The 88552-nt window shown below is 76.0% G+C and carries 79 protein-coding genes and 1 riboswitch (1 of these 80 only partly in view); of the genes, 35 read left to right on the forward strand and 44 right to left on the reverse strand.

The window, feature by feature from the left end:
* Together rsmH and mraZ are read right to left on the reverse strand one after the other, a co-directional pair.
* Nucleotides 1-113 carry the start of a 16S rRNA (cytosine(1402)-N(4))-methyltransferase RsmH gene (gene rsmH, locus EV189_RS16360; RefSeq protein ID WP_130494037.1) on the reverse strand. 865 nt of this gene lie to the left of the window's left edge, so 113 of the gene's 978 nt are visible here — the first part of the coding sequence; the start codon lies at nt 111-113; its stop codon lies off the left edge, out of view.
* 179 nt (nt 114-292) lie between these two features.
* On the reverse strand, nt 293-733 hold the full coding sequence (gene mraZ, locus EV189_RS16365) for a division/cell wall cluster transcriptional repressor MraZ (protein ID WP_130494038.1): 441 nt from the start codon (nt 731-733) through the stop codon (nt 293-295).
* Nucleotides 734-1029: 296 nt separating this feature from the next.
* Here mraZ and EV189_RS16370 point away from each other — a divergent pair, with 296 nt between their 5' ends.
* Genes EV189_RS16370 through EV189_RS16380 form a run of 3 tightly spaced genes read left to right on the forward strand, consistent with a single transcriptional unit; the run spans nt 1030 to nt 5741 of the window.
* Nucleotides 1030-1983 (forward strand): AAA family ATPase, encoded by a 954-nt coding sequence (locus tag EV189_RS16370; RefSeq protein ID WP_130494147.1) that lies wholly within the window; start codon nt 1030-1032, stop codon nt 1981-1983.
* A gap of 9 nt (nt 1984-1992) precedes the next feature.
* Nucleotides 1993-3366, forward strand: a complete 1374-nt coding sequence (locus EV189_RS16375; RefSeq protein ID WP_231116490.1) for a DUF58 domain-containing protein — start codon at nt 1993-1995, stop codon at nt 3364-3366.
* Complete coding sequence (locus EV189_RS16380) at nt 3363-5741, forward strand: transglutaminase TgpA family protein (protein ID WP_130494039.1); 2379 nt, start codon at nt 3363-3365, stop codon at nt 5739-5741. The genes EV189_RS16375 and EV189_RS16380 overlap by 4 nt, the downstream gene beginning before the upstream one ends.
* Nucleotides 5742-5874: 133 nt before the next feature.
* On the opposite strand, the gene EV189_RS16385 is transcribed toward EV189_RS16380, so the two are convergent.
* From EV189_RS16385 to EV189_RS16410, 6 genes are all read right to left on the reverse strand, one after another.
* Complete coding sequence (locus EV189_RS16385; RefSeq protein ID WP_130494040.1) at nt 5875-6264, reverse strand: DUF3040 domain-containing protein; 390 nt, start codon at nt 6262-6264, stop codon at nt 5875-5877.
* Nucleotides 6265-6516: 252 nt separating this feature from the next.
* Entirely contained in the window at nt 6517-7773 is a 1257-nt protein-coding gene (dinB, locus tag EV189_RS16390; RefSeq protein ID WP_130494041.1) for a DNA polymerase IV, read from the reverse strand.
* A gap of 30 nt (nt 7774-7803) precedes the next feature.
* Entirely contained in the window at nt 7804-8565 is a 762-nt protein-coding gene (locus EV189_RS16395; protein WP_130494042.1) for a methyltransferase domain-containing protein, read from the reverse strand.
* 79 nt (nt 8566-8644) lie between these two features.
* A complete protein-coding gene (locus EV189_RS16400) occupies nt 8645-12655 on the reverse strand; it encodes a DNA polymerase III subunit alpha (protein ID WP_130494043.1) in 4011 nt (1336 codons plus the stop codon).
* A 4-nt stretch (nt 12656-12659) separates the two neighbouring features.
* Nucleotides 12660-13118 (reverse strand): SAV_6107 family HEPN domain-containing protein, encoded by a 459-nt coding sequence (locus tag EV189_RS16405; protein WP_165400350.1) that lies wholly within the window; start codon nt 13116-13118, stop codon nt 12660-12662.
* Nucleotides 13119-13130: 12 nt separating this feature from the next.
* Entirely contained in the window at nt 13131-13511 is a 381-nt protein-coding gene (locus EV189_RS16410; RefSeq protein ID WP_130494044.1) for a DUF6504 family protein, read from the reverse strand.
* Between the two features lie 563 nt (nt 13512-14074).
* Between EV189_RS16410 and EV189_RS16415 the strand changes: the two genes are divergently transcribed.
* The 7 genes from EV189_RS16415 (at nt 14075) to EV189_RS16445 (ending at nt 23123) form a co-directional block, all read left to right on the forward strand.
* Nucleotides 14075-14833, forward strand: a complete 759-nt coding sequence (locus EV189_RS16415; protein ID WP_130494045.1) for a monooxygenase — start codon at nt 14075-14077, stop codon at nt 14831-14833.
* Nucleotides 14830-15609, forward strand: coding sequence for a carotenoid biosynthesis protein (locus tag EV189_RS16420; RefSeq protein ID WP_165400351.1), 780 nt, complete (start codon nt 14830-14832; stop codon nt 15607-15609). The genes EV189_RS16415 and EV189_RS16420 overlap by 4 nt, the downstream gene beginning before the upstream one ends.
* Complete coding sequence (locus EV189_RS16425; protein WP_130494047.1) at nt 15606-16730, forward strand: glycosyltransferase; 1125 nt, start codon at nt 15606-15608, stop codon at nt 16728-16730. Before EV189_RS16420 ends, EV189_RS16425 begins: the two co-directional genes overlap by 4 nt.
* 151 nt (nt 16731-16881) lie before the next feature.
* Entirely contained in the window at nt 16882-19161 is a 2280-nt protein-coding gene (locus EV189_RS16430) for a putative bifunctional diguanylate cyclase/phosphodiesterase (RefSeq protein WP_165400352.1), read from the forward strand.
* A gap of 43 nt (nt 19162-19204) precedes the next feature.
* Nucleotides 19205-20692, forward strand: coding sequence for a phytoene desaturase family protein (locus EV189_RS16435; RefSeq protein WP_130494049.1), 1488 nt, complete (start codon nt 19205-19207; stop codon nt 20690-20692).
* Nucleotides 20693-20742: 50 nt separating this feature from the next.
* A complete protein-coding gene (locus EV189_RS16440; protein WP_130494050.1) occupies nt 20743-22392 on the forward strand; it encodes a GH39 family glycosyl hydrolase in 1650 nt (549 codons plus the stop codon).
* Nucleotides 22389-23123 (forward strand): class I SAM-dependent methyltransferase, encoded by a 735-nt coding sequence (locus EV189_RS16445; protein ID WP_130494051.1) that lies wholly within the window; start codon nt 22389-22391, stop codon nt 23121-23123. The genes EV189_RS16440 and EV189_RS16445 overlap by 4 nt, the downstream gene beginning before the upstream one ends.
* On the opposite strand, the gene EV189_RS16450 is transcribed toward EV189_RS16445, so the two are convergent.
* Entirely contained in the window at nt 23124-23768 is a 645-nt protein-coding gene (locus tag EV189_RS16450; protein WP_130494052.1) for a CDP-alcohol phosphatidyltransferase family protein, read from the reverse strand.
* An 11-nt stretch (nt 23769-23779) separates the two neighbouring features.
* Nucleotides 23780-24649 carry a methylenetetrahydrofolate reductase [NAD(P)H] gene (metF, locus tag EV189_RS16455; RefSeq protein ID WP_407938155.1) on the reverse strand — a complete coding sequence of 290 codons (870 nt, stop codon included), beginning with the start codon at nt 24647-24649 and terminating at the stop codon, nt 23780-23782.
* A gap of 240 nt (nt 24650-24889) precedes the next feature.
* Between metF and EV189_RS16460 the strand changes: the two genes are divergently transcribed.
* From EV189_RS16460 to EV189_RS16470, 3 genes are read left to right on the forward strand one after another with little or no spacing between them, the layout of a single operon-like run.
* The gene (locus tag EV189_RS16460; RefSeq protein WP_407938156.1) at nt 24890-25957 is read left to right on the forward strand and encodes a polyprenyl synthetase family protein; all 1068 of its coding nucleotides are present in this window, start codon (nt 24890-24892) and stop codon (nt 25955-25957) included.
* Between the two features lies 1 nt (nt 25958).
* Nucleotides 25959-27458, forward strand: coding sequence for a phytoene desaturase family protein (crtI, locus tag EV189_RS16465; RefSeq protein ID WP_130494054.1), 1500 nt, complete (start codon nt 25959-25961; stop codon nt 27456-27458).
* The gene (locus tag EV189_RS16470) at nt 27449-28405 is read left to right on the forward strand and encodes a phytoene/squalene synthase family protein (RefSeq protein WP_231116493.1); all 957 of its coding nucleotides are present in this window, start codon (nt 27449-27451) and stop codon (nt 28403-28405) included. The genes crtI and EV189_RS16470 overlap by 10 nt, the downstream gene beginning before the upstream one ends.
* 6 nt (nt 28406-28411) lie before the next feature.
* Here the strand turns inward: EV189_RS16470 and EV189_RS16475 are convergent, their stop codons facing one another.
* On the reverse strand, nt 28412-28981 hold the full coding sequence (locus tag EV189_RS16475) for an NUDIX domain-containing protein (protein WP_130494055.1): 570 nt from the start codon (nt 28979-28981) through the stop codon (nt 28412-28414).
* Nucleotides 28982-29068: 87 nt separating this feature from the next.
* Entirely contained in the window at nt 29069-29434 is a 366-nt protein-coding gene (locus EV189_RS16480) for an Rv2175c family DNA-binding protein (RefSeq protein ID WP_130494056.1), read from the reverse strand.
* Between the two features lie 178 nt (nt 29435-29612).
* On the opposite strand from EV189_RS16480, the gene EV189_RS16485 reads away from it, so the two are divergent.
* From EV189_RS16485 to aroF, 4 genes are all read left to right on the forward strand, one after another.
* The gene (locus EV189_RS16485) at nt 29613-30710 is read left to right on the forward strand and encodes a LysM peptidoglycan-binding domain-containing protein (protein ID WP_130494057.1); all 1098 of its coding nucleotides are present in this window, start codon (nt 29613-29615) and stop codon (nt 30708-30710) included.
* Between the two features lie 9 nt (nt 30711-30719).
* A complete protein-coding gene (pknB, locus tag EV189_RS16490; RefSeq protein WP_130494058.1) occupies nt 30720-32534 on the forward strand; it encodes a Stk1 family PASTA domain-containing Ser/Thr kinase in 1815 nt (604 codons plus the stop codon).
* Entirely contained in the window at nt 32531-33385 is an 855-nt protein-coding gene (locus EV189_RS16495; protein WP_130494059.1) for a deoxyribonuclease IV, read from the forward strand. The genes pknB and EV189_RS16495 overlap by 4 nt, the downstream gene beginning before the upstream one ends.
* Nucleotides 33386-33710: 325 nt before the next feature.
* On the forward strand, nt 33711-34733 hold the full coding sequence (aroF, locus tag EV189_RS16500; protein WP_130494060.1) for a 3-deoxy-7-phosphoheptulonate synthase: 1023 nt from the start codon (nt 33711-33713) through the stop codon (nt 34731-34733).
* Nucleotides 34734-34755: 22 nt separating this feature from the next.
* On the opposite strand, the gene EV189_RS16505 is transcribed toward aroF, so the two are convergent.
* Nucleotides 34756-36198 carry a GGDEF domain-containing protein gene (locus tag EV189_RS16505; protein ID WP_130494061.1) on the reverse strand — a complete coding sequence of 481 codons (1443 nt, stop codon included), beginning with the start codon at nt 36196-36198 and terminating at the stop codon, nt 34756-34758.
* Between the two features lie 148 nt (nt 36199-36346).
* Here EV189_RS16505 and EV189_RS16510 point away from each other — a divergent pair, with 148 nt between their 5' ends.
* A complete protein-coding gene (locus EV189_RS16510) occupies nt 36347-37648 on the forward strand; it encodes a PP2C family protein-serine/threonine phosphatase (protein WP_130494062.1) in 1302 nt (433 codons plus the stop codon).
* Nucleotides 37645-38643, forward strand: coding sequence for a cobalamin B12-binding domain-containing protein (locus EV189_RS16515; protein ID WP_130494063.1), 999 nt, complete (start codon nt 37645-37647; stop codon nt 38641-38643). The genes EV189_RS16510 and EV189_RS16515 overlap by 4 nt, the downstream gene beginning before the upstream one ends.
* A 72-nt stretch (nt 38644-38715) precedes the next feature.
* On the opposite strand, the gene EV189_RS16520 is transcribed toward EV189_RS16515, so the two are convergent.
* Genes EV189_RS16520 through EV189_RS16530 form a run of 3 tightly spaced genes read right to left on the reverse strand, consistent with a single transcriptional unit; the run spans nt 38716 to nt 43418 of the window.
* Nucleotides 38716-40056 carry a class II 3-deoxy-7-phosphoheptulonate synthase gene (locus tag EV189_RS16520; protein ID WP_196788585.1) on the reverse strand — a complete coding sequence of 447 codons (1341 nt, stop codon included), beginning with the start codon at nt 40054-40056 and terminating at the stop codon, nt 38716-38718.
* Between the two features lie 36 nt (nt 40057-40092).
* Nucleotides 40093-41346 (reverse strand): class I SAM-dependent RNA methyltransferase, encoded by a 1254-nt coding sequence (locus EV189_RS16525; RefSeq protein ID WP_130494064.1) that lies wholly within the window; start codon nt 41344-41346, stop codon nt 40093-40095.
* A complete protein-coding gene (locus tag EV189_RS16530; RefSeq protein ID WP_130494065.1) occupies nt 41343-43418 on the reverse strand; it encodes an APC family permease in 2076 nt (691 codons plus the stop codon). The genes EV189_RS16525 and EV189_RS16530 overlap by 4 nt, the downstream gene beginning before the upstream one ends.
* A gap of 127 nt (nt 43419-43545) precedes the next feature.
* Here EV189_RS16530 and EV189_RS16535 point away from each other — a divergent pair, with 127 nt between their 5' ends.
* Together EV189_RS16535 and EV189_RS16540 are read left to right on the forward strand one after the other, a co-directional pair.
* Nucleotides 43546-44211 (forward strand): potassium channel family protein, encoded by a 666-nt coding sequence (locus tag EV189_RS16535; RefSeq protein WP_130494066.1) that lies wholly within the window; start codon nt 43546-43548, stop codon nt 44209-44211.
* A gap of 4 nt (nt 44212-44215) precedes the next feature.
* On the forward strand, nt 44216-44893 hold the full coding sequence (locus EV189_RS16540; RefSeq protein ID WP_130494067.1) for a potassium channel family protein: 678 nt from the start codon (nt 44216-44218) through the stop codon (nt 44891-44893).
* On the opposite strand, the gene EV189_RS16545 is transcribed toward EV189_RS16540, so the two are convergent.
* From EV189_RS16545 to dut, 4 genes are read right to left on the reverse strand one after another with little or no spacing between them, the layout of a single operon-like run.
* Nucleotides 44869-45612 carry a DUF3159 domain-containing protein gene (locus tag EV189_RS16545; RefSeq protein ID WP_165400353.1) on the reverse strand — a complete coding sequence of 248 codons (744 nt, stop codon included), beginning with the start codon at nt 45610-45612 and terminating at the stop codon, nt 44869-44871. The genes EV189_RS16540 and EV189_RS16545 overlap by 25 nt on opposite strands.
* The gene (locus EV189_RS16550) at nt 45609-45992 is read right to left on the reverse strand and encodes an OB-fold nucleic acid binding domain-containing protein (RefSeq protein ID WP_130494069.1); all 384 of its coding nucleotides are present in this window, start codon (nt 45990-45992) and stop codon (nt 45609-45611) included. Before EV189_RS16550 ends, EV189_RS16545 begins: the two co-directional genes overlap by 4 nt.
* A gap of 9 nt (nt 45993-46001) precedes the next feature.
* Nucleotides 46002-46766, reverse strand: coding sequence for a DUF3710 domain-containing protein (locus EV189_RS16555; RefSeq protein ID WP_130494070.1), 765 nt, complete (start codon nt 46764-46766; stop codon nt 46002-46004).
* 6 nt (nt 46767-46772) lie between these two features.
* Nucleotides 46773-47312, reverse strand: a complete 540-nt coding sequence (gene dut / locus EV189_RS16560) for a dUTP diphosphatase (RefSeq protein ID WP_407938157.1) — start codon at nt 47310-47312, stop codon at nt 46773-46775.
* 66 nt (nt 47313-47378) lie between these two features.
* Here dut and EV189_RS16565 point away from each other — a divergent pair, with 66 nt between their 5' ends.
* On the forward strand, nt 47379-47843 hold the full coding sequence (locus tag EV189_RS16565) for a DUF3093 domain-containing protein (protein WP_165400354.1): 465 nt from the start codon (nt 47379-47381) through the stop codon (nt 47841-47843).
* Nucleotides 47844-47859: 16 nt separating this feature from the next.
* On the opposite strand, the gene EV189_RS16570 is transcribed toward EV189_RS16565, so the two are convergent.
* Together EV189_RS16570 and EV189_RS16575 are read right to left on the reverse strand one after the other, a co-directional pair.
* A complete protein-coding gene (locus EV189_RS16570; protein ID WP_130494073.1) occupies nt 47860-48660 on the reverse strand; it encodes a hypothetical protein in 801 nt (266 codons plus the stop codon).
* Nucleotides 48661-48665: 5 nt separating this feature from the next.
* Entirely contained in the window at nt 48666-48962 is a 297-nt protein-coding gene (locus EV189_RS16575; protein ID WP_130494074.1) for a DUF4193 domain-containing protein, read from the reverse strand.
* Nucleotides 48963-49203: 241 nt separating this feature from the next.
* On the opposite strand from EV189_RS16575, the gene EV189_RS16580 reads away from it, so the two are divergent.
* The gene (locus EV189_RS16580; RefSeq protein ID WP_130494075.1) at nt 49204-49719 is read left to right on the forward strand and encodes a gamma carbonic anhydrase family protein; all 516 of its coding nucleotides are present in this window, start codon (nt 49204-49206) and stop codon (nt 49717-49719) included.
* Between the two features lie 169 nt (nt 49720-49888).
* The gene (locus EV189_RS16585; RefSeq protein WP_130494076.1) at nt 49889-50140 is read left to right on the forward strand and encodes a hypothetical protein; all 252 of its coding nucleotides are present in this window, start codon (nt 49889-49891) and stop codon (nt 50138-50140) included.
* A gap of 25 nt (nt 50141-50165) precedes the next feature.
* Here EV189_RS16585 and EV189_RS16590 read toward each other — a convergent pair whose 3' ends face one another.
* The 7 genes from EV189_RS16590 to EV189_RS16620 all read right to left on the reverse strand — a co-directional run bounded on the left by EV189_RS16590 (nt 50166) and on the right by EV189_RS16620 (nt 58836).
* Complete coding sequence (locus EV189_RS16590; protein ID WP_130494077.1) at nt 50166-50972, reverse strand: inositol monophosphatase family protein; 807 nt, start codon at nt 50970-50972, stop codon at nt 50166-50168.
* A complete protein-coding gene (locus EV189_RS16595; protein ID WP_130494078.1) occupies nt 50969-52027 on the reverse strand; it encodes a LacI family DNA-binding transcriptional regulator in 1059 nt (352 codons plus the stop codon). Before EV189_RS16595 ends, EV189_RS16590 begins: the two co-directional genes overlap by 4 nt.
* Nucleotides 52028-52058: 31 nt before the next feature.
* The gene (gene yicI / locus EV189_RS16600; protein ID WP_130494079.1) at nt 52059-54284 is read right to left on the reverse strand and encodes an alpha-xylosidase; all 2226 of its coding nucleotides are present in this window, start codon (nt 54282-54284) and stop codon (nt 52059-52061) included.
* A 25-nt stretch (nt 54285-54309) separates the two neighbouring features.
* Nucleotides 54310-55047: a carbohydrate ABC transporter permease gene (locus EV189_RS16605; RefSeq protein ID WP_130494153.1), complete on the reverse strand. Its 738-nt coding sequence runs from the start codon at nt 55045-55047 to the stop codon at nt 54310-54312.
* Between the two features lie 146 nt (nt 55048-55193).
* Complete coding sequence (locus tag EV189_RS16610) at nt 55194-56138, reverse strand: carbohydrate ABC transporter permease (protein ID WP_130494080.1); 945 nt, start codon at nt 56136-56138, stop codon at nt 55194-55196.
* Between the two features lie 14 nt (nt 56139-56152).
* Nucleotides 56153-57469: an extracellular solute-binding protein gene (locus EV189_RS16615; RefSeq protein ID WP_130494081.1), complete on the reverse strand. Its 1317-nt coding sequence runs from the start codon at nt 57467-57469 to the stop codon at nt 56153-56155.
* Nucleotides 57470-57765: 296 nt separating this feature from the next.
* Nucleotides 57766-58836, reverse strand: coding sequence for a ferrochelatase (locus tag EV189_RS16620; RefSeq protein WP_130494082.1), 1071 nt, complete (start codon nt 58834-58836; stop codon nt 57766-57768).
* A gap of 114 nt (nt 58837-58950) precedes the next feature.
* Here EV189_RS16620 and EV189_RS16625 point away from each other — a divergent pair, with 114 nt between their 5' ends.
* The 4 genes from EV189_RS16625 (at nt 58951) to EV189_RS16635 (ending at nt 62155) form a co-directional block, all read left to right on the forward strand.
* On the forward strand, nt 58951-60198 hold the full coding sequence (locus EV189_RS16625) for an MFS transporter (RefSeq protein ID WP_130494083.1): 1248 nt from the start codon (nt 58951-58953) through the stop codon (nt 60196-60198).
* Between the two features lie 32 nt (nt 60199-60230).
* Nucleotides 60231-61208 (forward strand): septation protein SepH, encoded by a 978-nt coding sequence (gene sepH, locus EV189_RS16630; protein WP_130494084.1) that lies wholly within the window; start codon nt 60231-60233, stop codon nt 61206-61208.
* A gap of 130 nt (nt 61209-61338) precedes the next feature.
* Entirely contained in the window at nt 61339-61482 is a 144-nt protein-coding gene (locus tag EV189_RS20330) for a hypothetical protein (RefSeq protein WP_165400355.1), read from the forward strand.
* Nucleotides 61483-61582: 100 nt separating this feature from the next.
* A complete protein-coding gene (locus tag EV189_RS16635) occupies nt 61583-62155 on the forward strand; it encodes an RNA polymerase sigma factor (protein WP_130494085.1) in 573 nt (190 codons plus the stop codon).
* 23 nt (nt 62156-62178) lie between these two features.
* Here the strand turns inward: EV189_RS16635 and EV189_RS16640 are convergent, their stop codons facing one another.
* The 5 genes from EV189_RS16640 to EV189_RS16660 all read right to left on the reverse strand — a co-directional run bounded on the left by EV189_RS16640 (nt 62179) and on the right by EV189_RS16660 (nt 65944).
* Nucleotides 62179-62889 carry an anti-sigma factor gene (locus EV189_RS16640; protein ID WP_130494086.1) on the reverse strand — a complete coding sequence of 237 codons (711 nt, stop codon included), beginning with the start codon at nt 62887-62889 and terminating at the stop codon, nt 62179-62181.
* Nucleotides 62886-63488: an ECF RNA polymerase sigma factor SigK gene (gene sigK, locus EV189_RS16645; RefSeq protein ID WP_231116498.1), complete on the reverse strand. Its 603-nt coding sequence runs from the start codon at nt 63486-63488 to the stop codon at nt 62886-62888. The genes EV189_RS16640 and sigK overlap by 4 nt, the downstream gene beginning before the upstream one ends.
* A gap of 74 nt (nt 63489-63562) precedes the next feature.
* Entirely contained in the window at nt 63563-64216 is a 654-nt protein-coding gene (locus EV189_RS16650; RefSeq protein WP_130494087.1) for a thymidine kinase, read from the reverse strand.
* Between the two features lie 19 nt (nt 64217-64235).
* The gene (locus tag EV189_RS16655; RefSeq protein ID WP_130494088.1) at nt 64236-65363 is read right to left on the reverse strand and encodes an alkaline phosphatase family protein; all 1128 of its coding nucleotides are present in this window, start codon (nt 65361-65363) and stop codon (nt 64236-64238) included.
* Nucleotides 65360-65944: a DUF5998 family protein gene (locus EV189_RS16660; RefSeq protein WP_130494089.1), complete on the reverse strand. Its 585-nt coding sequence runs from the start codon at nt 65942-65944 to the stop codon at nt 65360-65362. The genes EV189_RS16655 and EV189_RS16660 overlap by 4 nt, the downstream gene beginning before the upstream one ends.
* Before the next feature lie 111 nt (nt 65945-66055).
* Here EV189_RS16660 and EV189_RS21025 point away from each other — a divergent pair, with 111 nt between their 5' ends.
* The gene (locus EV189_RS21025) at nt 66056-66430 is read left to right on the forward strand and encodes an Lsr2 family DNA-binding protein (protein WP_130494090.1); all 375 of its coding nucleotides are present in this window, start codon (nt 66056-66058) and stop codon (nt 66428-66430) included.
* Nucleotides 66431-66456: 26 nt separating this feature from the next.
* Here EV189_RS21025 and EV189_RS16670 read toward each other — a convergent pair whose 3' ends face one another.
* A complete protein-coding gene (locus EV189_RS16670) occupies nt 66457-69135 on the reverse strand; it encodes a bifunctional acetate--CoA ligase family protein/GNAT family N-acetyltransferase (RefSeq protein ID WP_130494091.1) in 2679 nt (892 codons plus the stop codon).
* Nucleotides 69136-69224: 89 nt separating this feature from the next.
* On the opposite strand from EV189_RS16670, the gene EV189_RS16675 reads away from it, so the two are divergent.
* Both EV189_RS16675 and EV189_RS16680 read left to right on the forward strand, forming a co-directional pair.
* Nucleotides 69225-71672, forward strand: coding sequence for a DNA gyrase/topoisomerase IV subunit A (locus EV189_RS16675; RefSeq protein WP_130494092.1), 2448 nt, complete (start codon nt 69225-69227; stop codon nt 71670-71672).
* Nucleotides 71672-73291 (forward strand): ABC-F family ATP-binding cassette domain-containing protein, encoded by a 1620-nt coding sequence (locus EV189_RS16680; RefSeq protein ID WP_130494093.1) that lies wholly within the window; start codon nt 71672-71674, stop codon nt 73289-73291. Before EV189_RS16675 ends, EV189_RS16680 begins: the two co-directional genes overlap by 1 nt.
* On the opposite strand, the gene EV189_RS16685 is transcribed toward EV189_RS16680, so the two are convergent.
* On the reverse strand, nt 73288-76029 hold the full coding sequence (locus tag EV189_RS16685; RefSeq protein ID WP_130494094.1) for a heparinase II/III domain-containing protein: 2742 nt from the start codon (nt 76027-76029) through the stop codon (nt 73288-73290). The genes EV189_RS16680 and EV189_RS16685 overlap by 4 nt on opposite strands.
* Before the next feature lie 140 nt (nt 76030-76169).
* Between EV189_RS16685 and EV189_RS16690 the strand changes: the two genes are divergently transcribed.
* A complete protein-coding gene (locus EV189_RS16690) occupies nt 76170-76637 on the forward strand; it encodes a hypothetical protein (protein WP_130494095.1) in 468 nt (155 codons plus the stop codon).
* A gap of 6 nt (nt 76638-76643) precedes the next feature.
* On the opposite strand, the gene EV189_RS16695 is transcribed toward EV189_RS16690, so the two are convergent.
* Nucleotides 76644-78734: a DNA gyrase/topoisomerase IV subunit B gene (locus EV189_RS16695; RefSeq protein ID WP_130494096.1), complete on the reverse strand. Its 2091-nt coding sequence runs from the start codon at nt 78732-78734 to the stop codon at nt 76644-76646.
* A 176-nt stretch (nt 78735-78910) separates the two neighbouring features.
* Here EV189_RS16695 and EV189_RS16700 point away from each other — a divergent pair, with 176 nt between their 5' ends.
* Complete coding sequence (locus EV189_RS16700) at nt 78911-79138, forward strand: DUF7455 domain-containing protein (RefSeq protein WP_130494097.1); 228 nt, start codon at nt 78911-78913, stop codon at nt 79136-79138.
* 138 nt (nt 79139-79276) lie between these two features.
* Here EV189_RS16700 and EV189_RS16705 read toward each other — a convergent pair whose 3' ends face one another.
* The 4 genes from EV189_RS16705 to EV189_RS16720 all read right to left on the reverse strand — a co-directional run bounded on the left by EV189_RS16705 (nt 79277) and on the right by EV189_RS16720 (nt 83749).
* Complete coding sequence (locus tag EV189_RS16705; RefSeq protein ID WP_231116499.1) at nt 79277-80863, reverse strand: RNA polymerase sigma factor; 1587 nt, start codon at nt 80861-80863, stop codon at nt 79277-79279.
* Nucleotides 80864-81078: 215 nt separating this feature from the next.
* On the reverse strand, nt 81079-82776 hold the full coding sequence (locus EV189_RS16710) for a SpoIIE family protein phosphatase (RefSeq protein WP_130494098.1): 1698 nt from the start codon (nt 82774-82776) through the stop codon (nt 81079-81081).
* A 165-nt stretch (nt 82777-82941) separates the two neighbouring features.
* Complete coding sequence (locus EV189_RS16715) at nt 82942-83346, reverse strand: universal stress protein (protein ID WP_130494099.1); 405 nt, start codon at nt 83344-83346, stop codon at nt 82942-82944.
* Nucleotides 83347-83512: 166 nt separating this feature from the next.
* A complete protein-coding gene (locus EV189_RS16720) occupies nt 83513-83749 on the reverse strand; it encodes a DUF3072 domain-containing protein (protein WP_130494100.1) in 237 nt (78 codons plus the stop codon).
* Between the two features lie 226 nt (nt 83750-83975).
* A riboswitch (cyclic di-AMP (ydaO/yuaA leader) is annotated at nt 83976-84122 on the forward strand.
* A 16-nt stretch (nt 84123-84138) separates the two neighbouring features.
* Here EV189_RS16720 and EV189_RS21030 point away from each other — a divergent pair.
* Nucleotides 84139-84804 carry a transglycosylase family protein gene (locus tag EV189_RS21030; RefSeq protein ID WP_269204200.1) on the forward strand — a complete coding sequence of 222 codons (666 nt, stop codon included), beginning with the start codon at nt 84139-84141 and terminating at the stop codon, nt 84802-84804.
* Between the two features lie 31 nt (nt 84805-84835).
* Here EV189_RS21030 and EV189_RS20335 read toward each other — a convergent pair whose 3' ends face one another.
* Nucleotides 84836-86137 carry a CehA/McbA family metallohydrolase domain-containing protein gene (locus EV189_RS20335; protein ID WP_165400356.1) on the reverse strand — a complete coding sequence of 434 codons (1302 nt, stop codon included), beginning with the start codon at nt 86135-86137 and terminating at the stop codon, nt 84836-84838.
* A 70-nt stretch (nt 86138-86207) separates the two neighbouring features.
* Nucleotides 86208-86594 (reverse strand): DUF2267 domain-containing protein, encoded by a 387-nt coding sequence (locus EV189_RS16730; RefSeq protein WP_130494101.1) that lies wholly within the window; start codon nt 86592-86594, stop codon nt 86208-86210.
* A 202-nt stretch (nt 86595-86796) separates the two neighbouring features.
* On the opposite strand from EV189_RS16730, the gene EV189_RS16735 reads away from it, so the two are divergent.
* Nucleotides 86797-87771 (forward strand): sigma-70 family RNA polymerase sigma factor, encoded by a 975-nt coding sequence (locus EV189_RS16735; RefSeq protein ID WP_130494102.1) that lies wholly within the window; start codon nt 86797-86799, stop codon nt 87769-87771.
* A 99-nt stretch (nt 87772-87870) separates the two neighbouring features.
* Here the strand turns inward: EV189_RS16735 and EV189_RS16740 are convergent, their stop codons facing one another.
* Complete coding sequence (locus EV189_RS16740; RefSeq protein WP_130494103.1) at nt 87871-88359, reverse strand: DUF456 domain-containing protein; 489 nt, start codon at nt 88357-88359, stop codon at nt 87871-87873.
* Nucleotides 88360-88552 lie beyond the last annotated feature (193 nt).

The following is an 88552-nucleotide window of genomic DNA, read 5'->3' on the forward strand; positions in this document are numbered from 1 at the left end:
ACGACGACCGGGGCGTCCACGCCCTCCACCGCGGGGGCCAGGAGGTCGAGGCAGCGCTCGAGCAGCACGGGGACGTGCGCGTACGCCGCGCCCTCCGCTCCCTGCTGCTCCACGCCGCTCCCCCTCGTGCCCGCCGACCCCGCCCGCCCCGCTGGTGCCACCCCCTGCTGCCGCCGTGCCGTCCGGTCCCCATCCGCCCGTCCGGCGCGGCGAGCCCCTCCCTGGCGCCGGGGAAGTGGCGTCAGGACGGGGGTCGGCTCGTCGGGCGGGTGGAGACCGCACGGCACGGCCCTCACAGCAGTCGGGGCAGCACCTCCTCCGCCAGCCGCTCGTAGTCCTCCGCCTGGGAGGTCTGGTACGCGGCCCAGCGGCCCGCGTCCCAGATCTCCACGCGCTTGGCCATGCCGACGACGACGACGTCGCGGTCGAGCCCGGCGTAGTCGCGCAGCGCCTGCGGGACGGTCACGCGCCCCTGGCGGTCCGGGACCTCGGAGCTGGCGTTGGCGAGGAAGAGGCGCTGGACGACGCGGGAGTCGCGGTCGGTGAACACCTGGCGGGACATCGCGTCGGCGACCTCGGCGAAGCGGGCGACGGGCCACACGGTGATGCAGCCCTCCTGCCCGGTCGTCATCACGAGGCCCTCCGCGAAGCCGTCGCGGAACTTGGCCGGGAGGAACAGCCGGCCCTTCTCGTCGAGGCGCGGGGTGTGCGTGCCGAGGAAGAGCGGCTCCATGCGCTCCCCCTCTCGCTGGTCGACCGCTCCCCGCGGTCGACTGCTGCTCCCCTGCGCTCCATGATGCCCCACCGTACTCCCTCTCGCTCCATCCTTGCGGAAGCTGCTCCCCGCGACACCCGTCCGTGGCGCCGCCCGCCCGGGCGGGGCCTGGCCTGCGCGGAAGGGGGACGTCGGGCGCTGGGGGCGACGGGCAGGGGGGCGCCGACGTACCCTGGCCAGCGGACTCGACGAGGAGGTTTGGCGTGACCGCAGTGGCACCGCTCGGCTCCGGCCGGGACGAGCTCGAGGAGCTCGTGACGCCGGAGCAGGTGGCCGAGGTCGTCGGGCGCATCCGCTCCTGCGTCGAGGGCGTCATCGAGGGCAAGTCCGACGTGGTGAAGACCGCCCTCGCGGTCCTCCTCGCGGAGGGGCACCTGCTCATCGAGGACGTGCCCGGCGTCGGCAAGACGATGCTGGCCAAGGCCCTCGCGCGCGCCGTGGACTGCACGGTCAACCGCATCCAGTTCACGCCCGACCTGCTGCCGAGCGACATCACCGGCGTCTCGGTCTACGACCAGGAGCGGCGCGAGTTCGAGTTCAAGCCGGGCGCGGTGTTCGCCAACATCGTCGTGGGCGACGAGATCAACCGCGCGTCCCCCAAGACGCAGTCCGCGCTGCTGGAGTGCATGGAGGAGCAGCACGTCACGGTCGACGGCCGCACCTGGATGCTGGAGCGGCCGTTCATGGTGGTGGCGACGCAGAACCCCGTCGAGATGGACGGCACCTACGCGCTGCCCGAGGCGCAGCTGGACCGCTTCATGGCGCGCGTGTCCATGGGCTACCCCTCCGCGGACGCCGAGCTCGAGATGCTGGACGTCCACGGCCGGACCTCGCCGCTCGACGCCCTCACCCCGGTGGCGACCGTCGACGAGGTGCGCGCGCTGGTCGCCGCCGTCCGCACGGTCCACGTCTCGGCCGAGGTCAAGCGCTACGTCGTGGACCTCGTGACCGCGACCCGCACCTCGCCCGAACTGCGCCTCGGCGCCTCTCCGCGCGCGACGCTGCACCTCGTGCGCGCCTCCCGCGCCTGGGCGGCGCTCGACCACCGCGACTACGTCATCCCGGACGACGTGCAGGCGCTGGCCGCCACGGTGCTCACCCACCGCCTCGTCCCCACCGCGGAGGCGCTGATGGCCCGCCGCACCGCCGACCGGATCCTCGCCGACCTCGTCGGTCGCGTGGCCGTCAGCCCCGGCGCGCGGCGCTAGGGCCGGCTGGTGGGGAGCCTGCGCCGCCTGCTCCGGATCGTGCGCGGCAGCCTCTCGGGGCTGACCACGCGCGGACGCAGCTTCCTCGCCGCCGGCGTGGCCGCCGCGCTCACCGCCGTCGTCCTCGGGCAGTCGAGCATCCTGCGCGTCGGCGTCCTGCTCGCCGTCGTCCCCCTGCTCGGCGCCTCGGCCGTCACCCGCAGCCAGTACCGCCTCGCCTGCACCCGTCGCGTCGAGCCCGCGCGGGTGCCCGCGGGCGAGACCGCCGTCGTGACCCTGCGCCTGGACAACGTCTCCCGCATCCACACCGGCGTGCTGCTCGCCGAGGACCGGGTGCCCTACGTCCTCGGCTCCCGCCCGCGCTTCGTCCTCGACCGGGTCGAGCCGCAGGGCCAGCGCGCCGTCGGCTACCAGGTGCGCTCAGAGGTGCGCGGGCGCTTCGTCCTGGGGCCCCTCGGGGTCCGCCTCTCCGACCCGTTCGGCATGTGCGAGCTGCACCGGTCGTTCGCCGCCACCGACACCCTCGTCGTCACGCCCGTGGTCGTGCCGCTGCCGGTCCTGCCGCTCGAGGGCTCGCTGTCCGGGTCGGGCACCAGCTCCGCGCGCAGCGTGGCCGCGGCGGGCGAGGACGACGTGTCGACGCGGGAGTACCGCCACGGCGACGCCCTGCACCGGGTCCACTGGCGCAGCACCGCACGGCGCGGCGAGCTCATGGTGCGCCGCGAGGAGCAGCCCTGGCAGAGCCGGGCCACGCTGCTGCTCGACGGCCGCGCCGCCTGCCACGCGGGCGAGGGCCCGAGCTCGAGCTACGAGCGCGCGGTGAGCGCCATCGCCTCCGTCGGCGTCCACCTCGCCACCCGCGGCTACGCCCTCACCCTCGTGCTGCCCGACCTCGACGGCGCCGCTGCGGTCTCCCCCGTCGCCGCGCACGCGGGCGTGCGCGGCGAGGAGGCGGCCGCCGCCCTGCTCGACCGGCTCGCCGTCCTCGACCCCGCCCCCCAGCCCGAGCTCCGGCTCTCCGCGCTCGACGGGCGCGGCGCCGCCGACGCCCTGCTCGTCGCCGTGGTCGCGGACCTCACGAGCGCCGAGGCCGCCGAGCTCTCCCGGGCGACCGGCACGTCCGGGCGCCGCCGCAGCTGCCTCGCGCTCGTCCTCGACACCGCGACCTGGCGCCCCGGCGCCACCGTCCAGCCCGGCGCTCCGGGCTCGGGCGCCGCCGCGACCGCCGCGCTGCTGCGGGCCGCCGGCTGGCGCACCGCCGTCCTCGGCGCCACGACCCCGCTGCCCGAGGCGTGGGCCCTGCTCGTGGGCGGAGTGGGCAGCGCCGCAGCCGCGGGAGCGGCCGCCGCCGGCACGTACGCACGAGAGGGAGGTGCCGCGTGAGCGCAGCAGTCAGCGCCAGGATCCGCGTCCTGGTCGTCGAGGTCGTCGCCGTCCTGCTCACGGCCGGGGCCCTCGACCCGCTGCTCGACGGCACCGGCTGGGCCTGGACCGTCGCGCTGTCGACCGCCACTGCCGTGCTCGTCGCCGAGCTGCTGCGCCGGGCCGGGCTGCCCCGCCCGCTCGTCCCCGTCGGCACCCTCGCCGCGCTGCTCGTCGAGCTCGTCGTCACCCGGGTGCACGACGTCGCGCCGTACGGCATGGTGCCCTCGCTGCCGGCGCTGCGCGCCCTCGGCCACCTCACCAGCACCGGGTTCTCCGACTCCTCGGCCTACACCGCCCCGGTCACCCCGACGCCCGGGCTGATGCTGCTCGTCGCGGGCGGCACCGGGTTCGTCGCGGTCGCCGTCGACACGCTCGCTGTCACGTACCGGCGTCCGGCGGTGGCCGGGCTCCCCCTGCTCGCGCTGTACGCCGTCCCCGCCGCCATCGCGCCCCACGGCGTGCCGTGGTACTGGTTCGCGCTCGGGGCGACGGGCTACCTCGCCCTGCTCTACACCGAGTCCCGCGACCGGGTGACGCGCTGGGGCCGCGTCCTCGGGCTGCGCGGCGGAGGTCCGCGCACCTCCGCGCTCGGCGCCCTCGGCCGCCGCGTCGGCGGGACCGCGCTCGCCGCGGCCGTCGTCGTGCCCGCCGTCGCGCCCGGGGTCGGGGACGACCCGCTCCACCTCGGTGACGCCACCGCCGGCGACGGGCTCAGCTCCGGCCAGATCGGCAGCACGGACCCGCTCGTCAACCTCTCCCGGGACCTCGGCCAGCGCACGCCCGTACCGGTGCTCTCGTTCTCGGTGCCGACCGCGGGCGGGCAGGCCGCGCCGTACCTCCGCACAGCGGTGTTCGACCGCTTCAACGGCAACCGGTGGGTGCACGACACCCCCACGGCCAGCACCACGGCGGTCGGCGGCACGCTGACGACCGGGTTCCCGGCGACGACCGGTGAGGCCCGCACGGTGACGGTGGCGACGCAGGACGGGCTGACCACGCACTACCTCCCGCTGCCCTACGGCAGCACGAAGGTGACCGGGCTGAAGGGCGGCTGGAGCGCCGACAGCAGCTCCGAGGAGGTGTTCAGCACCGGCAAGAAGGTCTCGGGGCTGCACTACTCCGTCCGCCAGGCCGACCCGGCCCCCGTGCCGAGCGCGCTGCTCAAGCAGACGACGCCCGCGAAGCTCGGGGCGCGCTACCTCGACACCGGCGGCCTGGACACGTCCAGCGTGTTCCTGACCGCACGTGAGCAGGCGGTGGGCGAGGAGAGCCGCCCCTATGCCCAGGCCCTGCTGCTGCAGAGCTGGTTCCGCGACCGCGGCGGCTTCGCCTACGACGAGTCCGCGCCCGTCCCCGTGTCAGGCACGAGGACGTTGATCGACACGTTCCTCACCGAGCGGCGCGGCTTCTGCGTGCACTACGCGAGCGCCATGGTGCTCATGGCCCGCAGCCTGGGGATCCCCGCCCGGCTGGCGATCGGCTACCTGCCGGGCGCGCAGCAGAGCACCCGGGACGGGCAGTCCCGCTACGTCGTCACCAGCGTCGAGTCCCACGCCTGGCCCGAGCTCTACTTCAAGGACTACGGCTGGCTGCGCTTCGAGCCCACCCCGCGCAGCGACGGCCTGACCCAGTCCCCGGCGTACGCGACGGCGGGCACCGAGGACCAGATCGCCGCGCTCACCGCGACCGCCTCGGCCTCCGCGAGCAGCGCTCCGAGCTCGTCGTCCTCGTCCTCGGCGAGCGCGTCGCGCGGCTCGCGTCCAGACGACACGATCTCCGCCACCTCGGGCGGGGGGTCCGGCGGTAGCGGGGGCAGCCGCACCCCGCTGCTCGTGCTCGCCGGCGCGCTCGCCGTCGTCCTGCTCGCCCTGCTGCCGGCGCTCGCCCGGCGGCGGCTGCGCGGGCGCCGGCAGCGTGCGGCCGGTGTGCCCGCGCTGTGGGACGAGCTCAGCGACACCGCCGCCGACCTCGGCCTGCCGGGCTTCTCGCGCTCGCACACGCCGCGCCAGTACGCCGCCCTGCTCGGCCGCTACATCGGGATGCGCCCGGGGACCGGCAGCCCGCTCGAGGCGCTCGCCGCGGCGTACGAGCGGAGCAGGTACGCCCCCGACGCCCCCGCCTCGCTCCTGCCCGGCGCGCGGGCGCAGCTGGCCGAGGTGCGCACGGCGCTCGGCGAGGCAGTCGGCCGCCGCGACCGCTGGCGCGCCGCGCTGCTGCCCCGGTCCACCTGGGGCGGCCTGCTGGCGAGGACCGCCCGCGCCTCCGAGTGGCGGCCCTGGTCGGGGCGCGGCACCGGGCGCTCCCAGCGGGGGGTGGCCGCGGCGCGGCGCTAGCCGTCCCCGGACGCGGCGCGGCGCTCGCCTGGACGCAGCGCGGCCCCGACGACGCGTGGTCGTCGGGGCCGGAGGGTCTCGCTGCTGGTCGGCGGGCCGGTGGAGCAGCGGGCCGGTGGAGCAGCGGCTGCTGCTAGCGGCCGTCCGCCTCGCGCCGGCGGTTCCAGCGGTCCTCGAAGCGCTGCATGACCGGGCGCGGGGCGCGGGCGGGACGAGGACCCGCCGGCTGACCGGCTGCCCGGGCGGCGGCGCCGGGGAGCTGGCGCCAGCTGTGCACGGCGAGGAGCGCCGACAGGATCATGACGACGGCACCGAGGACGCCCAGGGCGATGATCTTGACGATGACGCCCACCAGGAGCAGGGCGATACCGACGAGGACTCCCGCGGCTGCGCGGATCGCGCGGCGCCGGTGCATGCGCCGGAGGTCGTGGCCCCGCAGCGACGATGCGAACTTCGGATCCTCGGCATACAGCGCCCGCTCCATCTGCTCGAGCAGCCGTTGCTCGTGGTCAGAGAGCGGCACGATGACCTCCTCCACGCCCACCCGCGACGACCGCGGGTGCCCCCAGGATATGTGCGGTTCCCGCCTCGGGAAACCCGACGGGGGAAGCAGGTGCTGCTGTCGGTGCGGCTACCCACTCCCGGTGATCGGTGAACACCGCGGCGGGCTTGAGACAGCATGCTCCCGCGGTCTGCCGAGGGTCGGGCCGGGGGTCCTCCGGGAGGCCCGGCGCAGTGCCGCGGACCCTGCTCACCAGCTCCCTCACCCGCTCCCTCACCCGCGTCCGGGCCCCCGGTCGTGCCGCACCAGCGCGGCGGGCCGCACCGCCCCTGACCCGAACCGCGCCGCCGCCCGGTCCGCCGCGCGCTCCGCGTCCCGCCAGCTCGTCGGGCGCCCGCCTCCCCTCACCTCGAGCACGAGCTGGCGCGGGGCGACCGCGACGTCGACCAGCCCCTCGACGCGCACCCCGACGAGCCGGATCCGCGCGCGCTGGAGCCCGAGCGCCTCGTACAGCCCGCGGGCCGTCGAGTAGACCTCCTGCGCGACGTCGGTGCTCTCCTTCAGCGTCCGGGAGCGGGTGATGGTGGTGAAGTCGGCGAACCGCACCTTGAGCACGACCGTGCGCCCGGCGGTCCCCGTCGCCCGCAGGCGCTCCGCGGTGCGGGTGGAGAGCCGGAGCAGCTCGCGGACGATGACGTCGGGGTCGTCGACGTCGTGCCCGAACGTCTCCTCCGCCCCCGTGCTGCGCTCGGGCTCGCTGGCGACGACCGGCCGCTGGTCCCGGCCCCACGCCAGCGCGTGCAGGTGCGGACCGGCGGTCGGGCCGAGCGCCCGGCGCAGCGTCTCGACCGGGACGTGGGCGAGCTCCCCGACGGTCTGCAGCCCCAGCCGCTGGAGCACCTCCGCGGTCCGCTCCCCCACGCCCCACAGCGCCCCGACGGGGAGGGGGTGCAGGAACGCGAGGACGCCGTCGCGCGGCACGACGAGCAGGCCGTCGGGCTTCGCCGCCGTCGAGGCGAGCTTCGCCACCATCTTCGTCGGCGCCACCCCCACCGAGCACGGCACGCCCTGCTCGTCGGCCACCCGGTCGCGGAGGAGCTGGGCGATCCGCACCGGGCTGCCGAGCCGGCGCCGGGCGCCGGACACGTCGAGGAACGCCTCGTCCAGCGAGAGCGGCTCGACGATCGGGGTGATCGTGCGGAAGAGCTCCATCACCCCCGCCGAGACGCGGGCGTAGTCGTCGTGGTCCGGCGGCAGGAACGTCGCCCCCGGGCACAGCCGCCGGGCGCGCGACACCGGCATCGCCGAGCGCACCCCGTGGGCCCGCGCCTCGTAGGTCGCCGAGAGCACGACGCCCCGCGTGCCCGTGCCGCCGATGACCACGGGCGTCCCCTGCAGCTCCGGGTGGCGCAGCAGCGTCACCGAGGCGAAGAAGGCGTCCATGTCGACGTGGAGCACCGAGCAGCCCGTGTCGTCGGGGAGCCCGTCCCGCCCGCTCGGGCGCGGGAGGGCCCCGCTGCGCGCGCTCACCGCGGGCGTCCGCGGGAGGTCGCGCAGGCGTCAGGCGCGGGCGAGCAGGTGGATCTGGGTCGCCACGGCGAGGAAGGCGGGGTGCTCGGCCGCGGCGGCCTCGAGCTGCAGGAGGGCCTCGACCGCGCCCGGCTCGCCGTCGACCAGCGCGCCGGGCACGAGGTCGGCGAACACGCGGACGCCCACGACGTGCACCGGCTCGAGGCCCGCGGAGCGGACGAGCTCCTCGAGCTCCTGCGGGGAGAAGCGGCGCGGCACCGGGTCGCGGTCGCCCCAGCGCCCCGCGGGGTCGAGCAGGGCCTGCTGCGCCTCGGCGAAGCGCCCGGCGACGGCGCGGGCGAGCACGACCGCCGAGCGGTTGGCGGCGAGCAGGCTGAGCCTGCCCCCGGGCCGCAGGCAGCGCGCCACGGCCGCCAGGGCCTCGACGGGGTCGTCGACGTGCTCGAGGACCCCGTGGCAGAGCACGAGGTCGGCGCTGGCCGGCTCGACGACGTCGAGCAGCCCGGCGACGTCGCCCTGGCGCGCGCGCACCCGCCCGGCCAGCCCGTCCAGCGCCGCGGTCTCGGCGACGCGCCGCTCGAGCGCGGCGAGGGCGTCGGGGCTGGGGTCGACGACGGTGACCGTGTGGCCGAGCGTCGCGAGCGGGACCGCGAAGCCGCCGGTGCCGCCGCCCACGTCGACGACGTCGAGCGCGCGCCCGTCGGCCTCGTCGAGGACCCCGCGCAGCACGCCCCACACCGCGGCGGAGCGGGTGCGGCTGCGGTCGGGACGCGCGCGGGGGCTGTCGGGCACGGCTCCGACCCTAGCCGCTGGCCCCGGGTCGGGCCGGTCGCCCGCGGACCGGTGCCGCGCTGCGCCGCGCGCCCGCGGCTCACCACCCCGAGCTCCCCTGGCTGGCGTGCCAGAGCTTGCGCGGCGCGCCCTTGGCGGGCTCGCCGGCGGGGGCGATGTCGGCGTACGGCGACTGGCGGAACCCGCTCGGGTGGACCAGGACGCGCTCGGTGAGCCGGCCCTCCTCGTGCAGGTCGGCGGGGGTGGCGGGGGCGCCCTCGCGCCCGCGCATGCCGCCCGCGCCCGACCCGGCGTCCCCGTCGCGCGGCTCGTAGGTGGTCGCGCTCGACCCGACCGGGGGCGCGGCGAGCACCGGACGGCTCGACCGGCTCGCCGCCGCCCCCTCCACCGCCTGCGGCGTCACGACGGCCGGCGCCCGCAGCAGCGCGTCGACCGCGGCCGTGCCGCCCCGCTCCCAGGCGGCGAACAGCCGGGGCAGCTCCCAGCAGCCGGTGGCCTGCAGGGAGATCCCGCGCGGCCCGGTGCGCCGGGTGGTGCCGCGGACGACGAGCAGCCACGAGTGGAACAGCGTGGTGGCGTAGCCGATCTGCGCGTCCTCGAAGAAGGTCGCGTCGATCGGGCCGGTCGCGTCGTCGAGGGTCACGAAGACGACGCGGCGCCCCGAGCGGACGGGCGGGGTCTGGGTGGCGACCTTGACCCCCGCGACCAGCACGTCGGAGCGCGTCCGCAGGCCGAGCAGGCCCGTGGAGCGGGTGACGCCGAGCGCGTCGAGCAGCGGGGTGTAGAAGTCGACGACGTGCCGGCTGGCGTCGAGGCCGAGCACCTCGAGCTCGGCGCGCACCCGCTCGGCCGCGGTCATCTCGGGCAGCCCGCTCGCGGGGGCGCTCCCCGCGGCGTCCCCGAGGTCGAGCGCGAGCTGCACGTCCTGGTCGGCCGCGCGGGACCCGCGCGACAGCGGTGCCCGCGACTGCCGCCCGGCCAGCTCGCGCACCCCCGGCGCCGCAGCGGTCGGCGCGGGACCGGGCGGTGCCGTACCGGTCGGTGCGGTGCCGGTCGGTGCGGGGTCGGCGGCCGGTGCGCCGGCGGCGGAGCGGCGGCCCCGGCGCACCGGCGGCGCGGTGGCGCGCGACCACCGGTCCAGGTCGCCGACCTGGAGCAGCAGGTCGCGCCGCGTGACGCTCCCCCGGCGCCGCACGGGGGCGGGCGCGCCGATGCCGTAGAGCGAGTCGAAGGCCCCGGCGAGCACCAGCCTCTCGGCGACCGGGCGCGAGACGCGGGCGCGGTGCCAGAAGTCCGACAGCGTGGCGTACGGGCGGCCGGCGACGATGCGCGCGACCTCGGCGTCGGAGATCCCCTTGACGTCGGCGAGCCCGAGCCGGATGCCGTGGGCGCGCCCGTCGGGCAGCCCCTCCTCCGGGGCGGGCCGGGGCGGAGCGCCGAGGATGCCCGGCGGCGGCTCGTCGAGGACGCCGACCCGCTCGACGCGGTACTCCGGGTCGGAGGCGTTGACGTCGAGGGGCAGCACGGCGATGCCGAACTGGCGGGCGTCGTCGAGGATGAGCCGCTTGGGGTACATCCCCGGGTCGTGCGTCAGCACGCCGGCGAGGAACGCGGCCGGGTGGTGGGCCTTGAGCCACGCGGACTGGTAGGTCGGCAGCGCGAAGGCGGCGGCGTGCGCCTTGCAGAAGCCGAACGAGGCGAAGGCCACGAGCACGTCCCACACCCGCCGCACGGTCGCCGGGTCGTAGCCGCGGGAGAGCGCGGTCGGTCCGAACCAGCCCTCGACCTGCTGCTTGCCCCCGGGGTCGCCCAGGGCCCGGCGCACCTCGTCGGCCTCGGCCAGGGTGCAGCCGGTCATCGTGGCGACGATCTCGAGCACCTGCTCGTGGAAGACCACGACGCCGTGGGTCGGCTCGAGCACCGGGCGGAGGTCCTCGTGGAGGTAGGTCGCCTCCCGCCAGCCCTGCCGCGCCTGGAGGAACGGCGTGACCATGTCGCTCTTGACCGGCCCCGGGCGGAACAGCGAGATGTCGATGACGAGGTCGTCGAACGTCTCCGGCGCGAACTTCCCGACGAGCTCGCGCTGGCCCGGGGACTCGATCTGGAAGCAGCCCAGCGTCCGTGAGGACTGCACCAGCCGGAAGGTCGCGGGGTCGTCGAGCGGGACCTGCTGCTGGTCGTCGATGTCGAGGCGGACGCCCTCGACGCGCTCGACCTCGGCCACGGCGTGGGCCATCGCCGACTGCATGCGCACGCCGAGCACGTCGAGCTTGAGCAGCCCCATCTCCTCGACGTCGTCCTTGTCGAACTGGCTCATGGGGAACCCGAGCCAGCTCGCCTCGACCGGCGTGCGGTCGAGCAGGGTGGCGTCCGAGAGCAGCACCCCGCACGGGTGCAGCGCGACGTGCCGGGGCAGCCCGTCGAGGCGCTCGACCAGCCGGAGCAGCAGGTCGGTGCGGGCCGGGTCGATGCCGCTCGCCCGCAGCTCGGGCAGCTCGGCGAGGGCGAGCCGCGCGTCCCGGGCGCGGATGTGCGGGAAGGCCTTGGCCAGGGAGTCGATCTCCGCCGGCGGCAGGCCGAGCGCGGCGCCGACGTCGCGGACGGCGTGCCGCACGCGGTAGGTGTCGACCATGGAGACGCAGGCGACCCGCTCGGCGCCGAAGCGGTCGAGGATCCGCTCGTAGACCTCGGTGCGGCGCGCGGACTCGACGTCGAGGTCGATGTCGGGCAGCTGCGCGCGCAGCGGCGACAGGAAGCGCTCCATGAGCAGGTCGTGGCGCAGCGGGTCGACCCCCGAGACGCCCAGCAGGTGGTTGACGAGGCTCCCCGCACCCGACCCGCGGGCGGCGCAGCGCACCCCCATCCCGCGGACGAGGTCCACGACGTCGGCGACGGTGAGGAAGTACGCCGCGAAGCCGAGCCGGGCGATGACCCCCAGCTCGTCGTCGAGGCGCCCGAGCACCGTGCGCGAGGGGGCGGGGTCGCGCCGCGCCAGCGCCTGCTCGCACCGCGCCCGGAGCACGCCGTCGGGGTGGAGGGCGCCGGCGCCCAGCGCCGAGGAGGCGTCGAGGACGTCGAGCTCCGGCAGGTGCGCCACCCCCAGGCCGAGGTCGGCCTTCGGGTCGAGCACGCAGCGCTCGGCGACCCGGCGGGTGGCGGCGAGCAGCCCGCGCCCGTCGTCCCCCGTCCCGGCGAGGCGCGCGACCTCGGCGGCGACGCGCGCCATCTCCGGGCCGCTCTTGAGCCGGCCCTCGGCGTTGACCCGGTCGACGCTGCGCGCCGCGAGCGGGACGAGGCGGCGCGCCGAGTCGAGGACGTCGGCCACGGGGGCGTCGTCGGCGTCGAGGTAGCGCACCGCGTTGGCCAGCACCGCGGGGACGCCCTCCTCCGCGGCGAGCGCGAGCAGGCGCGCGGCGCGCGCGCTGTCGCCGGGACCGCGGTGCGAGCAGACCTCGACCGACAGGCTCCCCGGGGGGAGCGCGGCGCGCCAGCGCCGGAGCAGCTCGCGCGCGAGGTCCGCGCGCTGCCGCTCGACCGCGCGGGCGACGTCGGAGGCCGGGCCGAGCAGCACGTCGAGGCCGCCCTCGCGGGCGTGCTCGGCCACGAGCTCCAGCGTGGTGACCGGGCGGCCGCGCTCCCCGCGCAGGTGCGTGGCGGAGACGAGCCGGCACAGCGCGCGCCATCCCTGCCCGCCGCCGCCGCGGGCGAGCACGACCACCCGCGGGTGGCGGGGGTCCACCTCGGCCCCGCCGCGGGCTGGCGACCGGCGGGCGGTGCGCGCACCGGCGGCACCGGCGGCACCGGCCGGACCGCGGGCACCTGTCCCACCGCGGGCACCGGCGGCACCGGCGCGCTCGGGCAGCGGGAGCGCCTCCACGGCGAGGTCGACGCCGAGGACCGGCCGCACGCCGGCCGAGCGGCAGGCGCGCACGAAGCGGACGGCGCCGTAGGTGCCGTCGCGGTCGGTGAGCGCGAGCACGTCCATCCCCAGCCCGGCCGCCCGCTCGACGAGGGCGGCGGGGGTCGCCGTGCCGTGGCGCAGCGACCAGCCGGAGGCGACGTGGAGGTGGACGAAGGGGTCCGTGGGCACCGCGTCACGCACCCGGGAGCGGGCGGGGCACGCCCAGCGCGTCCTCGACGACGGCGAGGAAGGCCGCGCCGTCGCGGAGCAGGTCGTCAGCGTCGCGCTCGGAGACGCTGCGGCGCAGGCCGGCCTCCGCGGCGGCGCGCTTCGCGGCGCCCGCGGCGAAGAAGGCGGCCCACTCCTGCATCTCCGGGGCCACCCCGGCCAGCAGGTCCCACGCGCTGCGCACGCGGCGCCGGCCGTCGGGCCGCGCGCGGACGGCGAGGACCGCCGCCGCGGCGTGCAGCGCGCCGCGGTGGGCGGCGGCGTAGCGCTCCGCGGGCACGGCCGCGCCGCGCGCGGCGGCGAGGTCGCGGTGGGCGGCCGCGACGAGATCGAGCGCGCCGCCCGGCACGGGGGCCCCGGAGGGCCGGGGGGCGCGGGTGCCGCTGGACGGGCGGGAGGGGGAGGTCGTGGCGGTGGGGGCCATGGGTCCGCTCCCCTAGTCCAGCGCCTGGACGAGCTGCCAGGAGCCGGGGCCGCACTCGCGCAGGTCGTAGACCCCGCTCCCGGCCCAGCGCCCCGGGCTCGCCTCGACGCGCCAGGTCACGGTCTCCGCCTCCACGGCCAGCGGCTCCGCCCGCCGCTCGGCGGGGGTCGCGGGGGCGGCGGGAGCAGAGGGGTCCGCAGCGGGAGCAGCGGGAGCAGCGGGAGCAGGGGCCGCAGCGGGCAGCGCGTCGACCCGCTCGCCGCGCGCCAGCTCGGCCGCCGGGCTGCGCCACCAGGGGCTGGTCTCCACCCAGCACGAGAGCACGTCGCGCACGAGGTAGAGCCGCCCCCTCCAGAGGAACTGCTCCGGCACCGCCGCTCCCGCGGCCGGCACCGCCGGGCGTCCTGCGGACGGTGCTGCCGGGTGTCCTGCGGACGGTGCTGCCGGGTGTCCTGCGGACGGTGCTGCCGGGTGTCCTGCGGACGGTGCTGCCGGGTGTCCTGCGGACGGTGCCGCCGGGTGTCCGGCTAGGCGCACCTGCACGGGCTCGTCGTAGCGTCGCACCGGGCCTCCCCCTTCGTCGTGCACGGGCCGCAGCGCGACCGGCGCACCGGCGTGCTGCAGCGGGACCGCTCGTCGTCCGCGGCGGGGGAAGGCGCCACGGGCGGCGTGCCCCGTCCGCCGGCTCCCGCTTCCCCACGGGAGCCGACGGACGGGACGCCAGGACCGGAGGGTGCAGGTCGAGGTGCACCCTCCGGAGCCCGTCGTCCGAACGCGTGTTCGAACAGGACCAGCGTAAGCGGGTGGCCGCCCGTCGCGCAACGCCGGTCGTGGACCCGCCAGGAGGGGCCCCGGGGGGCCGCCCGTGAGCGCCCCGCCGAGCGCCCCGGGTCGTGCGGGGAGGAGCGCGGCGCCGCCTGGCGGGGGCAGCGGGGCGGGGCTAGGGTCCGAGCACGATGGAGCCCTCCGCCGCCGTGCCCAGCGGCGCCCCGGCCGCGCCGGGCGCCCCCCACACCACCGTGCACGTCTGGGGCGTGCGCCCGCGCGACGTCCCGGCGGCGCTGGTCCGGGTGGGCACCGACCGGCGGGTCCTCGGGCGGGCCGTGCGCACCGGGACGACCACCAGCGGCGCGCCCGCCCCGCTCTTCGCGACCCTGCTCGGCACCTCCTCCGCGGGCTTCCGCCTCGTCGACAGCGACCCGGCGCACTGGGCGCTGCTCGCGACGTGGCCCGACCGGGAGGCCGCGGAGGCGGGGACGGCCACCGGCCCGTACGCCGCCTGGCGCCGGCTCGCCGTCGAGGAGCTCCGCCTCGACCTGCGCCCGCTCGCGAGCCGCGGGCGCTGGGGCGGCGCCGCGCCCTTCGGGGACCCCGAGCCCGTGCGGCACGACGGCCCCGTCGCCGCCGTCACCCGCGCCCGGCTGCGGGCGCGCACCGCGCTGAGCTTCCGCCGCGCGGTGCCCCCGGTGGCGCGCGAGCTCGCCGGCGCCCCGGGCCTGCGGCTGGCGCTCGGCGTCGGCGAGTGGCCGGTGGGGCTGCAGGGGACGCTCTCGCTGTGGGACGCCAGCCCCTCGCTCGTCGCCTTCGCGGGCCGCACGGCCGCGCACGTGGAGGCGGTGCGGCGGACGGCCGCCGAGGGCTGGTACGCCGAGGAGCTGTTCGCGCGCTTCGCCGTCCTCGGCGTGGCGGGCACGCTCCACGGGCGCACGCCGTGAGGGACGCGCTCCTCCGCCCCGCGCTCCTGCTCGCCGCGGCCACGGTGCTGTGCCAGGTCGCGTACCCGCTGACCAGCGGTGCCGCCCGCGACCGGCTCACGGTCGCGACGGTCCTGGTCGCCGCGCTGGCCGTGCTGCTCGACCTGGCGTCCTCCCGCGGCCCGCTCGCCGCCGCCCGGGCCGCGGCCGCCACCTGGGTGCTGACGTTCGCGGTGGAGGCGGTCGGCACGGGGACGGGCCAGCCGTTCGGGCCGTACTCCTACGCCGGCTCCCTCGGCCCGCGCGTGCTCGGCGTCCCCCTGCTCGTCCCGCTGGCGTGGGGCATGGTCGCCCTCCCGCTGCTGATGGCGGTGCGCCGGCTGGCCGCCTCCCCGGCCGCCCGCGCCGCGCTGGGCGGCGTGGCGCTGACCGGCTGGGACCTCTTCCTCGACCCGCAGATGGTCGCCGCCGGGCACTGGCGGTGGGCCGACCCCTCCCCGCACCTGCCGGGGGTGCCGCACGTGCCGGTGCACAACTTCGCGGGCTGGCTCGTCACCGGGACCGTGCTCGTGCTCGTGCTCGACCGGGTCGTGCCGGAGGGGCCGGCCGACCCCCTCGTCCCCGCGGTCCTGCTCGGCTGGACGTGGCTCGGCGGGGTCGTGGGCGCGGCGGCGTTCTTCGGCCGCCCGGCCGTGGCGGTCTGGGGCGGGGTCGTGCTGGGCGCGGTCGTGGTGCCGTGGCTGGTGCTGGTCGCCCGCGACGCCGCCGTCCCGCAGCGCGAGCCGGTGCCCGCGTGAGCCGGGCCGGTCGGGCCCTCGTCCGGGCCGGCACCGCGCTCGCCGTCGCGGGGACGGCCCACACCGCGCTCAACCTGCGCCTGCTGCGCACCCCGCGGGTGGACCCTCCCCCGCTCGGCGAGCGCACGAGCCTGCTGCTCCCGCTGCGCGACGAGGCGCACCGGGCGGGCCCGTGCCTCGACGCGCTGCCGGCCGTGCTCGCCGCCGACCCCCTGCTCGAGCTGGTCGTGCTCGACGACGCGTCCACCGACGGCACCGCCGCGCTCGTGCGCGAGCGGCTCGCGACCGAGCTCGCGACCGGCCGCGCGCGCCTGCTCGCCGGCGAGCCGCCGCCCCCCGGCTGGCTCGGCAAGCCGTGGGCGTGCGCGCAGCTCGTCGCTGCGGCCGCACCGGGGACGGGGGTGCACGTCCTGCTCGACGCCGACGTGGTGCTCGCGCCGCACGCCGTGCGCGCGACCGTCGACCTGCTCCGCCGCCACGGCCTCGACCTGGTGAGCCCGTACCCGCGCCAGCTCGTCGGCTCCCCGGGGGAGCGGCTCGTCCAGCCGCTGCTCCAGTGGTCCTGGGCGACGACGCTGCCGCTGCGGCTCGCGGAGCGCTCCCCCCGCCCCTCGCTCGCCGCCGCCAACGGGCAGCTGCTCGCGGTCGACGCCGCCGCGTACGCCCGCTGCGGGGGGCACGCCGCCGTCCGCGGCGAGGTGCTCGAGGACATCGCGCTCGTCCGGGCCGTCAAGGCGGCCGGCGGGCGCGGCACGGTGGCCGACGGCACGGCGCTCGCGACCTGCCGGATGTACGCCGGCTGGACCGAGCTGCGCGACGGGTGGGCGAAGTCGCTGTGGGCGGCGTTCGGCTCGCCGGCGGGGGCGGCGGGGGCGACGGCGCTCCTGCTCACCGCGTACGTCGTGCCGCCGGCCGCCGCCCTGCGCGGCTCGCGCACGGGAGCGGTCGGCACCGTCGCCGCCGTCCTCGGCCGCGTGCTCGTCGCGCGCCGCACCGGCGGACGTCCCGCGGACGCCGTGGCCCACCCCGCCTCCGTGCTGGCCCTGGCCTGGCTGACCGCCCGCTCGGTGCGCCGCCACCGGCGGGGCACCCTGTCGTGGAAGGGTCGAGGAGTCGGGTGACCGCCCGCCTGGACGGGCCACCCGCTCAGGTCCGCACCCCGTTCAGCCGAACGGGTCGCGAGCATCGACGTGGGGCATGATCAGTCGTACGTTCGGTGAACACACCAGCACGATGGGTGCACATGCGCCCGAGTGGCGGAAGGTGGGGGACATGGCGGGAGTCGGACGCGGCGCGGAGGCTGCGCAGGGGCGCGCAGCGGCCGACGGCGGCGACACCGCCCAGCCGGAGCTGCTCATGCTCATGCTGCAGCAGGTCGTCGACGTGGCCCTGCTGCCGCTGCCCGCCGAGCAGGCGCTGGTGGAGCTCGCGGCCCGGCTCCGCGACGCCCTCGGCGGCGACGTCGCCTCGATCTACCTCTCCGCCGGCCAGGACCTCGTCGTCCAGGCCAGCATCGGCATGCACGACGAGCCCGTGCAGGAGCGCGTCACCCGCGGGGACGGCCTCGTCGGCCGGGTGGGCGCCGAGCGCGCCCCGCGGCTGGTGAGCGACACCGGGGGCGACGGCTCCGGCCTGCGCAGCCTGGTCCTCGCCCCGCTGGTGCTCGCGGGGACGCTCACCGGCGTCGTCCAGGTCGGCTCGTACGTCCCCGGCCGGTTCGCCGAGAGCGACCTCACGCTGCTGCGCATCGTCGCCGACCGCGTCGCGCTCGCCGTGGAGCAGCTGCAGAGCCGCGAGCGCGAGCGGCGCGCCGTCGAAGCGCTCCGCGAGTCGGAGGCGCGCGTCCGCGCGGTCTTCGACTCCGCCGCCGACGGCATCCTCATCGTCCAGGAGGACGGCAGCGTCGAGAGCGCGAACCCCACCGCCGAGCGCATGTTCGGCTTCCCCTCCGGCGGGCTCGTCGGCGTCTCGCTCGACGTGCTGGTCCCGGGGGACGAGGGGGCCTCGCCGCCGCCGGTGCTGGCGGTCTTCACCCGCGGGTCGCGCGACCCCGCCCTGCTCGGGCGCGGGCACGACGTCGTGGCCCGGCGCGCCGACGGGTCGGAGTTCCCCGCCGAGGTCAGCGTCACGAGCATGGACGTCCGCGGGCGCCAGCTCGCCTGCGCGGTCGTCCGCGACACGACCGAGCGCACCGAGCTCGACCGCAAGCTGACCTACCTCTCGCGGCACGACACCCTGACGGGGCTCGGCAACCGCGCCCTGCTCGACGACCGGCTGGGCCACGCGCTCGCCCGCGTGCGCCGCCACGACACCCGGGTCGGGGTCATGCTCTGCGACCTCGACCACTTCAAGTCGGTCAACGACAGCCTCGGCCACGGCGCGGGCGACGCGCTGCTCGTGACGATCGCCGGCCGGCTGCGCGACGCCGTCCGCCCCGAGGACACCATCGTCCGGCTGGGCGGCGACGAGTTCGTCATCGTCTGCGAGGACATGCCCGACGTGGAGTCGCTCGCCGGGCTCGGCCGCCGCATCGTCGAGTCCGTCCGCCAGCCGCTCCTGCTCGACGGCACCGAGGTCTTCCCGACGGTGAGCATCGGCGTCGCGCTCAGCCGCAGCGCGTCGACCACCTCGGAGCAGCTGCTGGGCGACGCCGACCTCGCGCTCTACACCGCGAAGGACGCCGGGCGCGGGCGCTGCCACGTCTTCGACGACTCGATGCGCGCCCGGTCCCAGGGCAAGATGCGGCTCCGCTCGGAGCTGCACCGGGCGCTGGAGCGCGACGAGATCGTCGTGCACTACCAGCCGCTCTACGACCTGCGCACCGGTGTCGTGCGCGGCGTCGAGGCGCTCATGCGCTGGCAGCACCCGACGCAGGGGCTGCTGACGCCGGAGGCGTTCCTGCCGCTGGCGCTCGAGTCCGACCTCATCCTCGACCTCGACGGCTACGTCGTGCGCCGGGCGTGCGCCGAGGTCGCGCAGATGTCGCGGGTCACCGGGCGGCGGATCGACGCGTGGGTCAACTACTCGGCGCGCACGCTCGCGAGCCCCGACCTCTGCGACGAGACGAGCCGCGCCGCCCGCGAGGCCGGCCTGCCCGCCGAGAACCTCACCATCGAGGTCACGGAGAGCGCCCTGCTGGAGGACCTCGCCACGACGGGCCGGGCGCTGCAGGAGCTGCGCCGGCAGCGGGTGCGCCTCGCCATCGACGACTTCGGCGCCGGCCACACCGCGCTCACCTACCTCACCCGGCTGCCGGTCTCCGCGGTGAAGCTGGACCGCACCTTCACCCAGTCCATCGACACCTCCCCGGTCGACCGCGCGGTCGTGCGCAGCGTGGCCGACCTGGCCCGCGCGCTCGGGCTGGTCACCGTCGCCGAGGGCGTCGAGACGAGCTCGCAGCTCGACCTCGCCGCCGCCAGCGGCTGCAACCTCGGCCAGGGCTACCTGCTCGCGCGGCCGGTCGCGTACGACGTCGTGCTCGACCTGGCCGGGCGCCCGGCGATCGACCTGCGCCACGGCTCTGCGGGGGCGCGGGGCGTGCGCAGCGCCTAGGCTCCTGGCCCGTGTCCAGGGTCGTCGATGCGTAGGGTCGCTGGTGCCTAGGGTCGTGGTGGTGGGGGCCGGCATGGGCGGCCTCGCCGCGGCCGCCCGGCTCCGCGCGCTCGGCCACGACGTGGTCCTGTGCGAGCGGGCGGGGAGGACCGGCGGCAAGCTCGCCGGCTGGTCGCGCGACGGCTTCGCCTTCGACACCGGGCCCTCGCTGCTGACGCTGCCGGCGACCTACCGCGACCTGTTCCTCAAGACCGGCGCGCCGCTCGAGGACGTCGTCGACCTGCAGCCGGTCGACCCGGCCTTCACGTACGCGTTCGCCGACGGCACGCGGCTCGTCCTGCCCAACACCTCGCGGGCGCGCACCCGCGAGGCGGTCGGCGACGCGCTCGGCGGCGCGGCTGCCGACGACTGGGACGCGCTCATCGCGCACGCCGCGCGGGTCTGGGAGCGCACCCGGCGCCCGTTCCTCGAGCAGGGCCTCGCGCCCCGCGAGCTGCTCGCCCTCGGCCGCGACCCGCGCGCGGTGCGCGACGTCGCGCCGTGGCTGACGCTGCGCGGGCTGGGGCGCCGGCTGCTGCGCGACCCGCGCCTGCGCCTCGTGCTCGACCGCTACGCGACCTACGCCGGGTCCGACCCGCGCCGCGCGCCCGCCGCGCTGTGCACGATCCCGTTCGTCGAGCAGGCCTTCGGCGCCTGGCACGTGGCCGGCGGCCTGCAGCGCCTCGGCAACGCGCTGGAGCAGCGCGTGCTCGAGCTCGGGGTGCAGCTCCGGCTGGGCGCGGAGGTCACCCGGGTGCTCGTCGAGGGCGGGCGCGCGGCCGGGGTGGAGCTGGCCGGCGGCGAGCGGCTGCCGGCCGACGTCGTCGTCGCCGACGCGGACGCCGGGCTGGTCTACGGCTCGCTGCTGCCGCCGCTGCCGCAGACACGCCGCGCGCTGCGCCGGGTGCGGCGCGCCGACCGGTCCTTCGGCGGCTTCGTCCTGCTCCTGGCGCTGCGCGGCCGGACCCCCGGGCTGACCCACCACACCGTGCTGTTCCCCGCGGACTACGACGCGGAGTTCGACGCGGTCTTCGCCGGGCGCACCGCCGCCGACCCGGCGGTCTACGTCTGCTCGCCCGACGACCCGGCGATGCGCCCCGAGGGCGGCGAGGCGTGGTTCGTCCTCGTCAACGCACCGCTCCACTCCCCCGGCAGTGGCTCCGCGGGGACGGACTGGCGCGCGCCGGGCGTCGCCACCGCGTACGCGGACCAGGTGCTGGACCTGCTCGCGGCCCGCGGGCTGGACATGCGCCAGCGGCTGCTGTGGTCGGAGGTGCGCACGCCGGCGGACCTCGAGGCTGCCGCCGGCGCGCCCGGGGGCTCGATCTACGGCAGCGCGGCGCACGGGCGGGCGGCCCCCCTGCTGCGCCCCGCCAACCGGAGCCCGCTGCCGGGGCTGTTCCTCGTCGGGGGCTCGGCGCACCCCGGCGGCGGGCTGCCGCTGGTGGCCCTGTCGGCGGCGATCGTCGCGGAGCAGGTCGGCGCCGCCTAGCGGTTAGGGTGGTCGGGAGACGGCCCGCTGCTGGAAGGACCCGCCGCCGCATGCGCCTCCCCCGCCCGAGCTACCGCCTCCCGTTCCGCCGCCGCGCGGCCGCCGCCCCCACCGAGGGGGTCGTCGCCGCGACCCCGGTGCCCCCCTCGACCACGCGCCGCGCCGCCCGCGCGGTCCTGGCCGCCGGGCTCGCGGTCCTCGTGGCGGCGCTCGTCGCGGTGGGGGCGGGACTGGCGGGGGGCGAGCCTCGCGGGGCGTCGGCCTCGGTGGAGTCCTACAGCGCGAGCCCCGGCTGGCTGACCGCGTCGGGCGGACCGCTGGCGGGGCTCAGCCCGCTGCCGGACTACGCCCTCCCCTCGACGCCGCCGCTGCCCCCGCCGCCCGCACCGAGCACGCCCGTCGTGCCCGTGGCCGTGCCTCCGGCGACGACGACCACCCCGCCCGCCGCCGCTCCCGGGACCACCGCGCCGGCGCCGGGCGGGACCACGTCACCGGGCAGCAGCAGCCCGACGCCCTCCGCGCCCTCGTCAGGTGACGTCCAGCCGCCGAGGCAGACGGCGACGACCGTGCCGGGGACGCTGTTCGGCATCCACGACGCCGAGCTCGCCGCAGGCAAGGTGCCGGGCGTGCCCGTCGGCGAGGTCCGCCTCTGGGACACGGAGGGCACGACCTGGCGCGACCTGCAGCCGACCTCGCGCACCTGGGACTGGACGAGGCTCGACACCGCGGTCGCCACCGCGCAGAAGGCCGGTGAGCGGGTCCTGCTCGTGCTGGGCCAGACCCCGCAGTGGGCGGCGTCGGACCCGAGCGACCCGGCGTACGCCAGCAGCACCGGCTACGGGCCGTCGGTCCCGCGGTCGGTCGGCAGCTGGACGACCTACGTCAAGGCCGTCGCGACCCGCTACAAGGGCCGCATCGCCGACTACGAGGTGTGGAACGAGCCCAACGCCAAGCAGTTCTGGACGGGCAGCATGAAGCAGCTCGTGCCGTTCGCGAAGGCGGCCTACACCACGATCAAGGCGGTGGACCCGGAGGCCACGGTGACCACCCCGGGGTTCGTGGTCCGCCGCAACGCCCAGCGCGGCGACTTCACCCGCTACCTGGACGCCGGCGGGGCGCAGTGGGCCGACGTCGTCAACGTCCACCTCTACCCGGAGCCCAAGGGCACTCCCGAGGACATGGGGACGATCCTCGACGACGTGCAGACCCGCCTCGCCAAGGTGGGCGCGAGCAGCAAGCCGATCTGGAACACCGAGGTCAACTTCGGCCTGCCCACCGGTGGCGCCACCGACGGGGCGACCTTCTCGGCGGCGACGCAGGCGGCCTACGTCGCCCGCAACTTCCTCGTCACCCAGGACCTCGGCGTGCGCCGGTCCTACTGGTACTCCTGGACTACCACGTCGCTCCCGGTCAGCCTGGTCGGCAAGGACCAGAAGCCGACGGCTGCGGCCGCGGCCTGGACGACGATCCGGTCGTGGATGGTCGGGCCCGGCTGGCGCGGCTGCACCACCAGCGACGACGGCACCTGGACCTGCTGGGTCGGCAGCGGCCGGATCGTCTGGAACCCCTCGCGGACGGTCGACTACCCCGTGCCCAGCGGGACCCGGACTGCGGTGAGCCTCACGGGCGCGAGCACGCCGGCCAAGGGCGGCGACTCGGTGAAGGTCGGCGGCAGCCCGCTGCTCCTGCGCACCTCGTGACCGGCGCGCGCGGGACGTCGTTCGGCGTCGTCGCGGACCTCTACGACCGGGTCCGTCCGGGCTACCCTGACCAGGCCCTCGACCGGCTGCTGCCGGCGCACCCCGTGCGCGTGCTCGACCTGGGCGCCGGCACGGGGAAGCTGACCCGGCAGCTCGCCGCCCGCGGCCACGACGTGGTCGCGGTCGAGCCGGACGCCGGCATGCGCGCGGTCCTCTCCCGCTCCGCAGGGCGCCCGGTCGAGGTCCTCGCCGGCACCGCGGAGCAGCTCCCCGTGCCGGACGCGAGCGTCGACGTCGTCATCGCGGCCCAGGCCTGGCACTGGGTCGACCCGGAGCGCGCGGTGCCGGAGGCGGCCCGCGTGCTGCGGCCCGGGGGCGCGCTCGCCCTGCTGTGGAACGTCCGCGACGAGTCCGTCGGGTGGGTCGCCGAGCTCGGCAGGCTCATGGAGCCCGACGTGCGGCAGGACGAGGCCTACGCCCGGCCCGGCGTCGGCGCGCCCTTCGGCCCGGTGGAGCGGTTCGAGGTGCCCTGGCAGCACGAGCTCGCCCCCGGCGACCTCGTCGAGCTCGCCGCCTCGCGCAGCTACGTCATCGCCGCCGCGCCCTCCGACCGCGAGCGCGTCCTGGCCGCGGTGGCCGAGCTGGCCCGGACCGCCCCCGAGCTGGCCGGCCGGGAGCGCGTCGCCCTGCCCTACGTCACCCGCTGCAGCCTCGCCCGGCTGCCGGTCTAGCTAGCCGCGCAGCTCGCGGCGCGCCCTCAGCAGCAGCTGGGCGCAGCCCGTCGCCCCTCCCGCGACGAGCGCCGCGGCGCCGGCCGTCCCCCAGGCCGGCGCCGGGCCGGGACCCACGGCCGCGCCGACCGCGAACAGCGCCACGACGACCACGCGGGTCGCCCGCTCCCCCACCGGGTACGCGGGCAGCTCGGTCCCCCCGGCCGCGGCGCGGGCCCGCGCGTACTCCTGGAGGGAGGCGAGCACGAGCGCCGCACCGGCGAGCAGCGGCGGCGCGCCCAGGACGGCGAGCGCGAGCACGAAGCACGCGTCGGTGACCCGGTCCACCACGGAGTCGAGCAGCCACCCCCACCGCGTCGTCCGCCCGGTGAGCACCGCCACCGCCCCGTCGAGCCCGTCGACGAGGCCGGTGAGACCGGTCAGCGCGGCGCCCGCCAGCGGCCAGGCGGCCCCGGGCAGGCAGGCGACGGGGACGAGCGCGCCGAGCACGAGCCCGGCGAGCGTGACGGCGTCGGGCGGGACGCGGCGCACGGCGAGCGGCCGGGCCAGCGCGTACGCGACGCGCAGCCAGCCGCGCACCATCCCCGTCGGGACGATGCCGGCGTGGAGCCGCGACCAGGCGGCGAGGTACTCCTCGAGGGTCACCGGCGGCAGCGTCAGCGGGAAGCGAGCCCCAGCGCGGCGTACGCCTCGCGCGTCGCCGTCGAGCGGTTGAGCGTGTAGAAGTGCAGGCCCGGCGCGCCCCCGTCGAGCAGCCGCTGGCCGAGCTCGACCGCGATCTCCACGCCCACCCGGCGGACCCCCTCCGGGTCGCCGTCGACCGCGTGCAGGCGGGCGGCGAGCTCGTCGGGGAACGCCGCGCCGGACAGCTGCACCATCCGCTGGATCTGCGCGACGTTGGTCACCGGCATCAGCCCGGGGATGACCGGCAGGCGGCAGCCGAGGGCGTCGAGGCGGTCCACCAGGCGGAAGTAGTCCTCGGCGCGGAAGAAGAACTGGGTGACGGCGTACTCGGCGCCGGCGTCGGCCTTGCGGACCAGCACCTCGGCGTCCGCCGCGAGGTCGACGGCCTCGGGGTGCTTCTCGGGGAACGCCGCGACCCCGACGGAGAAGTCGCCGAGCGAGCGGACGAGCTCGACCAGCTCGACGGCGTAGCGCAGGCCCTCCGGGTGCGGCTGCCACTCGGTGCCGGCACCGGCGGGCGGGTCCCCGCGCAGCGCGAGCACGTTGCGGATGCCGGCGTCGGCGTACTGCCCGATGACGCTGCGCACCTCGGCGCGCGAGGCGCCGACGCAGGTGAGGTGGGCGACCGGCAGCAGCGTGGTGTCCTCGGCGATGCGCCGGGTGATGCGGACGGTGCGGTCGCGGGTCGACCCGCCGGCGCCGTAGGTGACGGAGACGAACGTCGGCTGCAGCGGCTCGAGCTCGCGCACGGCGCGGAACAGCTGGCGCTCCCCCTCGTCGGTCTTCGGCGGGAAGAACTCGAAGGAGTACGACGGCCGGCCGGACGCGAGCAGGGCACCCACGCGCGTGGGCGCGCTGGCGGGGGCGGTGGGAGCAGCAGTCCCGGCGGGCGCGGCAGGCGCGGCATCGAGCGAGGAGGGCACGCACCCAGGGTAGCCAGCGGGGCGGGGAGCGCTCCCTGGGCGACGAGCACCTCGGGGAGCCCGGATGATCTCGGACTGCCGAGCGCTCCCGCTGCCCCTACGCTCGAAGCGCATCCCCGACGCGCTGGAGGTCCCGTGGCCCGCTCCCTGCCGACCGCCCTGGACGGTACGGACCTGCTGGCCCGCGTCGAGAAGGCGCTGGCCGAGTTCCTCGACGCGCAGGCGCCGGCACTGGACGCCGTGGCTCCGGACCTCGCGCCCGTGATGGGCACGGTGCAGGACTTCCTGCTCGACGGCGGGAAGCGGCTGCGGCCCGCCTTCGCGTACTGGGGGTGGCGGGGCGCCGGCGGGGCCGACGGCGAGGAGGTCGTCCGCGCGGCCTCCGCCCTCGAACTGCTCCACGCCTGCGCGCTCATCCATGACGACGTCATGGACGGCAGCGACACCCGTCGCGGCAAGCCCGCCGTGCACCGGCGCTTCGCGGCGCTGCACCGCGGCGAGCGCTGGCAGGGCGTGCCGGAGCAGTTCGGCACGGCCGCCGCCGTGCTGCTCGGCGACCTGTGCCTCGTCTGGTCCGACACGATGCTCGCCCGCTGCGGCCTGCCGCCCGAAGCGCTGCGGCGCGCGCAGCCGGTCTACGACACGATGCGCCTCGAGCTCATGGCGGGCCAGTACCTCGACGTGCTCGAGCAGGCCGTCGCCAGCACGGAGGTCGACCGGGCGCTGCGGGTGGCCCGCTACAAGACCGCGAAGTACACCATCGAGCGCCCGCTGCACCTCGGCGCCAGCCTCGCCGGCGGGGACCAGGCCGTGCTCGACGCGCTGTCGGCGTACGGCCTGCCGCTGGGCGAGGCCTTCCAGCTGCGCGACGACGTGCTCGGCGTCTTCGGCGACCCGTCGGAGACCGGCAAGCCGGCCGGCGACGACCTGCGCGAGGGCAAGCGCACGGTGCTCGTGGCCGAGGCGCTCGCGGCCGCGACGCCGCGCCAGGAGGCGGTGGTGGCGAGGCTGCTCGGCGACCCGAGGCTCGACGCGGACGGCGTGGCCGCGCTGCGCGAGGTCCTCGTCGACACCGGTGCGCTGGAGGCGACCGAGCAGCGCATCACGCGCAGCCTCGACGAGGCGCTCGGCGCGCTCGACGCGGCGGCGGGGTCGGGCACGCTCGACGCCACGGCCTGCACCGCGCTGCGCGAGCTGGCCGTCGCCGCCACCGCGCGGACGGTCTGACGTGCGCACGCTCAAGGGACCCTCGGACTCCGTCGTCGTCGTCGGCGCCGGGCTCGGCGGCCTGTCCGCCGCGCTGCGCCTCGCCGGCGCCGGGCGCCGCGTCACCGTCATCGAGCGGGAGGCCGAGCCCGGCGGCCGGGCGGGCGTCCTGCGCGACGCGGGCTGGTCGTTCGACACCGGCCCGACGGTGCTCACCATGCCCGAGCTCATCGCCGACGCGCTCGCCTGCGTGGACGAGGAGCTCGAGGACTGGCTCGACCTCGAGCCGGTGCGCCCGCTCTACCGCGCGCGCTACGCCGACGGCTCCGTCCTCGACGTGCACGCCGACACCGAGCAGATGGCCGAGGAGATCACGCGCGTCTGCGGCGCGGGCGAGGCAGCGGGCTACCGGCGCTACGTCGAGTTCGTCTCCGAGCTCTACCGCCTGCAGATCCGGCACTTCATCGACCGCAACATCGACTCGCCGCTCTCGCTGGTCTCCCCCAGCCTGGCCCGGCTCGTCGCCATCGGCGGCTTCCGCAAGCTCACCCCGAAGGTCGGGCAGTACCTCCAGGACCCCCGCACCCAGCGGGTCTTCTCCTTCCAGTCGATGTACGCCGGGCTCGCCCCGCAGGACGCGCTCGCGATCTACGCCGTCATCGCCTACATGGACTCCGTGGCGGGGGTCTACTTCCCGCGCGGCGGCATGCACGCCGTACCCCGCGCGCTGGCGGGTGCCGCCGAGAAGGCGGGCGTCGAGTTCCGCTACGGCACCACGGTCTCCCGGGTCGAGACCCGCGGGAAGCGGGCGGTCGCCGTCATCACCGCGGACGGGGAGCGCATCCCCTGCGACGCGCTCGTCCTCAACCCCGACCTGCCCGTCGCCCACCGCGACCTGCTGGGGTCGGTGCCGCGCCGGGTGGAGCGCCTCTCCTACTCACCGTCCTGCGCGCTGCTGCTCGCGGGGAGCACCGCGACGTACCCCGACCTGGTGCACCACAACATCTTCTTCGGCGATGCCTGGGAGGGCGTCTTCGACGAGATCATCGACCAGGGCAGGCTGATGAGCGACCCGTCGTTCCTCGTGACCCGCCCGACGGCGAGCGACCCCTCACTCGCGCCGGCGGGCAAGGAGTCGTACTACGCGCTGTTCCCGACGCCCAACCTGCGCGCGGGGATCGACTGGCGCGGCGAGGGTCCGCGCTACCGCGACGCCATGGTCGCCTCGATGGAGTCCCGCGGTCTCAGCGGCTTCGGTGACTCCATCGAGGTCGAGCACCTCACCACCCCGCTCGACTGGGAGGAGCGCGGCATGGAGGCCGGGGCGCCCTTCGCCGCCGCCCACACGTTCCTCCAGACCGGTCCGTTCCGGCCGCGCAACACCTGGGGCGACAACGTCGCGTTCGCCGGCAGCGGGACCCAGCCGGGCGTCGGCGTGCCGATGGTGCTGCTCAGCGGGCGGCTGGCGGCCGAGCGGATCACGGGGCCCGACAGGGCGTACCGGTCGCGGGCGTGGCGGTGAGCCGGCTGCAGCTGCAGGGCGGCGCGCGCGACCTCGACGCCGCCGGCATCACCGACCCCGCGCTGCGCGAGTCCTACGAGGTCTGCCGACGGCTCAACGCCGAGCACGGCAAGACCTACTACCTCGCGACGCTGCTGCTGCCCTCGCACAAGCGGCCCTACGTGCACGCGCTCTACGGCTTCGCCCGCTACGCCGACGAGTTCGTCGACTCGCTCACGGACCCGCACCCCGACGCGCTGCTCCCCTGGGCCCAGCGCTTCCTCGCCGACCTCGAGGCAGGCTCCTCGACGGACCCCGTGGGGAGCGCCATGGTCGACACCGTGCGCCGCTGGGACATCCCGGTCGAGCACGTGGTCGCGTTCCTCGACTCGATGGCGATGGACCTCACGGTGACGTCGTACGCGACGTACGACGACCTCCGCGGCTACATGCACGGCTCGGCGGCGGTCATCGGGCTGGAGATGCTGCCGATCCTCGAGCCGCTCGACGACGCCGCCGCTCCCGCCGCGGCTGCTCTGGGCGAGGCGTTCCAGCTGAGCAACTTCCTCCGCGACGTCGCCGAGGACCTGCAGCGCGGCCGGGTCTACCTGCCGCAGGAGGACCTCGACCGCTTCGGCGTCACGCGCGCCGACCTGGCCGTCGCCCCGGCCCTCCCCCACGTGCGCGAGCTCATCGCCTTCGAGGTACGCCGCTGCCGGGAGATCTACGCCGTCGCCGAGAGCGGCATCGACCACCTGCACCCCACGAGCCGGGACTGCATCAGGACCGCGCTCGTGCTCTACGGCGGCATCCTCGACGAGATCGAGCGGGTGGACCACGACGTGCTCTCCGCCCGCGTCTCGGTGCCCCTGCCCAAGCGGCTCCGCGTCGCGGTCCCCGGGCTCGTGCGGGCGGCGGCGGCGCGGCGCGAGGCGCGGTCGTGGCGCCCGCTCCCCGGCGCCGCCTGAGGAGGGTCAGGCGACCGAGCCGCCGTCCCGGCGGAGCAGCTCAGCGACGAGCAGCAGCGCGAGCGACGTCGTGCCGCAGAGCAGCCGCCCGGCGACGGCGTCGTCGACCGCCTCGTCCAGCGCCACCCAGCGCTGCTCCATCCCCTGCTCGTCGTCCTCGCGCTCGGCCTCGCCCGGTGCGAGTCCCGTGGCGAGGTAGAGCTCGGTGCGCTCCTCGCTCACGCCGGCCGCGGGGGCGACGGTGCGCAGGTGCCGCCACCGCTCGGCGGACCAGCCGGTCTCCTCGTGCAGCTCGCGCCGCGCGGCCTGCTCCGGGGGCTCGCCCTCCCGGTCCTGGAAGCCCATGGGCAGCTGCCACAGGCGCTGCTCGACGGCGGGCCGGAACTGCTCGACGAGCAGCACCTGCCGGTCCTCGCGCAGGGCCACGACCGCCACGCCGCCCGGGTGGGCGAGGACGTCGTACGCCCGCTCCTCGCCGCCGTCGGGCACGACGGCCCGGCGCACGCCCACCTTCGGCCCGTCGTAGACCGGCTCCGAGCGCACCACGTGCTCCGCGTGCTCCTGCTGCTCTGGCATGGCGCAGCCCCTGCCCGCCCCCGGCCGGCCGCACGCGCGGGGCGGGAGGTCGGACGCGGGGCCAGCGCGCGGGTCGGCGCGCCGGGGTCAGAGCGCGAGCGCCTGGGCGCGCCGCTTGACCTCGGTCCCACGGTTCTCGCGCAGCGCCTGCACGGGGGTGCCGGGCAGCGAGTCGTCCGGGGTGAACAGCCAGCGCAGGGCCTCGTCGTCGTCGAAGCCCGCGTCGCCGAGCACGGTGATGAGGCCGGGCAGGCCCTTGACCACAGCGCCGTCGAGGACGAAGGCCGCGGGGACGCTCAGCACGTTGCGCTCGCCGCGGCGGGCGGCCAGCAGGGCGCGGTCCTTGATCAGCGAGCGGACCTTGACCACGTCGACGCCGAGCGCCTCGGCGACGTCGGGGACGGTCAGCCAGCTGCTGACGAGGGTGTCGACCTCGGGGGCTGCGTTGCTCACGGGCGCACTCTAGCGAGCCGCGGGGCGGCTGGGCAGGTCGTCACTCTTGTCACAATCGCCACAACACTACTAGCGTGCCCCTCCAGCACCAGGAGCGACACGCCGACACAGCTGTCGTGACGACGAGCGGCTCGCCGCTCCCCCGCAGCAGGCGGAAGGCCGCCGAGGAAGAGGCACGATGAGCGAGGCCACCCCGGGTCGAGCGGCAGGGCCGCGCCCGCGGCGAGCCGGCGCGCTGCGCGCGCTCGCGGTGCCGCTGCTCGTCGCGGTGCTCGGGACGGCGGCGGCGCCGGGATGGACGACGGTCCGCGTCCGCCAGGGCGACACGCTCTCGGCGATCGCGCACCGCTACCACACGAGCGTGGCGCGCCTCGTGCGCGCCAACGACCTCCCCGGCAACGGGCACGTCATCATCGCGGGCGCCGTGCTGAAGGTGCCCACCGCTGCGGCGCAGGCGAAGATCGCCGCGAAGCGGTCGGCGGGCTCCCGCGCGCACCGCACCACGGCCCGGCGCACGACCGTGCGCACCACCACCGTGCGCTCGACCCGGGTGGTCTACGTGCGCTACGTCGTGCGCCCCGGCGACAGCCTGCAGCGGATCGCCCGCCACTACGGGACGCCGGCCAGCGCGATCCGGCTGCGCAACTCGCTGCCCGGCGACAGCATGGTGCGGATCGGGCAGGTGCTCCGGATCCCCGTCCACCGCACGACGGCCGTCCGGACCACGACGCGCACCCCCAGCAGGACGCCGACCCGGCGGAAGGCGACGAGCCGCCCGCTGCGCACCACGGGGTCGAACTCGTTCGCCGGGCGGACCTACCCGAGCGAGACCGTGCGCCGCGCCGCGGTCAACCGCGCGAAGCTCGCCTCCCGCTCGCTGCCCTCGCGCGACCGGATGCGCGCCATCATCGCCTCCACCGCCCGCAAGCACGGCGTGAGCCCGTCGCTCGCGCTCGCCGTCGCGTACCAGGAGTCGGGGTGGAGCCCGCGCGTCGTGAGCGTCGCCGGGGCCATCGGGGCACTGCAGGTCATGCCCGCCACCGGGGAGTGGGCGTCCGGCATCGTCGGGCGCCGGCTCAACCTGCTCGACCCGTACGACAACGCCACGGCGGGCGTCGTCCTGCTGCAGGTGCTGACGCGCACGGCGGCCACCACCGAGCAGGCGGTCGCGGGCTACTACCAGGGGCTCGCCTCGGTGCGCAGCCGCGGGATGTTCTCCGACACCAAGCAGTACGTCGCGAGCGTGATGGCCCTGCGCGGGAGGTTCGGCGCCTAGACTCCACGGGTGGACTCTGCGGTCGCCGACCCGCTGGTCGGGCAGGTCGTCGACGCGCGCTACCGCGTCGAGCGCCGCGTCGCGAGCGGCGGCATGGCGACCGTCTACGACGCGCTGGACCTGCGGCTCGAGCGCCGCGTCGCGCTCAAGGTCATGCACCCCTGGCTGACGACGGACCCCGACCTCGTCGCGCGCTTCGGCCGCGAGGCGAAGGCCGCGGCGCGGCTCTCGGCCCCGACCATCGTCGCGGTGCTCGACCAGGGCGAGGACGCCGGGCGCGTCTGGCTCGCGATGGAGTACGTCGAGGGCGGCACCCTGCGCGACCTGCTGCGCGAGCGCGGCCGGCTCGACCCCGCGCAGGCGCTCGACGTGCTGCTGCCGGTGCTCGAGGCGCTGGGCGCTGCGCACGCAGCGCAGTTCGTCCACCGCGACGTCAAGCCCGAGAACGTCCTGCTGCGCGCGGACGGCGCGGTCAAGGTCGGCGACTTCGGCCTCGTCCGCGCGGTCACCGCGGCGAGCACGACGCGGGCCGACGGCGTCCTCGGCTCGGTCGGCTACCTCGCGCCGGAGGTCCTCGAGCGCGGGACCGCCGACGAGCGGGTCGACGTCTACGCCGCAGGGGTCGTGCTCTTCGAGGCCCTCACCGGGGAGCGCCCCTTCGCGGGCGAGACGCCGATCCAGGTGGCCTACCAGCACGTCCACAGCGCGGTGCCGGCGCCGTCCTCGCTGCGGCCGGAGCTGCCGCCCGCGCTGGACCGGCTCGTGCAGGACGCGACGCGGCGCGACCCGTCCGCCCGGTTCCGCGACGCCGCCGCCATGCTCGCCGCCGCCCGCGCGGTCCGGGCCTCGCTCGGGGGCCAGGCCACCGAGGTCGTCGCTCCCCGCTCGCCCACGGCGACGCGGCCGGTGCCGCCGCTGCCCGCTGCCCCGCCCGCGGCACCCCGCCGCCCCTCCCCCGGTCGCGTACGACGTCGCCGCCGCGCGCTCGCGGCCCTCGTCGTCCTGCTCGCGCTCGTCGGCGCGGGCGCGTGGTGGGGACCGCTCCGCTACGCGAGCCCGCCGTCGCTGGACAGCCTCCCGACCGCGCAGGCGACGCAGGTCGCGCGCGCCCACGGCTTCGGCGTCGCGGTGGCCGAGCGCTACGACGACCACGTCCAGCGGGGCCGCGTCATCGACAGCACGCCCCACGACCCGTGGCTGCGGCGCGGCAGCACCCTGCACCTCGTCGTCTCCCGCGGGCCCGAGGTGCACGACGTCCCGCAGGTGGCGGGCAAGAGCGTCGCGGACGCGCGTGCGGCGATCGCGGCCGCGCACCTCACGGCGGGCGCCGTCAGCGGGGCGTGGAGCGACACGGTGCCGAAGGGGATGGTCGTCTCGACCACGCCCCCCGCGGGCGAGTCGCAGCGCGCGGGCACCGCCGTCGCCCTCGTCGTGAGCTCGGGGCCGCGCCCGGTCAAGGTCCCTCGGCTGCTCGGGCTCAGCGCGGACGACGCCACCGCGGCCCTCGCCGCGGTGCGGCTCGAGATCGCGACCAGCAAGGACTACAGCCTCACCGTCCCGGACGGCGAGGTGATGAGCCAGGGCACGTCGGCCGGCACCTCGGTGCTGCCCGGCACGACCGTCCCGGTCACCGTCTCGCAGGGCCCGCCGCTCGTGAAGGTCCCCTCCGTGGTGGGGATGCGCACGGGGGCGGCGCGCGGCCGGCTCGAGGCGGCTGGCTTCCGCGTCACCACCGGCGGGATCGACATCCTCGGCCGGGTGCTCTACCAGAGCAAGCACGGCTCGGCGCCGCAGGGCTCGACGGTCCACCTCACCACCACGTGACGCGGCGCAACCCCGTCGGCGCGCACATCCGCACGCCGGGCGGACTCGCGCGCGGCGGTCTGGCGTACGCCGACGCCCTGGGCGCCGAGGTCGTCCAGGTCTTCGTCGGCAACCCGCGCGGCTGGGCCGCGAGCCCCGGCGACCCGGCGCAGGACGAGGCGTTCCGCGCCGGCTGCGCCGAGCGCGGGCTGTCCGTCTTCGTGCACTCGCCGTACCTCGTCAACTTCGGCTCGCCGACGCCGACGACGCTGGAGGGCAGCCGCCGCATCGTGCGCCACAACCTCGAGCGCGCGGCGCAGATCGGCGCCCGCGGCGTCGTCGTCCACACCGGGTCGGCGGTCGACGGGACCCCGCGCGACGCGGCGCTGCGCCAGGTGCGCGAGGCGGTGCTGCCGCTGCTCGACGAGCTGGGCGACGACGCCCCCGACCTGCTGCTCGAGCCCACGGCCGGCCAGGGGCAGTCGCTGTGCGCGCTCGCGGCGGATCTCGGCCCGTACCTCGACGCGCTGGACCGGCACCCCCGCGTCGGCCTCTGCCTCGACACCTGCCACGCGTTCGCCGCCGGCCACGACCTGGCCGCCCGCGGCGGCGCGGCCCGCCTGCTCGACGAGGTGGTCGCTGTCGCCGGCCCGGGGCGCCTGCGCCTCGTGCACGCCAACGACAGCAAGGACGTGTGCGGCGCGGCGAAGGACCGCCACGAGCGCATCGGCGCCGGGCACATCGGTGAGGCGCCGTTCCGCGCGCTGCTGCGCCACCCGGCGACGAGGGGCGTGCCGTTCGTCCTCGAGACGCCGGGCGAGCAGGCGGAGAACGCCGCCGACGTGGCGCTGCTGAAGTCCCTGCGCCGCTGACCCCTCCTGGGGTCTGAGGGACCACCCCTCTCCCCGTGATCATGCACGTCCTGGGCCGGCGCGCCCCAGGATGTGCATGATCACCGCGGAGGGGCGGGCGGGCGACCGCAGGGTCAGCGGGCGGGAGGCCGGGCCGGTGGGGTACAGTCCTGCCCGTGCAGCGACAGTTCTATGGCGTCGGCGACGCGCCCGGCTGGGTCCGGGCGGGGCGTCCGGCAGCCGCTGCCTAGCCCCGCACACCGACCCCCCAAGCCCCGGCGCTCGTCGAGCCCGGGGCTTCCTCGTGTCCCGGCGGGCGGGCGCGGAACCCCTGAGAGGACACCCCATGGTCGTGGTCATGGCCCCCGAGGCCACCGAGGAGCACGTCGCCGCCGTCGTCGAGCGCGTCGAGGCGGCGGGCGGCGAGGCCTTCGTCAGCCGCGGCGTCTCGCGCACCATCGTCGGGCTCATCGGCGACGTCACGGCGTTCGGCGACCTCGAGCTCCAGGCGCTGCCCGGCGTCAGCGACGTCGTGCGGGTCAGCACGCCGTACAAGCTGGTGAGCCGCGAGCACCACCCCGAGAAGAGCACGGTCGTCGTCGGCGGCGTGCCGATCGGCCCCGGCACGTTCACCCTCGTCGCCGGTCCGTGCGCGGTCGAGTCGCCCGAGCAGACCCTCGCCGCTGCGCAGATGGCCAAGGCCGCGGGCGCGACGCTGCTGCGCGGCGGCGCGTACAAGCCGCGGACCTCGCCGTACGCGTTCCAGGGCCTCGGCCAGCGCGGCCTCGAGATCCTCGCCGACGTGCGCGCGGAGACCGGCCTGCCCGTCGTGACGGAGGTCGTGGACGCGCACGACGTCGAGCTCGTCGCGTCGTACGCCGACATGCTGCAGATCGGCACCCGCAACGCCGGCAACTTCGGCCTGCTCCAGGCCGTGGGGGCGGCCGGCAAGCCGGTGCTGCTCAAGCGCGGGATGAGCGCCACCATCGAGGAGTGGCTCATGGCCGCGGAGTACATCGCCCAGCGCGGCAACCTCGACATCGTGCTCTGCGAGCGGGGCATCCGGACGTTCGAGACCGCGACGCGGAACACCCTCGACATCGCTGCCGTGCCCGTCGCGCAGGGGCTGAGCCACCTGCCGGTCATGGTCGACCCCTCGCACTCGGGCGGACGGCGCGACCTGGTGATCCCGCTGTCGCGCGCGGCGATCGCCGTCGGCGCGGACGGCATCCTCGTCGACGTGCACCCGCACCCGGAGACCGCGCTCTGCGACGGGCCGCAGGCGCTCGTCGAGTCCGACCTGCGCGCCCTGGCGGCGGTGTGCCGGCAGCTACCGCCCCTGCTGGGCCGCGCGCCGGTCGCGGGCTAGGAGCCGGGGCTAGGAGCGGAGCCTAGGCGGCGGTCGCGGGCTGGGCGCGCTCCACGCGGGCGCGCCCGGCCCGCTTCGCGGCGTACAGCGCCTGGTCGGCGCGGTCGACCAGCGCCTCGGGCAGCTCGCGCCCGTCCCACTCCGCGGCGCCGGCGGAGAACGTGCGACCCTCCGGCGTGACGCGCGTGAGCCGGCCGAGGAGGACGACCGCCTGCTCGGCGCTCCTCCCGGGCAGCACGACGAGGAACTCCTCCCCGCCGTAGCGCGCGAGCGTCGCCGACCGCGGCAGCTGCTCGCGCCAGGCGGCGGCGCAGCCCACGAGCAGCCGGTCGCCCGCCTGGTGGCCGCGGCTGTCGTTGAACTGCTTGAAGTGGTCCAGGTCGACCATCGCGACGGCCAGCGGTGCGCCGGCCGCGCGGCACGCGTGCAGGGCGCGGTCCAGCTCGGCGTCGCCGCTGCGCCGGTTGGGCAGCCCGGTGAGAGCGTCCGTGCGCGACAGCCGCTCGAGCCGCACGGCCTGGTCCTGCAGGCGGCGGAGCAGCCCGGCCATGCGGGCGACGACGAGGAGGAAGAGCACCGCCGAGCTCGCCGCCACCGCCCACCCGTCGAGCGACCGGCCCAGCGCGAGCTCGACCGCGAGCGTCACCGGGGAGAGCAGGCTGGCGGCGGTGAGCGCCAGCAGCCGGCGCCGCGGGAGGGGCTCGGCCGGCGGGGGCTGGGGGTCGGTGAGCGCGGCCGCGTCGGGGTGCAGCGCGGCAGCTCCCAGCAGGAGGTACGCCGCGAGGAACGGCAGGCTGGCGGCGAGCGCGAGGACGTCGCCCCCGCTGTCCCCGAGCTGCGCGAACCAGACGTCGCTCAGCAGCGTCGCGACGAGCCCGCCGAGGAGCATGCGCAGCGACGTGCTCCGCCGGCCGCCTCCCGCCCAGAGCCGGGCCGCCGTGGCGAGCAGCAGCACGTCCCCGACGGGGTACGCGAGGGAGACCACCGTCCCGAGGCCGGGGTCGGCGTCGGCGAGGGCGGGCCGCACGACACCGACCCACACGAGCAGGCCGAGCCCGACGGTGAGGACGGCGCTGTCGAGGTGCGCCTCGCGCCCGTGCAGCCCGCCGCGGCGACGGGCGAGGACCACGAGCGCGGCTGCCAGCAGGGGGTACTGCGCGAGGTAGGCCACGTCCGCCACCGACGGGAACGGCGAGCGGTGGAGCACCGTCAGCAGCAGCGTCCAGGTCGCGTCCCCCACGGCGGTGGCGAGCATCCCCAGGGCGAGCAGCAGCCAGGTGGAGCGGGCGCGTCGCGGCGAGCGGGCCGCTCGCCACCCGAGCGCGACGACGGCCGTGGCGTCGACGGTGAGGTACGCGAGCTGGCCGACCAGCGGGCCCCACGCAAGCTGGGCGAGGACGTGGGCGACCACGAGGAGCACCCCGACGCCGAGGTACGCCCGGTGCGCTCGGTTCGCCTGGTGCACCGGGAGCGCCTGGTGCGCCCCGCTGCCGCCTCTCCCCCTCACGCCTCCCCCATCGGCGGTGCCCGGGCGCCCTTGACCCCTCCTCGTGCGGGTGACCCCGACCGGCCGAGATCGACAAAGCGGGCGCGGCTGCCTAGCGTGGGGGGCGATGGCTGATTCGCCAAGGCAACAGTCCCTCCCGGTCACCCTCCCGGGAGCGGCGACGTCACCCGGCGAGGGGCTCCCCGGGCTGCCCTCCGAGCTGCGGACCGACGTCGAGGCCGCCCTCACCGAGGCGCTGCTCGCCGAGCGCGAGCGCTCGTCGTTCCTCTCGGAGGCCAGCAGGGCGCTCGCGGGCTCGCTCAACCTCTCGCGCACGATCGCCCGCACCCTGCACCTGCTCGTCCCGCGCTTCACCGACGACGCGCGCGTCGTGCTCGTCACCGGGCGCTCGGCCCGCGTGTCGCTGCTGCGGGCCGACGGGGAGTCCCACGGCCTGGACCCGGTGGTCCTGCCGAGCATCCCCAGCGACGTCGAGCACGTGCTGCGCAGCGGCCGGCACCTGCGCGCGGGCACCGCGCTGCACCTGCCGCTGGTCGCGCGCGGCACGGCGTTCGGGACCGTCACGCTGCGCACTGCACCCGAGGACGAGGGCGCGCTCGCCGTGCTCGAGGAGCTCGTCGGCCGGGCGGCTCTCGCGCTGGACGCGGCGCGCCTCTACGGCGAGCGGAGCTCCGTCGCCAGCGTGCTCCAGGCGAGCCTGCGCCCACCGCGGCTCCCCGCTGTGCCCGGTGTGCGCCTGGCGGCCCGCTACCGCGCCGCGCTCGAGCACAGCGAGCTCGGCGGCGACTTCTACGACGTGCACGGCGCGGGCGACGACTGGACCGTCGTCGTCGGCGACGTCTGCGGCAAGGGCGTCGAAGCCGCGGTGCTCACCGGCCAGTCCCGCCAGTCCGTCCGCACGGCGGGGCTCGTCGACCGCGACCCCGCCCGCGTGCTCGCGCTGCTCAACGACGTGCTCGTCGGCTCCGAGATCGACCCCGGCAAGTTCGTCACCGCGGTGGCCGCGCGGCTGCGCCCCCTGGCCGCCGGGGGGCTGCGCGTCGACCTCGCCAGCGCCGGCCACCCGTTCCCGCTCCACCTCGGCCCCGGCGGCGTGCGCGCCGTGCCGGTGACCGGCATCGTCGCGGGGGCGTTCCCGGGGGCGGCGTACGACCGGCAGACGCTCGTCCTCGCGCCCGGCGAGACCCTGCTCCTGCTGACCGACGGCGTGCTCGAGGCCCGTGGGCGCGACGGCGACTTCGGCGAGGAGCGGCTCCAGCGACTGCTCGACCAGCTCGCCCGCCGCCCCGGTGGCCGCCACCCCGACGCCGTCGTCGACACCGTGCTCGAGGGCGTGCTCACCCACCTCGACGGCCGCCCGCACGACGACATCGCGCTGCTCGCCCTGCAGGCCGGCGACGGCGCGTGACGGGCGAGGCCGAGCGCTACCTCGACCTGCTCGGCCGTCCCGACCGCGCGGCCGCCGTGCGCCTCGCGCTCGACCTCGTCGAGCAGGGCGTCCCGGCGGCCGAGGTGCTGACCGGGCTCGTCTGCCGAGGCCAGGAGCAGGTCGGTCGGCTCTGGCAGGCCGCGAGCTGGGACGTCGCCCGCGAGCACGCGGCGACCGCGGTCAGCGACGCGGTCGTCAGCGCCGTCGGACTGGCGGCGCCGCCGCGGACGCGCACGGCGGGCAGGGTCATCGTCTGCTGCGTCGAGGCCGAGTGGCACGCGCTGCCGGCGCGGATCGTCGCCGAGGTGCTCGAGCTCGCCGGCTGGGACGTCACCTTCCTCGGCGCCTCCGTGCCGCCGGCGCACCTCGCGCAGTACCTCCACGACACCGGGCCCGACGCCGTGGCGCTGAGCTGCTCGCTCGCCTCCGCCCTGCCGCGTGCCCGCCGCATGGTCGAGGCGTGCCGCGAGGCGGGGGTGCCCGTCCTCGTCGGGGGCCGTGGGTTCGGGCCGGACGACCTGCGCGCCCGGCGGATCGGCGCCAACGCCTGGGCGGCGGACGCCGCGGGCGCCGTCGCCGTGCTGCAGGGCTGGGCGCCGTTCGCGAGCCCACCGCCGCCGGTCGCGTCGGCCTGGCTCGACGAGCACGCCCGGCTGGCCGAGGCGCGTCCGGCGGTGCTGGAGGGGGCGCTCACCGCTCTCGCGGGGGCGCCGTGGACCAGCGCGTACGGCGCGGAGCAGTGGGAGCGGACCCGCGAGGACCTGGGCCACCTGGTCGACTTCCTCGCCGCGACCCTCTACGTCGACGACGAGCGCATCCTCGCGGACTACCTCGCCTGGTGCCGGGAGGTGCTCACGGCCCGCGGAGTGCCGTACGCCGCGCTGCTCGCCGGGCTCCGGGCGGTGCGCGACGCCCTGCCCGTCGGGCTGGACCACGCCGCGGCCCTGCTCACCGCGGCCATCCCTCTGGCGTGATCATGCACGTCCTGGGGCCCAGGACGTGCATGATCACGGGGGACTGCGGGAGTCAGTGCCGCCGTGACGGAGTCAGTGCTGCGCGAGCATCTCCGCGACGAGGAACGCCAGCTCGAGCGACTGCTGGTGGTTGAGCCGCGGGTCGCACGCGGTCTCGTAGCGCAGCACGAGGTCGGGCTCGGCCAGGCCGCTGGCGCCACCGATGCACTCGGTGACGTCGTCGCCGGTGAGCTCCACGTGCACGCCGCCGGGGACGGTCCCCAGGCCGCGGTGGACCTCGAAGAACCCGCGCACCTCGTCGACGACGTCGTCGAAGCGCCGCGTCTTCACCCCGGCGGCCTCGATCGTGTTGCCGTGCATGGGGTCGCAGACCCACAGCACCTGCGCGCCGCTCGCGGTGACCTTCTCGACCAGCGGCGGCAGCGCCTCGCGGATCCGGCCGGCACCCATGCGCGTGATGAAGGTGAGCCGCCCGGGCTCCCGGTCGGGGTCGAGCCGGTCGATGAGGGCCAGCGCGTCGTCGGCCGAGGTCGTCGGGCCGAGCTTCACCCCGATGGGGTTGCGGACGCGCGCGGCGAGGTCGACGTGCGCGCCGTCGAGCTGCCGGGTGCGCTCACCGACCCAGACGAAGTGCGCCGAGGTGTCGTAGGGCAGCCCGGTGCGGGAGTCGATGCGGGTGAGCGCGCGCTCGTACTCGATGAGCAGGGCCTCGTGCGAGGTCCAGAAGTCGACCCGGCGCAGCGACTCGGAGTCCGCGCCCACCGCCTGGAGGAACTCGATCGCGCGGTCGATCTCGCCGGCGAGCTGCTCGTAGCGCGCAGTCGCCCCGCCGTCGCGCAGGAAGCCCTGGTTCCAGGCGTGCACCTGGCGCAGGTCGGCGAACCCGCCCTGGGTGAAGGCGCGGACGAGGTTCAGCGTCGCGGCGGAGGTGTTGTAGACCTGCAGCAGGCGTCGGGGGTCCGGGACGCGCGAGTCCTCCGTGAACTCCAGCCCGTTGACCGCGTCGCCGCGGTAGGCCGGGAGCACCACGCCGTCGCGGGACTCGTTGCCCGAGGAGCGCGGCTTCGCGAACTGCCCCGCGATGCGCCCGACCTTGACCACCGGCACGCTCGCGCCGTAGGTCAGCACGACCGCCATCTGCAGCATCGTCTTGAGCTTGGCCCGGATGGCGTCGGCGGTCGCGCCCGCGAAGGTCTCCGCGCAGTCCCCGCCCTGCAGCCAGAACGCCTCACCGCGCGCCGCCGCGGCCGCCTGCGCCTTGAGCGCGTCGCACTCCGCGGCGAACACGAGCGGGGGCAGCGTGCGCAGCTCGCGCTCCACGGCGCCCAGCGCCGCACGGTCCGGCCACTCCGGCTGCTGGGCCGCGGGGAGCTCGGGCAGGTCCAGCGCCGGCTGGGGCGAGGGGGTGCTCACGAGGGTCCAGCGTACCGACCCGCGCGAGCGCGCCGGTCAGGTCTCGCGTGCCCGGAGCACCGCGACGCACTCGACGTGCGAGGTCATGGGGAACAGATCGAACGCGCGCAGCCCCGCCAGCTCGTAGCCCGCCTCCGCGAAGGTCGCGAGGTCACGGGCCAGCGCGGCCGGGTCGCAGGCGACGTACGCGACGGTGCGCGGCGCGAGCCGGGCCACCGCCTCGACGACCGGCCGGCGCGCGCCGGTGCGGGGCGGGTCGAGCACGACGAGGTCGGCGCGCTCCAGCGCCAGCCACCCGGGCTTCGCGAGGACCTTCTCCACCGAGCCGGCCTCGATGCGGACGTGCGCGTGCTCGTGGAGGTTGCGCCGCGCGTCGGCGGCGGCGCGCTTGTCCCCCTCGACCGCGACCACGCGCCCGTCCTCGCCCACCAGCGGCGCGAGCGCGCCGGCGAAGAGCCCCGCCCCGGCGTACAGGTCGACGACGGTGTCACCCGCCCGCGGCCGCAGGGCCTCGACGACGGCGGCGACGAGGGTGTCGGCGGCGCCCGGGTGCACCTGCCAGAAGCCGGCCGCGGAGACCCGCCAGTCGCGCCCGGCAGCGTGCTCGCGCACCCACGACCGCCCGCGCAGCGGGGACTCGTCGCCGACGACGAGCGTGGAGGTCACCCCCGGCAGACCGGGTACGCGCGGCCGCCTCGTCCCCGCGGGCTCGACGAGCAGCGTGCGGTCGCCGGTCGACGACGCGACGACCTCGACCTCGGCGGCACCGGGCCAGGTGACGCCGGTGGCGCCGACCTCGTCGACGCCGGGAGCGGCGATGGGGCAGGCAGCGACCTGCACGAGGTCGTGGGAGCGGTGCTTGCGCAGCGCGAGCCGCCCCTCCGCGTCGACCGCGAAGCGCACCCTGGTGCGCCAGCCGAGACCGTCCTCGTCACCGGGGACCGCCTCGACGACGACCTCGCGGTCGAGCCCGGCGAGCCGGACGAGCTGCTCGCGCACGGCGGCGGCCTTCAGCCCGCGCTGCGCGGGCAGCGAGGCGTGCTGCCAGTCGCAGCCTCCGCAGAGCCCGGGCCGGGCGTACGCGCACGGCGGCTCGACCCGGTCGGGCGAGGGGCGCAGCACCTCCACGGCGTCGGCGCGGAGGAACCGCTCGCCGTCGTCGGTGATGCGGGCGCGCACCCGCTCCCCCGGCAGGGCGTGGCGGACGAACACGACGCGGCCGTCGGGGTGGCGCGCCACGCAGGACCCCCCGTGGGCGACGCGCTCGACCTCGAGCTCGAGCGTCGTCACGCGTCGGACTTCAGCGTCGGGACGTCGGCAGGCGCGTCGACCAGCGGCTGCTCGCCCGGGTAGCGGGTGGGCGGCGCGATGACGCCGGCCGCGATCGCGGCCTTGACGCGTGCCTTGTGGGCCTCGATGACGCGGGCCTCGAGCTCCTCGGAGGAGCGCAGCTGCCACGGGACGCTGATGACCATCACGCCCGGGGTGAACAGCAGCCGTGTCTTGAGCCGCAGCGCGCTCTGGTTGTGGAGCAGCTGCTCCCACCAGTGGCCGACGACGTACTCCGGGATGTAGACGGCGACGACGTCGCGCGGGCTGGAGCGGCGCACCGAGCGGACGTAGCGCACGACCGGTGCGGTGATCTCGCGGAAGGGGCTGTCGAGGACCTTGAGCGGCACCGGGATGCCGCGCCGGTCCCACTCGGTCTGCAGCGCGTGCGTCTCGTCCGGGTCGACGCTCACCGTCACGGCCTCGAGGGTCGAGGGCCGGACCGCGCGGGCGTAGTTCAGCGCACGCAGCGTCGGCTTGTGGATCTTCGACACGAGGACCATCGCGTGCGTCCGCGCGGGGAGCGTGACCTCCTCGTCGGGGTCGGGCTCGAGCTCGCGCGACACCGACTCGTAGTGCGAGTTGATCTTGCGCATGAGCAGGAAGATGACCGGCATCGCGACGACGACGATCCACGCCCCGGCGAGGAACTTCGTGACGAGCACGATGACGAGCACGGTGCCCGTGCAGGCCGCCCCGATCGCGTTGATGATGCGCGAGGTCCGCATGGTGCGGCGGACAGCCGGGTCGGTCTCGAGCGGGATCGTGCGGTTCCAGTGCCGCACCATCCCCGTCTGGCCGAGGGTGAAGCTGCAGAACACCCCGAGGATGTAGAGCTGGATCAGCCGGGTCACCGAGGCGTCGAAGCTGACGATGAGCAGGATCGCGAAGCCGGCGAGAACGAGGATGCCGTTGGAGAACACCAGCCGGTCGCCGCGGGTGTGCAGCTGGCGCGGCAGGAAGCGGTCCTGGGCCAGCACCGAGCCGAGCAGCGGGAAGCCGTTGAAGGCGGTGTTGGCCGCGAGGATGAGGATCGCGGCGGCGAAGGCGAGCAGCAGGTAGTAGAGGACGTTCTCGCCGAAGACCGCGGAGCCGACCTGCGCGATGACCGTGCGCTGCACGTCGGTCTTGCAGTCGAAGCCGCGCAGGTCGCAGGCGCGCAGCGGGTCGACGTAGTGCACCTTGCTCAGCACCGCGAGCGCGGTGATGCCGCCGAACATCGTGATCGACAGCGTCGCCATCATGAGCAGCGTCTTGCGGGCGTTCTCGATCTTCGGCTTCTTGAACGCCGGGACGCCGTTGGCGATCGCCTCGACGCCGGTGAGCGCCGTGCAGCCGGAGGAGAACGCGCGCAGCACGAAGAACACCAGCGCGAAGCCGGAGAGGTGGCTGACCTCCGGGGCGATCGAGTAGTGCGCGCTCTCGGCGACCGGGCGGGAGCCGAACGCCGTGCGCAGCAGGCCGGTCCCGACCAGGGCGAGCACGAGGACGATGAACGCGTACGTCGGGGTGGCGAACGCCGCGCCCGACTCCTTGAGCCCGCGCAGGTTGAGCGAGGTCAGCAGCAGCACGAACAGCACGGCGAGGACGACGCGGTGCGGGTCGAGGCCCGGGAACGCCGAGATGATGTTGTCGACGCCGGAGGAGACCGACACCGCGACCGTGAGGACGTAGTCGACGAGCAGCGCGCTCGCGACCGTCAGGCCCGCGGTGCGCCCGATGTTCTTGCTGGCGACCTCGTAGTCCCCGCCGCCCGTCGGGTACGCCCGGACGAGCTGCCGGTAGGACGCGACGACGACGAGGAGCAGCAGCACGACCGCGAGCGCGAGCCACGGCAGCAGGTAGAGGTAGGCCAGTCCGCCGATGGCGAGCAGGACGAGGACCTCCTGCGTCGCGTACGCGACCGAGGAGAGCATGTCGCTGGCGAAGACGGGCAGCGCGATCCGCTTGGGCAGGAGCGTCTCGCCCAGCCGGTCGCTGCGCAGCGCCCGCCCGAGGAGGAGGCGCTTGGACAGGTCGGGGAGGACGGCCACGGTGCTCGATGGTAAGGGCCACACGGCCGGGGCGTGGTCCGGCGGCGCCCGCGCTGGGCTAGGGTCGGGGACCGGTGGCGAGCAGCGCGACGGCCCGCGGGGGCGGCTGCGAGCCGGGAGGACCTCCGTGCACTACGTGATCATGGGTTGCGGCCGGGTCGGCGCCACGCTGGCGCACAGCCTGGAGGACGCGGGCCACACCGTCGCGATCATCGACCGCAAGAGCGACGCCTTCCGCCGGCTCGGGACGCACTTCGCCGGCAAGCGCGTGGCGGGCGAGGGCTTCGACCGCGACGTCCTGCTGGACGCGGGCATCGAGGACGCCGCCGCCTTCGCCGCGGTGAGCAGCGGCGACAACTCCAACATCCTCGCCGCGCGCGTCGCGCGGGAGACCTTCGGCGTCGACCACGTCGTCGCCCGCATCTACGACCCCGGCCGCGCCGCGGTCTACCAGCGGCTCGGCATCCCCACGGTCGCGACCGTGCGCTGGACCTCGGACCAGGTCCTGCGCCGGCTGCTGCCGGCGGGCTCCGAGGTGGAGTACCGCGACCCCACGGGCACCGTGGAGCTGGCCGAGATGGCGTTCGCCGCGAGCTGGATCGGCGCTCCGCTCGTCCGGCTCGAGGAGGCGTCGGGCGCGCGCATCGCGTTCCTCACCCGCTTCGGCGAGGGCCTGCTCCCGACGCCCGAGACGGTGCTCCAGGACGGCGACCTCGTGCACGCCCTGGTCCGCGGCGCCGACCGCGCGAACGTCGAGGCGGTCTTCGCCGCCGGTCCCGAGAAGGAGGGCTGACGCCGTGCGCGTCGCAGTCGCCGGAGCAGGCAGTGTGGGCCGCTCGATCGCCCGCGAGCTGCTCGACAACGGCCACCAGGTGCTGCTGCTCGACCGCGAGCCGAGCGCCGTCAACCCCGAGCTGGTCCCCGAGGCCGAGTGGCTGCTCGCCGACGCCTGCGAGATGAGCTCGCTCGACGAGGCGGGCCTGCAGCGCTGCGACGTCGTCGTCGCCGCGACCGGCGACGACAAGGCCAACCTCGTCGTCGCGCTCATCGCCAAGACGGAGTTCGCCGTGCCGCGCACGGTGGCCCGCGTGAACAACCCGAAGAACGAGTGGATGTTCGACGAGGCGTGGGGCGTCGACGTCGCGGTCTCGACGCCGCGGCTCATGACCGCGCTCGTCGAGGAGGCCGTGAGCGTCGGCGACATCGTGCGGATCATGACGTTCCAGCAGTCCGGGACCGACCTCGTCGAGCTGACGATGCCCGAGGACTCGCCCTACGTCGGGTCGCGGGTCGGGGACGTCCCGTGGCCCGGCGACACCGTGCTCGTCGCCATCGTCCGCGAGGGCCGCCCCATCGCCCCGACCGCGGACGACCCGCTCGAGGCGCGCGACGAGCTGCTCTTCGTGACGAGCTCGGAGATCGGCGAGGACCTCGAGCGCGTCCTCGCGCCTCACGGCCGCTCGGCGTCCGCCTGACCCTCGCCCGCGAGCGCGTGCGGCTCGTCCTGCGGGGTCTCCCCCGTGGTGCCCTCGGCGCCGTCCTCGGGGCCGGCGCTGCGCTGCGCGGCGGCCTCCCGGGCCGCGCGGTAGCCGCCAGCGGGGCGCACGATGCGCAGCGTGGCGAGCAGCACCAGGGCGTACAGCGGGACGCCGAGCAGCACGTTGGCGGTGCCCAGCGCGTCGACGCGGTCGGCGAGGTAGAACGGCAGCTGCACGCCGAGGCGCAGCGCGAACATCCCCGCCCACAGCCAGGTGGCGAGCGAGTACGCCCGCACCCGGTCCGGGCGCTGGCGCCACTCGGTCGTCCCCTCGCCGAGCAGCGTCCCGCCGAAGAAGCCGAGGACCGGCCAGCGCGCCAGCGCCGACCCGGCGTAGACGACCGCGAAGGCGCCGTTGCGGACGAGGCCGGGGGCGTAGAAGTCGCGGGCGCTGCCCGTCCACCAGGCGACGCCGGCGCTGACGAGCACGCCCAGCAGGCCGCTCAGCGCGTACTGCACCGTGCCGCGGGCCGCGAGGCGCACCGCCGCGAGCAGCAGCGCGCTGCCGACGGCGACGACGAGGCTCGGCGTGAGGTGGTGCCCGCCGAGGGTGTAGACGAGGACGAACAGCGTCCCCGGGAGCGCGGACTCGACCAGGCCGCGGGGGCCGCCGATGGCGGCGGCGAGGTCGAGGCGCTGCGGGTCGGGACCCGTCACCGAGTCTGGGCGCGGAGCTCGTAGACGGGGTTGAACATCACGCGGCGCCCGGCGTCGATGGCGACGCGGCCGGTGGCGCGCACGGCCCGGCCCGGGTCGATGCCGGGGATCCGGCGGCGCCCGAGCCACACGACGTGCAGCGTGGCGGTCCCGTCGTAGACCTCGGCCTCGAGGGCGGGGACCCCGGCCCGGGGACGCAGGGTGACGGTGCGCAGGGTGCCCTCGACGGTGACGAGCTGGCGGTCGGTGCAGCGGGCGATGGAGTGGCAGCCGTGCTTCTCGACCGTCTCGCGCAGGGCCTGCGCCTCCACCTCCTCGTCGCTGGCGGTGAGGCGCTCGATCGCCCGACGCAGGAGCCCGCTCTTGGCGGTGGTGGCCATGGGTCCAGGCTACTCGTCGCCGGCGGCGTCCGGGGCGGGTACGCCGGGGTCCTGCGGGACGGGAACGACGCCCGCGGGGAGCGCGAGGGGCAGCGGGTCGCGCGGCGCCATGGGCTCGCGCCCGCGCACCACGACGGTGTCGCGGAACACGTCCTCGAGGACCGCCGCGGCGCCCTCCTCCATCGCGCCGCGGCCGGAGACCACGCCGCGGAGGAACCAGCGCGGGCCGTCGACGCCGATGAAGCGCAGCGGCTGGAAGCCCTGGCTGCCGTCGGGCAGCTGCGCGGGCAGCGCGGCCCGCAGCTCGGTGCCGAAGGGCCCGTCGCCCTCCTCGACGCCCGCGCCCTGCTCCTGCAGGCTGGCGAGCAGCTCGCCGCGCACCTCGTCCCAGATGCCCTCGGTGCGCGGTGCCGCGAAGGCGCGCACCTCGAGCCCGCTCTCGCCGTCGAGGAAGGTCGCGCCCTCGACGGTCCCGGCCTGCTCGTCGACCTGGAGCTGGAGCTCGACGCCCTCGCGCCCGGCGAGCCAGACGGAGCCCAGCGAGATCCGGCGGCCGCCGTCGGAGGGGTCCTCGACCTCGGAGGCGTCGAACGGCCCGTCGACGCGCCACCCGGACGGGCGTACCGCCGGCGCGCCGCCGGCAGCAGCGGGCGCGTCGTCCGCTGGCGCCTCCAGCTCCTCGCCCTGCTCCGCACCCTGCGACTGGGGGGCCACGAGCGCGCCGTCGCGCTCCTCGGCGTCCTCGGAGCCGGACCTCTTGCGTCGACCGAACACCTGGAGTCAGATCCCTTCGAGTGCAGCGGCAGCGCCGCTGGCGGGGGTAGGAGCGTCAGCGCCGCCGGAGAGGGCCGCGGAGCCGCCGGTCGAGCCGAAGCCGCCGGCACCGCGCGCCGCGCCGGGCAGGCGCTCGACCGCGACGAAGCGGACGCGCTCGACGCGCTGGACGACGAGCTGGGCGACCCGGTCGCCGCGCTGCAGGTGCACCGGCGTGCGCGGGTCGAGGTTGACGAGCACGACCTGCACCTCCCCGCGGTAGCCGGCGTCGATCGTGCCCGGGGCGTTGACGAGCGAGACCCCGCAGCGGGCCGCGAGGCCGCTGCGCGGGTGGACGAAGGCGGCGTAGCCCTCGGGCAGCGCGAGCGCGACGCCCGTCGGCACCACCGCGCGCTCGCCCGGGGCGAGCGTGACGTCGACGCGGGTCACGAGGTCGGCGCCGGCGTCGCCCGGGTGCGCGTACGCCGGGGCGGGCAGCCCGGGGTCGAGCTGCTGCAGCAGCACAGGCACCTCGTCGCCGACGAGCCCGTCGAGCCCAGGGACCACCTGCGCGCCTCCCCCTGCTGTGCCCACGGGAGCACGCTACCGGCCCGCGCGTGCTGCAATGGACGCGTGCCCCCGACCAGCGCGTACCAGGAGCGGCTGAGCGCTCCGCCGACCGTGTGGCTCGCGTGCGCGGTCGTCCTGCTCGGGATCCTCCCGGTGACCGTGGCCGTCATGCCGCTGGCGGCAGCGGGCGCCGTCACGGTCGTCGTGCTCGTCCTCGCCGCCCTGGCGCTGCGGCGCTGGGAGCCGGAGGTCGTCGTCGCCGGCGGCGAGCTGCGGGCCGGGCGGGCGCGGATCCCGCTCGCGCTCATCGGGCCGGCCGAACCGCTCGACGCGGCACGCGCCGCGCTCCTGCGCGGGCCGGGCATCGAGCCGCGGGCGTTCCACCTGCTGCGGCCCTGGACGACGACGGCGGTGCTGGTGCCGGTGCTCGACCCCGAGGACCCCACGCCCTACTGGTACGTCTCGACGCGCCGCCCCGAGCGGCTGGCCGAGGTCCTCGACGGGGTGCGCGCGGCGCACGAGGGCTAGGAGACGGCACGGAGGGCTAGGAGCCCGCGCGCCAGACCTTGCCCTCGAGGTCCTCCTGGATCCGGGCCGCGAGCCCGCGCGTGGCCTTGCTGTTGACGAGGGCGCCGGCCGCGGCGCCGCTGAGCAGCGGGCCGAGCGTGGTGACGCCCCGGGCGGCGCGGCCCATCATCCGCTTGCGGATCTGCGCCTTCGCCGCGGTGCCGAGGGTGCTGGCCATCCACTTGGGGTCGGTGGGGTCGATGCCGCGGCCCTGCGCCCAGGACGAGACGTACTGCTGGGTGCGCTCGACCGCGGTGCCGCGCGGCACGACCCCGTGCAGGGCGTGGAGCTCGGCGACGAGCTTGACCTCGACGGCCGCGACGGCGAGCGTCTCGGCGGCGAGCTCGACCGGCCCGCTGAGCAGCAGGCTCGGGGGCGCGGCCCACGAGGCGGCCGCCACGGCTCCCCCGGCGGCGCCGAGCAGGCCGGTGGTGCGGGAGGCCCCGCGCACGAGGGCCGCCGCGATGGCGCGGTCGTCCAGCCCCGGGTGGTGGGCGCGCAGCGTCTCGCGGTCGCGCAGCGGCAGGCGCGGCGCGACGTCGAGCAGCGTGTCGACGAGCCACCGCCCGCCGACGACGGCGCGGCCCCCGGCCTGGCGCGCGGAGCCGGCGAGCGCCCCCGCGACGTCGGCCAGCTGGCGGGCGCGCTCGCCGCGGTCCTCGCTCTGCGAGCCGGCGAGGCGCGCGAGCCGCTCCGGCAGCCCGTCGCCGTGCTGCTCGTCGGGGCTCTCCACGCGGGGCTGGTCCTCGGCGCGGGAGGCCCGCTTCGTCAGGCGCACGTGGGTCAGGCGCACTCGGTGCAGATCAGCTGGTTGCCGTCCTCCTTGGCCAGCTGGCTCTGGTGGTGCACGAGGAAGCAGCTCGAGCAGGTGAACTCGTCCGCGCGGCGCGGGATCACCTGGACGCTGAGCTCCTCGTTGGAGAGGTCGGCGCCGGGGAGCTCCAGGGACTCGGCGAGGTCCGCCTCGTCGATGTCGACGACGGCGCCGCCCTTGTCGTTGCGCCGGGCCTTGAGCTCCTCGATGCTGTCCTCGCCGACCTCGTCGTCGGTCTTGCGCGGCTGGTCGTAGTCGGTTGCCATGGTCCCCTCGGCCTCCCCTGGCGGCCTGCGTGCGGGCCACCTGCGTCGTGCGGCTGCCCTTCGGGCCTCCGTGCGGTTCCGCCAACGTCCCCGGCCCGCGTTTTGTGCCCGGCCGGCGACGCGCGTACCCCGTCGAGGGTGGGATGGTGCCACACCCGGGTGACAGGGTGGTACACACCGCACGCCCCTGCGTGTCCGCGCACGCCCGCTGGACGACCCCGACACCCCGAGGAGGAGCCGCGTGCCCGTCTACGCGCTCGACGACCTGGTGCCCGAGATCTCGCCCGACGCGTACGTCGCGCCCGAGGCCGTCGTCATCGGCGCCGTCCGCATCGGCGCGGGCAGCAGCGTCTGGCCGGGGGCCGTGCTCCGCGGCGACTACGGCACCATCACCGTCGGGGAGCGGACCTCGGTGCAGGACGGTGCGGTCGTGCACGTCGCGTCGGGCACGTCCACGAGCATCGGGTCGGAGTGCACCATCGGCCACGTCGCCCACCTCGAGGGGTGCGTCGTCGAGGACGGCTGCCTGCTCGGGTCGGGCTGCGTCGTCCTCCCCGGAGCCGTGGTGCGCGCCGGGGCGCTCGTCGGCGCGGGGGCCGTCGTGCCGCAGGGGCTCGAGGTGCCGCCCCGCGCGATGGCGCTCGGGGTCCCCGCCCGCATCCGGCCCGACGCCGTGGCCCCGGGGGCGTTCGCGGAGGGGGTCAGGGCGTACGTCGAGAACGGCCGGCGCCACGCGCGCGGGCTGCGGAGGCTGTGAGGACTCCGCAGGTCCGCTGAGCGCCACCTGTGAGGTTGGTGACGAACAGGTGGATGCACCCGCTACCTGCTTGTCAGGAGCGGGTCGCGGCGGGCAGTCTGACCGCGCCGGCCCCGGGGGGCCGGCGGACCGGCCCACCGCGGCGCCGGGCCGGAGGAGGAGGTGGACGATGGGCGAGTTCGTCAGCGGCCTGCGGGAGCGGGCCACCGGCACGGCGCAGTCGCTCGCAGCCGCACGCGACACCGGCGACGACTACGCGGTCGAGGTGCACACGGCCGAGCTGCTCGACCTCACCCGGCTCGCCTCCGAGCACGGGGTGGACCTGCGCTCCCTCGTCCCGGACGAGCTCGGCGGGGTGCTCATCGACCTGACGGCGCACGAGCCCGGCGCCCGCGACCTCGCGGAGCCGACGGCCTGCTGAGCCGCCCGCCGGACCGCGGGTCCGGCTAGTCGCTGTCGGCGCCGAGGCGCTCGAGCTCCGCGGCGAGCGCGTCGAACAGCGGGCGCGGCGCGGCGACGGTGAGCTCCGGGGAGTCCGTCGCCCCGCGCAGCCCCGCGACGTGGACGCCGGCCTCGCGCGCGACGAGGGCGGCAGCCGCGGTGTCCCAGCGGTTCACCCCGCGCTCGTAGTACGCGTCGAAGCGCCCTGCCGCCACGCCGCACACGTCGAGGGCGGCGGAGCCGTTGCGCCGGATGTCGCGCACGAGCGGCAGGAGGCCCGCGACCACGGCGCCCTGGGCGCGCCGGCGCTCCGCGGCGTACCCGAAGCCGGTCGCGACGAGCGCGCGGTCGAGCGCCACGTCCGGCGTGGCGCGCAGCCGCCGTCGGCCCTCGGCGGTCTCGACGAAGCCGCCCCCGCCGAGCGTCGCGCTGTAGACCTCGCCGAGCAGCGGCGCGGCCACGACGCCCGCGACGACCTGCCCGTCGAGCTCGGCGGCGATGCTCACCGACCACTGCGGCAGGCCGTAGAGGTAGTTGACGGTCCCGTCGATGGGGTCGATGACCCAGACGACCCCGCTCGTGCCGGCGCTGTCCGCGCCCTCCTCGCCGAAGAAGCCGTCCTCCGGGCGCTCGGCGCGCACGGTGTCGACGACGAGGCGCTCGGAGGCCCGGTCCATCTCGGTCACGGGGTCGGTGGGCGTGGACTTCGAGAGCACGCGCAGGTCGGCCGGGCGGTCCTCGACCAGGAAGCGCGTGGCGGCCGCGGCGGCCCGCAGGGCGGTGGCGAGCAGGTCCTCGGGAGCGGGGGTCACGACCCCATCCTCGCGGTCGCCCGCGAGCGGCGCGGGCGCGGGGTGGCAGGCCGTGGAGCCGGCCCGCAGCTCGCGCGCTCGTGGAACTCCGGGGGCAGCAGCCGCACCGAGGGCTGGGCCCGCCCCTCGAGCTGGTCGAGGACCATCTCCACGGCGAGCTCCCCGATGGTGGCGGCCGGGATCTCCACCGCGCTGAGCGGGACCGGGAACGACACCGCGACGTCGGCGGGGCACAGCGCGACGACGGAGAGGTCCTCCGGCACCCGGCGCCCGCGCGCGGAGAGGACGGAGAGCAGCGGGGCCAGGGCCGCCTCGTTGTGGACGACGAGGGCGGAGAGCCCCGGCAGCTCGGACTCCACCCGGTCGAGCCACGCGGCGACCCCGGCGAAGGACGGCTCGCAGGCGTGGGCGACGGCCCGGACGCCCTCCTCCTCGGCGGCCTGCTGGTAGCCGCGCAGGAAGCGCGTCGCGAAGCTCGTCCCCCGGTCGTAGACCGCGGGCGAGGGCCCCAGCAGGGCGAGGGCGCGGTGCCCGTGCTCGGCGAGGTGCCGGGCGAGCACGCGGCCGGCGGCGGCGAAGTCGAGGTCGACGCACCCGAGGCCGCGCGGGTCGTCCGGGAGCCCGATGAGCACGGCCGGCTGGCGCAGCCCCCGCAGCACCTCGACGCGCGGGTCCTGCGCCTCCACGTCCATGACGATGAGGGCGTCGACGAGCCCCGAGCCCGAGACGCGCTGCAGGCCCCCCGCGCCCTCGTCCTGCGTCATGAGCAGCACGTCGTGGTCGTGGGTCCGCGCGGTCACGACCACGCCCGAGGCGAACTGCATGATGACGGGCACGATGACGTCGCGGCGCAGCGGCACGACCAGGGCGAGCGCGCTCGAGCGGTTGCTGGCGAGGGCCCGCGCACTGGCCTGCGGGTGGTAGCCGAGCGAGCTGATGCTGCGCTCGACCCGCTCCCGGGTCGTCGCGCTGATGGGGCGCTTGCCGGACAGGACGTAGGAGACGGTGCTGACGGACACTCCTGCGTCCTTCGCCACGTCCGAGATCGTCACCACGCTGCGCCCGCCCCTCTCGCGGGCTCCGACACTAGCCAAGCCGGTCCAGGGGCGCGACCGTCCCGTCGAGCTCCACGGCGCGCCACCCGGCCGCACCCTCCGCCCGGAGGCCGTCGGGGAGGACCGTCACCACGGCCGCGGTGGCGCCCGCCGTGTCGACGACGCGCAGCTGCGTCCCCTCCGCCGGCTGGTTCAGCAGCAGCGTGAGGCCGTCGGCGTACGCGTAGTCGGGGCGGTCCTCGCGCGCGCCCAGGGGCAGCACGGCGCCGGGGCGCACCAGCACCGGCAGGCTGTCGTACCCGTGCACCTCGCGCCGCCAGCCCGGCCCCTCCACGCGCTCGCCGGTCAGCAGGGAGACCCAGCTGCCCGCAGGGACGTAGTAGTCGACGACGCCGTCCTCGGAGAAGACGGGGGCGACCAGCAGGTCGGGGCCGAGCATGTACTGCCGGTCGAGGTACGTGCAGGCCGGGTCGTCCGGGAACTCCAGCGCCATCGCTCGGAGCACGGGGGTGCCGCGCTCGTGCGCCGTCACGGCCGCGCCGTAGAGGTACGGCATCAGCCGGTTCTTCAGCCGCGCGAAGCGGCGCAGCACGGCGACCGACTCGTCGTCGACGAGCCACGGGACGCGGTAGGACCCGCTGCCGTGCAGCCGGCTGTGGCTCGAGAGCAGCCCGAACGCGACCCAGCGCTTGAAGACGCCCGCGTCCGGCGTGCCCTCGAAGCCGCCGATGTCGTGGCTCCAGAAGCCGAAGCCGCTGAGGCCCAGCGAGAGACCCCCGCGCAGGCTCTCCGCCATCGACTCGTACGTCGAGGAGCTGTCCCCGCCCCAGTGCACGGGGAACTGCTGGCCCCCGACCGTGGCAGAGCGGGCGAAGACGACCGCCCCGCCCTCCCCGTGCCGCCGCTGGAGCAGGTCGAAGACCGTCTCGTTGTAGAGCACGGAGTAGGCGTTGTGCATGCGCTGCGGGTCCGAGCCGTCGTGCCACACGACGTCCGTGGGGATCCGCTCCCCGAAGTCGGTCTTGAAGCACTCGACGCCCATGTCGAGCAGGGCGGAGAGCTTGTCGGCGTACCAAGCGCGGGCGGCGGGGTTGGTGAAGTCGACGAGCGCCATGCCCGCCTGCCACCAGTCCCACTGCCAGACGCTCCCGTCCGCCCGCTCCACCAGGTAGCCGAGGCGACGGCCCTCCTCGAAGAGCACGGAGCGCTGCGCGATGTACGGGTTGATCCAGACGCTGATGCGCAGCCCCCGGTCGCGGAAGCGCTGGAGCATCCCCTCGGGGTCGGGGAAGACCCGGCTGTCCCAGACGAAGTCGCTCCAGTTGAACTCCCGCATCCAGTAGCAGTCGAAGTGGAAGACGCTCAGCGGGATCTCCCGCTCGGCCATCCCGTCCACGAACCGGTTGACCGTCTCCTCGTCGTAGTCGGTCGTGAACGACGTGCTCAGCCACAGCCCGAACGACCAGGCGGGCGGCAGGGCGGGCCGACCGACGAGGGCGGTGTAGCGCTCGAGCACGGCCGCAGGGGTCGGCCCGTCCACGACGTAGTAGCGCAGGGTCTGCCCCTCCACGCTGAACTGCGTGGCGTTGGTGTTCTCGCTGGCGACCTCGAACGACACCCCGCCGAGGTCGCCCACCAGCACGCCGTACCCGCGGTCCGAGAGGTAGAACGGCACGCTCTTGTACGCCTGCTCGCTCGCCGTGCCGGGGTCGGCGTTCCAGCTCTCGACGACCTGGCCGTTCTTGACGAGCGCGGTGAAGCGCTCACCGAAGCCGTAGACGGCCTCCCCGACCCCGAGCGAGAGCCGGCCGACCATGTGGTGCGCACCCTCGGGCGTCTCGACGAAGCCGAGGGACTTCGCGGCGCTCGTCGTCAGCACGCGGCCGCCCGAGAGGAACTCGAGCTGCCAGGGCGCTCCGCGGGTGATGCGGGCGGTCAGGCTGCCGCTGCGGAGCTCGGCGTCCTTGTCGCCCACGCGCACCTCGGGGTCGGCGCCGTCGCTCGCCACCGTGACGTGCGGCCCGCGGTCCAGGGCTCCGGCGTGGTGGGTGACCTCGACTCCGATGACCCCCGGCAGCGGTGCGGTGAGGTGGACGGTGAGCAGCCCGACGTTGAGCACCGATCCGCGGTGCTCGATGCGGCGCAGGGGCGCGTGGACGAGCAGCCCGTCCGCCACCTCGGTGATGTCGTACGCCTCGGCGGCGTACTGCGGTCTCATCCCCTCCCGCACGAACCACATGCCGTCGGTGATCTTCATGGCAGACCTCTCTCGGTGGGCGCGGCTACTTCACCGCGCCCGCGGTCACACCGCGGGCGAGGGTCCGCTGGAAGAGCAGGAAGAACAGGATCGCGGGGATGATGCCCAGCAGCGCCGACGCGCTCGATGTCGTCGCGTCCATCATGCGGTCGCCCTGCAGGACACCGAGCGCCACGGGGACCGTCTGCTTGTCGTTGCTGATGAGCAGGACCAGGGGCAGGAAGAACTCGTTCCACGTCCAGATGAAGAAGAACGTGAACAGCACGGCGAGCGTGGGCCGGCTCACCGGGACGACGACGTTCCACAGCAGCCGGAACGTCCCTGCGCCGTCGATGCGCGCGGCCTCGAGGATCTCGCGCGGGAACTGGCTGAAGACGCTGGAGAGCAGGTAGGTGCCGAAGGCGCTCTGGATCACCGAGAAGACGATGATGACGCTGATCCGGCTGTCGTAGAGCCCGAGCTGCTTGCTGAAGTAGTACAGCGGGTAGGCCAGGGCCTCCTGCGGCAGGGTGTTGGCGACCATGAACAGCACGAGCAGCCACAGCCGGCCACGGACGCGGCCGATGCCCAGCGCGTACGCGTTGAGCAGGGAGAGGACGACCGCGGCCACCGCCACCGAACCGCTGATGAGCAGGCTGTTCCAGAGCTTCTGCGTGTAGTCGACGCGCTTCCAGAAGTCGACGATGCCCTGCAGATGGACGCCGTGCGGCAGGGCGAGCGGACCCGCGCCCGCGTACTCGGCCGGTGTCTTCAGCGCGTTCATCGTCACGATGACGAAGGGCAGGAGGACCGCGAGCAGGGCGAGCAGGAGCCCGCCGAGGAGCAGCCGCGCTCCGGGACCGCGCCGGGGCGGCCGCCGCTGCTCCTGCCGGGCTCTCGGGGACGTGGCCGGACGGGTGGCGAGGGCGGTCACGCGTCCCCTCCCTGCTCGCTGCGGGCCTGGTAGCGGAGGAACACCGCGGAGATCGCGATGATGACGACGGTGAGGACGGTGGCGATGGCCGAGCCGTAGCCGACGTCAGCCTTCTCGAAGAAGTTCTGGTAGGCGAAGTACGACGGCACGATCGTCGCGTCGCCAGGCCCTCCGCGCGTCAGCACGAAGATCTGCGGGAAGACCTTGAGCGCGGCGATGGTGGTCGTCAGCGTGACGACGAAGACCTCCGGCTTGATCAGGTGGATCGTGATGAGCCGGAAGCGCTGGAACCACGAGGCGCCGTCGAGCTGAGCGGCCTCGTGCAGCTCCGGGTCGACCCGGGCCAGACCGGCCATGAAGATCACGAGCGGGTAGCCGAGCTGGAACCACACCATGACGGCCATGACCGTCGCCAGTGCCGTGGACGGATCACCGAGCCAGTCGTGGGACAGGCTGCCCAGTCCCACCTTCTGCAAGGCCGCGTCGAGCGCGCCGTCGTCGGGATGGACGATCCAGCCCCACACGACACCGGCGACCGCGACGGGCAGCACCTGGGGGAGGTAGAACCCGGCGCGGAAGGCCGCCGAGGTCCGCTCCCCGAACCGCTTGCTCACCACGTCGAACAGCACGCTCGCGAGCAGCAGCCCGAGGGCGGTGGGGATGACGACCATGGCCACGATGATCGCGAGGCTGTGGCGGAACGACGCCCAGAACGTCGCGTCCCGGAAGAGCCGCTCGTAGTTGCTCAGCCCCGTCCACTCGGGGGTGCCCACGCCGGTCCAGGACGTGAAGCTGGTCCAGGTGTTCATCAGCAGCGGCAGGACGATGACCGCCGTGAAGAGGACGAGGCCGGGCAGGAGGAACCACCCGTGGCCCCGCTCCCCCACGGCGCCCTTCGAGCGACGTCGCGGCCTGCTCGGGGCTGGACTGGTGGCGCTCATGCCCGGCCTCCCCCTCAGCCCTTGACCTTGGCGAGGTTCTGGTCGTACGGCCCCTCGATGCCGCTGAGGAACTTGCTGACGCTGCCGCTGCGGATGAGGTTCTGCGTCTGCGCGACCAGGACGTCGTAGTAGCCCGGCGCTGGCCAGTCGGGGTAGAACGCGAGGCCGTCACTGCTGGCGAGCTGGTTGTAGTCCTCGATCAGCTTCTTGTTCTTCGGGTCGGTGATCTTCGCCGGGTCGGCCGCCACGGGCACGCCGCCGTTGTTGCCCAGCAGGTCCTGGATCTCCGGACGCATCGTGATGTCGATGAAGTCGTAGGCCAGCTGCTTGGCCTTCGAGTTCTTCGGCACGACCCAGAGGTTGCCGCTCGAGCCGGGCGCGAGCGTGTTGCCGGGGAAGAGGAACGTGTCCCACTGGAACTTCTTGATCTCCTGGGTGAAGCGGCCGTACCACCAGGAGCCGGAGATCATGATCGGGTACTTCGCGTTCTCGAACGAGACGCCCATGTCCTCGGCCTTGATGCTCGTGGAGTCCTTGCTGATGAAGCCCTTCTTCACCCAGTCGGCGAACGTCTGCGCACCCGAGGTCCACTCGGGACCCTTGAAGTCGACCTTCTTCGTGTAGGTCTGGTACGCGTTGACCCAGTCGCGGTCCGCCTTGCTCAGCGCGAGCTCGTAGACGATCTGCTGGGCGGGGTACTCCGCACCGCCCACCGCCAGCGGGGTGACGCCCTTGGACTTGAACGCGGCCATGACGCTCTCGAAGTCGGCCAGGGTCTTGGGGACCTGCAGACCGTACTTCGCGAACATGTCCTTGTTGTAGTAGACCTCGACGAACTCGGCGTAGTTCGGGACGCCGAACCACTTGCCGGAGCCCATCACGCCCTTGGCGTCGTACTTCGCGGTCGTCTGCAGGCCGGTGTTGAGCTTCTTGTCCCAGCCGCGCTTCGTGGCCTCCGCGGTGAGGTCGGTGAGGAGTCCCTGCGACGACAGCAGTCCGGCCGTCGCGTTGCCCTTGTTGTACTCCATGATGTCGGGTCCGCCGTCGGAGTTCAGGACCATCTGCGCGGTCTGCTGGATCTGCTCGAAGCCCTTCTCCTCGAACTTCACCGTCACCCCGGGGTGCTCCTGCTGGAAGACCTTGATGGCCTGGTTCCAGGCGACGCCCATGGCGCTCGTCGGACCCTCGTAGTGCCACAGCTTCAGCGTCTTCGGCTGCGAGCTCGGCGATCCTCCCCCGTTCCCTCCGCCGCTCCCCCCGCACGCGGCGAGCGCGAGCGGGGCGGCGGCGAGGACGGCGAGCAGGCGGCGGCGCTGCCACGTACGCGGCATGACTTCTCCTTCGGACGGGGTCCCAGCCCCTCGGGCGAGTGTCGAAGCGGTTCGTCGAAGCGCTTCGATGAGGGAGAAGGTAGCCCTGCTGCCACCGCGGGATCAAGTCACGAACAGGTCACGACGCCGCGGCCCCCAGCAACGAACAAGGGCACCCAGTGCGGCTCCGACGCGTACTGGGTGCCCCTGTTCAGAGCGAGGGCGCGCCCCGCACGAATGAACAAGGGCACCCAGTGCGGCTCCGACGCGTCCTGGGTGCCCTTGTTCACGAAGGACGGGCGAGAGGGAGAGCGGGCTCAGTCCTGGCCGCAGAGCGCGGGCTTGTAGCCCCGCAGGTTGGCGCAGCAGCCCACCGGGCACCTGTCCGGCCACGGTCCCACGGCCGAGAGCGCCACGCGCTCCACGTCCTCCCCCGCCTCGGTGGCGGCGCGCTCGCGGACCAGGTCGACCAGCCCGGCCACGAACTCCGGGTCGGTCCCGACGGTCGCCGCCCGGGCGTACGGCAGCCCCAGCTCCTGGGCCGTCTCCGCTGCCTCGGTGTCGAGGTCGAACTTGACCTCCATGTGGTCGCTGACGAACCCGATCGGCACGACGACCACGCCCGGGACGCCCTGCGCGTGCAGCTCGCGCAGGTCGTCGTTGACGTCCGGCTCGAGCCAGGGCTGCGACGGCGGGCCGGAGCGCGAGCAGTAGACGAGCTCCCACGGCACCCGACGCCCGGTCTCGTCCTCGACGCCGGCGACGACGAGCGAGGCGACCGCGCGGTGCTGGCGCACGTACATCTGCTCGCCCGGGCCACCGCTGACGTCGTTCATCGCGGTGGGGATGGAGTGCGTGACGAAGCGCAGCACGGAGCCCGCGGGCACCTCGCCGAGCGCGTCGATGACCGCCCGGACCGTCGGTCGCACGAACCCCGGCGAGTCGAAGTAGTGGCGCAGCTTGTCGATGCGCGGCGCGCGGTCCCCCAGGGGCTCGACGGCGGCGGCGAGGTCCTCGCGGTACTGCCGGCACCCGCTGTACGACGAGTACGCGCTGGTGACCACCGCGAGCACGCGCTGCACGCCCGCGTCGGCGAGCTCCGCGACCGTGTCGCCGAGGTACGGGCCCCAGTTGCGGTTCCCCCAGTGCACCGGCAGGTCGACGCCCTGCCGCGCGAGCTCCTCCTCGAGCGCCGCGATCAGCGCGCGGTTCTGCTCGTTGATCGGCGAGACGCCCCCGAAGTGCTGGTAGTGCTCGGCAACGCCGAGCAGGCGCTCGCGGGGGATCCCGCGCCCCCGGGTGACGTTCTCGAGGAACGGCATGACGTCGTCGGGCCCCTCGGGGCCGCCGAAGGAGACGAGGAGGAGGGCGTCGTACGGTCCGTGCACGCGAGGAGTCTGCCAAGCCCGGCCGCCCGCCGCCTCCCGACCGCCTCCCGATCGCCTCGGGACCGAGCGGAACTCGCGCGACTCCTGTCGGTGGCGCCACCTACGCTGCGGCGCGTGGTCCTCGGCACGCGCTACCGGCAGCTGCTCCGCACGCCGGGCGCGCTCGGCTTCAGCGGCGCGGGCATCCTCGCCCGCGCGCCGATGTCGATGGAGGGCCTCGCCGTCGTCTTCCTCGTCCACGCCGCCACCGGCTCGTACGCCGCGGCGGGCCTCGCGACGGGTGCCCTCAGCCTCGGCAGCGCGGTCGGCGCCCCGGTCCTCGCCCGGCTCTCCGACCGGCGCGGGCAGGCGTGGGTGCTGCGCCGCGCGCCGTTCTGGCGCACGGGCTGCTACGCGCTGCTGCTGCTCGCGGTCCACCTCGGTGCCCCGGACCCGGTCCTCCCGGTCGTCGCGGGGCTCGCCGGGCTGGGGACCGCGCAGCCCGGCGCCCTGGTCCGGGCGCGCTGGGCGCACCTGCTGGCGGACCAGCCGTCCCTGCTGCACACGGCGTTCTCGCTGGAGTCCGCGCTCGACGAGCTGCTCTTCATCGTCGGGCCGCCACTCGTCACCCTCGTCGCGACGCAGGGCTCGCCCACCGCCGGCCTGCTCGTGCCCGCCGCGGGGCTGCTGACCGGCGCGCTGCTGCTCGCGGCGCAGGGCGGCACCGCACCGCCGCCGGCGCCGCGCGAGCGGGGCGTGCACCACCCGCGGGTCCTCACGGGGCCGCTCGCGCTGCTCGCCGGGACCTACGTCCTGCTCGGCGGCGTCTTCGGCAGCGTCGAGGTCACGACCGTCGCCTTCGCCCGCGAGCAGGGCTCGCCGGGTGCCGCCGGCGGCATCCTCGCGGCGTACGCCGTGAGCAGCATGCTCGCCGGGCTCGCCTGGGGCGCGCTGCCGCACACCGAGGACGCCTCCCGGCGCTTCGCGCTCGTCGGGCTCGTCTTCGGCGTGCTCACGCTGGGCTACCCGCTCGCCTCCTCGACGGGCGGGCTGGCGGTGCTGCTCTGCCTGTCCGGGTTCGCGATCTCGCCGCTGCTCGTCACCGGGCTCGCGCTGGTCGACCGGGTGGCCGCGCCGGGGACCCGGACCGAGGCGATGACGTGGACCACGACCGGGCTCATCGTCGGGGTCTCGCTGTCCGGCGCCCTCGCCGGCGCGGTCATCGACGCCGCGGGCGCTCACCGGGCGCTGCTCGTGTGCTCCGCCTGCGGGCTGCTCGCCGGGCTCGCCGCCGTGCTCGGGGCGCGGCCGCTCGGGGAGGCGGCACGACACCCCGCGGCCCGGGCGGGTGCAGCGCCGGGGGCCCCGTCCGTGGCAGGCTGACGCATCATCGCCCACTGCTAGAGGAGGCCGCGATGCTGGACCTGCGGCTCGTCGGGGTCTCCGACGACGGCTCCGCCCTGCTGCTCGCCGACGCCGAGGGCGGGTCCTACCGCCTGGCCGTGGACGAGGCGGTCGGCGCGGCCGTGCGCGGGGACCGCTCCCGCCTCGGGCAGCTCCAGATCGACACGGGCGAGCTGCGCCCGCGCGACATCCAGACCCGCGTCCGCGCGGGCGCCTCCCCCGAGATGCTCTCCACCCAGTCGGGGATGCCGCTCGACCGCGTGCGCCGCTACGCCGGCCCGGTCCTCGCCGAGCGCGAGCACGTGGCCCGCCAGGCGCAGCGCGCGACCGCCCGGCTCTCCATCCGCTCGGAGGGCCCCGCCCCTGCGCTGTACGACGCGGTCGAGACGCGCCTGCGCGACGCCGGCATCGACGTCGGGCTGGCGCGCTGGGACGCGTGGCGCCGCGAGGACGGCAGCTGGACCGTCGAGGTCGTCCACCCCGTCGCGCACGCCCTCGCCAAGGCGGTCGGCGCCGGGCCCGCGCGGGCGCACTTCGTCCTCGACGCCACGACCCGCACCGCGGTCGCCGACGACGACGCGGCGCGCTGGCTGCTCGGCGAGGAGCCCGAGCTGCGCGCGCCGTTCGTGCCGCGCCTGGCGCCGGCGCCGGCCGAGCAGCCCGCGCGCGTCGTCGTCGAGGAGCCCGTCGTCGACCTGCGCGGCGAGGCCGGCGACGAGCCGGTGGTCGACGACGGCGACGAGGTCCCGGACAGCGCCGAGGACGGCGCGGCTGCCGACGACGAGCAGAGCGCCCAGCAGGGCGACGAGCAGGGCCGCCGCCGCGACCGCCGGGCCGAGCGGCGCGCCCGCCGGGCCGCGCCGCGGACCGACGTGCTGCACGGCCAGACCGACCGCCAGGCCCTCGCCGACGGCGTGCGCCCCGGCGCCCGCGCCGCGGTCCCCAGCTGGGACGAGATCCTCTTCGGCTCCGGCCGCCAGCAGCCCTGACCCCGCTCCTCCCGCCCGGCGGCTGAACGCCCGGGGCGTCCGGCCCGTACTCCTCCCGCTCCGGTGTATCACCGGGCCGGGACGCCGCTCCTCCTCGTGAGCCGCCCGCACCGGGCACGGAGGAGGAGCGATGGACCAGGCACGGCAGCAGGAGGGGACCGCCGTCCTGCCCCGCTCCACCACCGCGGGCCCGCCGTCCGCCGACCTCGTGGCCCTCGGCCTCGTCGTCCGCCGGATCCGGCAGCGCCGCCGCCCGCTCGTGCGCCGGCTCTGAGGAGCGCGACGGGGGGCGGGTACGGGGGTCCCGCTCCCCGGTCGCACTACGCTCGTGCCACCCCCGCACGGGGGGCACGACGCCAGCAGGAGGTCTCGACGTGGCCAGCGGTGCAGCGGCGCCCGTCGGTGTCCTGGTCCGGGCCGCGGCCGAGGGCGACGCGGCGGCGTGGGACGCCATCGTGGAGCGCTTCGCCCGGCTCGTCTGGGGCGTGGCGCGCGCGCACCGGCTCAGCGCCAGCGACGCCGCCGACGTCTCGCAGACGGTCTGGCTGCGCCTGGTCGAGCACCTCGGCCGGCTGCGCGAGCCGGAGGCGCTCGCCGGCTGGATCGCGACGACCGCCCGCAACGAGTCGCTGCGCCTGCTGCGCCAGGGCGGCCGCGAGCTCGTCGACGAGGAGATCGAGCAGCGGGTCGACGGCACCGGGTCGGTGCCCGGCCCCGAGGGCCGGCTGCTCGAGGCCGAGCGCCAGCACGCCGTCTGGAGCGCCGTCGAGCGGCTCTCCCCGCGCTGCCGCTCGCTGCTGGAAGTGCTCGCGACCGAGCCGGAGACGAGCTACGCCGACATCTCGGGCCGCCTGGCCATGCCCATCGGCAGCATCGGCCCCACCCGCAGCCGCTGCCTCCAGCACCTGCGCCGCGAGCTCGGGCCGAGCGGCGTGCTCGAGGCCTAGGTCTCCTGCCCGGTCAGAGCCGGTCAGACCGTCAGGACGACGACCGGCGGCAGCGTCGGGCGCTCGGACCCGCCTGCCGGCTCGACGGTGACCGCGAGGGCCTTCGCCCCGGTGACCTGCTTGACGAGCGCACCCCCGGACCCCGAGTCCATGAGCCCCGCCGGGCGCGGGCTGCCCGCGCTCGGGACGACCCACAACTCGTAGACCCGCCCCGACGGCGGAGCGGCGGCGCCGCGCATCCGCACGACCGCCCTCCCCCCGGCGACGTCGAGCGTCGCGCTCCCCCCACCACGCAGCGCGACCTCGCGGCTCACCTCCGGGTGGGCGATGATCGCGGCGATCTGCGCCTCGCGCTGCCGGCTCTCGTGCAGCTGCACGCCCAGCACCGCCGAGAGGGCGGCGGCCGCGAGCACGACGACGGCGGCCGCGAGGGCGAGCGGGCGCCGCCACCAGGCGAGCGCGACCGGGGCGGAGACCGCGGTCACCACCGGCGGCAGCTGGCGGGTGCGGGCGACCTGGGCGAGCACGGCGGACTTCAGGTGCGCCGGCGGCCGGACGTACGCCGTGGCCGCGACCCGTGCCGCCGCGGCCCGCATGCCCGGGACCTCGGCCTGGCAGTCGGGGCAGGCGGCGAGGTGGCGCTCGAAGGCCTCGCGCTCCCCCGGGTCCAGCGCGTCGAGGACGTACGCGCCGACCAGCGCGTGCGCGTCCTCCTGCGTCGTCTGCTCGCTCACGACTCCACCCCCAGGCAGTCCCTCAGCTTCACGAGTCCGTCCCGGAGCCGCGCCTTCACCGTGCCGAGCGGCGAGCCGAGCAGCTCGGCCACCTCCCGGTACGTCAGTCCCTTCCAGTAGGCCAGCTCGATCGCCTCGTGCTGCAGCCCGGTCAGCCCGCCGAGGCAGCGCCGGACCTGCTCGTGCTCGAGGCGGAGCTCGACGGCCTCGGCCACCTCGTCGTGGGGCACCCCGATGTCGCGCAGCCCGACGCGTTGGTCGCGCTCGCCCGCGGCCTGCTCGCTGCGCACGCGGTCCACCGAGCGGCGGTGCGCGATCGTCAGCGCCCAGGACACGACGGTGCCCCGCCCGGCCTCGTAGCGCGCCGCCTGCCGCCAGACCTCGACGAGCACCTCCTGGGCGACCTCCTCGGCCTGCGCCGGATCGCGCACCACGCGGCGCGCGACGCCGAGCACGCGGGGCGCCAGGGCGTCGTAGAGCAGGGCGAAGGCCGCCTCGTCGCCGCGGGCGACCGCGGTGACGAGGTCCTCCAGGACCGCGGCGCCCTCGGCGCGCCCCTGGGAGGGGCGGACGAGCCGCAGCGGGACGGGGTCGCTCACGCGTCCTCCTCGTTCGGGCGCCCCGGTCGGGGTCCGCCTGTGCTTCGGAGCCCTTGCCCGTCCGGACGGGTCACCTACGCCTCCTGCGCGTCGAAGGGCAGCGGCTCCGCGGGCAGCCCGCGCCCGCCGCGGTGGGCGGTGAGCCCGCGCAGGTGGTGGCGCCGGCAGAGCACCTCGTAGCCCACCCGGCCCGCGTCGGCCCGGGTGTCGCCCACGACCACCTGCTCGCCCTCGAGGACCATCTCGCCGCCGACCGTGCGCGCGTTGTGGGTGCCCCGCCGGCCGCACCAGCACAGCGCCTCGACCTGGAGCACCTCGACCCGGTCGGCGAGCTCCAGCAGGCGCTGGGAGCCGGGGAACAGCCGGGTCCGGAAGTCGGTGGTGAGCCCGAACGCGAAGACGTCCAGGCCGAGGTCGTCGACCACCCGGGCGAGCTGCTCGACCTGCTCCGGGGAGTAGAACATCGCCTCGTCGCAGATGAGGAAGTCGACCCGCGCGCCGGCGCTGAGCTCGCGGACGAGCAGCAGCCGGAAGTCGAGCTCGGGGGTCACCTCGGTCGCGGGGACGGCGAGGCCGAGCCGGCTGGAGATGCGCCCCTCCCCCGCGCGGTCGTGCGCGGTGAACGCCCGGCCGACGCGGCCGCGCGCCTGGTGGTTGTGCGCCATCTGCAGGGCGAGCGTCGACTTGCCGCAGTCCATGGTGCCGGTGAAGAAGACGAGCTCGGGCATCGTGCGGGGCTCCTCGCCGCTAGGCCGTGGTCACGAGCAGGGGGACGCGCCGCTCCTCGGCGGAGCGCGAGCCGTGGACGCCGACCAGCGCCGACTCGTACGGCTCGGCGGCGCTCGCGAGCAGGCCCGCGCGCCCGCGGGCGGCGGCGACGACGTCCCCGACGACGGGCAGCAGCTCGGGGCGGACCGGACCGAACCAGCCCTCCTCGACCGCCTCCTCGCGGCTGCGCACGTCGGCGCGCTCGCCGAGCACCTCCCGCCAGGTGGCGAGGACGTCGGCGGCGGCGCCCGGCACGGCGTACGCGTAGCGCGCCCGCGCCTCGCCCCCGAGCTCCGCGACCCCCTCGCGCAGGACGGCCCCGTCGCCGTCGAGGTCGACGGACGCCTCCCGGTCGAGGTCGAGCATCCCGTGGTCGGCGGTGACGAGGAGCAGCGCGCCCGGCGGCAGGCCCTCGACCAGCTGCCGCACGAGCAGGTCGACGTGGGCGAGCTGGAGGGCCCACGCCTCCGACCCGCACCCGGCGCGGTGCCCGGTGGCGTCGAGGTCGCCGTCATAGGCGTAGACGAGGGTGCGGTCCCCCGCCTCGAGGGCCGCGAGGGCGGCCGCCGCCCGCTCCCCCGCCGTCGCGGCCGGGACGAGCTCGGCCCCCCGGAGCGCGGCGCGGGTCAGCCCGCTGCCCGCGAAGGCGCCCGGCACCACGGCGTACGGCGTGACGCCGGCGGCGCGCGCTCGCTCGAAGGCGGTGGAGTGCGGCTGCCAGGCCAGCGGGTCGGCCTCGTCGCGCCAGCGCAGCAGCGAGAGCAGCGGGCCGCCGCCGGGCGGACGCACCCGCAGCCCGAGCAGGCCGTGCGCCCCGGGCAGCAGCCCGGTGCCGAGCGAGGCGATGCTCGTGGCGGTGGTCGAGGGGAAGCCCGCCTCGAGCGCACCCCCGCGCGCCACCAGCGCCGCCAGTGCCGGGTAGCGGGCCGGGTCGGGCTCGACCGCCGCCCGCAGGAGCAGGTCGCCGAGGCCGTCGACGAGCAGGACGCACGCGCGGCGCGCTGCCGGCAGCGGGAGGACGGGCTCCTCCGCGCCCGGCACGCCGAGCGCGGCGAGCACCCCCGGCAGGACGTCGGCGAGAGCGCCCAGACCAGGCGGCAGGGTCACGCGCGGGAGGCGACGCGCACCGTGGCGGCGGAGAGCGCGCGGGCGAAGACGAGGGCCTGCCGCACCGCGTCCTCGCCGTCGGCCGTGGCGCTGATGCGCAGCGACAGGTCGTCGGCGGTCACGGTCCCGGTGTAGCCGTGGTCGGCCTCGCAGTCGGGGTCGGAGCAGCCGGCCGGCTCGAGGTCGACGCGGCCGACCGCGCCCCAGCCCAGCGTGACCGTGACCTCCTCGGGCAGCGCGCCGGGGCGGTAGCGGTCCGGGGCGTCGACGACGCGGGTGACGACCACGCTGGCGATGCCGGAGAGCGGCACCGCCTCGGTCGAGCTGGTGGCGACGGGCGGGCGCTGCGCGTCGGTCGAGTCGTCGGTGTGGCTCACGAGCAGCCGGGTCGGGGTGAGCGCGAGCACGGTGACGTGGCGGCGCACCTCGTCGCCGTCGAACGTCGTCTCCTGCTGCACGAGCGCCGCCTCGATCTGCTCGCCGGCCAGCGCGGTCTCCACCGTGTCGAGCACGAGCTCGGGGTAGTAGCCGGCGTGCTGCACCAGCTGGCGCATGTGCGTGAGGGCGGTCGTCTCTGCCATGGCCCCGATCCTCCCACCGCTGCGTACGGGCCGTCCGGCGAGCCGGTGCGCGGCGCAGGCCGCGGATGGAGGATCATGGGCCGGCGGACTTCAGGGAAACAGGAGCGGGACATGCAGCTGACGATCGATCCGAACGACGACATCAACGACGTGCTCCGCGTGGTCGCCGCGCTGTTCGACGTCACCCTCGAGGTCGTCGACAGCGCCGGAGCGGCCGACGCCGGTGCCGCCGAGCCGGCCGAGGAGCCCGCGCCCGCCGAGGAGGCGCCGGAGCAGCCGGCCCCCCGCGGCCGCCGCCGAGCGGCGAGCGGCACGGGCAGCGGCACCGGTCGCGGGCGACGGGCCGCCCGCGAGGCCGCAGCGCCGGCGCGCGGCATCGACAGCAGCGCGGTGCGCAGCTGGGCGCGCGAGAACGGCTACCAGGTGAGTGACCGCGGGCGGATCTCCGGCGAGGTCATCGCGGCGTACCAGGCTGCGCAGGGCTAGCAGCCCGCCTCCTCAGCGGCCCGCGCTCAGGCCAGGCGGCGCGGTCCGACGTCCTCGCGGGCGTCGGGCCGCTCCAGCCAGACGACGGCGCGCAGCACGGACGTCCCGCCCCCGCTCGCGAGCACCGGGTCGAGCACGAGCTCCCCGACCTCGGGCAGGTCGTCCTTGAGCGCGGCGACCCGCGCGACGAGGTCCTCGACCGCGGCGAGGTCCACCGGCGTGCTGCCCCGGTGGCCGGTCAGCAGCGGCAGGGCCTTCACCCCGCGCACCATGTCGGCGACGTCGGTGCTCGTCAGCGGCGGGAACCGGTAGGTCCGGTCGCCCAGCAGCTCGCTCGCGACGCCGCCCACGCCGAAGCTCACCGTCGGCCCGAACAGCGGGTCCTCGAGCGCCTGCACCACGACGGGGACCCCGACGGGGGCCATGCGCTGGAGGATCGCGTCGCGCACGGCGCCCTCCCCCAGGGAGGTGCGCAGCTCGCTCCACGCCCGGACGAGCGCGGAGGAGTCCGCGAGGTCGAGGCGCACGTCGGAGAGGTCGGGGCGCGAGCGCAGCGCCGGGACAGCGGTCTTGAGCACGACCGGGTAGCCGAGGCGGCGCGCGGCGGCCACCGCCTCGCCCACCGTCGAGACGAAGACCGTCGGCTCCACCCGCACGCCGTAGCACGCGAGCAGCCGGGCGGCGTCGTCGTGGGCCAGGCGCACGCGCCCGTCACCGTCCGCAGCGGCGAGCCGCGCCTCGACGAGCTCGCGTGCGCCCGCCGCGTCGACGTCCAGCTCCGCCACCGTCCCGCGCGGCTTGCGCCGCCAGGCGGCGTAGCGCGAGGCGGCGACCAGGGCGCGGACCGCCTCCTCGGGCGTCGGGTACGACGGGACCGACCCCCGCGGCGGCAGCGCGCCGTCGGGCTCGCCGCGCAGCTGCTCGGGGACGCCGCGGATGCCGAGGAAGGTCGAGACCGTGGTCTTGCCGTAGCGCTGGGCGGCGGAGGCGACGACCGCGGCGACGTCCTGGCCGGGCGTGACGAGCGGCGGCATGAACACCGCGACGACGCTGTCGACGTCGTCGCGGGCGTAGACCTGCTCGACGGCGGCGGCGAACTCCTCGGCGGTCGCCTCGGGGCGGACCGAGCACGGCGCGCCGGCGAGCTGCATCCGCCACGACTCGAGCGCATCGGCGGTGAGCAGGCCGAGGGCGTCGCTGTTGCCGACGACCGCGACGCGGTCGCCCTCCGGCAGCGGCTGCGTCGCGACGAGCTGCCCGACGTCGAACAGCTGGGAGATCGACTCGACGCGGATCACGCCGGCCTGGCGGAAGAGCGCGTCGACGGCCTCGCGCGGGACCCGGCTCTCGCGTACGGAGTGGCCGACGGGGACGCCCTGGGAGGCCCGGCCGGAGCGCAGCGCCACCACCGGCTTCAGCGCGGCGAGGCGGCGGGCGAGCCGGGTGAACTTGCGCGGGTTGCCGATGGACTCGAGGTAGAGCAGGACCGAGCTCGTCGAGACGTCGTCCTGCCAGTACTGCAGCAGGTCGTTGACGCTGACGTCGGCGCGGTTGCCGGCCGAGACGAAGGTCGAGAGCCCGAGGCCGCGCGCGGCGGCCGCGTCCAGGATGGCGAGCCCGAGCGCGCCGGCCTGGCTGAACATCCCGATGCGCCCGGTGGCCGGGGCGACGGGGGCGAGCGAGGCGTTGAGCCGCACCGCGGGGTCGGTGTTGACCACGCCGAACGAGCTCGGGCCGACCACCCGCATGCCGTGCGAGCGGGCGAGCCGCACGAGGTCGCGCTGGCGGCGGCGGCCCTCCTCCGCGCCGTCCTCGCCGAAGCCGACCGACAGCACGACGAGCCCGCGCACGCCCTTCTGCGCGCAGTCGAGGACGACCGCGCCGACCGCCTCGGCCGGCACCGCGACGATGGCGAGGTCGACCTCGCCGGGGACGTCGAGGACGGTGGGGTACGCCGGGCGCCCGGCCACCTCGAGGGCTCCGGGGTTGACCACGCTGAGCTCGCCGGAGAACCCCGCCGCCTCGAGGTTGGCGAGCACCGTGCGCCCGACGGTGCGGTAGGCCCGGCTCGCGCCGACGACCGCGACGTGGCGCGGGAAGAGCAGCCGCAGGATCGACTGCGCCTCGGCCCGGTGCTCGCGCGAGCGCATGACGGCGAGGGAGTTCTCCGTCGGCGTGAGGTCGAAGTCGACCGCGACGACGCCGTCGTCGTAGTCGCGCGCCACGCGGTAGCCCGCGTCCTCGAAGACCTTGATCATGCGCGTGTTGGTGGGCAGCGTCTCGGCGAAGAACCGGGTGATGCCCCGGTCGCGGGCAGCGGCGGCGATGTGCTCGAGCAGCACGCTGCCGAGCCCGCGCCCCTGGTGGGAGTCGGCGATGTTGAAGGCGACCTCGGCCTGCGAGGCGTTGATCTTGTCGTAGCGCACGACGCCGACGATGTCCTCGCCGATGACCGCCACGAGCGCCACGCGGTCGCGGTGGTCGACGTGGGTGAAGCGGTGGAGGTCGCGCTGCGAGAGGTGGGGGTACGGCGCGAAGAACCGCGCGTAGACCGACTCCTCGGACTGGGCGTCGTGGAAGCGCGCGAGAGCGTCCGCGTCGCTGGGCCGGATCGGCCGCAGGTGCGCGGTACCGCCGTCGCCGAGCACGACGTCGGCCTCCCACGAGGCGGGGTACGCCGCCGCCGAGCCGTCCTCGTCCACCACGCCTTCACGCTACCGGCGCGGCGCGGTGAGAGGATGTGCCGGGCCCGCGCGCGGCCACCAGGAGACGCACGAAGGAGCACGTACTCGGCATGGCCCGTGGCAGCCGCACCCCCACGCCCCCGCCCGACGTGCCCGAGCGCATCCTCGACGTCGACGTCGCCCAGGAGATGCAGGGCTCGTTCCTGGAGTACGCCTACAGCGTCATCTACTCCCGCGCGCTGCCCGACGCCCGCGACGGGCTCAAGCCCGTGCACCGCCGGATCGTCTACCAGATGGGCGAGATGGGGCTGCGCCCCGACCGCGGCCACGTGAAGAGCGCGCGCGTCGTCGGCGACGTCATGGGCCGGCTGCACCCGCACGGCGACGGCGCGATCTACGACGCCCTCGTCCGCATGGCGCAGCCGTTCAGCATGCGGCTCCCGCTCGTCGACGGGCACGGCAACTTCGGCTCGCTCGACGCGGGTCCGGCGGCGATGCGCTACACCGAGTGCCGCCCCGACCAGCCGGCGATGCTGCTGCTCGAGGGCATCGACGAGGACACGGTCGACTTCCGGCCCAACTACGACGGCCAGGAGCGCGAGCCCGAGGTCCTCCCCGCGGCCTTCCCGAACCTGCTCGTCAACGGCGCGTCCGGCATCGCGGTCGGCATGGCGACCAACATGGCGCCGCACAACCTCGGTGAGGTCATCGCGGCTGCGCGCCACCTGCTGGCCCACCCGGACGCGACCCTCGACGACCTCATGCGCTTCGTGCCCGGCCCCGACCTCCCGACCGGCGGCAAGATCGTCGGGCTCGAGGGGGTGCGCGAGGCGTACGAGACGGGGCGCGGGACCTTCCGCACCCGGGCCACCGCGCGGGTCGAGAGCATCACCGCGCGGCGCAAGGGCATCGTCGTCACCGAGCTGCCGTGGGGCGTCGGGCCCGAGCGCGTGAAGGAGAAGATCGGCGAGCTCGTCCGCGCCAAGAAGCTCCAGGGCATCAGCGACGTCGAGGACCTCACCGACGCCAGGAACGGCACCAGGCTCGTCATCGAGGTGAAGAACGGCTTCGTCCCCGAGGCGGTGCTGGAGCAGCTCTACCGCCTGACGCCCATGGAGGAGTCCTTCGGCGTCAACAACGTCGCGCTCGTCGAGGGCCAGCCGCGCACCCTCGGGCTGCGCGAGCTGCTCCGCGTCTACGTCGAGCACCGGCTGCAGGTCGTCCGGCGCCGCTCCGAGTTCCGCCGGCGCAAGCGCGAGGAGCGCCTGCACCTCGTGCTCGGCCTGCTCGTCGCGATCGTCGACATCGACGAGGTCATCGCCATCGTCCGCAGCTCCGACGACACGGCGATGGCGCGCACCCGGCTCATGCAGGTCTTCGACCTCTCCGAGGTGCAGGCGAACTACATCCTCGAGATGCCGCTGCGCCGGCTCACCCGCTTCTCGCTGCTCGAGCTGGAGTCCGAGCGCGACCAGCTGCAGGCCGAGATCGCCGAGCTGACCGCGATCCTCGACGACGAGGGCCGGCTGCGGACCCTGGTGTCCGACGAGCTCGCCGAGGTCGCGAAGACCCACGGCACGCCCCGCCGTACGGTCCTGCTCGAGGCCTCCGGCACCTCGGTGCGCTCCTCGACCCCCCTCGAGGTCGCCGACGACCCGTGCTTCGTGCTGCTCTCGAGCGCGGGGCTGCTGGCGCGGACGACCTCGCGCGAGCCGCTGGCCACCGAGGGCGACCGGGTGCGCCACGACGCGCTCGTCGCGGCCGCCCCCAGCACGGCGCGCGGCGAGGTCGGTGCCGTCACCTCGCTCGGCCGGCTGCTGCGCCTCCCCGTCCTCGACCTGCCCGCGCTGCCCCCGACCGCAGGGCTCCCCTCGCTCGCGGGCGGCGCGCCGGTCAGCGAGCTGCTCGCGCTCGAGCCGCACGAGCGGGTGCTCGGCCTCTGCTCGCTGTCGCCCGACTCGCCCGGACTGGCGCTCGGCACCGCGGCCGGCGTGGTGAAGCGGGTCGTGCCGGACTACCCGGCGACCCAGGACGCCTTCCCGCTGCTGCGCCTCGACGACGGTGACCGGGTCGTCGGCGCGGTCGAGCTCGCGACGGGCCGGGAGGACCTCGTCTTCGTCACGAGCGACGCCCAGCTGCTCCGCTTCGGCGCGGACGGCGTACGCCCGCAGGGCCGCGCGGGCGGCGGCATCGCGGGTGTGCGCCTGGCGCCCCGGCAGTCCGTCGTGTTCTTCGGCGCGGTCGATCCCGAGGTCGACGCCGTCGTGGTGACGCTCGCGTCGTCGAGCGGCGCGCTGCCCGGCACGGGGGGCTCGGTCAAGGTGACGCCGTACGCCGAGTACCCCGCCAAGGGCCGCGCGACGGGCGGCGTGCGCGCGCACCGGTTCCTGCGCGGCGAGGACGCCCTGGTGCTCGCCTGGGTCGGCCCCGCCCCCGCCCGGGCCGCCTCCTCGGCCGGCGTCCCGCTCGAGCTGCCCGCACCCGACCCGCGGCGCGACGGCTCCGGCCTGCCCAGCGACGTCGCCGCGGTCGGCGGCCTGCCGCTCGGCGCCCGCTGATGGGCTACCTCGACGTCTCGCACGTCGCGTACGCCCTCCCCGACGGCCGCCCGCTCTTCGACGACGTGAGCTTCCGCGTCGCCGACGGCGCGAAGACCGCGCTCGTCGGCGCCAACGGCACGGGCAAGACCACCCTGCTGCGGATCATCGCGGGCGACCTCGCGCCGATCGCCGGCAGCGCGGTCTGCCAGGGCGGGCTGGGCGTCATGCGCCAGTTCATCGGCTCGGTCCGCGACGACACCGACGTGCGCGGCCTGCTGCTCTCGGTCTCCCCGCCGGCGCTGCGCGAGGCCGGCGAGCGGCTCGACGCCACCGAGCTCGCGATGATGGAGCGCGACGACGAGCCGACCCAGCTGCGCTACGCCCAGGCTCTCGCCGACTGGGGCGACGCCGGCGGCTACGACGCCGAGGTCCTCTGGGACGTCTGCACGACGGCCGCGCTGGGCATGCCGTTCACCTCCTGCGGCCACCGCCTCGTGGCCACTCTGTCCGGCGGCGAGCAGAAGCGGCTCGTGCTCGAGGCGCTGCTGCGCGGGCCCGAGGAGGTGCTCCTGCTCGACGAGCCGGACAACTACCTCGACGTGCCCGGCAAGCGCTGGCTCGAGCAGGCGCTGCGCGACTCCCCGAAGACCGTGCTGTTCGTCAGCCACGACCGCGAGCTGCTGCACGCGAGCGCGACCCGCGTCGTGACGATCGAGGCCCACGGCGCGTGGGTGCACGGCGGCGGCTTCACGACGTACGCCGAGGCCCGGCAGGCGCGCCGCGAGCGGCTCGAGGAGCTGCACAAGCGCTGGGACGAGGAGCACGAGCGGCTCCGCCAGCTCGTCTTCCGGCTGCGCGAGCAGGCGCGGATCAGCCCGGACATGGCGAGCCGCTACTCCGCGATGCAGACGCGGCTGGAGAAGTTCGAGGCGGCGGGCCGGCCGCCCGAGCAGGTGGTGGACCAGAAGGTCACGATGCGGCTGCGCGGCGGCCGCACGGGGACCCGCGCGGTCATGGCCGAGGGGCTCGAGCTCACCGGCCTCATGCAGCCCTTCGACGCGGAGGTGTTCTTCGGCGAGCGGGTCGCGGTGCTCGGTTCCAACGGCTCCGGCAAGTCGCACTTCCTGCGCCTGCTCGGCGGGCAGCCCGTCGCGCACACCGGCTCGCTCCGGCTCGGCGCCCGCGTGGTGCCCGGGCTGTTCGCCCAGACCCACGCGCACCCGGAGCTCGTCGGCCGCACGCTCGTCGACGTGCTGCACCGCGGCGAGGGCGACCGCGCCGGGCTCGACCTGCGCGCCTCGATGAGCGTGCTGCGCCGCTACGGACTGCAGCAGCAGGCCGAGCAGGCGTTCGACGCGCTCTCGGGCGGCCAGCAGGCCCGCTTCCAGGTGCTGCTGCTCGAGCTCTCCGGCTGCACGCTGCTGCTGCTCGACGAGCCCACCGACAACCTCGACCTCGAGTCCGCCGAGGCCCTCGAGGAGGGGCTCGAGGGGTTCGAGGGCACGGTCGTCGCGGTCACCCACGACCGGTGGTTCGCCCGCGGCTTCGACCGCTACCTCGTCTTCGGCTCGGACGGCCGGGTCTACGAGGCGCCCGAGCCCGTGTGGGACGAGACCCGGGTGCAGCGCGCCCGCTAGCCCTTCTTCGCCGGCGGTGCAGCCGGCGTGGGCACCGGCACCACCGTCACGCTGACGGGGGCGGAGGTCACCGGAGGCCCGGCGGCCGGTGTCGTCGTCACCGTGAGGACCACCGAGGTCGTGAACCGGTAGCGCAGGCTGCCCGTGCCGTCGGCGCGGACCGCGACGCGCGTCGGCGTGCCCGCGGTCCCGGCGGGGGCGCCCGCCGGCACGGCGGTCACGACCGCGACCGTCCCGGGCACCAGCCCGCGGAGCGCGAGGGCGAGCGTGGTCCCGGCGCGGACCCGGCCCTTCACCGGCAGCGCCAGCGAGGGGTACGCCGCGACCTCCGCCGACGCCCGCCCGGCGTCGGAGCGGGCGACCGCGTTGGTGGCGGTGACGACGGCGGACAGGGTCCCGGGCGCCAGTCCGCTGAGCGGCAGGGTCGTCCGGTCCGGCGCCACGGTGACCGTGCGGCCGGCGACGGCCACGGTGTAGCCGGTCAGCGGCGCTCCGCCGTCGCTCGTCGGCGGGGTCCAGGACACGACCGCGGTCCCGTCGGGCCCGGGGGTGACGGTCACGGAGGGCGCGGACGGCGCGACGGCCGCGTCGACCGTGACGCTGGCCGAGGTCGCCGCCCCGCTCACCGCGCGGAAGTCCGAGGAGGTCGTCACGGGGACGTCGGTCGTCCACGTCCCCGCGGCGCTGGCGGTCCCCTCGGCCACGGGCGCCCAGCCGGCGGTCCCGTCGAGCGGCTCGGACTCCAGCCGGACAGCGGCGCCGGGGACCAGACCGGTGAAGCGGAAGCGGGCTGCCGTCCCCGCCAGCACCAGGCTGTCGTCGCTCGCGAGCGCGGGGGTCACCGCGCCGGTGCGGCTCGCGCCGGTGCCGCCGTCGAGCGTGAGGGTGGAGGTCCCGGCCGGGGTGCGCACCAGGACCGAGAGCCCACCCTGTCCCACGGAGGCGGACGCGCTGGCGGCACCGGCGCCCGTGCTGGCCGCGCGCGGGGCGAGGACCGTGACCCAGGACAGGTCGGTGCCGCTCGCCGTCGCGCGCAGCGAGGGCGCTGCGGTGATCGAGCCGTAGGCCGGCGACACCCAGCCGCGGTACGGCGAGCGGCTCCCGGAGACGCTGCTCAGCGGTGCGCCGCCGCCCGCGAACAGCACGTCGAGGTTCCCGCCGCTGCCCGTCGTCGAGGCGGCGTCCGCACCGAGCGAGACGCTGTGGCCCGGCGCCAGCGTGAACTGCTGGCCCGCCGTGACCGTCCGCGAGCTGTGCAGCCGGTCCCAGACGACCAGCGCGTCCTCCTGGCGGTCGTACGCGACGGTCCGGGTGATCGTCACCCCGGCGTACCCGCGGTCCGTGGTGGTGGCGACATCGACCCCGTCGGTGCTGGCGGCCTGGAGCGGCGGCGTCCCCTGGCTCGTGCGCGCGGCTCCGGAGACCACCACGACGTTGTGCGCGGCGTGGGAGATGACGAAGGAGCGCATGGGGCCGTACTGGTAGCGGTACTGGCCCGGGTCGAGCACGAGCGGCGTCCCGTGCGAGTAGAGCGTGAGCGACGTGGCGTCGTCGTGGGCGTGCGGGATGCCGCTGCGACGCCCGGCGCGCAGCGAGTAGAACGTCTCGTCGGTCAGCGGGCGGCTCCCCGAGCCCCAGCCCGAGCGACCGAAGACGTAGCCACCGGCGTACGCCCCGAAGACCGACGCCGGCTGCGGGCCCGTGGCACCCAGCGTCGCCGCGAACTCCGCGGGCGTGCCGCGCAGCAGCGTCGGCGACACGAGGTCCGGGCTGGAGTCGCCGAGGGACTCGATCCGCCCGTCGGGCCGGGTCGCGGCCGCGATGAAGGCGGGGACGGCGGCGAGCCGCCCGACCCACGAGGGGGTCCCGGCGCCGCCGCGGCGCAGCCGCTCGGCCGCGTCGAGGAACCAGCCGTAGTCCTCGAGGGCGTACTCCGGGGCGGCCTCGCCGTCCGAGCCGTCGGCCTTGACCAGCCGCGCGGCGAGCGCGGCCATGCGCCCCGCGGCGAGGGACTTCGTCCTGGGCCAGCGCAGCGCGGCGCCGAGCGCGTAGAGCCCCATCGACTGGTGGAGCGAGACGTTGTTGGAGCCCTGGTAGTGCCGGGAGCTCGACAGGTAGGTCACGTGCGTCTTGAGCGCCGCCACCAGCCACGGGGCCGAGCCCTGCGGGCCCGCCGCGGCGCAGGTCAGCACGAGCGCGCGGTAGCCCTGCTGGATGGAGCCGGACCAGGCGAGCGCCTGCGTGCGTCCGCCCGGGGGGTTGTCGTGCACCCAGTCCTGGAGCACGGCATAGAACCGGCTCACCATGGCGGCGTTGCCGGTGCGGACGCCCTCGCGCAGCAGCGGCAGCAGCCAGAACAGGCTGTGCATGTGCTCGTCGCCCGAGCTGTCGAGGGTGCTCACCGGCCGCCACGAGGGGTCCTTGGTGAGCCGGAACCAGCCGTAGTGGCCGATGACGACGTGCCCGCGCATGAGGTCCGCGGCCTGGGCGGCGTCGCGGCGTGACGCGCGGCCGAAGGAGAGGTCGCACTGGGCGGCGGCGGCCGCGGTGTCGATGACCGGGGCCGGCGGGGTGACGGGGGTGCCCGGGGCCGCGGGGGTCCCCGGCGCCGCTGGCGTCGAGGGGCTCGCTCCGGGCGACGGCGCTGGCGTGTCGGCGCGGCCCGGGGCCGGGGCGAGCACCCCCACCGCGAGGGCGACGGCGGCGAGGACGGCGGACCTGCGGGTGGTGCGCGACACCGCACGAGTATCCGCGCCCCCGCGACGGGGTACGACCCCGCCACGCCGATCGATACCGATCCGGGACCTTCCGGGTCGGATGCGACACCCGCCGGCCGACCGCGGGCGCAGGCGCGAGACCAGGAGGACGTGTGGGAGCAGTGGGCAGGATCGTGGCTGGGGCGGCGGCGGGTGCGGCGGGCACGACGGTGCTCAACGCCGTGACGTACCTCGACATGGCGGTACGCGCGCGCCCGGCGAGCAGCACCCCCGAGGACACGGTGGAGGCCCTCGCCTCCCGCGCCGGGGTGCAGGTGCCGGGTGACGAGGACACCCGCCAGGCGCGGCTCGCGGGGCTCGGCCCGCTGAGCGGGATCGTCACCGGCGTCGGGGTGGGGGCGCTCGGCGGCCTGCTGCTCGGCGGCGCGGCCCGCCGCGGGGCCGGCGCGGCGCTCGTCAGCGGGGTCGCCATCGGCGCCGGGGCGATGCTCGCGACCGACGGCAGCATGACCGCGCTGGGCGTCACCGACCCGCGCACCTGGGACGCGACGAGCTGGGTCTCCGACGCGGTCCCCCACGCGGCGTACGGCGTGGCCACCGCCGCGGTGCTGCGCGCGCTGCTGCGCTGACGCGGCTCAGACGTCGATGCGCTCGCGGTCGAGCCCGGCCGCGCCGTCGACGATGAAGTCGCGACGCGGCGCGACCTCGTTGCCCATGAGCAGCTCGAAGACCTGCTCGGCGGCCTCCAGGTCGCCGATGGACACGCGGCGCAGGGTGCGCTGGGCGGGGTTCATCGTCGTCTCGGCGAGCTGGTGGGCGTCCATCTCCCCGAGCCCCTTGTAGCGCTGCACCGGCTCCTTCCACCGCACGCCGCGCTTCTCGAGGTCCGCGAGGGTCCGGCGGAGCTCGGCGTCGGTGTAGGTGTAGCGGTACTTCTCCTGGCCCTTCTTGGGGTTGGAGACCTCGATGCGGTGCAGCGGCGGCATCGCGGCGAACACCCGCCCCGCCTCGACCAGCGGGCGCATCGTGCGGTACAGCAGGGTCAGCAGCAGGCAGCGGATGTGCGCGCCGTCGACGTCCGCGTCGGCCATGAGGATGATCTTGCCGTAGCGCGCCGCGTCGAGGTCGAAGCTGCGCCCCGATCCTGCGCCGATGACCTGGATGATCGCGGCGCACTCGGCGTTCTTCAGCATGTCGCTGACGGACGCCTTCTGGACGTTGAGGATCTTGCCGCGGATCGGCAGCAGCGCCTGGAACTCCGAGTCGCGGGCGAGCTTGGCGGTGCCCAGCGCCGAGTCGCCCTCGACGATGAACAGCTCGGTGCGGTCGTTGTCCTCGCTGCGGCAGTCGGCGAGCTTCGCCGGCAGCGAGGAGGTCTCCAGCGCGTTCTTGCGGCGCTGGTTCTCCTTGTGCTGCCGGGCCGCGATGCGGGTGCGCGCCGCGGCCGCGACCTTCTCGAGGATCGCCTGCGCCTGGGCCTTGTCACCGCGCTTGGTGCTGCTGAGCACCTCGAGCAGGTGCTTCTCGACGACGTGCGCGACGATCCGCGACGCCGCCGGGGTGCCGAGGACCTCCTTGGTCTGCCCCTCGAACTGCGGCTCGGGGAACGACACCGTGACGACGGCCGTGAGGCCCTCGAGCACGTCGTCCTTGGTGACGTCGGGCTCGGCGACGCGCAGGACGCGGGCGTCGCGCAGCCGCTTGTTGAGGGTGCGGGTGAGCGCCCGCTCGAAGCCGCTGGCGTGGGTGCCGCCCTTGGGGGTGGCGACGATGTTGACGAACGACCGGACGACCGTGTCGTAGCCGGTCCCCCAACGCAGCGCGACGTCGACGGCCATCGCGCGCTCGACCTCGGTCGGGGTCAGGTGGCCCTGCTCGTCGAGGACCGGCACGGTCTCCTTGAAGTGGCCGGTGCCCTGCAGGCGGAGGACGTCGCTGACCGCGGCGTCGGGGGCGAGGAACTCGCAGAACTCCGCGATCCCCCCGCTGTAGTGCAGCTCCTCGACCGCCGCCGGCTGCTCGCGCTCGTCGTGCAGCACGAGGTGCAGGCCGGGCACGAGGAACGCCGTCTGCCGGGCGCGGGCCCGCAGCTGCTCCCAGTCGAGCTCGGCCTCCTTGATGAAGACCTGGCGGTCGGGCCACCAGCGCACCCGGGTGCCGGTGAGGCCGCGCTTCGCCCTGCCGGCGACGGTGAGCCCCCCGCGCGGCGTGAAGGCCGCCGTGGGCCCCTCGCCGTCGTAGACCCCCGGGTCGCCCCGGCGGAAGCTCATGAGGTGGACCTTGCCGCCGCGGTCGACCTCGACGTCGAGCCGGCTGGACAGCGCGTTGACCACCGAGGCGCCGACGCCGTGCAGGCCTCCCGAGGCCGCGTAGGACCCGCCGCCGAACTTGCCGCCGGCGTGCAGCTTGGTCATGACGAGCTCGACGCCCGTCAGGCCCGTACGCGGCTCGACGTCGACCGGGATGCCGCGGCCGTCGTCGCGGACCTCCACCGAGCCGTCCGCGCGGACCACGACGTCGATGCGGGTGCAGAAGCCGGCGAGCGCCTCGTCGACGGCGTTGTCGATGATCTCCCAGACGCAGTGCATGAGCCCGCGCCCGTCGGTGGACCCGATGTACATGCCCGGGCGCTTGCGGACGGCCTCGAGGCCCTCGAGCACGGAGAGGTGGCGGGCGGTGTAGCCGCTCGTGCGGTCGGCGGGCTGGTCGGCCGGTGCTGCGGTCACGCGGGCAAGGCTAACCCGCGCGACGCGCCGATCTGCGGATGGCGAACACGTCCGGCGGGAGGTGGGATCCGAACGTAGCGTGGTAGGACGAGAGCACGGGTCGCAGCGCCGGGACCCGTGATCGACGCCCGTACCGCCAGCGCGGCGGTGGGGCACGACGAAGGAGACGAGGGACCGTGACCACCACCCTTGCCCACGAGGCCCTCACCGCGGCCGACCGGTGCGACCGCTGCGGCGCCCAGGCGTACGTCCGGGTGACCCTGGAGAGCGGCGGCGAGCTGCTCTTCTGCGCCCACCACGGGCGGGAGCACGCGGACCGGCTGCGCCAGGTGGCCAGTGACATCCAGGACGAGTCGGGCAAGCTCGGCTCCACGCCTGCGAGCGCCCCCCTCGAGGAGCGCTAGGAGCGGCGCGGGAGGGCTCCCCTCCCCGGCCGAGGGCCAGCAGCACGACGACGAAGGGCCCCGCACCTGCCGAGCAGGTGCGGGGCCCTCGTCGTGGGACCCTGCTGGTCGCGGGACCGGGCTGGTCGCGGGACCGGGCTAGTCGAGGTAGTCGCGCAGGACCTGCGAGCGCGACGGGTGGCGCAGCTTCGACATCGTCTTGCTCTCGATCTGCCGGATGCGCTCGCGCGTCACGCCGTAGACCTTGCCGATCTCGTCCAGCGTCTTCGGCTGGCCGTCGGTGAGCCCGAAGCGCATGGACACGACGCCGGCCTCCCGCTCCGAGAGGGTGTCGAGCACGGAGTGCAGCTGCTCCTGGAGCAGCGTGAACGACACGGCCTCGGCGGGGACGACCGCCTCGGAGTCCTCGATGAGGTCGCCGAACTCGCTGTCGCCGTCCTCGCCGAGCGGGGTGTGCAGCGAGATGGGCTCACGGCCGTACTTCTGGACCTCGACGACCTTCTCGGGCGTCATGTCGAGCTCCTTGGCGAGCTCCTCCGGCGTGGGCTCCCGGCCGAGGTCCTGGAGCATCTGGCGCTGCACGCGGGCCAGCTTGTTGATGACCTCGACCATGTGCACCGGGATGCGGATGGTGCGCGCCTGGTCGGCCATGGCGCGGGTGATGGCCTGGCGGATCCACCACGTCGCGTAGGTCGAGAACTTGTAGCCCTTGGTGTAGTCGAACTTCTCGACCGCGCGGATGAGCCCGAGGTTGCCCTCCTGGATGAGGTCCAGGAAGAGCATGCCGCGGCCGGTGTAGCGCTTGGCGAGCGAGACGACGAGGCGCAGGTTGGCCTCGAGCAGGTGGTTCTTGGCGCGGCGGCCGTCGTTGGCGATCCACTCGAGCTCGCGGCGCAGCTTGACCGGCAGCTTGTCGCCGGAGCCGAGCCGCTCCTCGGCGAACAGCCCCGCCTCGATGCGCTTGGCGAGCTCGACCTCCTGCTCGGCGTTGAGGAGGGCGACCTTGCCGATCTGCTTGAGGTAGTCCTTGACCGGGTCGGCGGTGGCGCCGGCGGTCGCGACCTGCTGGGCGGGCTCGTCGTCGTCGGTGACCGAGAGGACGAACGCCTCGCTCTCCGGCTCGGCCGCGGGGGCCGCGGCAGCCTCCGGAGCGGCGGGGGCGGCGACGGCCGCGGGGGTGGCGGCGTCGGCCGGCTCGTCCTCGGCCGCGTCGTCCTCGACGACGGCGACCACGGCCTCGTCCTCGACGACGACCTCGGCCTCGAGGTCGACGGCGACGTCCTCGAGGTCGGCGATGTCCTCGAGCTCGACGGCCTCGTCGCCCTCGGCGACCTCGGCGACGACGGCCTTCTTCGCGGCGCGCTTGGCGGGCGCCTTCGGGCCCGCGCCGTCGCCGTCCACCGGCGCGGCCTGCAGCGGCGCCGCCTTGCGCGGGCGCTTCGGCTCGGCGTCGGGGAGGGCGGAGGTCGCGGTGGCGCGGCGGGCGGCCGCGGCAGCCACGGCGCGCCGCTTGACCGGAGCGGGAGCGGGGTCGAGGGCCACGACGACACCTTCCTCGGCCAGGGCCCGGAGCACCGCCTTCACCCGCGAGACCTCGATGCGGCCCTCGCACGCGTCGCGGACGGCAGCCGCGGAGACCGTGCCCGTGGTGCGGCCCTGCAGCAGCAGCTGCTGGACCTCGGGGACGGCGAACTCGGGCGGGAGCGGGCGGGGCGGGACCGACACCTACGACCTCTCGACGGGGGGAAGCGGCACGTGCTGCCGGGCGGGTCGCAGCGGCGGCAACGTCCCATTGTGGCACGCGCGGCGCGGCCGGGACAGGCCGAGACGAGGCCGGGCGCACCGCAGCGGGGACCGCCGGTCAGGGCGACCGGCGACCGCCAGCGTACGCGCTCGCGGGACCCTGCTCCGGGGAGCGGCCGTCGCGGGGGTGCCCGGGCTCAGAGCCGCACGCCGAGCACGGTGACGTCGTCGCGGCGCGCCGGCACCGGCACGCCGGCGGCGACGACGACGTCGAGCAGGGCGTCGAGCGAGGGGTCGGTGGCGCGCACCGCGGCACCGCCGGCGCCCACCACCAGCGCGTCGAGGCCGGCGCCGATGCCGCCCTCCCGGGTCTCGACGAGCCCGTCGCTGAAGACGACCACCGCGTCACCGCGGCCGAGCGGGAGCACCCGCTCGGCGCGGCCCTCCGGCATCCCGAGCGGCGTGCTGTCCTCGATGACGGAGAGCAGCTCGGCGCGGCCGTCGGCGCGCACGGCGAGCACCGGGGGGTGGCCCGCCGAGGTCGCGGTGATCGTGCCCGCCACGGGGTCGACCACGGCGTAGACCAGCGTGACGATCTGGTCCACCTCCTCCGTGGCGGAGAAGACCCGGTCGAGCCCCTGGAGCACGACGCGGGGCGAGGGGTCGGTGAAGGCGAGCGCGCGCAGGGCCGAGCGCACCCGGCCCATCCCGGCCGCGGCGCGCACCCCCTTGCCCATGACGTCGCCGAGGACGACCGCGAGCCGCCCGTCGGGGAGCACGAACGCGTCGTACCAGTCGCCGCCCACGCTCGTCGTGTCGTTGCGCCCGACCGGCCCCAGGGCCGCGGGGAGGTAGCGGGCGGCGAGCTCGACGCCGGGCACGACGGGGAGCCGCGCGGGGAGCAGGCTGCGCTGGAGGGCCTGGGCCGTCGAGTGCTCGCGGTCGTAGAGCAGCGCGCGCTCCACGGCGAGCGCCACGTGCCCGCCGAGCGCCTCGAGGGACACGCGCTCCTCGGGCGGCAGCGTGCGGCTCTCACCGAAGGCGACCCGGAGCACGCCGAGGTTGCCGGTGACCGTCGTGAGCGGCAGCCAGGCCCAGGAGTGCTCCCCCGCCGCCGTGACGCTCGGCCCGACCTCCGCGGGGTCGAGGCCCACCGCGGCGAGCCCCTCCACCGAGGAGACGTAGACCGCGCGGCCGGTGCGGGTCGCGACCGCCGTGGGCGTGCGCGCGTCGGAGGGCACGCGCAGCGGCAGCGGGCCGCCGCCGAGGACGGGGAGGCCGGAGCCCGAGACGTACGCGACCTGCTCGGCCTCGGCGACGGCGAGGCTCGCGCCGACCGCGCCGAACCCCTCGCGCATCTCCTCGGCGAGCACCGTCCCGACGTCGGCGAGCGTGAGCGCCTTCGCCAGGCGCGTGGTGACCGTGAGCAGCCGCTCCCCCCGGCGGTACGCCGCGCGCAGCGCGTCCTCCATGCGCCGCCGCGCGGTGACGTCGGAGACGAACACCGCGACCCCGACGACCCGGCCCTCCGAGCGGACGGGGAACCACTGCGACTGCCAGCGGGTGCGCGAGCCGTCCCCTGTGATGAGGACGAAGTCGTCGTCGTGCACGCTCGCGCCGTCGAGGACGACCCGGCGCAGCACGGCCTCGACCGCGAGGCCGAGGTCGCCGAGCAGCTCGCTGGGGCGCCGGCCGAGGTGCGCCTCGATGGGGTGGCCGTTGGCCGAGGCCAGCACCCGGTTGATCCGGCGGTAGCGCAGGTCAGCGTCGTAGAGCGCGAAGCCCAGCGGCGCCTCGCGCACGAGCGTGTCGAGCAGCGCCGAGTCGGTGAGGTCGAGCGCAGCGGCAGCCGCGGCCGCCGCCGACGTCCCCGTCACCTGGCCCTCGCTGGCCACCGCCCACCCCCGCTCCGCTGCGTGCACCCCTGCACAGCCGGCACTCCTCCCGCTGCGGGCACGCAGCCCGCACCGACGACGCCGGTCCCGCGTCGTGCCGTCACGCTAGCGCTTCGCGGCCGTCCGGACGCGCGATGCGACCGGATGCCCCCGTACGGCGGACGCTCAGCGGTCCTCCTCGCCCGCCTTCACGGCGAGGACGGGGCACGGGGCGTCGAGCAGGATGCGCTGCGCGTTGCTGCCGAGGATGAGCTTGCCGACCGGGGTGCGGCGGCGCAGCCCGATGACGATGACGTCGGCGCCGACCTCCTCGGCGATGGCGATGAGCTCCTCGGAGGCGTCGTGGCCGCGCACGAGCGTGCGCACCTCGTGCTCGATGCCGGCGGCGCTGAGCGCCTCGCCCACGCGCGCGAGCTCCTCCTCGTAGCCGCCCCCGGGCGCGTCCGAGGGCGCGTCGGGGACCGAGCTCACCACGACGAGGCGCTCGCGCTGGGCGCGGGCGTCCTCGGCAGCGCGGCGCAGCGCCGCACGGCCCTCGGGCTTCGGCACGTAGCCGACCACGATCGTCACCGCACGCTCTCCTCCCTGCGGGCCGCCCGCAGCGCGCCCGGCCCTCGCGGACCGGTAGCGGGAGACGCTACCGGTCGGCTCCCGGCCGCGCCCGGACCGCTCCTCGCGGAGGGGCGGTCCGGGCACGGCGAGCCGCGGGGCCACGTCCGGGGGGCGCCGGCCCTCGTCAGGAGGCGCCGCGCCCGGTCTCCTGCTGGAGCCGGTCGATCTGCTCGCTCGCCTCCGCCTTCGTCAGCCCCTCGGGGGCCTCCTCGCCCGCCTCCCGCGCGAGCGTCCCGAGGTAGCTCTCCTGGGCCCCCGTCGCGGGCTCGCCCCCGGTCACCCAGTCCTCCGGGTCCTTCTCCGCCGAGCGCGCCGCGGCGTCCCCGGTCGGCCCGCTGGTCCCTGCTGCTCCTGCTGCCACTGCCCCTCCTGGTGGGTGCGTCGTGCTCGTCGTGGTGCCCGTGCGGGCGGACGCCGGGCGGCGGTCCGCCCGCTCCAGCTGACTACCCGCGGCCCGGCGTGCGTACACCTGTTCGACACCCGCTCGGGTGGAGCTGCTGGACGCGCCGTGACCCGTCCGTTACGGTTGGCCTGCCCCACCTGTCGGCGGGGCCCTCGCGCCGCGCCGAGTCCTGCCCGGGCACGAGGCCACGTCCCACGGGCAGGAGCGGGGGACCCACTTCCCGGGTCCCGAGGTCGTCGCGCGAGCGGCGGCAGAGGGGTCCTTGGGGTGAAGCCGCGACCAGCGGCCGGGAGCAGTTCTCCTCCCGAACCCGACAGCTGACCTCGCAGGCGCGCCGGAGAGCACACGTGCGTCCTTCGCGTCCCCTGCGCGCCTACACCGGCCGCCACCGCGCCCCCGTCGCGTCCCCCGCCTCCCGCCTCGCTCCCCCGGCCGTCGCCGTGGCCGCCGGCCTGGGCATCGCGGGAGCGACGCTCGCCGCGGGCGGCACCGCCAGCGCGGCGACCCGCAGCGTCTCCTCCCGGGCCGCCAGCGCGACCGTGCACCACACCCCGCTGCTGTCGCTGCACTCGCACGGGTCCGCGGTGCGCTACCTCCAGTCGCGGCTCGGCATCGCCGTCGACGGCCGCTTCGGCGTCCGCACCCAGGCCGCCGTGCGGGCCTTCCAGCGCAGCCACGGCCTGCGCGCCACCGGCGTGGCCGACAAGTGGACCTGGCGCACGCTGCCCAAGGTCAAGCACGTGTCGCGCGACGAGGTGCGCCCCTCCACCGGTGCCGAGGGCCTCAACTGGGCCGCGCTCGCGCGCTGCGAGGCGGGCGGCAACCCGAGGGCCGTCAACGCGGCGGGCTACTACGGGCTCTACCAGTTCGACCTCGGCACGTGGCGCGGCGTGGGCGGCTCCGGCCTGCCGACGGACGCGAGCGCCGAGGAGCAGACCTACCGCGCGCAGCTGCTCTTCAAGCGCCGCGGCGCCAGCCCCTGGCCCACCTGCGGGCACCTGCTCTACAGCTGAGCGGGCTCGCGCCCGGCCGGGTCCTCTCCCCCTACGCGGGGGCGGTCCGCCAGGGACTGGCGTACGCGACGGCGCGACCGCGCGGCGTCCAGCCGGCCGCGTGCGCCCGGGCCTCCCGGTCGTCGTCCTGGGCCGGGTCGACCACGCGGACGACGACCCAGCCCGGCCGGCCGGGGGCGGCGGGCGCCCGCAGGTCGAGCTCGGCGTCGAGCGGCGTCCCGCAGGTCAGCGGGAGCACGGCCCGCACCTCGGGGAGCAGCTCACCGGCACCCGGCACCAGCACCTGCACCTCCAGCGGGCGGCCGTGCCAGGCCGGTCCGCGGTCGACGTCGAGCCGGAGCCTGCCCCCGGTCCCGTCCGGCGGCAGGGTCCCGCCCATCCCGACGCCGTCGAGGGTGGCGTCCAGCCGGAGGCCGGAGAGCCGCGTTGCGTACGTCCGCCGCGCCAGCAGCGCCTCCGCCACCCCGCTGCGGCTGTGCTCGCGCACCCAGAGCCCGGCACGCCCGCGGCCCTCGACCGTCCCCCAGCCGGTGCCGTGCTCGTCAGTCACCCCGACGAGCCCCGGCTGCCACCCCGCGTCGTGCACGGCGAGCAGCGGCGAGGGCAGCCCGTCGGCCACGCCCTCGAACAGGTAGTCCTCCCCGCGGTTGAACAGCTCGAGCGTCACCATGCGGGGGACGAGCCGCGGGTCGAGCGCGAAGCCGTCCAACCTGCCGGGCTCGCGGCCCGGGTGGTTGAAGCCGAAGAGCGGGCCCGGGCCACCGGATGGGGCAGCCCTGCGAGCGGTCGCCTCGACCTGCGCGTGCAGCCAGTCGTGCAGGACGCGGGTCCCGCCGGGGAGCGCGACCCCCGTCATCTGCTCCGAGAACCACACGTTGACGTGGCCGAGCCACGGCTCGGTCCACTCGAAGCCGCGGACCGCGGTGAACGAGCCCGGCTCGTCGGCGGCGTCGGCCAGCGCCGCGGTGCGCGACCAGCCGGCGGCGTCCATGCTCGGCGGTGCGGTCCGGTAGCGGGAGACCGCGTCCGGCGGCAGTCCCGCGGGCAGGGGGGACGTGCGCGGGAGCGAGACGTGGTCGGTGAGCGCCGCGACATCCAGACCCGCGCGCTGCATGGAGGCGTACGCGTCCTCCGGCCGCCCCGCTCCGTCGGAGAGCAGGGTGTGGTTGTGCAGGTCGGCGTGGACGACCGCGAGCCCCTCGCGCCCCGGCAGCTGCGAGCGCCGGGCCGCTCCCGTCGCGCCGGGGAGGTCGCTGCCCTGGCCCTGCGCGACGGCCAGCGTGGGCCGTCCGCTCGCGACGACCAGGGCAGCAGGGGGCGGGAGCACGCTCACCCCGGCAACCTAGGGCCTGGCGCTCGCGCCGCTGCGAGCGGCCCTCGGGCAGTGCACCCAGGACGACGGGTCAGCGCCCGGCGCGGGCGACGAGGTCGCGGACGTCCTCGGGCAGGACGCCCTTGGCCCGGCCGGCGAGACTGCCGCCGCTCTCGAGGTCGACGACGCGGAAGACCGTACGCGCGACCCGCGCCGCCCGCAGCGCGTCGAGGCTCGCCCGCTCGGCCAGCTGCGCGACGAAGTCGTCCGCGACGAGGGGCTCGGCGGAGGGCTCGGGGTCGCGGTGCAGGTGGGCGGCGAGGTCCGGGGGCAGCCGCTCGACCAGCGCGGTCGCGACGGTGTCGGGGACGCGCTCGGCGAGGACGCACAGCGTGGTCCGCGTCGCGCGGTCGGCGTCCTCGGGGGACGCGAAGCGCCCCCGCAGCTGCACGAGGCGCGTGAGCTGGTCGTAGTGCATGGCGTCCCCCCGGCCGGCCTTCCGCGACGTCGAGCCTCGGCGCTCGACAGCTGCTTCACCACGGATCGTAGCCCCGCATGTACCCCATGACACCAGATGCACACCTTCGGGTGAACGGCAGTTGACGCGACGTCATCATCCACAGATCTGGAGACGTGCCTGTGGAAGCGTTTGGGGGGGTCCGTGCGTTGGACAGGGCGAGATGACAACGACACCCGCGCTCCAGCAGGCCCTCGAGGCGACCCCTGCGGTGGATCTCGACCTCGCGGCACCGACCGCCGACCTCGTCCGACTCTACCTCGACGACATCGGGCGCACTCCGCTGCTCACCGCCGCCGACGAGGTCGAGCTCTCCCAGCGCATCGAGGCCGGCCTCTACGCCCAGCACCTGCTCGCCACCGGCGAGACCGGCGAGCACGACGCGGCGGAGCTGCGCCGCCTGGTCCGCGACGGCGACCGCGCGAAGGACCAGATGCTGCGGGCCAACCTGCGCCTCGTCGTGTCCGTGGCGAAGAAGCACAGCCACCGCGGCCTGCCCTTCCTCGACGTGGTGCAGGAGGGCAACCTCGGGCTGGTGCGCGCGGTCGAGAAGTTCGACTACCGCAAGGGCTACAAGTTCTCGACCTACGCGACGTGGTGGATCCGCCAGGCGATCGGCCGCGGGCTGGCCGAGCAGGCGCGTACGGTGCGCCTCCCGGTGCACGTGCACGAGCAGATCGGCAAGCTGAGCCGCGCGCTGCGCGACCTCTCGGCGACGCTCGAGCGCGACCCCGACGACCAGGAGGTCGCCGAGGCGCTGGGCTGGGAGCTGGCCGACGTCACGTCGCTGCGCAGGATCAGCCGTGACGCCATCAGCCTCGACACCCCGGTGGGCGAGGAGGCCGACACCAGCGTGGGCGACCTCGTCGTCGACACCGACGCGGTGAGCGCTGCCGACGCGTACGAGCAGCGGGCGCTGCTGCGCGACCTGCAGTCCGCGCTGGACCAGCTCCCCGAGCGGGAGGCGACGATCCTGCGCATGCGCTACGGGCTGCACGACGGTCGCCCGCACACGCTCGACGAGATCGGCCGGGCCGTGGGGCTGACGCGCGAGCGCATCCGCCAGCTGGAGAAGGAGGCGCTGGGCAAGCTCCGCTCCCCCGCCACGACGCAGAGCCTGCTCGACTGGGCCAGCTGAAGCGCTCGACCAGCAGCGAGGGCCCGTCCGGATCTCCGGGCGGGCCCTTCGTCGTCCGATGGCTCCTCAGGCAGGGCAGTCCTCCGCCGCGAGACGGCTTCAGGCGTGCAGGACCAGCACGGCCGCCACCCACACGGTGAGGGCGAGCGAAGCGGCCCCGAGCTCGACGAGCATGCCCAGCCCGATCCCGGTCAGCGTGCTCCACGTCGTGCGCCACGCGGCACGGGCCGCCCGCAGCCGGGCCAGCTCGGCGACGAAGACGCCGACGACGAAGCCCAGCGGGACCCCGACGAACGGCACGAGGAAGAACCCCGCCACCGCGCAGACCGCGCCGACGACCACGGTGCTGCGCGGCGCGCCCGTTCCGGCGACCGCCCGGCCAGGGACGGCGTACTTCCCGACCGTGCCGGCCGCGAGCAGCACGAGCATGAGGACGAAGGCCACCCATGCGCCGGCGCGGTGCTCCTGCCAGGCCCACACGGCGGCCGTCACCGCGACGAGCAGGCTGCCGGGGACGACCGGGATGAGCACGCCGGCGACGCCGATGACGAGCAGGACTCCGGTGAGGACGAGGCCGTTGGTGCCCATGGACCCTCCCCTGGGCTGCCCGGGTGCGCGAGCCGGAGCAGGTGTGCGGCTCGGAAAAAGGCGAAGGGCCGGTCCTCGACCCGCCACCACCCCACACAAAAAGGGGGTGTGACGGGGAGGACCGGCCCCCCACAACAGATGTCCGGCGGTGTCCTACTCTCCCACCACCCTTCGGTGGCAGTACCATCGGCGC

This window comes from Motilibacter rhizosphaerae (assembly GCF_004216915.1).
In the GTDB taxonomy this organism is placed as follows: Bacteria; Actinomycetota; Actinomycetes; order Motilibacterales; family Motilibacteraceae; genus Motilibacter; species Motilibacter rhizosphaerae.

What these genes read in the sequence shown, in the direction of transcription:
- mraZ (WP_130494038.1), bottom strand. Translation starts at nt 733, where the DNA reads ATGGAGCCGCTCTTCCTCGGCACGCACACCCCGCGCCTCGACGAGAAG.
- EV189_RS16405 (WP_165400350.1), bottom strand. Translation starts at nt 13,118, where the DNA reads ATGGCCCCCACCGCCACGACCTCCCCCTCCCGCCCGTCCAGCGGCACC.
- EV189_RS16415 (WP_130494045.1), top strand. Translation starts at nt 14,075, where the DNA reads ATGGAGCCCTCCGCCGCCGTGCCCAGCGGCGCCCCGGCCGCGCCGGGC.
- EV189_RS16430 (WP_165400352.1), top strand. Translation starts at nt 16,882, where the DNA reads ATGGCGGGAGTCGGACGCGGCGCGGAGGCTGCGCAGGGGCGCGCAGCG.
- EV189_RS16440 (WP_130494050.1), top strand. Translation starts at nt 20,743, where the DNA reads ATGCGCCTCCCCCGCCCGAGCTACCGCCTCCCGTTCCGCCGCCGCGCG.
- EV189_RS16475 (WP_130494055.1), bottom strand. Translation starts at nt 28,981, where the DNA reads ATGCCAGAGCAGCAGGAGCACGCGGAGCACGTGGTGCGCTCGGAGCCG.
- EV189_RS16485 (WP_130494057.1), top strand. Translation starts at nt 29,613, where the DNA reads ATGAGCGAGGCCACCCCGGGTCGAGCGGCAGGGCCGCGCCCGCGGCGA.
- aroF (WP_130494060.1), top strand. Translation starts at nt 33,711, where the DNA reads ATGGTCGTGGTCATGGCCCCCGAGGCCACCGAGGAGCACGTCGCCGCC.
- EV189_RS16510 (WP_130494062.1), top strand. Translation starts at nt 36,347, where the DNA reads ATGGCTGATTCGCCAAGGCAACAGTCCCTCCCGGTCACCCTCCCGGGA.
- EV189_RS16550 (WP_130494069.1), bottom strand. Translation starts at nt 45,992, where the DNA reads ATGGCCACCACCGCCAAGAGCGGGCTCCTGCGTCGGGCGATCGAGCGC.
- EV189_RS16575 (WP_130494074.1), bottom strand. Translation starts at nt 48,962, where the DNA reads ATGGCAACCGACTACGACCAGCCGCGCAAGACCGACGACGAGGTCGGC.
- EV189_RS16585 (WP_130494076.1), top strand. Translation starts at nt 49,889, where the DNA reads ATGGGCGAGTTCGTCAGCGGCCTGCGGGAGCGGGCCACCGGCACGGCG.
- yicI (WP_130494079.1), bottom strand. Translation starts at nt 54,284, where the DNA reads ATGAAGATCACCGACGGCATGTGGTTCGTGCGGGAGGGGATGAGACCG.
- EV189_RS16605 (WP_130494153.1), bottom strand. Translation starts at nt 55,047, where the DNA reads ATGAACGCGCTGAAGACACCGGCCGAGTACGCGGGCGCGGGTCCGCTC.
- EV189_RS16610 (WP_130494080.1), bottom strand. Translation starts at nt 56,138, where the DNA reads ATGAGCGCCACCAGTCCAGCCCCGAGCAGGCCGCGACGTCGCTCGAAG.
- EV189_RS16615 (WP_130494081.1), bottom strand. Translation starts at nt 57,469, where the DNA reads ATGCCGCGTACGTGGCAGCGCCGCCGCCTGCTCGCCGTCCTCGCCGCC.
- sepH (WP_130494084.1), top strand. Translation starts at nt 60,231, where the DNA reads ATGCTGGACCTGCGGCTCGTCGGGGTCTCCGACGACGGCTCCGCCCTG.
- EV189_RS20330 (WP_165400355.1), top strand. Translation starts at nt 61,339, where the DNA reads ATGGACCAGGCACGGCAGCAGGAGGGGACCGCCGTCCTGCCCCGCTCC.
- EV189_RS16650 (WP_130494087.1), bottom strand. Translation starts at nt 64,216, where the DNA reads ATGCCCGAGCTCGTCTTCTTCACCGGCACCATGGACTGCGGCAAGTCG.
- EV189_RS16660 (WP_130494089.1), bottom strand. Translation starts at nt 65,944, where the DNA reads ATGGCAGAGACGACCGCCCTCACGCACATGCGCCAGCTGGTGCAGCAC.
- EV189_RS21025 (WP_130494090.1), top strand. Translation starts at nt 66,056, where the DNA reads ATGCAGCTGACGATCGATCCGAACGACGACATCAACGACGTGCTCCGC.
- EV189_RS16675 (WP_130494092.1), top strand. Translation starts at nt 69,225, where the DNA reads ATGGCCCGTGGCAGCCGCACCCCCACGCCCCCGCCCGACGTGCCCGAG.
- EV189_RS16680 (WP_130494093.1), top strand. Translation starts at nt 71,672, where the DNA reads ATGGGCTACCTCGACGTCTCGCACGTCGCGTACGCCCTCCCCGACGGC.
- EV189_RS16730 (WP_130494101.1), bottom strand. Translation starts at nt 86,594, where the DNA reads ATGCACTACGACCAGCTCACGCGCCTCGTGCAGCTGCGGGGGCGCTTC.
- EV189_RS16735 (WP_130494102.1), top strand. Translation starts at nt 86,797, where the DNA reads ATGACAACGACACCCGCGCTCCAGCAGGCCCTCGAGGCGACCCCTGCG.
- EV189_RS16740 (WP_130494103.1), bottom strand. Translation starts at nt 88,359, where the DNA reads ATGGGCACCAACGGCCTCGTCCTCACCGGAGTCCTGCTCGTCATCGGC.